The organism is Aeromicrobium sp. UC242_57 (assembly GCF_044452305.1).
Lineage (GTDB): Bacteria > Actinomycetota > Actinomycetes > Propionibacteriales > Nocardioidaceae > Aeromicrobium.
Genome location: NZ_JBIOAM010000003.1, coordinates 634,008 through 742,216, shown reverse-complemented (window position 1 = coordinate 742,216; position 108,209 = coordinate 634,008). Strand labels below are relative to the sequence as shown.

General features: G+C 68.0%; 121 protein-coding genes, 4 tRNA genes and 25 pseudogenes (2 of these 150 cut by a window edge). 57 read left to right on the top strand and 93 right to left on the bottom strand.

Annotated features, from left to right (window positions below):
- The 3 genes and pseudogenes from folP to ACHMWU_RS14560 all read left to right on the top strand — a co-directional run.
- Positions 1-831, top strand: a pseudogene (gene folP / locus ACHMWU_RS14570) (dihydropteroate synthase); it begins 171 nt to the left of the window's first position.
- Between the two features lie 22 nt (positions 832-853).
- Positions 854-1,792 (top strand): glucosyl-3-phosphoglycerate synthase, encoded by a 939-nt coding sequence (locus ACHMWU_RS14565; RefSeq protein WP_396044738.1) that lies wholly within the window; start codon positions 854-856, stop codon positions 1,790-1,792.
- The gene (locus tag ACHMWU_RS14560) at positions 1,786-1,908 is read left to right on the top strand and encodes a hypothetical protein (RefSeq protein WP_396044736.1); all 123 of its coding nucleotides are present in this window, start codon (positions 1,786-1,788) and stop codon (positions 1,906-1,908) included. The genes ACHMWU_RS14565 and ACHMWU_RS14560 overlap by 7 nt, the downstream gene beginning before the upstream one ends.
- Here ACHMWU_RS14560 and ACHMWU_RS14555 read toward each other — a convergent pair.
- Entirely contained in the window at positions 1,889-2,188 is a 300-nt protein-coding gene (locus tag ACHMWU_RS14555) for a hypothetical protein (RefSeq protein ID WP_396044734.1), read from the bottom strand. The genes ACHMWU_RS14560 and ACHMWU_RS14555 overlap by 20 nt on opposite strands.
- Before the next feature lie 98 nt (positions 2,189-2,286).
- Between ACHMWU_RS14555 and ACHMWU_RS14550 the strand changes: the two genes are divergently transcribed.
- Positions 2,287-2,835 (top strand): enoyl-CoA hydratase/isomerase family protein, encoded by a 549-nt coding sequence (locus ACHMWU_RS14550; RefSeq protein WP_396044732.1) that lies wholly within the window; start codon positions 2,287-2,289, stop codon positions 2,833-2,835.
- Here ACHMWU_RS14550 and ACHMWU_RS14545 read toward each other — a convergent pair.
- Entirely contained in the window at positions 2,815-3,420 is a 606-nt protein-coding gene (locus ACHMWU_RS14545; RefSeq protein WP_396044730.1) for a TetR/AcrR family transcriptional regulator, read from the bottom strand. The genes ACHMWU_RS14550 and ACHMWU_RS14545 overlap by 21 nt on opposite strands.
- Before the next feature lie 78 nt (positions 3,421-3,498).
- Between ACHMWU_RS14545 and ACHMWU_RS14540 the strand changes: the two are divergent.
- The 3 genes and pseudogenes from ACHMWU_RS14540 to ACHMWU_RS14530 form a co-directional block, all read left to right on the top strand.
- Positions 3,499-3,797, top strand: a pseudogene (locus ACHMWU_RS14540) (acyl-CoA dehydrogenase family protein); the annotation flags it as partial.
- Positions 3,798-3,842: 45 nt separating this feature from the next.
- The gene (locus tag ACHMWU_RS14535) at positions 3,843-4,658 is read left to right on the top strand and encodes an acyl-CoA dehydrogenase family protein (RefSeq protein WP_396046770.1); all 816 of its coding nucleotides are present in this window, start codon (positions 3,843-3,845) and stop codon (positions 4,656-4,658) included.
- A gap of 34 nt (positions 4,659-4,692) precedes the next feature.
- On the top strand, positions 4,693-5,448 hold the full coding sequence (locus ACHMWU_RS14530; protein WP_396044728.1) for an SDR family NAD(P)-dependent oxidoreductase: 756 nt from the start codon (positions 4,693-4,695) through the stop codon (positions 5,446-5,448).
- A 22-nt stretch (positions 5,449-5,470) separates the two neighbouring features.
- Here ACHMWU_RS14530 and ACHMWU_RS14525 read toward each other — a convergent pair whose 3' ends face one another.
- Genes ACHMWU_RS14525 through ACHMWU_RS14515 form a run of 3 tightly spaced genes read right to left on the bottom strand, consistent with a single transcriptional unit; the run spans position 5,471 to position 6,628 of the window.
- On the bottom strand, positions 5,471-5,743 hold the full coding sequence (locus tag ACHMWU_RS14525) for a hypothetical protein (protein ID WP_396044726.1): 273 nt from the start codon (positions 5,741-5,743) through the stop codon (positions 5,471-5,473).
- A complete protein-coding gene (locus ACHMWU_RS14520; protein WP_396044724.1) occupies positions 5,731-6,105 on the bottom strand; it encodes a TetR/AcrR family transcriptional regulator in 375 nt (124 codons plus the stop codon). Before ACHMWU_RS14520 ends, ACHMWU_RS14525 begins: the two co-directional genes overlap by 13 nt.
- Positions 6,106-6,112: 7 nt before the next feature.
- A complete protein-coding gene (locus tag ACHMWU_RS14515; protein WP_396046768.1) occupies positions 6,113-6,628 on the bottom strand; it encodes a helix-turn-helix domain-containing protein in 516 nt (171 codons plus the stop codon).
- On the opposite strand from ACHMWU_RS14515, the gene ACHMWU_RS14510 reads away from it, so the two are divergent.
- Positions 6,564-6,698, top strand: a complete 135-nt coding sequence (locus tag ACHMWU_RS14510) for a hypothetical protein (RefSeq protein ID WP_396047004.1) — start codon at positions 6,564-6,566, stop codon at positions 6,696-6,698. The genes ACHMWU_RS14515 and ACHMWU_RS14510 overlap by 65 nt on opposite strands.
- A 179-nt stretch (positions 6,699-6,877) precedes the next feature.
- Here the strand turns inward: ACHMWU_RS14510 and ACHMWU_RS14505 are convergent, their stop codons facing one another.
- Together ACHMWU_RS14505 and ACHMWU_RS14500 are read right to left on the bottom strand one after the other, a co-directional pair.
- A complete protein-coding gene (locus ACHMWU_RS14505) occupies positions 6,878-7,870 on the bottom strand; it encodes an MDR family oxidoreductase (RefSeq protein WP_396044722.1) in 993 nt (330 codons plus the stop codon).
- Between the two features lie 108 nt (positions 7,871-7,978).
- A complete protein-coding gene (locus tag ACHMWU_RS14500; protein ID WP_396044720.1) occupies positions 7,979-8,260 on the bottom strand; it encodes a hypothetical protein in 282 nt (93 codons plus the stop codon).
- 33 nt (positions 8,261-8,293) lie between these two features.
- Here ACHMWU_RS14500 and ACHMWU_RS14495 point away from each other — a divergent pair, with 33 nt between their 5' ends.
- From ACHMWU_RS14495 to ACHMWU_RS14485, 3 genes and pseudogenes are all read left to right on the top strand, one after another.
- Positions 8,294-9,214: a mechanosensitive ion channel family protein gene (locus ACHMWU_RS14495; protein WP_396044718.1), complete on the top strand. Its 921-nt coding sequence runs from the start codon at positions 8,294-8,296 to the stop codon at positions 9,212-9,214.
- Positions 9,211-9,606 (top strand): globin, encoded by a 396-nt coding sequence (locus tag ACHMWU_RS14490; protein WP_396044716.1) that lies wholly within the window; start codon positions 9,211-9,213, stop codon positions 9,604-9,606. Before ACHMWU_RS14495 ends, ACHMWU_RS14490 begins: the two co-directional genes overlap by 4 nt.
- Positions 9,607-9,706: 100 nt before the next feature.
- Positions 9,707-10,924, top strand: a pseudogene (locus ACHMWU_RS14485) (IS30 family transposase).
- Positions 10,925-11,016: 92 nt separating this feature from the next.
- Here the strand turns inward: ACHMWU_RS14485 and ACHMWU_RS14480 are convergent.
- Positions 11,017-11,244, bottom strand: a complete 228-nt coding sequence (locus ACHMWU_RS14480; RefSeq protein ID WP_396044714.1) for a biotin/lipoyl-binding carrier protein — start codon at positions 11,242-11,244, stop codon at positions 11,017-11,019.
- Entirely contained in the window at positions 11,244-12,752 is a 1,509-nt protein-coding gene (locus ACHMWU_RS14475; RefSeq protein WP_396044712.1) for an acyl-CoA carboxylase subunit beta, read from the bottom strand. The genes ACHMWU_RS14480 and ACHMWU_RS14475 overlap by 1 nt, the downstream gene beginning before the upstream one ends.
- 169 nt (positions 12,753-12,921) lie before the next feature.
- On the opposite strand from ACHMWU_RS14475, the gene ACHMWU_RS14470 reads away from it, so the two are divergent.
- The 4 genes from ACHMWU_RS14470 (at position 12,922) to ACHMWU_RS14455 (ending at position 15,306) form a co-directional block, all read left to right on the top strand.
- Positions 12,922-13,677: an SDR family oxidoreductase gene (locus ACHMWU_RS14470; protein WP_396044710.1), complete on the top strand. Its 756-nt coding sequence runs from the start codon at positions 12,922-12,924 to the stop codon at positions 13,675-13,677.
- A gap of 6 nt (positions 13,678-13,683) precedes the next feature.
- Positions 13,684-14,145, top strand: a complete 462-nt coding sequence (locus ACHMWU_RS14465; protein ID WP_396044708.1) for a phosphotransferase family protein — start codon at positions 13,684-13,686, stop codon at positions 14,143-14,145.
- Entirely contained in the window at positions 14,030-14,707 is a 678-nt protein-coding gene (locus tag ACHMWU_RS14460) for a phosphotransferase family protein (protein ID WP_396044706.1), read from the top strand. Before ACHMWU_RS14465 ends, ACHMWU_RS14460 begins: the two co-directional genes overlap by 116 nt.
- An 89-nt stretch (positions 14,708-14,796) precedes the next feature.
- Complete coding sequence (locus ACHMWU_RS14455) at positions 14,797-15,306, top strand: TetR family transcriptional regulator (protein WP_396044704.1); 510 nt, start codon at positions 14,797-14,799, stop codon at positions 15,304-15,306.
- A 132-nt stretch (positions 15,307-15,438) separates the two neighbouring features.
- Here the strand turns inward: ACHMWU_RS14455 and ACHMWU_RS14450 are convergent, their stop codons facing one another.
- The 12 genes and pseudogenes from ACHMWU_RS14450 to ACHMWU_RS14395 all read right to left on the bottom strand — a co-directional run bounded on the left by ACHMWU_RS14450 (position 15,439) and on the right by ACHMWU_RS14395 (position 28,216).
- Positions 15,439-15,828, bottom strand: coding sequence for a holo-ACP synthase (locus ACHMWU_RS14450; protein ID WP_396044702.1), 390 nt, complete (start codon positions 15,826-15,828; stop codon positions 15,439-15,441).
- On the bottom strand, positions 15,825-16,172 hold the full coding sequence (locus tag ACHMWU_RS14445; RefSeq protein ID WP_396044700.1) for a hypothetical protein: 348 nt from the start codon (positions 16,170-16,172) through the stop codon (positions 15,825-15,827). The genes ACHMWU_RS14450 and ACHMWU_RS14445 overlap by 4 nt, the downstream gene beginning before the upstream one ends.
- 99 nt (positions 16,173-16,271) lie before the next feature.
- Positions 16,272-16,322: pseudogene (locus ACHMWU_RS14440) on the bottom strand (hypothetical protein); the annotation flags it as partial.
- Between the two features lie 353 nt (positions 16,323-16,675).
- A pseudogene (locus ACHMWU_RS14435) lies at positions 16,676-17,443 on the bottom strand (beta-ketoacyl synthase N-terminal-like domain-containing protein); the annotation flags it as partial.
- Positions 17,416-21,024: an acyltransferase domain-containing protein gene (locus tag ACHMWU_RS14430; RefSeq protein WP_396046766.1), complete on the bottom strand. Its 3,609-nt coding sequence runs from the start codon at positions 21,022-21,024 to the stop codon at positions 17,416-17,418. The pseudogene ACHMWU_RS14435 and the gene ACHMWU_RS14430, both read right to left, overlap by 28 nt.
- A 45-nt stretch (positions 21,025-21,069) precedes the next feature.
- Positions 21,070-21,255: pseudogene (locus ACHMWU_RS14425) on the bottom strand (MaoC/PaaZ C-terminal domain-containing protein); the annotation flags it as partial.
- Positions 21,256-21,850: 595 nt separating this feature from the next.
- A pseudogene (locus ACHMWU_RS14420) lies at positions 21,851-23,236 on the bottom strand (fatty acid synthase subunit beta domain-containing protein); the annotation flags it as partial.
- A gap of 836 nt (positions 23,237-24,072) precedes the next feature.
- Positions 24,073-24,216: pseudogene (locus ACHMWU_RS14415) on the bottom strand (hypothetical protein); the annotation flags it as partial.
- Positions 24,217-25,054: 838 nt separating this feature from the next.
- Positions 25,055-25,264: an SDR family oxidoreductase gene (locus ACHMWU_RS14410; RefSeq protein WP_396044698.1), complete on the bottom strand. Its 210-nt coding sequence runs from the start codon at positions 25,262-25,264 to the stop codon at positions 25,055-25,057.
- Positions 25,265-25,347: 83 nt separating this feature from the next.
- Positions 25,348-25,710, bottom strand: a pseudogene (locus ACHMWU_RS14405) (SDR family NAD(P)-dependent oxidoreductase); the annotation flags it as partial.
- A gap of 96 nt (positions 25,711-25,806) precedes the next feature.
- Positions 25,807-27,023 (bottom strand): annotated as a pseudogene (locus ACHMWU_RS14400) (acetyl-CoA C-acetyltransferase).
- 47 nt (positions 27,024-27,070) lie between these two features.
- Positions 27,071-28,216 carry an acyl-CoA dehydrogenase family protein gene (locus ACHMWU_RS14395; RefSeq protein ID WP_396044696.1) on the bottom strand — a complete coding sequence of 382 codons (1,146 nt, stop codon included), beginning with the start codon at positions 28,214-28,216 and terminating at the stop codon, positions 27,071-27,073.
- A 104-nt stretch (positions 28,217-28,320) separates the two neighbouring features.
- Between ACHMWU_RS14395 and ACHMWU_RS14390 the strand changes: the two genes are divergently transcribed.
- Positions 28,321-28,896: a TetR/AcrR family transcriptional regulator gene (locus ACHMWU_RS14390; protein WP_396044694.1), complete on the top strand. Its 576-nt coding sequence runs from the start codon at positions 28,321-28,323 to the stop codon at positions 28,894-28,896.
- Between the two features lie 6 nt (positions 28,897-28,902).
- On the opposite strand, the gene ACHMWU_RS14385 is transcribed toward ACHMWU_RS14390, so the two are convergent.
- The gene (locus tag ACHMWU_RS14385; protein WP_396044692.1) at positions 28,903-29,439 is read right to left on the bottom strand and encodes a YceI family protein; all 537 of its coding nucleotides are present in this window, start codon (positions 29,437-29,439) and stop codon (positions 28,903-28,905) included.
- Between the two features lie 98 nt (positions 29,440-29,537).
- Between ACHMWU_RS14385 and ACHMWU_RS14380 the strand changes: the two genes are divergently transcribed.
- Positions 29,538-30,011: a MarR family winged helix-turn-helix transcriptional regulator gene (locus ACHMWU_RS14380; RefSeq protein ID WP_396044689.1), complete on the top strand. Its 474-nt coding sequence runs from the start codon at positions 29,538-29,540 to the stop codon at positions 30,009-30,011.
- A gap of 96 nt (positions 30,012-30,107) precedes the next feature.
- On the opposite strand, the pseudogene ettA reads toward ACHMWU_RS14380, so the two are convergent.
- The 13 genes and pseudogenes from ettA to ACHMWU_RS14315 all read right to left on the bottom strand — a co-directional run bounded on the left by ettA (position 30,108) and on the right by ACHMWU_RS14315 (position 40,698).
- Positions 30,108-31,787: pseudogene (ettA, locus tag ACHMWU_RS14375) on the bottom strand (energy-dependent translational throttle protein EttA).
- Positions 31,788-31,829: 42 nt separating this feature from the next.
- Entirely contained in the window at positions 31,830-32,048 is a 219-nt protein-coding gene (locus ACHMWU_RS14370; RefSeq protein WP_396044687.1) for a hypothetical protein, read from the bottom strand.
- A complete protein-coding gene (locus tag ACHMWU_RS14365; protein WP_396044685.1) occupies positions 31,993-32,280 on the bottom strand; it encodes a single-stranded DNA-binding protein in 288 nt (95 codons plus the stop codon). The genes ACHMWU_RS14370 and ACHMWU_RS14365 overlap by 56 nt, the downstream gene beginning before the upstream one ends.
- 114 nt (positions 32,281-32,394) lie before the next feature.
- Positions 32,395-33,027: a hypothetical protein gene (locus ACHMWU_RS14360; protein ID WP_396044683.1), complete on the bottom strand. Its 633-nt coding sequence runs from the start codon at positions 33,025-33,027 to the stop codon at positions 32,395-32,397.
- On the bottom strand, positions 32,987-34,063 hold the full coding sequence (locus ACHMWU_RS14355) for a GTPase family protein (protein ID WP_396044681.1): 1,077 nt from the start codon (positions 34,061-34,063) through the stop codon (positions 32,987-32,989). The genes ACHMWU_RS14360 and ACHMWU_RS14355 overlap by 41 nt, the downstream gene beginning before the upstream one ends.
- The gene (locus tag ACHMWU_RS14350; RefSeq protein WP_396044679.1) at positions 34,060-35,778 is read right to left on the bottom strand and encodes a dynamin family protein; all 1,719 of its coding nucleotides are present in this window, start codon (positions 35,776-35,778) and stop codon (positions 34,060-34,062) included. Before ACHMWU_RS14350 ends, ACHMWU_RS14355 begins: the two co-directional genes overlap by 4 nt.
- 30 nt (positions 35,779-35,808) lie before the next feature.
- Positions 35,809-37,083: a PrsW family intramembrane metalloprotease gene (locus ACHMWU_RS14345; RefSeq protein ID WP_396044677.1), complete on the bottom strand. Its 1,275-nt coding sequence runs from the start codon at positions 37,081-37,083 to the stop codon at positions 35,809-35,811.
- Between the two features lie 93 nt (positions 37,084-37,176).
- Positions 37,177-37,986 carry an ABC transporter permease gene (locus ACHMWU_RS14340; RefSeq protein ID WP_396044675.1) on the bottom strand — a complete coding sequence of 270 codons (810 nt, stop codon included), beginning with the start codon at positions 37,984-37,986 and terminating at the stop codon, positions 37,177-37,179.
- Positions 37,983-38,906, bottom strand: a complete 924-nt coding sequence (locus ACHMWU_RS14335; RefSeq protein ID WP_396044673.1) for an ABC transporter ATP-binding protein — start codon at positions 38,904-38,906, stop codon at positions 37,983-37,985. The genes ACHMWU_RS14340 and ACHMWU_RS14335 overlap by 4 nt, the downstream gene beginning before the upstream one ends.
- A gap of 138 nt (positions 38,907-39,044) precedes the next feature.
- Positions 39,045-39,116 (bottom strand) — tRNA-Arg (locus ACHMWU_RS14330).
- A gap of 119 nt (positions 39,117-39,235) precedes the next feature.
- Positions 39,236-39,751, bottom strand: a complete 516-nt coding sequence (locus ACHMWU_RS14325; protein WP_396044671.1) for a universal stress protein — start codon at positions 39,749-39,751, stop codon at positions 39,236-39,238.
- A 43-nt stretch (positions 39,752-39,794) separates the two neighbouring features.
- Positions 39,795-40,202, bottom strand: a complete 408-nt coding sequence (locus ACHMWU_RS14320) for a LysR substrate-binding domain-containing protein (protein WP_396044669.1) — start codon at positions 40,200-40,202, stop codon at positions 39,795-39,797.
- The gene (locus ACHMWU_RS14315; protein WP_396044667.1) at positions 40,156-40,698 is read right to left on the bottom strand and encodes a LysR family transcriptional regulator; all 543 of its coding nucleotides are present in this window, start codon (positions 40,696-40,698) and stop codon (positions 40,156-40,158) included. The genes ACHMWU_RS14320 and ACHMWU_RS14315 overlap by 47 nt, the downstream gene beginning before the upstream one ends.
- A 70-nt stretch (positions 40,699-40,768) precedes the next feature.
- Here ACHMWU_RS14315 and ACHMWU_RS14310 point away from each other — a divergent pair, with 70 nt between their 5' ends.
- The 3 genes from ACHMWU_RS14310 to ACHMWU_RS14300 are packed head-to-tail and all read left to right on the top strand — an operon-like array spanning position 40,769 to position 42,119.
- Positions 40,769-41,395: a LysE/ArgO family amino acid transporter gene (locus ACHMWU_RS14310; RefSeq protein ID WP_396044665.1), complete on the top strand. Its 627-nt coding sequence runs from the start codon at positions 40,769-40,771 to the stop codon at positions 41,393-41,395.
- Complete coding sequence (locus tag ACHMWU_RS14305; RefSeq protein WP_396044663.1) at positions 41,392-41,787, top strand: fluoride efflux transporter FluC; 396 nt, start codon at positions 41,392-41,394, stop codon at positions 41,785-41,787. The genes ACHMWU_RS14310 and ACHMWU_RS14305 overlap by 4 nt, the downstream gene beginning before the upstream one ends.
- Positions 41,784-42,119 (top strand): fluoride efflux transporter FluC, encoded by a 336-nt coding sequence (locus ACHMWU_RS14300; protein ID WP_396044661.1) that lies wholly within the window; start codon positions 41,784-41,786, stop codon positions 42,117-42,119. Before ACHMWU_RS14305 ends, ACHMWU_RS14300 begins: the two co-directional genes overlap by 4 nt.
- 72 nt (positions 42,120-42,191) lie before the next feature.
- Here ACHMWU_RS14300 and ACHMWU_RS14295 read toward each other — a convergent pair.
- A pseudogene (locus ACHMWU_RS14295) lies at positions 42,192-42,854 on the bottom strand (DsbA family protein); the annotation flags it as partial.
- A 163-nt stretch (positions 42,855-43,017) separates the two neighbouring features.
- Between ACHMWU_RS14295 and orn the strand changes: the two are divergent.
- Together orn and ACHMWU_RS14285 are read left to right on the top strand one after the other, a co-directional pair.
- A complete protein-coding gene (gene orn / locus ACHMWU_RS14290; RefSeq protein WP_396044659.1) occupies positions 43,018-43,635 on the top strand; it encodes an oligoribonuclease in 618 nt (205 codons plus the stop codon).
- A gap of 55 nt (positions 43,636-43,690) precedes the next feature.
- Positions 43,691-43,765, top strand: a tRNA-His gene (locus tag ACHMWU_RS14285).
- Positions 43,766-43,824: 59 nt separating this feature from the next.
- On the opposite strand, the gene ACHMWU_RS14280 is transcribed toward ACHMWU_RS14285, so the two are convergent.
- The 5 genes and pseudogenes from ACHMWU_RS14280 to glpK form a co-directional block, all read right to left on the bottom strand.
- A complete protein-coding gene (locus ACHMWU_RS14280; protein WP_396044657.1) occupies positions 43,825-44,202 on the bottom strand; it encodes a DUF4097 family beta strand repeat-containing protein in 378 nt (125 codons plus the stop codon).
- Complete coding sequence (locus ACHMWU_RS14275) at positions 44,153-44,431, bottom strand: hypothetical protein (protein ID WP_396044655.1); 279 nt, start codon at positions 44,429-44,431, stop codon at positions 44,153-44,155. Before ACHMWU_RS14275 ends, ACHMWU_RS14280 begins: the two co-directional genes overlap by 50 nt.
- 141 nt (positions 44,432-44,572) lie before the next feature.
- Complete coding sequence (locus tag ACHMWU_RS14270) at positions 44,573-45,094, bottom strand: glycerol-3-phosphate dehydrogenase C-terminal domain-containing protein (RefSeq protein WP_396044653.1); 522 nt, start codon at positions 45,092-45,094, stop codon at positions 44,573-44,575.
- A pseudogene (locus ACHMWU_RS14265) lies at positions 45,091-46,268 on the bottom strand (glycerol-3-phosphate dehydrogenase/oxidase). The gene ACHMWU_RS14270 and the pseudogene ACHMWU_RS14265 overlap by 4 nt, the downstream one beginning before the upstream one ends.
- Positions 46,269-46,365: 97 nt before the next feature.
- Positions 46,366-47,878 (bottom strand): annotated as a pseudogene (gene glpK / locus ACHMWU_RS14260) (glycerol kinase GlpK).
- Positions 47,879-47,907: 29 nt separating this feature from the next.
- Between glpK and ACHMWU_RS14255 the strand changes: the two are divergent.
- Together ACHMWU_RS14255 and ACHMWU_RS14250 are read left to right on the top strand one after the other, a co-directional pair.
- Entirely contained in the window at positions 47,908-48,111 is a 204-nt protein-coding gene (locus tag ACHMWU_RS14255; protein ID WP_396044651.1) for a histidine phosphatase family protein, read from the top strand.
- Positions 48,074-48,574 (top strand): histidine phosphatase family protein, encoded by a 501-nt coding sequence (locus ACHMWU_RS14250; protein WP_396044649.1) that lies wholly within the window; start codon positions 48,074-48,076, stop codon positions 48,572-48,574. Before ACHMWU_RS14255 ends, ACHMWU_RS14250 begins: the two co-directional genes overlap by 38 nt.
- Positions 48,575-48,576: 2 nt before the next feature.
- Here ACHMWU_RS14250 and ACHMWU_RS14245 read toward each other — a convergent pair whose 3' ends face one another.
- The 3 genes from ACHMWU_RS14245 to ACHMWU_RS14235 are packed head-to-tail and all read right to left on the bottom strand — an operon-like array spanning position 48,577 to position 51,449.
- The gene (locus ACHMWU_RS14245; RefSeq protein ID WP_396044647.1) at positions 48,577-49,119 is read right to left on the bottom strand and encodes a hypothetical protein; all 543 of its coding nucleotides are present in this window, start codon (positions 49,117-49,119) and stop codon (positions 48,577-48,579) included.
- Between the two features lie 12 nt (positions 49,120-49,131).
- Positions 49,132-50,307, bottom strand: a complete 1,176-nt coding sequence (locus ACHMWU_RS14240) for a hypothetical protein (RefSeq protein WP_396044645.1) — start codon at positions 50,305-50,307, stop codon at positions 49,132-49,134.
- Positions 50,307-51,449, bottom strand: a complete 1,143-nt coding sequence (locus ACHMWU_RS14235; RefSeq protein ID WP_396044643.1) for a pirin family protein — start codon at positions 51,447-51,449, stop codon at positions 50,307-50,309. Before ACHMWU_RS14235 ends, ACHMWU_RS14240 begins: the two co-directional genes overlap by 1 nt.
- A gap of 74 nt (positions 51,450-51,523) precedes the next feature.
- Between ACHMWU_RS14235 and ACHMWU_RS14230 the strand changes: the two are divergent.
- The 4 genes and pseudogenes from ACHMWU_RS14230 to ACHMWU_RS14215 form a co-directional block, all read left to right on the top strand.
- A pseudogene (locus tag ACHMWU_RS14230) lies at positions 51,524-51,724 on the top strand (DNA alkylation repair protein); the annotation flags it as partial.
- Positions 51,725-51,726: 2 nt separating this feature from the next.
- On the top strand, positions 51,727-52,206 hold the full coding sequence (locus ACHMWU_RS14225) for a DNA alkylation repair protein (RefSeq protein ID WP_396046764.1): 480 nt from the start codon (positions 51,727-51,729) through the stop codon (positions 52,204-52,206).
- Between the two features lie 20 nt (positions 52,207-52,226).
- Positions 52,227-52,409, top strand: a pseudogene (locus tag ACHMWU_RS14220) (NAD(P)-binding protein); the annotation flags it as partial.
- Between the two features lie 169 nt (positions 52,410-52,578).
- The gene (locus tag ACHMWU_RS14215; RefSeq protein WP_396044641.1) at positions 52,579-53,235 is read left to right on the top strand and encodes a hypothetical protein; all 657 of its coding nucleotides are present in this window, start codon (positions 52,579-52,581) and stop codon (positions 53,233-53,235) included.
- Positions 53,236-53,413: 178 nt separating this feature from the next.
- On the opposite strand, the gene ACHMWU_RS14210 is transcribed toward ACHMWU_RS14215, so the two are convergent.
- Positions 53,414-53,722: a hypothetical protein gene (locus ACHMWU_RS14210; protein WP_396044639.1), complete on the bottom strand. Its 309-nt coding sequence runs from the start codon at positions 53,720-53,722 to the stop codon at positions 53,414-53,416.
- A gap of 94 nt (positions 53,723-53,816) precedes the next feature.
- Here ACHMWU_RS14210 and ACHMWU_RS14205 point away from each other — a divergent pair.
- The 4 genes and pseudogenes from ACHMWU_RS14205 (at position 53,817) to ACHMWU_RS14190 (ending at position 55,524) form a co-directional block, all read left to right on the top strand.
- Positions 53,817-53,889 (top strand) — tRNA-Lys (locus ACHMWU_RS14205).
- Positions 53,890-54,001: 112 nt separating this feature from the next.
- Positions 54,002-54,115: pseudogene (locus tag ACHMWU_RS14200) on the top strand (zf-TFIIB domain-containing protein); the annotation flags it as partial.
- A 274-nt stretch (positions 54,116-54,389) separates the two neighbouring features.
- Complete coding sequence (locus ACHMWU_RS14195; RefSeq protein WP_396046762.1) at positions 54,390-55,223, top strand: NAD-dependent epimerase/dehydratase family protein; 834 nt, start codon at positions 54,390-54,392, stop codon at positions 55,221-55,223.
- 4 nt (positions 55,224-55,227) lie between these two features.
- The gene (locus ACHMWU_RS14190) at positions 55,228-55,524 is read left to right on the top strand and encodes a DUF503 domain-containing protein (RefSeq protein ID WP_396044637.1); all 297 of its coding nucleotides are present in this window, start codon (positions 55,228-55,230) and stop codon (positions 55,522-55,524) included.
- Positions 55,525-55,527: 3 nt separating this feature from the next.
- Here ACHMWU_RS14190 and ACHMWU_RS14185 read toward each other — a convergent pair whose 3' ends face one another.
- The 7 genes from ACHMWU_RS14185 to ACHMWU_RS14155 all read right to left on the bottom strand — a co-directional run bounded on the left by ACHMWU_RS14185 (position 55,528) and on the right by ACHMWU_RS14155 (position 60,621).
- The gene (locus ACHMWU_RS14185; protein ID WP_396044635.1) at positions 55,528-56,199 is read right to left on the bottom strand and encodes a response regulator; all 672 of its coding nucleotides are present in this window, start codon (positions 56,197-56,199) and stop codon (positions 55,528-55,530) included.
- Entirely contained in the window at positions 56,196-56,843 is a 648-nt protein-coding gene (locus ACHMWU_RS14180) for a sensor histidine kinase (RefSeq protein ID WP_396046760.1), read from the bottom strand. Before ACHMWU_RS14180 ends, ACHMWU_RS14185 begins: the two co-directional genes overlap by 4 nt.
- Positions 56,844-56,995: 152 nt before the next feature.
- Positions 56,996-57,721, bottom strand: a complete 726-nt coding sequence (locus tag ACHMWU_RS14175) for a DUF4118 domain-containing protein (protein WP_396044633.1) — start codon at positions 57,719-57,721, stop codon at positions 56,996-56,998.
- Between the two features lie 50 nt (positions 57,722-57,771).
- Positions 57,772-58,659 (bottom strand): hypothetical protein, encoded by an 888-nt coding sequence (locus ACHMWU_RS14170; protein WP_396044631.1) that lies wholly within the window; start codon positions 58,657-58,659, stop codon positions 57,772-57,774.
- A 75-nt stretch (positions 58,660-58,734) separates the two neighbouring features.
- Positions 58,735-58,899 (bottom strand): hypothetical protein, encoded by a 165-nt coding sequence (locus tag ACHMWU_RS14165; RefSeq protein ID WP_396044629.1) that lies wholly within the window; start codon positions 58,897-58,899, stop codon positions 58,735-58,737.
- The gene (locus ACHMWU_RS14160) at positions 58,896-59,642 is read right to left on the bottom strand and encodes a hypothetical protein (protein ID WP_396044627.1); all 747 of its coding nucleotides are present in this window, start codon (positions 59,640-59,642) and stop codon (positions 58,896-58,898) included. The genes ACHMWU_RS14165 and ACHMWU_RS14160 overlap by 4 nt, the downstream gene beginning before the upstream one ends.
- 13 nt (positions 59,643-59,655) lie before the next feature.
- A complete protein-coding gene (locus tag ACHMWU_RS14155) occupies positions 59,656-60,621 on the bottom strand; it encodes a hypothetical protein (RefSeq protein WP_396044625.1) in 966 nt (321 codons plus the stop codon).
- Between the two features lie 222 nt (positions 60,622-60,843).
- Between ACHMWU_RS14155 and ACHMWU_RS14150 the strand changes: the two are divergent.
- Positions 60,844-61,808: pseudogene (locus ACHMWU_RS14150) on the top strand (HpcH/HpaI aldolase/citrate lyase family protein).
- 8 nt (positions 61,809-61,816) lie between these two features.
- Positions 61,817-62,692, top strand: coding sequence for an HpcH/HpaI aldolase/citrate lyase family protein (locus tag ACHMWU_RS14145; RefSeq protein ID WP_396044623.1), 876 nt, complete (start codon positions 61,817-61,819; stop codon positions 62,690-62,692).
- Positions 62,693-62,811: 119 nt separating this feature from the next.
- On the opposite strand, the gene ACHMWU_RS14140 is transcribed toward ACHMWU_RS14145, so the two are convergent.
- From ACHMWU_RS14140 to ACHMWU_RS14120, 5 genes are all read right to left on the bottom strand, one after another.
- Positions 62,812-63,069, bottom strand: a complete 258-nt coding sequence (locus ACHMWU_RS14140; protein WP_396044621.1) for a hypothetical protein — start codon at positions 63,067-63,069, stop codon at positions 62,812-62,814.
- A 337-nt stretch (positions 63,070-63,406) separates the two neighbouring features.
- Complete coding sequence (locus tag ACHMWU_RS14135) at positions 63,407-63,541, bottom strand: hypothetical protein (protein WP_396044619.1); 135 nt, start codon at positions 63,539-63,541, stop codon at positions 63,407-63,409.
- 45 nt (positions 63,542-63,586) lie between these two features.
- Entirely contained in the window at positions 63,587-64,525 is a 939-nt protein-coding gene (locus tag ACHMWU_RS14130) for an aromatic acid exporter family protein (RefSeq protein ID WP_396044617.1), read from the bottom strand.
- A gap of 7 nt (positions 64,526-64,532) precedes the next feature.
- Positions 64,533-64,853: a GroES family chaperonin gene (locus ACHMWU_RS14125; protein WP_396044615.1), complete on the bottom strand. Its 321-nt coding sequence runs from the start codon at positions 64,851-64,853 to the stop codon at positions 64,533-64,535.
- A 2-nt stretch (positions 64,854-64,855) separates the two neighbouring features.
- On the bottom strand, positions 64,856-65,104 hold the full coding sequence (locus tag ACHMWU_RS14120; RefSeq protein WP_396044613.1) for a DUF3618 domain-containing protein: 249 nt from the start codon (positions 65,102-65,104) through the stop codon (positions 64,856-64,858).
- 74 nt (positions 65,105-65,178) lie between these two features.
- On the opposite strand from ACHMWU_RS14120, the pseudogene bcp reads away from it, so the two are divergent.
- The 4 genes and pseudogenes from bcp (at position 65,179) to ACHMWU_RS14100 (ending at position 67,129) form a co-directional block, all read left to right on the top strand.
- Positions 65,179-65,642: pseudogene (gene bcp / locus ACHMWU_RS14115) on the top strand (thioredoxin-dependent thiol peroxidase).
- 344 nt (positions 65,643-65,986) lie between these two features.
- Positions 65,987-66,226: an HNH endonuclease signature motif containing protein gene (locus ACHMWU_RS14110; protein ID WP_396044611.1), complete on the top strand. Its 240-nt coding sequence runs from the start codon at positions 65,987-65,989 to the stop codon at positions 66,224-66,226.
- Positions 66,227-66,239: 13 nt separating this feature from the next.
- Positions 66,240-66,319, top strand: a tRNA-Leu gene (locus tag ACHMWU_RS14105).
- A gap of 75 nt (positions 66,320-66,394) precedes the next feature.
- Positions 66,395-67,129 carry an AIM24 family protein gene (locus ACHMWU_RS14100; protein ID WP_396044609.1) on the top strand — a complete coding sequence of 245 codons (735 nt, stop codon included), beginning with the start codon at positions 66,395-66,397 and terminating at the stop codon, positions 67,127-67,129.
- Here ACHMWU_RS14100 and ACHMWU_RS14095 read toward each other — a convergent pair.
- From ACHMWU_RS14095 to ACHMWU_RS14080, 4 genes are all read right to left on the bottom strand, one after another.
- A complete protein-coding gene (locus ACHMWU_RS14095; protein WP_396046758.1) occupies positions 67,122-67,493 on the bottom strand; it encodes an FCD domain-containing protein in 372 nt (123 codons plus the stop codon). The genes ACHMWU_RS14100 and ACHMWU_RS14095 overlap by 8 nt on opposite strands.
- A gap of 33 nt (positions 67,494-67,526) precedes the next feature.
- On the bottom strand, positions 67,527-67,733 hold the full coding sequence (locus ACHMWU_RS14090) for a GntR family transcriptional regulator (protein ID WP_396044607.1): 207 nt from the start codon (positions 67,731-67,733) through the stop codon (positions 67,527-67,529).
- A 12-nt stretch (positions 67,734-67,745) separates the two neighbouring features.
- Complete coding sequence (locus ACHMWU_RS14085; RefSeq protein ID WP_396044605.1) at positions 67,746-68,639, bottom strand: DMT family transporter; 894 nt, start codon at positions 68,637-68,639, stop codon at positions 67,746-67,748.
- Positions 68,640-68,723: 84 nt separating this feature from the next.
- The gene (locus tag ACHMWU_RS14080; protein WP_396044603.1) at positions 68,724-68,957 is read right to left on the bottom strand and encodes a hypothetical protein; all 234 of its coding nucleotides are present in this window, start codon (positions 68,955-68,957) and stop codon (positions 68,724-68,726) included.
- 175 nt (positions 68,958-69,132) lie between these two features.
- Between ACHMWU_RS14080 and ACHMWU_RS14075 the strand changes: the two genes are divergently transcribed.
- The 4 genes from ACHMWU_RS14075 (at position 69,133) to ACHMWU_RS14060 (ending at position 71,565) form a co-directional block, all read left to right on the top strand.
- Complete coding sequence (locus ACHMWU_RS14075) at positions 69,133-70,203, top strand: benzoate/H(+) symporter BenE family transporter (RefSeq protein WP_396044601.1); 1,071 nt, start codon at positions 69,133-69,135, stop codon at positions 70,201-70,203.
- A complete protein-coding gene (locus ACHMWU_RS14070) occupies positions 70,121-70,327 on the top strand; it encodes a benzoate/H(+) symporter BenE family transporter (RefSeq protein ID WP_396046756.1) in 207 nt (68 codons plus the stop codon). The genes ACHMWU_RS14075 and ACHMWU_RS14070 overlap by 83 nt, the downstream gene beginning before the upstream one ends.
- Entirely contained in the window at positions 70,327-70,791 is a 465-nt protein-coding gene (locus ACHMWU_RS14065; RefSeq protein WP_396044599.1) for a tRNA (cytidine(34)-2'-O)-methyltransferase, read from the top strand. Before ACHMWU_RS14070 ends, ACHMWU_RS14065 begins: the two co-directional genes overlap by 1 nt.
- Before the next feature lie 66 nt (positions 70,792-70,857).
- Complete coding sequence (locus ACHMWU_RS14060; RefSeq protein WP_396044597.1) at positions 70,858-71,565, top strand: SGNH/GDSL hydrolase family protein; 708 nt, start codon at positions 70,858-70,860, stop codon at positions 71,563-71,565.
- Positions 71,566-71,589: 24 nt separating this feature from the next.
- On the opposite strand, the pseudogene ACHMWU_RS14055 reads toward ACHMWU_RS14060, so the two are convergent.
- From ACHMWU_RS14055 to clpS, 11 genes and pseudogenes are all read right to left on the bottom strand, one after another.
- Positions 71,590-72,203: pseudogene (locus ACHMWU_RS14055) on the bottom strand (non-canonical purine NTP pyrophosphatase).
- Complete coding sequence (gene rph, locus ACHMWU_RS14050) at positions 72,196-72,918, bottom strand: ribonuclease PH (protein WP_396044595.1); 723 nt, start codon at positions 72,916-72,918, stop codon at positions 72,196-72,198. The pseudogene ACHMWU_RS14055 and the gene rph overlap by 8 nt, the downstream one beginning before the upstream one ends.
- Complete coding sequence (locus ACHMWU_RS14045; RefSeq protein WP_396044593.1) at positions 72,908-73,708, bottom strand: MBL fold metallo-hydrolase; 801 nt, start codon at positions 73,706-73,708, stop codon at positions 72,908-72,910. The genes rph and ACHMWU_RS14045 overlap by 11 nt, the downstream gene beginning before the upstream one ends.
- Positions 73,705-74,516 (bottom strand): annotated as a pseudogene (murI, locus tag ACHMWU_RS14040) (glutamate racemase). Before murI ends, ACHMWU_RS14045 begins: the two are co-directional and overlap by 4 nt.
- A gap of 100 nt (positions 74,517-74,616) precedes the next feature.
- Positions 74,617-75,593, bottom strand: a pseudogene (locus ACHMWU_RS14035) (ribose-phosphate diphosphokinase).
- A 49-nt stretch (positions 75,594-75,642) separates the two neighbouring features.
- A complete protein-coding gene (locus ACHMWU_RS14030) occupies positions 75,643-76,341 on the bottom strand; it encodes an SGNH hydrolase domain-containing protein (RefSeq protein WP_396044591.1) in 699 nt (232 codons plus the stop codon).
- Between the two features lie 443 nt (positions 76,342-76,784).
- Positions 76,785-77,732, bottom strand: coding sequence for a PLP-dependent cysteine synthase family protein (locus ACHMWU_RS14025; RefSeq protein WP_396044589.1), 948 nt, complete (start codon positions 77,730-77,732; stop codon positions 76,785-76,787).
- Positions 77,714-78,028 (bottom strand): MoaD/ThiS family protein, encoded by a 315-nt coding sequence (locus tag ACHMWU_RS14020; protein WP_396044587.1) that lies wholly within the window; start codon positions 78,026-78,028, stop codon positions 77,714-77,716. The genes ACHMWU_RS14025 and ACHMWU_RS14020 overlap by 19 nt, the downstream gene beginning before the upstream one ends.
- Positions 78,028-78,534: a Mov34/MPN/PAD-1 family protein gene (locus ACHMWU_RS14015; protein WP_396044585.1), complete on the bottom strand. Its 507-nt coding sequence runs from the start codon at positions 78,532-78,534 to the stop codon at positions 78,028-78,030. Before ACHMWU_RS14015 ends, ACHMWU_RS14020 begins: the two co-directional genes overlap by 1 nt.
- Positions 78,535-78,685: 151 nt before the next feature.
- Positions 78,686-79,273, bottom strand: a complete 588-nt coding sequence (locus tag ACHMWU_RS14010; RefSeq protein ID WP_396044583.1) for a DUF2017 domain-containing protein — start codon at positions 79,271-79,273, stop codon at positions 78,686-78,688.
- Positions 79,270-79,549: pseudogene (gene clpS, locus ACHMWU_RS14005) on the bottom strand (ATP-dependent Clp protease adapter ClpS). Before clpS ends, ACHMWU_RS14010 begins: the two are co-directional and overlap by 4 nt.
- A gap of 143 nt (positions 79,550-79,692) precedes the next feature.
- On the opposite strand from clpS, the pseudogene ACHMWU_RS14000 reads away from it, so the two are divergent.
- The 4 genes and pseudogenes from ACHMWU_RS14000 (at position 79,693) to ACHMWU_RS13985 (ending at position 83,550) form a co-directional block, all read left to right on the top strand.
- Positions 79,693-80,950, top strand: a pseudogene (locus ACHMWU_RS14000) (nicotinate phosphoribosyltransferase).
- The gene (locus tag ACHMWU_RS13995; RefSeq protein WP_396044581.1) at positions 80,947-81,498 is read left to right on the top strand and encodes an isochorismatase family protein; all 552 of its coding nucleotides are present in this window, start codon (positions 80,947-80,949) and stop codon (positions 81,496-81,498) included. The pseudogene ACHMWU_RS14000 and the gene ACHMWU_RS13995 overlap by 4 nt, the downstream one beginning before the upstream one ends.
- Before the next feature lie 97 nt (positions 81,499-81,595).
- Positions 81,596-82,204 carry a PIN domain-containing protein gene (locus ACHMWU_RS13990; protein ID WP_396044579.1) on the top strand — a complete coding sequence of 203 codons (609 nt, stop codon included), beginning with the start codon at positions 81,596-81,598 and terminating at the stop codon, positions 82,202-82,204.
- Positions 82,205-82,242: 38 nt separating this feature from the next.
- Positions 82,243-83,550: a GNAT family N-acetyltransferase gene (locus tag ACHMWU_RS13985; RefSeq protein ID WP_396044577.1), complete on the top strand. Its 1,308-nt coding sequence runs from the start codon at positions 82,243-82,245 to the stop codon at positions 83,548-83,550.
- Between the two features lie 212 nt (positions 83,551-83,762).
- Here ACHMWU_RS13985 and ACHMWU_RS13980 read toward each other — a convergent pair whose 3' ends face one another.
- From ACHMWU_RS13980 to ACHMWU_RS13935, 10 genes and pseudogenes are all read right to left on the bottom strand, one after another.
- Entirely contained in the window at positions 83,763-84,170 is a 408-nt protein-coding gene (locus ACHMWU_RS13980) for an Ig-like domain-containing protein (RefSeq protein ID WP_396044575.1), read from the bottom strand.
- A gap of 178 nt (positions 84,171-84,348) precedes the next feature.
- A complete protein-coding gene (locus ACHMWU_RS13975; protein ID WP_396044573.1) occupies positions 84,349-86,091 on the bottom strand; it encodes an esterase-like activity of phytase family protein in 1,743 nt (580 codons plus the stop codon).
- A 399-nt stretch (positions 86,092-86,490) separates the two neighbouring features.
- On the bottom strand, positions 86,491-87,600 hold the full coding sequence (locus ACHMWU_RS13970; RefSeq protein WP_396044571.1) for an LLM class flavin-dependent oxidoreductase: 1,110 nt from the start codon (positions 87,598-87,600) through the stop codon (positions 86,491-86,493).
- A gap of 73 nt (positions 87,601-87,673) precedes the next feature.
- A complete protein-coding gene (locus ACHMWU_RS13965; protein ID WP_396044569.1) occupies positions 87,674-87,946 on the bottom strand; it encodes a hypothetical protein in 273 nt (90 codons plus the stop codon).
- Positions 87,930-90,191: a hypothetical protein gene (locus ACHMWU_RS13960; RefSeq protein ID WP_396044567.1), complete on the bottom strand. Its 2,262-nt coding sequence runs from the start codon at positions 90,189-90,191 to the stop codon at positions 87,930-87,932. The genes ACHMWU_RS13965 and ACHMWU_RS13960 overlap by 17 nt, the downstream gene beginning before the upstream one ends.
- Positions 90,192-90,220: 29 nt before the next feature.
- Positions 90,221-91,111, bottom strand: a complete 891-nt coding sequence (locus ACHMWU_RS13955; RefSeq protein WP_396044565.1) for an oxygenase MpaB family protein — start codon at positions 91,109-91,111, stop codon at positions 90,221-90,223.
- Between the two features lie 50 nt (positions 91,112-91,161).
- Positions 91,162-91,965, bottom strand: coding sequence for an alpha/beta hydrolase (locus tag ACHMWU_RS13950; RefSeq protein WP_396044563.1), 804 nt, complete (start codon positions 91,963-91,965; stop codon positions 91,162-91,164).
- 146 nt (positions 91,966-92,111) lie between these two features.
- Positions 92,112-93,813: pseudogene (locus ACHMWU_RS13945) on the bottom strand (DEAD/DEAH box helicase).
- On the bottom strand, positions 93,803-94,072 hold the full coding sequence (locus tag ACHMWU_RS13940; RefSeq protein ID WP_396044561.1) for a DUF3039 domain-containing protein: 270 nt from the start codon (positions 94,070-94,072) through the stop codon (positions 93,803-93,805). Before ACHMWU_RS13940 ends, ACHMWU_RS13945 begins: the two are co-directional and overlap by 11 nt.
- 23 nt (positions 94,073-94,095) lie before the next feature.
- Complete coding sequence (locus ACHMWU_RS13935) at positions 94,096-94,644, bottom strand: YqgE/AlgH family protein (RefSeq protein ID WP_396044559.1); 549 nt, start codon at positions 94,642-94,644, stop codon at positions 94,096-94,098.
- A 61-nt stretch (positions 94,645-94,705) separates the two neighbouring features.
- Between ACHMWU_RS13935 and ACHMWU_RS13930 the strand changes: the two genes are divergently transcribed.
- Positions 94,706-95,308 (top strand): MerR family transcriptional regulator, encoded by a 603-nt coding sequence (locus ACHMWU_RS13930; RefSeq protein ID WP_396044557.1) that lies wholly within the window; start codon positions 94,706-94,708, stop codon positions 95,306-95,308.
- 187 nt (positions 95,309-95,495) lie between these two features.
- Here the strand turns inward: ACHMWU_RS13930 and ACHMWU_RS13925 are convergent, their stop codons facing one another.
- Together ACHMWU_RS13925 and ACHMWU_RS13920 are read right to left on the bottom strand one after the other, a co-directional pair.
- The gene (locus tag ACHMWU_RS13925) at positions 95,496-95,807 is read right to left on the bottom strand and encodes a hypothetical protein (protein ID WP_396044555.1); all 312 of its coding nucleotides are present in this window, start codon (positions 95,805-95,807) and stop codon (positions 95,496-95,498) included.
- A complete protein-coding gene (locus ACHMWU_RS13920) occupies positions 95,771-96,007 on the bottom strand; it encodes a hypothetical protein (protein WP_396044553.1) in 237 nt (78 codons plus the stop codon). The genes ACHMWU_RS13925 and ACHMWU_RS13920 overlap by 37 nt, the downstream gene beginning before the upstream one ends.
- Positions 96,008-96,147: 140 nt before the next feature.
- Between ACHMWU_RS13920 and ACHMWU_RS13915 the strand changes: the two genes are divergently transcribed.
- Positions 96,148-96,813, top strand: a complete 666-nt coding sequence (locus ACHMWU_RS13915) for a TetR/AcrR family transcriptional regulator (RefSeq protein ID WP_396044551.1) — start codon at positions 96,148-96,150, stop codon at positions 96,811-96,813.
- A 21-nt stretch (positions 96,814-96,834) separates the two neighbouring features.
- Here ACHMWU_RS13915 and ACHMWU_RS13910 read toward each other — a convergent pair whose 3' ends face one another.
- From ACHMWU_RS13910 to ACHMWU_RS13895, 4 genes are read right to left on the bottom strand one after another with little or no spacing between them, the layout of a single operon-like run.
- Positions 96,835-97,893, bottom strand: a complete 1,059-nt coding sequence (locus ACHMWU_RS13910; RefSeq protein ID WP_396044549.1) for a DUF3048 domain-containing protein — start codon at positions 97,891-97,893, stop codon at positions 96,835-96,837.
- Positions 97,894-97,951: 58 nt separating this feature from the next.
- Positions 97,952-98,344, bottom strand: coding sequence for a hypothetical protein (locus ACHMWU_RS13905; RefSeq protein WP_396044547.1), 393 nt, complete (start codon positions 98,342-98,344; stop codon positions 97,952-97,954).
- Positions 98,345-98,347: 3 nt separating this feature from the next.
- Positions 98,348-98,812: an OmpA family protein gene (locus ACHMWU_RS13900; RefSeq protein WP_396044545.1), complete on the bottom strand. Its 465-nt coding sequence runs from the start codon at positions 98,810-98,812 to the stop codon at positions 98,348-98,350.
- Positions 98,809-99,378, bottom strand: coding sequence for a hypothetical protein (locus ACHMWU_RS13895; RefSeq protein WP_396044543.1), 570 nt, complete (start codon positions 99,376-99,378; stop codon positions 98,809-98,811). Before ACHMWU_RS13895 ends, ACHMWU_RS13900 begins: the two co-directional genes overlap by 4 nt.
- 212 nt (positions 99,379-99,590) lie before the next feature.
- On the opposite strand from ACHMWU_RS13895, the gene ACHMWU_RS13890 reads away from it, so the two are divergent.
- From ACHMWU_RS13890 to ACHMWU_RS13875, 4 genes are read left to right on the top strand one after another with little or no spacing between them, the layout of a single operon-like run.
- Positions 99,591-100,643: a DEAD/DEAH box helicase gene (locus ACHMWU_RS13890; protein WP_396044540.1), complete on the top strand. Its 1,053-nt coding sequence runs from the start codon at positions 99,591-99,593 to the stop codon at positions 100,641-100,643.
- On the top strand, positions 100,550-101,047 hold the full coding sequence (locus ACHMWU_RS13885) for a helicase-related protein (protein WP_396046754.1): 498 nt from the start codon (positions 100,550-100,552) through the stop codon (positions 101,045-101,047). Before ACHMWU_RS13890 ends, ACHMWU_RS13885 begins: the two co-directional genes overlap by 94 nt.
- Complete coding sequence (locus ACHMWU_RS13880; protein WP_396044538.1) at positions 101,020-101,271, top strand: hypothetical protein; 252 nt, start codon at positions 101,020-101,022, stop codon at positions 101,269-101,271. Before ACHMWU_RS13885 ends, ACHMWU_RS13880 begins: the two co-directional genes overlap by 28 nt.
- On the top strand, positions 101,268-102,137 hold the full coding sequence (locus tag ACHMWU_RS13875) for a hypothetical protein (protein WP_396044536.1): 870 nt from the start codon (positions 101,268-101,270) through the stop codon (positions 102,135-102,137). Before ACHMWU_RS13880 ends, ACHMWU_RS13875 begins: the two co-directional genes overlap by 4 nt.
- Here the strand turns inward: ACHMWU_RS13875 and ACHMWU_RS13870 are convergent.
- A complete protein-coding gene (locus tag ACHMWU_RS13870) occupies positions 102,091-102,501 on the bottom strand; it encodes a hypothetical protein (protein WP_396044534.1) in 411 nt (136 codons plus the stop codon). The genes ACHMWU_RS13875 and ACHMWU_RS13870 overlap by 47 nt on opposite strands.
- 206 nt (positions 102,502-102,707) lie before the next feature.
- Here ACHMWU_RS13870 and ACHMWU_RS13865 point away from each other — a divergent pair, with 206 nt between their 5' ends.
- From ACHMWU_RS13865 to ACHMWU_RS13855, 3 genes are all read left to right on the top strand, one after another.
- On the top strand, positions 102,708-103,010 hold the full coding sequence (locus tag ACHMWU_RS13865; protein WP_396044532.1) for a hypothetical protein: 303 nt from the start codon (positions 102,708-102,710) through the stop codon (positions 103,008-103,010).
- 31 nt (positions 103,011-103,041) lie between these two features.
- Positions 103,042-103,917, top strand: coding sequence for a hypothetical protein (locus ACHMWU_RS13860; protein ID WP_396044530.1), 876 nt, complete (start codon positions 103,042-103,044; stop codon positions 103,915-103,917).
- A 99-nt stretch (positions 103,918-104,016) separates the two neighbouring features.
- Positions 104,017-104,787: a DNA-formamidopyrimidine glycosylase family protein gene (locus ACHMWU_RS13855; RefSeq protein ID WP_396044527.1), complete on the top strand. Its 771-nt coding sequence runs from the start codon at positions 104,017-104,019 to the stop codon at positions 104,785-104,787.
- A gap of 71 nt (positions 104,788-104,858) precedes the next feature.
- Here ACHMWU_RS13855 and ACHMWU_RS13850 read toward each other — a convergent pair whose 3' ends face one another.
- Positions 104,859-105,962, bottom strand: a complete 1,104-nt coding sequence (locus tag ACHMWU_RS13850) for a flavin-containing monooxygenase (RefSeq protein WP_396044525.1) — start codon at positions 105,960-105,962, stop codon at positions 104,859-104,861.
- Positions 105,898-106,329, bottom strand: a complete 432-nt coding sequence (locus ACHMWU_RS13845; RefSeq protein ID WP_396044523.1) for a flavin-containing monooxygenase — start codon at positions 106,327-106,329, stop codon at positions 105,898-105,900. The genes ACHMWU_RS13850 and ACHMWU_RS13845 overlap by 65 nt, the downstream gene beginning before the upstream one ends.
- A gap of 333 nt (positions 106,330-106,662) precedes the next feature.
- On the opposite strand from ACHMWU_RS13845, the gene ACHMWU_RS13840 reads away from it, so the two are divergent.
- Positions 106,663-106,806: a hypothetical protein gene (locus ACHMWU_RS13840; protein WP_396044521.1), complete on the top strand. Its 144-nt coding sequence runs from the start codon at positions 106,663-106,665 to the stop codon at positions 106,804-106,806.
- 75 nt (positions 106,807-106,881) lie between these two features.
- Positions 106,882-107,049: a hypothetical protein gene (locus ACHMWU_RS13835; RefSeq protein ID WP_396044519.1), complete on the top strand. Its 168-nt coding sequence runs from the start codon at positions 106,882-106,884 to the stop codon at positions 107,047-107,049.
- A 23-nt stretch (positions 107,050-107,072) separates the two neighbouring features.
- Here the strand turns inward: ACHMWU_RS13835 and ACHMWU_RS13830 are convergent, their stop codons facing one another.
- Together ACHMWU_RS13830 and ACHMWU_RS13825 are read right to left on the bottom strand one after the other, a co-directional pair.
- Positions 107,073-107,363, bottom strand: a complete 291-nt coding sequence (locus ACHMWU_RS13830) for a 4a-hydroxytetrahydrobiopterin dehydratase (protein ID WP_396044517.1) — start codon at positions 107,361-107,363, stop codon at positions 107,073-107,075.
- Between the two features lie 48 nt (positions 107,364-107,411).
- Positions 107,412-108,209: the 3' portion of an ABC transporter permease gene (locus tag ACHMWU_RS13825; RefSeq protein WP_396044515.1), read on the bottom strand. Its footprint extends 156 nt past the window's final position; 798 of the gene's 954 nt are visible here — the last part of the coding sequence; its start codon lies beyond the right edge, outside the window; its stop codon occupies positions 107,412-107,414.

Here is a 108,209-nt window from a genome sequence, read left to right as displayed (position 1 = left end):
CGTGACCGCGCACTCGTGATGGCCATTGTCAATCGCACCCCCGACTCGTTCTTCGACAAGGGGGCGACCTACGCCGACGAGGCGGCCCGTGACGCGGTCCGCCGGGCCATCGGCGACGGCGCCGACATCATCGATGTCGGCGGCGTCAAGGCCGGCCCCGGTGACGATGTCGACGTCGTCGAGGAGATCCGTCGCACGGTGCCCTTCCTGGCTGCGGTGCGCGAAGAAGTTCCCGACGCCGTCCTCAGCATCGACACGTGGCGTGCCGAGGTGGGCCGCCAGTGCGCCGAGGCCGGCGCCGACATCATCAACGACACGTGGGCCGGCGCCGACGCCGGGCTTGGTGACGTCGCAGCCGAGTACGGCCTCGGGTTCGTCTGCTCGCACACCGGTGGCGCCGTGCCACGCACCCGACCGCACCGGGTCAACTACGACGACATCGTCGGCGACGTCATCGCTCAGACCACCCAGGCGGCAACCGCGCTCGTCGAACGGGGTGTCCCCGCGAAGGCATCCTGATCGACCCGACGCACGACTTCGGCAAGAACACGTGGCACGGTCTCGAGGCTGCTGCGGCGCGCCGACGAGCTCGTCGCAACGGGCTGGCCGGTCCTGATGGCGTTGTCCAACAAGGACTTCATCGGCGAGACGTTGGGGCGTCCCGTCGACCAGCGGCACGAGGGCACCCTCGCGGCGACGGCCTTGGCTGCCAGCCAGGGTGCGGCGATCTTCCGGGCCCACGACGTCGCCGGGACCCTGCGTGTCCTCGAGATGGTCGCGAGCATCCAGGGCAACCGGCCGCCTGCACGAGTGGTGCGCGGCCTTGCCTGACGTGTCGCACGACGATCCATTCGTGCAGACCTCCAGGTGGTTCGACACGCACACGTACCGGTGGGACCAGTTCGATCCCACGGCGCTGGTCGCCGCCAAGGGATCGACCAAGGTCAGCATCCTGATCCCGGCCAAGAACGAGTCGGCCACGATCGGCGCGATCATCAAGACCCTGCGGACCGAGCTGGTCGAACGCGTCGGGCTGGTCGACGAGATCATCGTGATCGACTCGCACTCCGACGACGACACGTCCGAGATCGCGCGAGCGGCCGGTGCCATGGTGTTCCACGTCGACGAGATCCTCCCCGAGGTCGGAAGCCGCCCCGGCAAGGGCGAGGCGATGTGGAAGGCGCTGGCCGTGATGTCCGGCGACATCGGCATCTACCTCGACGCCGACGTCCAGGAGTTCACCGCCGACTTCGTGATCGGTCTGCTCGGTCCGCTGCTCGTCGACCGCGACCTCGTGTTCGTCAAGGCCTTCTACGACCGCCCCTGGTCGTCCGGCCCGTCGCGGTCATCTGGCGGGGGCCGGGTCACCGAGCTCGTGGCACGCCCCCTGATCCTCGACCGCGCTCCCCTCCTGTCGGGCTTTGTGCAGCCCCTGGCCGGCGAGTGCGCGTTCCGGGTCGAGGCGTTGCGTGCGGTGCCGTACGTGTCCGACTACGGCGTCGACATCGGTCTGATGATCGACGTGCTGCGCCGCCACGGCCTCGACGCGATGGCACAGGTCGACCTCGGTCTGCGCCTGCACCGGCACCAAGATCTGGCAGCGCTGAGTGCCATGACGCAGCATGTGCAAGCGGCCTTCGACCTGCGTATCGACCCGCAACATCCGCAAGAAGTCGAGAACAGCGCGGTAGTGTTCCGACGAAACGGGACCGCGATGCAGATGTCGAAGCGTTCCACCATCACTTGTCAGCGTCCTGCGATGGACGACGTCCGCGGGGGTAATCGGTGCTGATCGACCCGCTTGAGCTCACCCGCGACGAGCTCACAGTCCGGTTCGACGACGCAGGCACGCCCCACGACGTCGTCGCAGTGTTCGACCTCGACGGCATCACCGACCACGACGGCTGACTGCACTCGTCGCGCGGCGTCCCGATCGCATCGGCCTCGTCGGACTGGCTCGACGCCCCTTGCCCCGCGAGGCCGCCGGTCTGCTCGCCGAGCTGACGACGACCTTGGTCGATGATGCCGGCCTCGTCCCGGCTGAGCTGGCCGCGATGACCGTCACGGTGCCTGATCCGCCGCTGGTCGCGGCAGCCATCGTGTCGAAGGCGGCGGTCGCGCCGCGCGCCACCGTCGCAGCACTCGGCCTGTTGGCCGCCGACCTGTCGCTCGTCGACGGCGTCGTCATGGAGTCACTCGCGCACTCGATGCTGCTCGCCGGCCCGGAGGCTCGCCGCCTGGTACTCCCCTTCTCTGCCGCACGACGACTCCTCGGTCGACGGGCCGGTGCTCGTCGAACGCACCGTCAACCGGCTCGACATCGTCCTGAACCGTCCCGGGCGCCGCAACGTGATCGATCGACATCTGCGCGCCGAGCTGCTCGACGCCCTGCGGCTCGCCGAGGACGATGCGACGATCACCGAGGTCGTGATCCGCGGCAACGGACCCAGCTTCAGCAGCGGCACGGATCTCGACGAGCTCGGTGAGACGACCGACGTCGGCGCGGCACACGCGCGGGGCCTCGGCCAGAGCGTCGGTCTGGCGCTGCACCGGGTCGCCGACCGGGTGACCGTCGAGCTGCACGGGCCCTGCTTCGGCGCTGGCATCGAGGTGCCGGCCTTCGCCTCACGGATCGTCGCGCAGCCCGGCACGACGGTGGGCCTGCCTGCGCTCGGCATGGGGCTGGTGCCAGGTGACGGCGGTACCGCGAGCATCCGGCGGCGCATCGGCCCGTGGCGGACGGCCTTCATGGTGCTGTCGGGTGCCACGGTCGGGCTCGAGCAGGCCCTCGACTGGGGCCTGGTCGACGAACGGTCAACCGACGCGGCTGGTTGACCGCGGCGCCGGGCGGTGCTGGCCGCCGGACAGACCCGCGACGATGAGGCTCGCGAGCGAGCGATAGGCGGCCGAGTCGTCGAGCCCGGTCGCTCGCGCGATGTCACCACGGTGGATCGACTCCATGGTCTGCGCCGCGACTGCGCCGAGGAACGCCGAGTCGACGCCAGGCGCTGCCTCCTGCACGAGCGACTGCACCCTGGTAGCGGCGATCATCGTGTTCTGCCGGTAGATGTCGCGGGCCGGGGCGAATCGTTCGAGATCTGCGAAGAACGCCGCCGATGCTGGTGCCAGCTCGGCCGCGACGGCGCTCAGGTAGGCGTCGATCCTCTCGACGGCGGGAGCCTGTGGGTCGACTGCCTCCTCGACCCGTTCGGTCGATCGGCGAAAGAACGTCCGCACGACCGAGACCAGCAGCTGCTCCTTGCTGGGAGCGATCGCGTACAGCGTCGACTTCGAGCAGTTCAGACGCGCTGCGATCTCAGCCATCTGCAGGTTGGCGAATCCCTCGGCCAGGATAATGTCGATGATGCCGTCACGCAGGTTCTCGGTGCGTCCGCTGAGGCTCTCGTCCTTCGTCGACATAGGGTGACTGTACCAGGAACAGTTCTTGGGTACACTTGTGCGTACAGAGCCGAGTCCGTCCACGACGCAGGAGCCACCATGCCGGCAGATCGCCTGATGCCCACCCCCGAATCGGCCGACCTGATCGACCTGACCCGCCAGATCGTCGACAACGGCTTGCGGCCCGTGATCAGCGAGCTCGACGCGGCCGCCCAGTTCCCCCGCGACGTCTACCGCACGCTGGGGCGTGCCGGGCTGCTGAGCCTGCCGTATCCCGAAGGCTCGGTGGCGGCGGACAGAGCTACGAGGTCTATCTTCAGGCCCTCGAGGAGATCGCGTCGGCGTCGGCGAGTGTCGGAGTCGGCGTCAGCGTCCACGCACTGTCGTGCTTCGGCCTGTTCACCGCCGGAACCGACCAGCAGAAGAACGACTGGCTGCCCGAGATGCTGTCGGGAGAGCAGCTCGGCGCCTACTGCCTCTCCGAGGCACACGCCGGCTCCGACCCTGCCGCGATGCGCACGCGCGCAGTACGTGACGGAGACGACTACGTCCTCAACGGAGCCAAGGCCTGGACGACCCATGGCGGCCGGGCTGACTTCTACAAGGTCATGGCCCGGACGTCCGAGCCTTCGACAGGCTCAGGGAGCAAGGGTTCTGGCATCTCCTGCTTCCTCGTGCCGGCCGACACTCCCGGCCTGACCGCTGACACGCCTGAGCAGAAGATGGGGCTGATGAGCTCGACGACAGCCACGATGCTGTTCGACGACGTCCGGATCCCTGCCGAGCGTCGCTTCGGGGCCGAGGGCCAAGGGCTGTCGATCGCCCTGGCCGGACTCGACTCTGGGCGGCTCGGCATCGCCGCGGTCGCCACCGGGCTGGCGCAGGAAGCCCTCGACGTCGCGGTCGCGTACGCCAAGCAGCGTGAGACCTTCGGCAAGGCCATCATCGACCACCAAGGACTCGGCTTCGTGCTGGCCGACATGTCTGCCGCCGTCGAATCGGCACGGGCGACCTACCTGGCCGCTGCGCGCCTGCGAGACGCCGGACGTCCGTTCTCGCGGCAGGCGTCGATCGCGAAGATGATCTGCACCGACAACGCCATGAAGGTCACGACCGATGCCGTCCAGGTGCTCGGCGGAGCCGGCTACACCAAGGACTTCCCCGTCGAGCGCTTCATGCGCGAGGCCAAGGTCATGCAGATCTTCGAAGGAACCAACCAGATCCAACGACTCGTCATCAGCCGCAACCTCGCGCGCTGAGCAACCCGTCACCACCCCCACCCACAGGAGCAGCATGCAACTCAACGACACCGCCGCCATCGTCACCGGCGGCGCCTCCGGCCTAGGGGCCGCGACAGCCGCCCTGCTGGCCACCCAGGGCGCCTCGGTCTACGCACTCGACCTGCAGGCGTCGATCGACCAGGCTCCCTCGGTCGCAGGCGTGACCTACATCGCCGCCGACGTCACCGACGAGACGCAGGTGCGGGCCGCGGTGGCGACGGCCAACGAGACCGTTCCGCTGCGCACCGTCGTCAACTGCGCCGGTATCGGTCCGTCTGCCCGCATCCTCGGCCGCAAGGGAGTCCACGACCTGGGCCTGTTCGCCAAGATCGTGCACGTCAACCTCGTCGGCAGCTTCACGGTGCTGGCCCTTGCTGCCGAGGCCATCGCCCAGAACGAGGCCGACGAGAACGGACAACGGGGCGTCATCGTCAACACCGCCTCGATCGCAGCCTACGAAGGCCAGATCGGCCAGGTCGCCTATGCCTCCTCCAAGGGCGGCATCGTCGGCATGACCCTGCCGGCTGCCCGTGACCTGGCGCAGCACGGGATCCGCGTCTGCACGATCGCCCCCGGCATCGTCAACACGCCGATGCTCGCGACCGTCAGCGACGAGTTCCGCGCCGGGCTGGCAGCAGGCGTCCCGTTTCCGCAGCGACTGTGCGAGCCCGCCGAGTACGCCAAGCTCGTCGCGATGATCGTCGACCACGACTACCTCAACGGAGAGACGATCCGCATGGACGGCGCGCTGCGCATGGCGCCCCGCTGAGACGTGCTGGGCTGACCGTCGCTCACCCGGTCAGGTCGAGACCGAGCAGTCCGCGCTCCAGCACCAGCGCGACGAGCTCGACGGCCTGATCGGGTCTCGCGGAATGGCCCGACACCTCGGGCAGACGATCAAGTGCTCCGAGCAGAACGACCTCGGCGGCCCACGGCGTGACGACTCCGTCGAGCTCGCCAGAGCTGACGAGCGACCCGACCGTGGTCGAGATGGCTTGCCGGAACCGTTCCCGGCTCCCCTCGAGCTCGGGATCATCCGGTGACCGGTCGATCAGCGCTCGCATGACCCCCAGGTACGCGCGGCGGAGCACCAAGAAGTCGCGAACCCAGGCGCGCAGGTCGTCACGGACCGCAGGGCCGGTCCCAGCTGACCCAGCACGCCGATCAGCACGGTTCGCGCGGTTCTCGAACTCGTCGGCCAGGACCAGCAGCAGGTCGAGCTCTCGGCGAAGTACTTGTAGTACGTGCCGCGGGCGAACCCCGCCCGCTTCACGATCGCGTCCACGTTCGCGTCGTGATAGCCCTGCTCGGCGAACGAGTCGGCTCCTGCACGGACGATGAGGTGGACGGTGCGGGCGCTGCGGGCGCTCAGACCCGCCAGGACGGCCTCCAGGCGCGACGGCCCGCTCCGCGGAGCCTCCCGCACGAGATGCTCACCCGGGTCGGTAGCCGCGGCGACCAGCACCTCCCGCGCAGTGGCCGGGAACAGCACCGCCTGAAGCGCCACCGCTACCTCGTCGGCAGCCTCTGCGTGCGCCGTTGACGAGCGACCCTCCGCAGAGCGCACGACGGTGTACCGGTGGACGACGCCGGCGACGAGCACGCCGGCCTCCTCCGGAGTCATGCCCGTCAGACCGGTCGAAGCCAGGCAGCTGGCCACGCGCCGCTCGAGCTCTCGCGCAGGCTCGTGCGAGACCGGCCAGTCGACGCCCGCCCACCGCACGAACAGCGCTGCGTGACGTTCGTGGACCCGGCTCCACGCGACGATCCACGAGCGCAGCTGAGCCAGCCCGTCTGCGGTCGGACCCAGGCGGCCGGCGTCGTCCATCACGTCGTGCAGCGCGAGCGCGCAGGAGTCCAGCAGCTCCCCGCAGGATCTCTTCCTTGCTGCCGAAGTACTGGTACAGCGCCGCGCGGGACACGTCGGCGGCGTCGGCGATGTCCTGCACCGTGGTGTCCTGGAACCCGGTGCGCGCGCACAGCTCCAACGTCTCGGCCATGATCCGCTCGCGCGTCTGACTGCCCCGCACCCCGACGTTCGGACTCGTCGGCCCATAGCTCGCACGCCTGTGGGCATGCTCGATCTCTGCCACAGCTTCTCCCCCCGGATGGCGAGACTGAGGTTCCGTCTCGCCGCATTCCACCGTAGTAGGTCGCCAGGATTCGGCGACTCGAGGCCGCGGCCTCCCAGCGGCGCCCTAGGCGCCCGCGACGTCGATGACCACGCGGGCCTGCGTCGCGCCCGCCAGGATGTCGTCGGCGAGCCGCGGGAGGTCGTCGAACGCCCTGACCGTCGTCATCTGGGCCAGCACGTCTGACGGCAGGTCAGCGGCCAACCGGTCCCAGGGCTCGACGCGGCGCTCGATCGGCGCGTACACCGAGTCGACGCCCAGGAGGTCGACTCCACGCAGGATGAATGGCATGACCGTGGACGGCAGGTCAGCACCACCGGCCAGACCGCAGGCGGCGACGGCACCGCCGTACGAGATCTGGCTCAGCACGTTCGCGAGGGTGTGGCTGCCGACCGTGTCGACGCCGGCATCCCAGCGCTCCTTGCCCAGCGGACGCCCCGGCTCGCTGAGCTCTGCCCGGTCGATGATCGAGCTGGCACCCAACGATGTCAAGAGCTCGTGCGACGCGGCGCTTCCCGTCGACGCCTCGACCTCGTAGCCAGCCCTGGCGAGCAAGGCCACAGCGACACTGCCGACACCACCGCTCGCACCCGTCACGACGATCTTGGCGCCGTCGCGAAGACCATGGGCCTGCAGGCGCAGGACACACAGCATCGCGGTCAGCCCGGCTGTGCCGATCGCCATGGACTCCAACGCCGAGAACGCCGACGGCTTGCGGACCAACCACTGCGACCTGACCCGCTGATACCTCGTGTAGCCACCCTGCTCGGTCTCGGACAGGCCCCAGCCCGTCGCGATCACCTCGTCACCCTCGGACCAGTCTGCCGACGACGACTCGACGACCCGACCGGCCAGATCGATGCCGCACGTCATCGGCAGCGAGCGGGCGATCCTGCCCTGGCCGGACACCGCCAGGCCGTCCTTGTAGTTCAGCGACGAGTAGTCGACCTCGACCACGACGTCGCCGTCAGGCAGATCGGCCGGCGTCAGCTCGACCCCGGCGGGCCGGCTTCCCCCTTCTCCGAGAGGACGTAGGCGGGAAAAGCTGGCGGGAATCATGTGCGCTCCGATCACGGGTTCACGTCCGATCCTAGGCACGCTCACACAAAAGACCAGCGCGCCTCCGGTCGAAGGACCGAAGACGCGCTGGTTGAAGTCAGGGCTGGCTCAGTGGTGCACAGGCGCCTTGTCACCAGTCGTCGCGAGCTCGGTGCTGGGCGGCGGCGGGACGTAGTTGTTGCGCGCCGTCAGCAGGCCGAACAACGAGATGACGATGAACAGGACGACCGTTCCCCCGCCGAACACCAGCAAGGTGTCGAGGGTGCTGCGACCTTCGCCATCGGGCCAGGCAGGTCCGACGGGCTGGTCGGCGAGGGCCGCGCCTGTGCCGGCGACGAACATGACCACGAACGAGAGCGCGAGACCGAGCACGCGAGCAGGAGTCCTCATGGGGTCCATCCTATCCACCCGTAGGCTGGGGTCGTGCCTCACCTCGACATCGACTGGAAGCTGCCCGAGGGCAAGGCCTACGACTGGTTCGTGGCGACGCCCGGCGCGATCGCCCTCATCATCGGCCTCGGGCTGCTGTTCCGCTGGTTCGTCTGCCGCGCGATCGACAAGCTCGTCCGGCAGGCCAACAAGGGCTCGGTCCCCGGCGTCATCGCCAACTCCCGAGCCGGCGAGTTCCTCGCTGATCTACGCCCTGAGTCGTACGAACGTCGACAGCAGCGCACCGAGGCGATGGGATCGCTGCTCAAGAGCGCCGCGACCGGACTGATCATGGCCGTGGTCGTCGTCATGGTCCTGGCCAGGCTGTCGATCGACATCGCCCCGATCATCGCGAGCGCCGGAATCGTCGGAGTCGCCCTCGGCTTCGGCGCCCAGAACCTCGTCAAGGACTTCCTGGCCGGCACGTTCATGATCTTCGAGGACCAGTACGGCGTCGGCGACATCGTCGACCTCGGGCTCGCCTCGGGCACCGTCGAGGCCGTCGGCCTGCGGGTGACCCGCCTGCGTGACGTCAACGGCACGGTATGGCACGTCCGCAACGGCGAGGTGCTGCGCGTCGGCAACCAGAGCCAGAACTGGTCACGCACAGTCCTCGACATCACGGTCGGCTACGACGCCGACCTCGACCGCGTGCAGCAGATCCTGCAGGACGAGGCCAACAGCCTGCAGGCAGATGCCCAGTTCGCCGGCATCATCATCGAACCGCCTGAGGTGTGGGGCGTCGAGCGGTTCGACAAGGACGGTGCGGTCGTGCGCGTCGTGCTCAAGACCGCACCCATGAAGCAGTGGCTCGTGGCCCGCGCGATGCGCCAACGCGTCAAGGCCCGCTTCGACGAAGAGGGCATCCGGATCCCCACGACCTTCCGCACGACCACCGAAGAGGAGCAGGCATGACCGAGCAGAGCGGTGGACAGCTGACGTTCTTCGACCAGATCGGCGGCTACGACACGATCAAGCTCATCGTCGACGTCTTCTACGACGGCGTCGCGACCGACGAGCTGTTGCGGCCCATGTACCCCGAGGCCGATCTCGAGCCCGCCAAGGACCGCTTCACCCTGTTCCTGCAGCAGTACTGGGGCGGCCCCGGGACGTACTCCGAGCAGCGCGGGCACCCCCGCCTGCGGATGCGCCACGCGCCGTTCGAGGTGACGTCGGCTGCGCGCGACCGGTGGCTGCACCACTTCCGCGCCGGCCTCGACAAGGCGGCGTTGACGCCCGAGCAGGACGCTCAGTTCTGGGCCTACGTGCAGCACGCCGCGAACTTCATGATCAACACGCCCGACTGAGCGAGTGGTGCAAACCGGTCCCCGAGTGGTGCGTCTTGGACAGACACGCCGTGGCAGATTCATATGGTCGTGACAACGCTTGTTGAATTGGAGTGTTGTCATGGTGAAGTTGTTCGAACCTGGGACGCGTGAGCGTTTCGTTGATTCGGTGTGTGGCGGGATGTCGCTGCTGGCGGCGGCTCAGAGTGTCGGCGCGTCGGTTGGATCCGCGACGCGTTGGTGGCGCCAGTCTGGGCGGATGGAACTTGCTCTCGTTGTCGGTCGCAAAGATGGCGGCGGTCTGGTGGCCCCGATCCCACCGTCATTGCCAGGAAAGCCCTCATCGTCTTGCCGTCGATCGTTGTCGATGATGGATAGGTCGTTGATTCAGGCCGGTCGGTGTTTGCAGATGTCGTACGCGCAGATCGGGACCTTCATCGGCCGGAACAAGTCGGTGGTCTGGCGTGAGGTCAACCGGTCGTCGAGCCCGGACGGGGTCTATTACGCGTCGGTCGCTCACCGGTTGGCAGCCGAGCTTGCGGCGCCGGCCCAAGGCCTTCAAGCTCGCTACGAACGGGCCGTTGTGCCGGTTCATCGAGGCCGCGATGGACGAGGGCTGGTCGCCGGGCTTGATCGCCGGGATGCTCACGAAGACGTTCGGTGACGATCACACTTGGAGGGTGTCCCACGAGACGATCTATCAGGCCCTCTACGTCCAGACCCGTGGCGAGCTGCGCGCTGACCTGCACCGCAACCTCAGCCTGAAACGCGCGAACCGGCGACCACAGACCCGTGATCGCAAGGCCAGCAGTCCCTACAAGGAGGCCTTCACCATCAGCGACCGGCCCGCTGAGGTCGACGACCGTGCTGTTCCGGGTCATTGGGAAGGTGACCTGATCGTTGGACCGGCTTCGAAGTCCGCGATCGGGACGCTGGTCGAGCGCACAACCCGGTTCACGATCTTGCTGCACCTGCCAGATCGCCATGACTCGCAGACCGTCGCGGCGGCGATGATCGACGCGATGCGTGACCTGCCCAAACACTTGCGGCAGTCGATCACCTGGGACCGCGGGTCCGAGCTCGCGGCCTATGAAGACATCCAGCCGCGTTGGACACGAAGTTGTTCTTCTGTGACCCGCACTCGCCCTGGCAGCGCGGCACGAACGAGAACACCAACCGTCTACTGCGGTTCTGGTTCGAGAAGGGAAGCGACCTGTCCGTCCATAGCGCTGAGGACCTCGCCCGCGTCGCAGCGACCCTGAACCGCCGTCCCCGCCCGACGCTGAACCTCAAGACCCCAGCCCAAGCGCTGAACACGCTCCTCAAAGAGGCCGCGTGAAACCAACCCGTTGCCACCACCCATTGACTTTGCCCGTCTCAGAATGTCCGAAGCGCACCACTCGCGGGATCGGCGGGTGGTTGGGGCGGGCGTCAGGCGCTGGCGGTCTCGTCGATCTCCATGATCGGATCGCCCTCCTGGACGATCTGACCGAGCTCGACCAGGATCTTGCTGACGTGACCACCGGCCTGCGCGACCAGCGGGATCTCCATCTTCATCGACTCGAGGATGGCCAGCGTGTCGCCGACCGCGACCTGGTCGCCCTCACGGGCGACGAGCTTCCAGACGTTCGAGACGATCTCAGCGCGGGCGAGGAACATCACTCACCCGCTCCGTGGGTCAGCATACGCAGGGCGGCGATCATGCGGTCGCGAGTCTCCTCAGGGTGAATGACGTCGTCAACGATCCCGGCCTCGGCGGCCAGGTAGGGGCGAGCGACCTCTTCGCGGTAGACCGCAGCGAGCTCGTCGCGCAGGGCCGTCGGGTCCTCGGCCTCCTTGAGCGCGCGACGGTGCAGCAGTGCGACAGCACCTCCGGGACCCATGACCGCGATCTCGGAGTTCGACCAGGCCCAGTTGGCATGGGCGCCGAGCGAGGCCGAGCCCATTGCGATGTATGCGCCGCCGTACGACTTGCGCACCACGACCGTGAGCTCGGGGCTCTTGGTGTCGACGTAGGCCTTCAACAGCTTGGCGCCGTGCGTGATGACGCCGCGGCCCTCCTCGACCGTGCCGGGCAGGAAGCCGGGCACGTCGACGAAGGTCAGGACAGGCAGGTCGAAACGGCCGCAGAACTCCACGAACCGGGCCGCCTTGACCGACGCCTTCGAGTCGAGGATTCCGCCGCGAGCGTTGGGCTGGTTGGCCAGGACACCGACGGCATGACCGTCGATGCGGGCGAACAACGTCAGGATGCTGGGTGCGTGGGTCGGCACGGCTCCGAGCCGTGCACCGTTGTCGAGCACGCCGTCGAGCAGCTTGTTCATGTCGAACACGATGCTGGACTTCTCGGGGACGAGAGTCGGCAGCGCCGCGACCGCACCGGGGTTGGCCGGCACTGCGTCGTGACGCTTCTGCTTGCCTCCCTTGTGGGTCGGCAGGAACGACAGCAGGAGACGGGTCGCGTCGAAGGCGTCCTCCTCAGAGTCGACCTCGAGGTGGGCCACCCCGCTGGTCTTGGTGTGCAGCGCGGAGCCGCCGATGTCCTCGGCCGAGGCGTCCTCGCCGGTGGCGGCCTTGACGATGTCGGGGCCGGTCAGGAACATCTGTCCCTGCTCCTTGACCATGACGGTCCAGTCGGTGAGGGCCGGCGAGTACGCCGCAGCGCCAGCACACGGACCGAGGATCAGCGAGATCTGCGGGATCCGGCTCTGCGCCTCGATGTTGAGCGCGAAGATGCCGCCGCAGCCGTGCAGGGCGAAGATTCCGTCGTGGATACGAGCTCCACCGGAGTCGTTGATGTAGACGATCGGGTAGCCCTTGTCGATCGCGAAGCGCTGCGCCTTCTGGATGCTCTCGGCCATGACGGCACCGATCGCTCCGGACGCGACGGCGGCATCGTGCGAGACGACGACGACCGAGTGGCCGTCGGTCGTGCCCCAGCCGGCGACGACGCCGCTGCCAGAACCCGCACCAGCCGAACGCATCGGCGTCATCTCGACGAACGAGCCGTCGTCGACGAGCATCTCGGCACGTTCCCGGGCCGTGTAGACACGCTTGCCCTTGGGTTCGACTCGAGCGAATCGGGTGTTCCGACGTTGCGTGAGGGTGTCACGCTGATCGGCAGGTGTTGCTGCTTCGACAACCTCGGGTTGGTCGAGCTTCGCCACATCGTCTCCTAAAACATGAGGGATGCCTCAACTATACACAAAGGTGAGGAAGTCCTCATATTTGCCGGAAGCGTGTCGCCGAATGCTCTCGCACATCCGGCAAGGAGTGCGCTACCGTGCTGGAGACGTTACTGAGCAAGCGCTTAGACCCCAGACGAGGAGAACCACCGTGACCGAGACCCGTACCGCGATCGTCACCGGAGCAGCCCGCGGAATCGGCGCTGCCACCGCCAAGCGACTGGCCGACGACGGCATGCAGGTCGCCGTCCTCGACCTCGACGAAGCAGCAGCCCAGCCCGTCGTCGACGAGATCATCGCCGCCGGAGGCCGCGCCCTCGCTGTCGGCGCCGACGTCGCCGACTCCGACAGCGTCAAGGCCGCCGTCGAGCGCGTCGCCGCTGAGCTCGGCGCCCCGACCGTCATCGTCAACAACGCCGGCATCATCCGCGACAACCTGCTGTTCAAGATGAGCGTCGACGAGTGGGACCTCGTCATGGCCGTCCACCTGCGCGGAGCGTTCAACACCGTCAAGCACGCGCAGCAGTACATGGTCGAGGCCAAGTTCGGCCGCGTCATCAACCTGTCGTCGACGTCCGCCCAGGGCAACCGCGGTCAGGCCAACTACGCCGCGGCCAAGGCCGGACTGCAGGGCTACACCAAGACGCTCGCGATCGAGCTCGGGAAGTTCGGCATCACCGCCAACGCAGTCGCCCCCGGCTTCACCGTGACCGAGATGATCCAGGAGACCGCCGACCGCATCGGCGTCAGCCTCGAAGACTTCAAGGCACACGCGGCCAAGGAGATCGCCGTCGCGCGAGTCGGCTACCCCGAGGACATCGCCAACGCGATCTCGTTCTTCGCCGACGAGAAGTCGGGCTACGTGTCGGGCCAGGTGCTGTACGTCGCCGGCGGACCCAAGGACTGATCTGCCATGAGCACCGATCCCCAGGGGTTCGACTCCTCAGCAGTGACCACGTGGCTGCGTTCGGTGGCACCTGACGCCGTCGCAAGTCCGCTGACCGCCACCCTCATCACCGGCGGCAAGTCCAATCTCACCTACCGGGTGACGGACGGCGTCCACGACTACGTCGTGCGCCGTCCGCCCCTGGGGCACGTCCTGGCCACGGCTCACGACATGGCACGCGAGCACCGCGTCATGTCGGCGCTGGCCAGCACAGCGGTGCCGGTCCCCCGCATGATCGCCCTGTGCGACGACCCCGACGTGCTCGGCGCACCGTTCTACGTCATGGAGCACGTCGACGGCACGCCCTACAGCCGTGCATCGCAAGCTCGCTCCACTCGGCAGCGAACGCACGCGGGCGATCACCGAACGCCTGGTCGACACGCTCGTCGAGCTGCACGCCGTCGACCACCGGACCATCGGGCTGGCTGAGTTCGGCCGGCCCGATGGCTACCTGGAGCGTCAGGTCTCACGCTGGAAGAAGCAGCTCGACGCGTCCAGGAGCCGCGAGCTGCCCGGGATGGACGAGCTTGTCGCGCTGCTCGAGGCAGGCATCCCGACGTCGAGCGACGGTACGATCGTGCACGGCGACTTCCGCCTCGACAACCTCCTGGTCGACTCGTCCGACACCGTGACCGCGGTGCTCGACTGGGAGATGAGCACGCTCGGCGATCCGTTGACCGACCTGGCGGTGATGCTGGCGTACCAGCAGCTCGGTGAGTCCGCCTCGACGTCCGGCGCTGTCGTGACCGACGCACCACGCGCTCCTGGCTACCTGAGCCGCGACGAGACCATCCAGCGCTACGCCGTCGGCTCCGGCCGCGACGTCAGCGATCTCGGTTTCCACCTGTCGCTCGCGTTCTTCAAGCTCGCGGTGATCTTGGAAGGAATCCACCTGCGGCACTCGCGCGGGCAGACCGTTGGATCGGGTTTTGACGGCATCGGCGACATGATTGTGCCGTTGATCGACGCAGGACGCGCTGCTTCACGCTAGGGTTGCGCCCGTGACGGCCGAGATCCTCGAACCCCCGGCGCCGCCCTACCCAGGAACGCAGCCACAAGAAGTTCGACCACCTGCTCCTGGTGGCGCGTGAGCTGCTGCTCGACGTCGGTTTCGAGTCGTTCACGTGCGAGGAGGTCGCCAGCCGCGCGGGTCTGCCGATCGGCACGCTCTACCAGTTCTTCCAGAACAAGTACGTCATCGTGTGCGAGCTCGACCGGGTCGACGCCGTCGCAGTGCGCCTCGAGGCCAGCAGCTTCTCCGAGGCGATCCCGTCACTCGACTGGCTGCGATTCCTCGATCGCCTCGTCGACCACATGGCCGCGCTGTGGGCCAATGACCCTTCGCGCCGCGCCGTCTGGCTGGCGGTGCAGTCGACGCCCGCCACCCGTGCGACTGCTGCCGTCACCGAACGTGAGCTCGCCGCGGAGGTCGCCCCGGTTCCTGGCACCGCTGACCCCCGGCACCCCACGCGAGCGGCGCACGATCATGGCCGAGGTGCTGGTGCACATCGTCTACTCGATGCTGAACTTCTCGATCCGCGACGGCCAGGAGCATGCCGAGTCGATCATCGGAGCCGAAGCGGCTCCTGATGGCCTACCTGCTCAGCGCCGAACGCCCCTAACGCTGACGAGGCACTTATTGCCCCATGGCGAGGTACTTTCTGCCCATGAGGAGACCCCGTCGGGCAACTACCACCTCTTCGAGGGGCCAGAACTACCTCGTCAGCGGTGGAGGACGACGTAGGCGGTCGCGTAGTCACCGTCGTGGCTCACCGACACGTCGATGGTGCACCCGGCCAGGTGCTTCGCGACCTCGCCGTGCAGGCGGACGCGCGGACGCCCCCACGCGTCCTTGACGAGCTCGATCAGGTGGTGGACGTTCTCGTCCATCACGGGGGCCTCGCCGTACAACGACGACGACCACGCCTTGATCACGGCCTCCTTGACCGCCCAGCGGGCGGCGAAGTGACGCGCGGAGTCGGAGGGATGACTCCGCGCATCACTTCTTTCTCCGGGAAGAAACACCGTTTCGAAACCGGTACCGGGTCGCTCCAGCTGGTCCGCGAACGAGGGAACGTGGACCAGATCGACACCGACACCGAGGATCGTCACTGGCAGGCAGCACCGAAGTAGGCGCCGTCCTCCCCGAGTCGTGCCTGCGGATCCAGGAGCATTCCTGCCTCCCGGGTCCGCACTCCCTCGCTGCCGAGACGACGGTCCGCCGGACGTTCGTACAGGGAGCGGCCCCCGTACATCGCCTGGACGAGCCGCATCCGGCCCTCGATGCTGCGGGCCTGAGCACGCTGGGCGTACTCGTCACGGTCCGCAGCGGGCAAGGTTGCGAGGAATGCTTGGGGGTGGACGATCGCGAGCAGACCGGCGACGTGACCGAAGCCGAGGCTCGTGACGAGCCCAGCCTTCAACGCACCCGTCGCGAGCGGCTCACGCAGCCACACGAGGTGCTCGTGCTCGGCCAGATCGTCCATGACGCAGTCGAGGCTGCGGTTGGGCGGCACGACACCGCCTGCGAGCACCTGGCACAGCCCGATGATCTGGAACGCCGCAGCGCCGCCCTTCGCGTGACCTGTAAGGGTCTTCTGCGAGATGACGAACAGCGGGTTGCCGTCGCTTCGACCGATCGCCGCAGCAAGACGTTCGTGCAGCCGGACTCGTTGCGCTCGTTGACACCCGTCGACGTGTCGTGCTTCGACAGCACCGCGACGTCATCGGCCGTCAGGCCGACCTGGGCCAGACCACGGGCCAGCGCGGAGTCACGTCCACCGAGACCTGCGGCCAGTGCACCGATGCCCGGCGCAGGGATCGACGTGTGGACGCCGTCGGCGAACGAACCGGCGTACGCCACGACACCCAGCACCGGCAGGCCCATGGCCGCCGCGACGTCGCCGCGGGCCAGCAGGATCGTGCCGCCGCCCTGCGACTCGACGAAGCCGCCGTAGCGACGGTCGTTGCCGCGGCTGAAGTACTTGTCCTCGAGCCCCTTGGCCTTCATGGCACCCGAGTCGGCGGTGGCGGACATGTCGGCGAAGCCCACGATGCCCTCGACGCTCAGGTCGTCGAATCCACCCGACACGACGAACTGCGCCTTGCCGAGACGGATCTTGTCGACGCCCTCCTCGACCGAGACGGCCGTCGTGGCGCAGGCGGCCACGGGGTGGACCATCGCGCCGTAGGAGCCGACGTACGACTGCACGACGTGCGCCGCGATGACGTTGGGCAGCGCCTCCTGCAGGATGTCGTTGGCCTTGGCCTCGCCCAGGAGCGTGTCGATGTAGAGCGACTGCATCGATTGCATGCCGCCCATGCCGGTGCCCTGCGTGTTGGCGACGAGCGCGGGGTGGACCCACTTCATCAGCTCGGACGGCGTGAAGCCGCTCGACAAGAACGCATCGACGGTGCAGATCAGGTTCCACAGCGCGACCCGGTCGATCGACTCGACCATCTCGGCCGGGACGCCCCACACCGTGGGATCGAAGCCGGTCGGGATCTGACCGCCAACCGTGCGGGTCAGCTGCATGCGGCGCGGCACACGGATCTCCGTGCCGGCCTTGCGGGTCACCGACCAGTCACCGTCGGCCGTGGCCGCGATGACGGTGCGCTCGGGATCGGCATCGCGCAGTGCGCGCGCCTCGGCCTCGTTGCCGACCGTGAACGTCAGGTCCTTGTCGAGGAAGACCGACGTCAGCAGCGGAGCCGCGTTGTCGACCATCGAGCCCTCGTCGACGTAGCGGCGGATGCCGACCGCCTCGCGGACGGTCTCCTCGTACCGCTCGACCAGATCGGCCTCGTCGACCTTCTCCTGCGTCGCGGTGTCGAACCAGCCGCCACCGGCGGTGTCCCAGCTGACCAGACCGGTCGACCAGGCCAGCTCGAGGACGCCGGCGGCCGACAGCTCGTCGGAGACCTCGACCTCGAACCGGGTGCGGGCCGAGCCGTACGGGCCGAGCCGCCAGCACCGACGATGACCACGAGGTCTTCGGGGCGGGTGTCGATCGGCGCCCAGTCGAGCTCTTCGACCCGGTCGAGCTGCGCCGGCGAGGGAGCCAGCGCCGCGATCGTCGGGGTCTCGTCCTTGGCGGGTGCCGCAGGACGTTCGATGCCCTCGGCCAGTGCCTTCATGTCGATGCGCGTGCCGCCCAGACCACCGGTCAGGTCGACCGTCAGCGGCTCGTCGAGCGCGGCGACGCGTGACGCCGTCGAGCACGTGTCGAGCAGCGCAGCGGCCATGTCCTGCGGCGTCCACGTACGGACACCAGCAGCCTCGACGGCCTCGATCAGCGGGTCGTTGGCACCCATCAGGCCGGTGCCGCGCACCCAGCCGATGATCGTGTGAGCGAGCGTGACCCGCTCGCCCCACGTGCGCTCGGCCGACCAGCGGGTGACCAGCGCGTCGAGCGCCGACTTGGCCTCGCCGTAGCCGCCGTCGCCGCCGAACATGCCCCGGTTGGGCGAGCCCGGCAGGACGACGTGCAGCTTGGCGTCGATGTCGTGATCCTGTCCGTGCGCCGACAGCGCACTGATCAGGCGCTCGACTGACCACAGCAGGATGCGCATGTCGACCTCGGTGCGGCTGCCCACGTCGCGCAGGTCACCGGCTACCGGGCCGGCGGCGAAGGGGAACAGCAGCGTCGGCGTCATGGCCGGCTTCAGCACCGTCGTGACACCTGCACGGGTCTGGGTCTGCTCGAGAGCTGATCCAGTCCGACAGCGAGTCGACGTCGGAGAACGAAGCCATGTTGGCCGGGACGACCCAGAGGGCTGCGCCGTTGACGGCGTGCGTGCGGTACAGCCCTTGAAGAAGGCCAGCTTGGCCGGTCCCATGCCGGAGGTCGTCGCGACGACCGTCGCGCCGCCCGCCAGCAGCTGACCGGCGATACCAGCAGCGATCGAGCCCTTGCTGGCGCCGGTCACGACTGCGAGCTCGTCGGACCACTGGCCCGTCGACGTGCTGAGTGCGTCGGAAGCGATCTGGCGGAAGCGGTCCGCCAGCACGGTGTCGTCGACGTGCGTCGACCACCACTGTGCCTGGGCGGCGACGACCCGGCCTGCTCCGACAAAGGAGACGTCCACGGTCTGACCCACGGCCAGACGGGCCAGGTCCTCGCGTGCGCTGGCCCAGCGGTCGTCGAACAGCACCGCGTGCTGCTCGTTGAAGGCCGGCGCAGTGAGCTTGGCCCAGTCGCTGCCGAGCTCGGCCTCGACTCGGGCGAGCACCTCGGCGTCGGCGGCATCGGGCTCGACGACGGTCGGCGTCTCGGTGAGGCCGAGCTGGTCGAGGACGAGGCGTGCCGACGAGGCGAGCACACCGTCGGGACCGGTGATCTGCGCGGTGAACTCGCCGAGGGCGGCCGCGTCGATCGTGGCTTCTCCCCCACCGGATGCCGGCATGTCGACGGCGACTCCCTGCCGTGCACCGACGGCCTGGACGCTGGCGTCCACCGCGGCGTCGACGTCGGCTCCGGACGCGATCGTCAGCGCACCGTACGCCCCGCCTCGGATGCTGGAACCGTCACGGGTCGACATCGCCAGCTCGGTCAGGACGTGGCTGGCCCAGCCGGGGCCCGCAGCCCAGACGTCCGTGACGCGTTCGGCGATCGCCGCCTGGCGCTTGCCAGTGGGGCCGAGGATCTTCTTGAGGTGGTCGCCGAGCGCCTCGGTCAGCACCGGGCCGAACGGCTTGTAGCCGCGGGCCAGGCCCTTGACCTGAGCCGACAGAGAGGGGATGTCAGCGTCGGCTGCCCCGTCGATCGCACCGAGGCCGAGCTCGCCGCCGAGGTCGACGAGCAGCTGGTTGCGGCGCGAGGACGCGCCATCGCACAGCGACTCGATCGAGTCGGCCGCGCCGATCTGGTCGAGACGCATCTTGGTCCACCAGGCGATCAGCACCTTGGTGGCGTCGGCTGCGTCGAACGACAGGTCTGCGGGCCGCGGACCGCTGCTGCTGGCGACGGCCGCCGGGGCTGCCGACGGAGCCGAGGCCGATTCGACGGGCGCAGCGGACGGGGTCTCGTCCTCCTCGACGGCGACCTGCTCCTCGTCGGAGGAGAACACCGCGGCGTTGTCACGCTCGAAGTTGAGCACCTGCACCGCGGGACCGATCCGTCCCGGCAGCTTGAGCGTCGACGACGCCAGGTTGGCGACGGTCGGCGACTGTCCGACGCCGATCTCGATGAAGCGCTCGACACCGAGTCCGCCGTCCTCGACGGGGGTGAAGAACAGGTCCTGCGTCTCGATCCAGCGCACCGGGCTCGCGAACTGCCAGGCCAGCAGCTGGATCAGGACGACCCGGCACAGCTCACCGGGACGGCTCGCCCACGACGCGTAGTCGGCCAGCACCGCGTTGAGCGGCTCGGACGGCACGAGATCGGCGATCTCCTGCAAGAAGGCACGCTCCAGCGTGAACGGGCGCGGCACCAGGTTCGGCACGTACCGGCCGGCGAGGATCGCCGGGTCGATCGTGACCGGCAGCAGCTCGGTCAGACGATCGCGGAAGTCGGGAACGCCGCCGTGCAGCACCGTGGAGTGGAATGGCACGTCGATGCCCGGAACCAGGATGAACGCACCCTTGCCGTTGAACTCCTCGCGACGCTTGTTGACCCGCTTCTCCAGGACCTCGAGTCCCTTGACGGTGCCGGCGATCGCGTACTGCGAGTCCTTGAGGTTGTAGTTGACGATCTGCAGGAACTCACCCGTCTCAGCGGCGACACCGTCGACGAACGCGGTGACGTTGCTGTCGTTCAGGCCGATCTGCGAGGGACGGATCGCGGCGAGGCGGTAGTTGCTGCGGCCGGCCGCGTCGCGCGGGACGAGCCCGTGCATGACCGAGCCACGCTGGAACACGACCTCGACGACGGCCTCCAGCGGGATGACGCCGGAGACTGCGGCGAGCGCGTTGTACTCGCCGACCGAGTGACCGGCCAGGATCGAGCCTTCGACGAAGTTGCCCGACTCGCGCAGCTCAGCCATCTGGGCGGCGCCCAGGACGGCCATGGCGACCTGGGTGAACTGGGTCAGGAACAGCACGCCATCAGGGTGCTTGTGGGTGACGCCACGTGTCACGAGAGTCGTCGGGTTGTCGCGGACGACCGTCAGGATCGAGAAACCGAGTGCTTCGCGGGTGTGCGCGTCGGCCCGGTCCCAGATCTCCCGGGCGGCCTTCGAACGCTGGTAGGCGGCCATGCCCATGCCCTTGTGCTGGATGCCCTGGCCCGGGAACGCGTACGCGGTGCGCGGCGCCTCGAGGCGGGCCGTCGCCGACATGACGACGTCTCCACCTGAACGAACCGTCACGTCGACGACCTCGGCGCCCGCGTCGAGACCGACCCGATCGGCTGAGATCGAGACGGTGGCACCCGGTGCGAGCGGCGACATGAAACGCGTCGTCCAGCCCGTGATGCGGCGGTCGCTCACGACCTGCTGGGCCGCGGCCGAGATCCACATGCCGTGGACGATCGGGGCTCCGAGCCCGGCGAGGCGTGCTGCCGCGACGTTGGTGTGGATCGGGTTGTGGTCGCCGGTCACGGCGGCGAAGGCGCGCAGGTCGCTGGGAGCGACGAGCGTCGCGCTGCCACGGGACTTGCGCGGCGTGTCGCGGATGTCGTCGCCGAGCGCACCGCCTGCGCGGACCGGGTCGGCGAGGGTGCCGGCACCGGTGCGTCCCCGGATCGCGAAACGTTCGCGCAGGTTCGCGACGTCGCCGTCGGCCGACGAGACCGTCACGTCGACCGAGACGACCCCGACCGAAGTCGGTGTCCTCGATCGACTCGACGTCCGCCGTGATGACGAGGCTCGACGGCGCGAGCGGGAGGTCACGGGTCAACGAGATCGCGTGATCGAGGTGGACCAGGTCGAGCATGCCTTCGATGACGGGCACGCCGTCTGCGGTCGTCGCGTCGCCGATCACGGCGAACACCGACGGCCAGGCCAGTCCGACCAGGACGTCAGGAACGGGATGGACCGGCACGGAGGCGCCCGTCACACCCGCGTGGTCGGCAACCAGGTCGGGATCCCAGTCGACGGCGACGCTGGCGCGTCCCGCGTTGACGACAGGCACGTCTCCCCCAGCCGCACCGGCGAGCAGCGTGCTCATCGCGCCGACGGCGCTGTCAGTCGCCACGACCGGAGCCGCGCCGGTGAGGACCGAGCCGTCGACCGTGATGCGCAGCGTCAGCGGACGTGCCATCGGGACAGTCAGCTCGGCGGTGTGGCCGTCGACCTGCGCGAGCACGGCACCCGTCTCGGGGTGCTCGGCGCGCTGTGCGTCGACGATGACCCAGCCGTCGCCCAGCCGGTGGACGGGGTTACGGACAGTGCGGCCGGCCCAGACGAGATCGGGCGAGGCCAGCACGAGCGACAGCACCTCGCCGGCGTCGTCGACGCGACGGCGTCCTGCGACTCGCTGCGGCGAACGTCCTGCGGCCAGCAGGCCATCGATCGTGGCGTCCTCGAACCGGCGCAACAGCTCGGCGACCGGCTCGTCGACGCGCTCGATACCGGCGACCGAGACGGTGCCGGGGATGATGCAGACCTCATCGGCGGTGTAGCGCGGGTCGTGCGCCTGCCACAGGGAGTCCGAGCGCCACCAGCGACGCACGTCCTGGTCGAGCACCGGCACGAAGTTGACCGGCTTGCCGGGGGTACGGCACTGGTCGACGAAGAACAGGATGTCGGCGGGGTGCAGGACGGTTTCCGAGGCACCCGGGTAGGCCTCCGACAGCTTCTCCAGGGCCAGAGCCCCACCCTCAACTGCGGACGCATCGGCGAACAGGGTCGGGATCTCGCCGCGGTCAGCATCGCTGAGACGCGCCTCAGCGCGCTGCAGCATCGCGTGGAAGCGGTTGCGCAGCGACACGTCGAGCCAGGTCGGCGTTCCCGACAGCTCGACGAAACGAGTCAGCCACTGCCCGTACGTCATGGTGGCGACGTCGCCGAAGTAGGGCTTGGCGGTGCGGTTCAGCGCCTCGATGATCTCGTCGCGACGGGCCTCGACAGCCTCGGCGTTGCCCGCGACCTCGTCGAGCAGACGGCCCGTGCGCGATGCGGTGTTGTCGATCTCGTGGATGTCTGCGCCGAGCTGGCTGCGTCCGGACGCCATGCCGCCCTTGGCCGAACCCGCGCCGACCCACGAGCCGGTGCCGCGGGTGTCGACGAGCAGCTGCTTGACCGCGGGGGACGTGGTGGCTTCGAGCGCCGCCATGGCGGCGGTGCCGACCAGGATGCCGTCGAGCGGCATGAGCGGGAAGCCGTGACGACGCGCCCACTCGCCGGTGAGGTAGGCCGAGGCGACCTCGGGGGTGCCGATTCCGCCGCCGACGCACACGACGACGTTGTCGAGCGCACGCAGCTCGCCGTACGTCGCGAGGAGCAGGTCGTCGAGCTCTTCCCACGAGTGGTGGCCGCCAGCCTTGCCGCCCTCGATCTGGACGATCGTGGGCGTCGGAGCGACGGCCTTGGCGATAGCGATGACCTGGCGGATCTGCTTGACAGTGCCGGGCTTGAACACGACGTGCGTGATCGAGGCCTCGCGCAGCCTTCGACGAGCGCGACAGCCTCATCGAGCTCGGGGATGCCCGCCGTCACGATGACCGCATCGACCGGTGAACCGGCGGCGCGCGCACGCTGCACGAGACGCTTCTGGCCCAGCTGCAGCTTCCACAGGTACGGGTCAAGGAACAGCGAGTTGAACTGGTAGGTGCTGCCGGGCGTCAGCAAGCCGTCGAGCTCGGCGACGTGATCGGCGAAGATCTCTTCGGTGACCTGTCCGCCACCGGCGAGCTCGGCCCAGAAGCCAGCGTTGGCTGCGGCGGCGACGATCTTGGGATCGACCGTCGTCGGCGTCATGCCAGCCAGCAGGATCGGCGACTTGCCGGTCAACCGGGTGAAACGGGTCTCGGCGTGCAGCGTGCCGTCCGGCAGCGTGACGACGGTCGGCTCGTACGCGGACCAGGGCGTCGCGGGACGCGGCGCGGCGCCCGCGGCGGTGAGCTCACGGTGGCCTCGACGGGTCGTCGTGGCGATGATGCTGGCTCCACGGACGCGCAGCTCACGCGCCGAGAGGCGGGCAGCGATGTCGCCGGGGCCGAGGTCGAGGATCCACGACGCGCCAGCGTCCATGGCGCTCTCGAGCGAGCTGATCCAGTCGACGGGGTCGACGATCGAACGCATCGTGAGCGTGCGGGCGCGGTCAGCGTCCAGTCCGCACGCTGCTGCCCAGGTCGCGACGAGATCGGCGGCCTCGGCCAGGTCGGGGTGGTGGAAGGCGAGCAGGGCCGGCAGGGGCTCGACGACCGGGGCGAACGGTGTTCCGCCGGTCGTCTTGCGGTCGCGCTCGGCCTTCTCGGCAGCGGCGATCTCGGCGAAACGAGCCTGGACGATCGTGAGGCTGTCAGCCGGACCGGACAGCACGACGCTGCGGCGTCCGTTGCGCAGGCGTGAGACGACGCGCAGCGATGCGGGCAGTTCGGCGAGGATCTCGTCGATCATGTCGGGCGCGACGTTGGAGACGCTCAGCATCGTCTGGCCGAGCAGTCCGCGGCGACGTCCGACGAGCTGGGCGGCAGCGCCGATCAGGCGTGCGGTGGCCAGCAGCTCGACGTCGGGGACGCCTGCCAGCGACTGCGTCGCGAGGTAGCCCTGCGAGTGGCCGATGACCGCTGCCGGGGCGACGGTCTGGGGGTCGATGCCCTGGCGGCGCAGTGCGCGGATGCCGGCGAGCTGCGCCAGCAAGATGCCGGGGGACCGACGTTCCGGGTGTATCCAGCACCTCGGAAGTCGGCAGTGCGGGGGCGTCCTCGTCATCGGCGGACTCCGCCGAGGCGAGCACATCGGCCCAGGCCATGGGGGTGAACACCACGCCGACACGGGCCAGCCGGTCGAGACGGCGGCGATGCGTTCTTCGGCCTGCTCGACGAGCGCTTCGAGCTCGGCGTCGAGGGCGAAGTCACGGATCAGGCCTGACAGCGGCTCCAGCCACGGTGCACCCTGACCGCCGAAGGCGATCGCGTACGGCGTGCCAGCAAGAATGCGGTCGACGAGCGCTCCGCGTCGTTCGGTGGTCTGAGTCGTCGCAGGCGTGGTGTCGATCGTCGTCACGTGGTATCCCTCGGTACTGCCGTCGCTGGATCGACGGTCGGTACCTCCATCTTCGCAAAACATGAGGACTTCCTCAACTTTAACGCGAGGGAAACCTCAGGTTTTCGCTGTGGCGTAAGTCACCCCCCCCCAACGCCGACGAGGCACTTACCGCCCTTCGAGGAGGGACTTGTCAGGGCGACAAGCCGCTCGTCGTGGGGCAATAAGTGCCTCGTCAGCGTGGGGGGGTTCAGACGCCTCCGCCGAGGAGGACTCCCCCGTCGATCGTCAGCGTCTGGCCCGTCATCCAGCCGGCGTCCTCGGACAGCAGGAACGTGACGACCGAACCGATGTCGTCCGGAACACCCAGCCGCTTGAGCGGGTACGGCGCCGAGACCTCGTCCTCGCGCCCCTCGTACAGCGCCTCGGCGAACTTCGTCTTGACGACCGCCGGAGCCACCGCGTTGACCCGGATGTTCGGTCCGGCTCGACCGCGAGCTCCTGCGTCACGTGGATCAGCGCAGCCTTCGAGGCACCGTACGTGCCGATGCCCGGAGCCGGACGCTGACCCGCGACCGACGCGATGTTGACGATCGCGCCGCCATTCTCGGCCAAGGACGCGCGGCAGACCTTCTGCGCCCAGCCGATCGCCGCGACGACATTGACCCGGAAGATCTTGTTCGCGATCTCCAGGTCGATGTCGATCATCTTCCCGTACGCCGGGTTGATGCCGGTGTTGTTGACCAGGAAGTCCAGGCCGCCGAAGGTCTCGATCGTGGTCGCGATGACCTCGTCCTGGTGATCGGCGTCGTCAGCGGCACCCGCGACGAAGATCGCCTTCTCAGGACCACCGAGAGCCGCGACCGCCTCCGCCAGCGCGTCGGGCTTGCGCGCCGTGATGCACACGCGACCGCCGTCGGCGACGAACCGCTCGGCGATCGCGAAGCCGATCCCCCCGGCTGGCGCCGGTGATGATCGCGACCTTGCCGTCGAACCGACCGCTCACGAGAGGCGCTCCAGGACCATGGCCATGCCCATGCCGCCACCGACGCACATCGACTCGACACCGAACTGCTTGTCGTGGTGCTGCAGCGAGTTGATCAGCGTGCTCGTGATGCGCGCACCGGTCATGCCGAAGGGGTGACCAACGGCGATCGCTCCACCGTTGACGTTGAGCTTGTCCATCGGGATGCCGAGCACCTTGGCCGAGCCCCACGCCTGGACGGCGAACGCCTCGTTGATCTCGTACAGGTCGATGTCGTCGATGCCCATGCCCGCGTTGCGCAGCGCTGCCGGGATCGCCTCGACCGGGCCGAGGCCCATGATCTCGGGCGACAGACCGGTCACGGCGGTCGACACGATGCGGGCCAGCGGCGTCAGCCCCAGCTCCTTGGCCTTGGTGTCGCTCATGATGACCACGGCCGCAGCGCCGTCGTTGAGCGGACAGCAGTTGCCGGCCGTGATGGTGCCGTCGGGCCGGAACACCGGCTTGAGGCCGCTGATGCCCTCCAGCGTCACGCCCGCACGCGGGCCGTCGTCAGTGCTGACGACGGTGCCGTCGGGCAACGTGACAGGAGTGATGTCCTTGGCCCAGAAGCCGTTGGCAATCCCCTGCTCAGCGAGGTTCTGGCTACGCACGCCGAACTCGTCCTGCTCCTGGCGGCTCATGCCCAGGTGCTGGGCGACGTTCTCAGCAGTCTGACCCATCGCGATGTACAGATCAGGCAGCTCACCGCTCTCGCGCGGATCGGTCCACGTCGCCGCTCCGCCCTCGGCCCGCTTGGCCGTGCGCGCGATGGCGTCGGCGAACAGCGGATTCTCCGAGCCCGGGACGTCGGCGAAGCCGTTGCCGAAACGGCTGACGGTCTCGACTCCGGCCGAGATGAAGGCATCGCCCTCGCCGGCCTTGATCGCGTGGAACGCCATCCGGGTCGTCTGCAGCGATGACGAGCAGTAGCGGTTGACCGTCACGCCCGGCAGGTGGTCGAGACCCGACAGCACCGCCACGGCACGGGCGAGGTTGTGCCCCGCCTCGCCGGCCGGCTGGCCGTTGCCCAGGTGCAGATCGGTGATGTCCCGCGGATCGAGTCCGGGAACCTTCGCCAGCGCAGCCTGGACCATCTGCACCGTCAGGTCGTCAGGACGCATGTCCTTCAGCGAACCCTTGACGGCACGGCCGATCGGCGAGCGGGCGGTAAGACGATCACTGCTTCGGGCATAATTTCTCACTTCTTTCCGATGGTGACAATTCTTCGAACAGCTGGGGCTAGAAGCCGAGGTCGCGACCGATGAGCTCTTTCATGATCTCGTTGGACCCGGCCCAGATCTTGGTGACGCGGGCGTCGCGCCAGGCGCGGGCGACCCGGTACTCGTTCATGAACCCGTAGCCGCCGTGCAGCTGGACGCAGTGGTCGAGCACCTCGTTCTGCACCTGCGACGACCACCACTTGGCCTTGGCCGCGTCGATCGCGGTGGCCTCACCGCTCGTGTGGGCGAGCACGGCCTGGTCGACGTATGCCTCGGCGACCTCGATCTGGGTCACGAGCTCGGCGAGCAGGAACTTGTTGTGCTGCAGGCTGCCGATCGCCTGGCCGAAGGCCTTGCGGTCGTGGCAGTACTGGATCGTCTCGGAAAGGATCTGCTTGGCGTGCGCGACATTGGCCGCCGCGCAACTGAGCCGCTCCTGCGGGAGCCGCTGCATCATGTAGATGAAGCCCATGTCGACCTCGCCGATCAGCCGGTCGTCGCCGAGGCGGACGTTCTCGAAGAACAGCTCGGCGGTATCGGCCTCGCCCTGCCCGACCTTGTCGAGCTTGCGACCGCGGCTGAATCCCGGATCGGTGGCCTCGATGCCGAACAGGCTGATGCCCTTGGCACCCTTCTCGGGCGACGTGCGCACTGCGGTGACGATCAGGTCTGCCGAGAACCCGTTGGTGATGAACGTCTTGGAGCCGTTGATGACCCACGTGTCGCCATCGCGGACCGCGGTCGTGCGCAGGGCGGCGAGATCGGATCCGCCGCCTGGCTCGGTCATGCCGATCGCGGTGAGGATCTCGCCGGAGGCGCAGCCCGGCAGCCAGCGCTGCTTCTGCTCGTCGGTGCCGAGGTCGACGATGTAGGGGACGGCGATGTCGCCGTGGATCGCGACGCACGAGTTGAGTGCAGCGTTGATCTTGGCGAGCTTTTCGCCCCAGACCGCATTGAACCGGTAGTCGCCGGCGTCGGACCCGCCGAACTCCTCGGGGATCTCGAGCCCGAGGAATCCCTCAGCCCCGGCGGCGAGCCAGAAGTCACGGGGCAGCGCCTTGTCGTCGAGGTACTGCTCGAGGTGCGGGGTGACGTGCTTGGCCAGGAAGGCCGCACACGAGGCGCGGAACGCCTCGTGATCGTCGTCGAAGATCGTCCGCTTCATGATCGGTCCTGCCTCGGAGTTGAGAACGTCGAAGGAAACGCTTGCTAAGCGCTTGCTTAGCGTGCCGCTCCTCCGCCATGCTGTCAACCTAAGGAGGCAACATCATGACGACCGTCACGGCACGAGAACGGCTGCTCAACGCGGCCGTCGAGGCATTCGCCGAGAAGGGCTTCGCCGCGACCACGACCCGCGACATCGCCTCCCGCGCCGGCATGAGCCCGGCGGCCGTGTACGTCCACCACAACTCCAAGGAGAGCCTGCTGTTCACGGTGAGCCTCGACGGCCACCGCAAGGCTCTCGACGTCATCACGACCGCTGCAGCCTCCAGCACCGATCCGGTCGATCGGCTGCGCACCATGGTGTACGAGTTCAGCCTGTGGCACGCCGACAACAGCCGAGTCGGACGCATCGTGCAGTACGAGTACCACGCGCTGAGCCCCGAGCACCGGGCTGAGGTCGCGGTGTTCCGCCGAAGCATCGAGAAGACGATGCAGGACGCCCTGGCCGACGGTGTCGACCAGGGCGTCCTGGAGGCAGATGACGTTCCCGGCACAGCGTTCTCGCTGCTGTCCCTGGGGGTCGATCTGGTGCGTTGGTTCAGGCCGGGCGGCTCACGCTCGAGTCACGAGCTCGCCGAGCTGCACGCGAAGCTTGCCGTGCGGATGACCGCCCGCACCTGAGGCAGATCAGGCCTGCAGCACGGCCTCGGCGACGATGTTGATCGTGATCTTGTCGCCGATCATGACGGTGTCGCCACCGACGGGGATGTTGAAGTCGATGCCGAACTCCTTGCGGCTGATGGTCGTGGTGGCCTCGACGCCGACGCGGGTTCCGCCCCACGGGTCGCCACCCTCACCGAGGAAGTCGACAGCGAGCTCGACCGACTTGGTGACGTCCTTGATCTTCAGGTCGCCGGTGACGACGAACTCGTTGTCACCCTTGTCGACGACGCCGGTCGAGGTGAAGGTCAGCGTCGGGTAGGTGTCGACGCCGAAGAAGTCGCCCGAGCGCAGGTGCGCGTCACGATCGGCGGTGCCGGTGTTGATCGAGCTCAGGTCGACCGAGACGTTGACCGAGGAGGCGGTGATGTCGTCAGCGGTGACGAGGACGCCCTCGAAGGTCTCGAACTTGCCGCGGACCTTGCTCATCAGGTGGCGGACGGTGAAGCCGACCTCGGTGTGGGTCGGGTCGAGGTTCCAGGTGCCTGCGGTGATGTTGCTCATGGTGTCTCCTTGAAGTTTGTCGTTGATCCATCAACTAGATAGACTCTAACACGTGGTTGAACTTTCAATCAACCCTACGGACCAGTAGGATGGATCACATGGACAGCGGCACCGAGACCCCCTGGCTCACCACCAAGCAGCAGCGCATCTGGCGTGCGTTCCTGGGTGGAACGACCGTGCTCACCGATCGACTCGACCGCGACCTGCGCAATCAGCACGGCCTGTCGATGCCGGAGTACGAGATCCTGGTCCGGTTGTCCGAGGCTCCCGACCGTGCCATCCGCATGGCCGAGCTCGCCGACGCCGTCGCACACTCGCGCAGCCGGGTCACCCACACGATCGCCCGCCTCGAACGCGAAGGCATCGTCCAGCGAGGCCAGTGCTCCGACGACGGACGGGGAGTCTCCGCCGTGCTGACCGACCACGGCTTCAGCGTGCTCGAGCAGGCCGCGCACACCCACGTCCGCGGCGTCAACGACTACCTCATCGAGAATGCCGACCCGCAAGATCTCGAAGCCCTCGGACGGATCATGGACAAGGTCCAAGACCATCTGCAGGGCAAGAAGTTCTGAGCGCAACGCCAAGAAGGCCGAAAAAGGCACCTACGTCCGACCTGGTCGGACAGTAGGTGCCTCGTCGGCGGGCGAGAAGTACCTCGCCAGCGGGGGTCAGTCGCGGGTCAGCTTGCGGTAGGTGACGCTGTGAGGACGTGCGGCTTCCTCGCCCAGACGTGCGACCTTGTTGACCTCGTAGTCGGCGAAGTTGCCCTCGAACCAGAACCAGTTGGCCGGGTTGTCGGCGTTGCCCTCCCACGCCAGGATGTGCGTCGCGACCCGGTCGAGGTACCACCGGTCGTGCGAGACCACGACGGCACAGCCCGGGAAGTCGAGCAACGCGTCTTCGAGCGACTGCAGCGTCTCGACGTCGAGGTCGTTGGTGGGCTCATCGAGCAGCAGCAGGTTGCCGCCCATCTTGAGCGTCAGCGCCAGGTTGAGGCGGTTGCGCTCACCACCTGACAAGACCTTGACCTGCTTCTGCTGATCTGGGCCCTTGAAGCCGAACGACGCGACGTACGCACGGCTCGGCACCTCGTAGTTGGCGACCTTGATGAAGTCGAGCTCGCCGGAGACCAGCTGCCAGATGTTGAGGTTGTCGTCGATGCCGCCACGGCTCTGGTCGACATAGGAGATCTTGACCGTCTGACCGACCTCGAGGGTGCCGCTGTCAGGCTTCTCCTCCCCCACGATCATCCGGAACAGCGTCGACTTGCCGACACCGTTGGGGCCGACGACGCCGACGATTCCGGCGCGCGGCAGGTCGAAGGTCAGCCCGTCGAACAGCGACGGTCACCGAAGCTCTTGTGCAGGTCCTTGGCGTTCAGCACGACATCGCCCAGGCGCGGGCCGGCCGGGATGTTGATCTCCTCGAAGTCGAGCTTGCGGCCACGCTCGGCCTCGGCAGCCATCTCTTCGTAACGGCTCAGACGTGCCTGGTTCTTGACCTGGCGCGCCTTGGCGTTGGACCGCACCCACTCGAGCTCCTCGGCCAAGATCTTGGCGCGCTTGGCGTCCTTCTTGCCCTCGACGACGAGACGCTGCTGCTTGGTCTCGAGGTACGTCGAGTAGTTGCCCTCGTACGGGTGGGTCTTGCCGCGGTCGGCTCGAGGATCCACTCGGCGACGTTGTCGAGGAAGTACCGGTCGTGGGTGATCGCCAGCACGGCTCCGGGATACGTCGCGAGGTGCTGCTCGAGCCACAGGACGCTCTCGGCATCGAGGTGGTTGGTGGGCTCGTCGAGCAGCAGCAGGTCGGGCTGCTCGAGCAGCAGCTTGCACAGCGCCACGCGGCGACGCTCACCTCCCGACAGGTGGTCGACGAGCTCGTCGGGCGGCGGGCACCGCAGGGCGTCCATCGCCTGAGCCAGGCGAGAGTCGAGATCCCAGGCGTTGGCGTGATCGAGATCAGTCTGCAGGTCGCCCATCTCGGGCAGCAGGGTGTCGTAGTCGGCATCGGGCTCGGCCAGCTCGACGCTGATCTGGTTGAACCGGTCGAGCTTGCCCTTGATCTCGGCCACGGCCTCCTCGACGTTCTCGAGGACCGTCTTGCCCTCGGTCAGCGGCGGCTCCTGCAACAGGATGCCGACCGATGCCTCGGGGTCCTTGGTCGCGTCGCCGTTGTTGGGCTGGACCATGCCGGCCATGATCTTGAACAGCGTCGACTTGCCCGTGCCGTTGGGGCCGACCACGCCGATCTTGGCACCGTGCAGGAACGAGAGCGTGACGTCGTCGAGGACGGCTTCTCGCCCAGCTTCATGCGGACGTTGCGGAGTGTAAAGACGTATTCGGCCATGCGGTCAAGACTAACGAGAGGCTCCCGACCTGCCCACGGCGGTCAGGCGGCTGGAACCTCAGCCCGCTGGCTCTCGAGCTCGGCGAGTGCCTCCGCCGTGCCGTCACCGGTCGTGGGCACCTGCTGCTGACGCTCGACCTTGCGGAACCGGGTGACACCGCGCGTGAGGTCGTGGGCGATCAGCGTCGCCTCGAGCACGGTGCTCTCACGCTCCTCGCCCTCCTTGGTCGCCCACGTCTCGGTGCGCAGACGTCCGGTCACCACGACCGGGTCGCCGACCTGCAACGAGTCGGCGGCATTCTGGGCGAAGCTGGCGAAATGCCTTGACGGACATCCAGGTCGTCGGCAGGTCACGCCACGACCGGCTGGCCTGGTCCCAGAAGCTCGGGGTCGACGCGACGCGGAACAGCACCCACGGGACGTTGGCTCCCTCGCGCAGCTCGACGGGGGTGCCGACGTGTCCGTGGAAGGTCAAGATGTTGTCGTTGGTCATGGCAGGCTCCTTTGAGGTCAGGACCTCCAGCCTCGCCCCCGCGAACCCGTCCGACCCAGTCCCGCGCACCGACCTGTGGACGACGACGGGCCCACCTCAGCCTGTGGACAGGGTCTACTTCAACGCGGCGAGCACACCTGTGCGATAGCGGCGGTAGGAGTCGAGCTCGGCCTGGATCGGCGCGATGACCCGCTCGTCGGTGACCTTCTGGATCGCCGCGCGCAGATCACGATCGGCACGGGCGGCCTTGCGCTGGCCGCCGATGCGGGCCCCGACTCGCGACAGGACTGCCGCCACGATGCCGAACACCAGTGCACCACCGGCGACGACCGCCGCAGTGGGCACTCCGGCGACCTGCCCGAGGTCGGGCAGCTCGAACGAGGCCAGCTCGGCGACGCCCTGCAAGGCCCACCAGGCCAGTCCGCCGATCAGCGCGATGACGGCCAGGACCTGCAGCGCCTGCACGACCCTCCACCAGCCAGATGCCTGTCCGGCGTCGACGCTCGTGGCCGAGATGGCCTGGTCGAGCTCGTCGACGATGTCGACCCCGCCGGGGTGCGAGGCGTCGCGAACGGCGTCACGCCACGGGCGTTCGAGACCGACTGCTGCCTTCTCGGCAGCGTCACGGATCGCAAGCTCGGCCTGAGCGCGTTGCACCTTGCCGGACTCGGGCACCGCTGAGCGGGCCAGCGCGTCGAGGGAGAGGTCATCTCCGAGCTCGAGATCGTCGAGCGACGACTTGCGCAACCGACCCCAGCCACCGGGTAATCGGCCAGCCAGTGCGCAGCGCAGCGCGACGCTCAGACGATGCGGAGATGGCCGCGACGAACTGCGGGACGCCGGCGCACTCGACCAGTGCGTCGTCGAGCGCCTGGCGGTCGACAGGGCTGATGCCCGGGGCGTCGGCCGTTCCGCCGACCTGCGCCATGACGTCTGCGGCGGCGGCGATGTCGGAGGCGAGTCGATCCTTGGCCGAGGCCTTGGCCCGGATGCGGGTGGCCAGCTCGCGCTTGAGGTCGTCGACACCGTCACCCCGGGTCGCCGAGACCCCGATGACCGGGACGTCGGGCAGCCCCTCTTCGGCCAGGATCCGGCGGACGTCGGCCAGGGCACGCTCACGCTGCTCGAACGGGATGCGGTCGATCTGGTTGAGCACGACCAGGGTGACGTCGCTGTACCCGGCCATGGGCCGGATGTAGCGGTCGTGGATCGCCGCATCGGCATACTTCTGCGGATCGAGCACCCACACCAGGAGATCGGCGTACTTGATCAGCCGATCCATCTCGAGGTGGTGCGAGACCTCGGTCGAGTCGTGATCGGGCAGGTCGAGCAGGACGAGTCCGTCGAGCTTGGTGTCTTCGGACGAGTGATCGAGCATGCTCATGCGGGAGACCTGGTGCCGGGCGGGAATGCCCATCCACTCCAGCAGCCCGTTCGCTCCATCAGGTCCCCAGGCGCAGGCCAGCGCCCACGACGTCGTCGGGCGGCGGACCCCTACCCCAGCGAGCTCGAGATCGGTCAACGAGTTGAACAGCGAGGACTTGCCCGATCCGGTGGCGCCGGCCAGGGCGACGATCGTGTGCTCGCCCGACAGGGTCAGCCGCTCGGCAGCCCGCGAGGACAGCATCTCGGCCGGGGCCAAGATCTCGTCGTCGATGCGGCCACGGCTGGCCTCGACCGCCTGCTTCAGCCCGTCGAGACGTGTGGCGACGTCGCTCGGACCACCATCGAAGCTGGGACCGCCGTCGAACACAGCCTCGGCGGCGTTGACGGGGACTGTCATGTCTTCTTCTCTTCTTCGTTCAGGAACTCGACGTGTCGAGCGTATTCGGTCTGGCGCGCGGATTCGCGCACCGCAGCTTGTTGGGCCAGCAGATCGTCCGGCGACGCCAGCAAGGTGAAGAATCTCTTCTGCTCGGCGGCGAACAGTGTCGTCACGCGGGAGGTCAGATCGGCTTGGGCCTGGTCGACGAGCCCGTCGACGACCTCGTCGCCGAAGACCGCGTCGAGAAGCTCGCGGCCGAGGGCCGCGGTGCCACCACCGGCGGTCGGCTCGGCTGAGCGGGAGAACACCGTGACCATCAGCGCCACGGCGATCCCGTTGACCCCGAACGCCAGGAACCGAGCGGTCATCCGCTTGTCGGCACCCTCGGTGCGAACCAGCTCGAGGACTGCCTGCCGCCAGTCGTGCACGACCCGATCGGCCTTGACCCGCAGATCGGTCGATGCCCGCTCGAGCCCACGGTTCGTGTCGAGCAGGTGGCGTCCGGCCGGGGTGGCACCCCATGCTCGCGCGGTCTTCTCGGCCGTGGACTCAGCGTGCTCGACGACCAGCAGCCGCACACCGGACTCGATGGCGTCGACGACCTCGTTCGAACGAGTCCGCTTGCCCGTCATGCCTTCGACGAAGCGGCCGCGGATCCGGCTGACCTTGTCCTCGACCGACTTCAGCAACTCGCCCGTGCCGACGAACTCGCGCCAGCTCGCGGCGATCTCGCCGTGCAGCAGGGTGCCGTCGGACGTCTGCGCCTCGAACTCGTCGAGCGAGGCCTGCTGCGTCTTCTGCGCCTCGTCACGCAGCTGCTCGATGGCCGCGATCTGCTCGTCGAGGGCATCGGCCACGTCGTGCGTCCGCATCACCAGGTGCCGCACGGCGCCGTCGAGGGTGCGGTTGACGACCATGTGGCGGGCCTTGGGGTCAGCTGCGAGCTCGTGCAGCCAGCCGACCATCGGCGCGACGGCTTCGGCCGGCAGCAGACCGTCGGCATCGAGCCCCGCCTCGGGGACCGTGAACAGCGGCGAGTCGGACAAACCGCGCGAGGTCATCATGCGGGCGAGGTGACCACGCACCTCGAGCACCGCGTCATCGCTCGTGCGGTCGAGCACGACGGCGACCGACGTGCTTCGCTCGGCCGCCTGCCGCAGGTAGTCCCACGGCACCTGGTCGGCGTAGCGGGCGGCCGACGTGACGAACAGCCACAGGTCGGCAGCAGCCAGGAGCTGGGCGGCGAGCTCGCGGTTGCCCTGGTCGATCGAGTCGACGTCGGGCGCGTCGAGGATCGCGAGTCCCTGCGGGATCTTGGTCGTGGACGCGAGCCGCAGGCCGTAGGAGTCGTTGCCGACCACCAACGTGCGTTCGAGGTCGGGCAGGATGCGGTCGGGCTGGAACCACTCGGCGTCGTCGGGGTGGTGCACCAGCACCGGCGACCTCGTCGTGGGCCGCAGCACACCGGACTCGGTGACCGGCTCTCCGACCAGCGAGTTGACCAGCGTCGACTTGCCGGCACCTGTCGATCCGCCCACGACGGCGAGCAACGGCGCCTCGAGCTGCACGAGGCGCGGAAGCACGTAGTCGGACAGCTGATCGGCGATCTCGGCTCGGGTGCGACGCACGTCGTCGACACCCTGGACGTCGAGGTTCAGGTCGGCGTCGCGCACCGTCACGAGCAGAGAGCTCAAGCCCGCGAGGAGCTCGGCCGAAGCGTGATCGCTAGGCACGGGCTGCTCCTCTCGTCGACTGGTGGAAACTCACTGACCACATGGGTGCGGCTTCGTTGGACTCAGATTAGTCGACAGCCAGTCCGTTCGTGGCCTCGGCTCGCACGTCGTCACACTCACCTGGGTCGGTATGTGTTCTGCAGGGCCGGAGGGAACCTGAGGCCTGGACGCAGAGCGTACATCGCATCGAGCAGCGCGTAGGTCCGTTCGACGCCGTGGGGCTTGGTACGCCGGTTCATGAGGGAGTCGTGCAAGAACGCCATCTCGGTCGCATGCTGCTGGTATCGCGCCACGATCTTGCCCGCGACCTTGCCGTGCTGGCGCCTGGCATAGCGCCGTGCAGCCTTGCGGTAGCCGAAGTTGGAGAGGTACGGGATCTCGGCGGGGTAGATCCAGCCGCGCTGGGCGACGTAGCCCAGTGACTGCTCGAGGATCTTCACCTGCCGCACCCGGACGAAGATCGCCAGCAGCGCCGCGGCGATCAGCAGGCCCGCCATCACGAAGTAAGCCAGGACGAACGCCATGCCGCTGTCGGGGCCCGTAGCTCAACGAGCCGTTCCAGAGCATGTGCAGGCCGATGCTGCCCGCGAGCCCCACGACGCCGAGCAGCACCTTGACGACTTTTGACCTGCGCGACACAGCCACCCCCAGAGCGATGCCGAACGCCGCCGTGAACAGCGGGTGCGCGAACGGGCTGAAGATCCCGCGGACGATGAACGTCGTCGTGGCACCTTGTGCTCCGGCCAGCTCGAAGTCGGTCGACGAGGTGTAGTTGCTGACGTAGTAGCCGATGTTCTCGACGAAGGCGAAGCCGATGCCGACGAGACCGGCGTAGATCATGCCGTCCAGCACTCCGTCGATGACGCGGCGTGCCCGCAGGAACGTCAGCAGGAGGAACAGGCACTTGGCGGATTCCTCGACCAGGGGCGCGACGAACGTGGCGACCTGCTCGTCGGCGAGGTCGAAGGCATCCGCGGCCCAGACCTCCAGGGCCAAGGCGATCGCGACGGCCACGACACCGCCCCAGACGAATGCCGCGAACTTGTAGCGACGCGGCTCGGGCTCGTAGCGGTCGAGCCACCAGAAGACGAACCACAGCAGCGGCAACGGCAGCATCGCGTAGAACAGCGAGAGCCCGGTGCCCTCGGCGTCGTCGGCCTGCAACGACATCAGCGTGACCCCGACGACGCCCGCGAGCGCGATGACGATGAATCCGAGCGTCAGCACGGTGCGACCACGCTGCCTGAGCGCGTCGCGGTACTTGGGCAGCGTGGCGGGGACCTGGCTCGTCGTCACGTCTGTCACCCGTCAGATGCTAGGGCATCCGACCCGTGACGGCAGCCAGGCAGAAGCAGGCCCCCGACCGGTCGATACCGGTCGGGGGCCTGCGAGTCGTGGCTACTTGACCTCGGAGCGCATCAGCGACCAGAGACCGAGCGCCAGGGGCGCGGCGAGCCAGACGGCCCCGGTGACCGCCAGGTGCGACCACTCCGTGGCCGAGAGCGAGCCGTTGAACAGCGCACTCTGCGCGTAGTTGAAGTCGACCCAGGGGCGCACCTCGTCGAACCAGTCCTGCGTCGACGCCAGCAGCTCGGTGAGGGTCGGCAGGACGAAGGCGTAGACGAAGTAGGCCACGATCGCCGGAGCCGCAGCACGGATCACGACGCCCAGCATGAAGCCCACGAGCATCCCGAGGACCTGGCCGATGACGATGTTCGTCAGGTCGACCACGCCGATGTCCCAGGAGGGGTCGATGCCGAGGATCGCTGAACCGATGATCGTCCCGCCGACCCCGATCAGGGCGGCGAGCAGCATCGACACGATCGCGATGCCGACCGCGACGGCAGCCTTCGCACCGATCACCCGTCCGCGACGGGGCACCAAGGTGAACGTCGTCAGGCCGCTGCGCTGCGTCCACTCGCTCGTCACCGACAGCACCGCGACCATCGGCAGGATGATGGTCATCGGGAAGCCGAGCGTCGTCGCGAACGTCGAGTACGTCTGCTCGGAGTCCGGCGCCCAGAGCAGGACAGCCACCGTCGCGAGCAGCGCCACGATGCCGATGCTGGCCATGAGCCAGAAGCCGGCGCGGGTGTCGAAGCACTTGCGCAGCTCGACAGCCATGAGCCGGGTGAACGGGATGGGCCGCGGCACGGCGCGGGCGGGCCGCCGGTCGGCCTGCGCAGGTGGGGTGGCGATCGTGGTCATGCTGCTGCTCCTTGGGTGATGGTCTCTCGCTGGTTGTCGGCGGTGAGCTCGAGGAACATCTCCTCAAGTCCGGCCCCTTCGGCGGGTCGCAGCTCGAGGAGTGCGACCCGGGCGTCGAGGGCGACCTTGCCGACCAGCTCGGCGTCCGCCTCGACGCGGAGCGCTCCGTCTCCCCCTGTCGCGGCGCTCTCGGTGAACGTGATCCCGGACTCGCCAAGAGCCCGCGCCAGCGTGGGCGCGTCATTGGTCCGCACGAGCGTGCCGGCCGACGCCAGCAGCTCGGCCTTGCTGCCCTGCGCCACGATCCGCCCGTTGCCGATCACGACCAGGTCATCGGCCACGACCTCGATCTCGTGCAGCAGGTGCGACGACAGGAGCACGGTGGCTCCGTCGTCGGCGTAGTTGCGCAGCAGGTCGCGCATCCACCGGATGCCGGCCGGGTCGAGCCCGTTGGCCGGCTCGTCCAGGATCAGCACCTCGGGCTGGCCGAGGAGGGCGGTCGCGATGCCGAGACGTTGCCGCATGCCGAGCGAGTAGTTGCGGACCCGTCGGTCTGCCTCGCTGGACGTCAGGCTCACGGTGTCGAGCATCTCGTCGACCCGCGACCGGGGAAGTCCCATCGTGCGCTGCGCGATCGTCAGGATCTCGCGCCCGGTCCGTCCCGCGTGCTGCGCCGCGGCGTCGAGCAGGACCCCGACCTCGAGGCCGGGGTTGGGAAGCTCACCGAACCGGCGGCCGCACACCGTGACCTGCCCGGACGTCGGCGCTGTCAGGCCGACCATGACGCGCATCGACGTGGACTTGCCGGCGCCGTTCGGTCCGAGGAAGCCCGTGACCCGGCCGGGACGGGCCGCGAACGTGATGTCGTCGACGGCGGTGAAGGCGCCGTACGTCTTGCTGAGGGATTCGACTGTGATCATGGATCAACTGTCGGGGCGCGGACATCCCCGGCACATCGGGGAACCCGCGAGCGCCGACCCGCAGACACCCCTGGGGTGACCCTGAGCGGGACCCCGAACGACTGGTCTCCGGAGCAGGTCTCTCGGATCGAGAAGAAGCGCGCCCGGCAGGATTCGAACCTGCGACCTAGAGATTAGAAGGCTCTTGCTCTATCCAGCGGCTACGGGCGCTCGGGACCGTGAGATCCGCGACTGGAAGTCTAACGGGCACGGTGGGCTGCACGACGTCATCCCGGACGGGCCAGCCAGGCCACGCCGGGGATGACGTCGTGATCAGGCGTCGGGCTGGTTCAGCTTGGCTCGCTGGCGAGCGCTTCTTCGAGGTACGTGCCTGAGTCGCCAGCTGGCTGCTGGGCCTCGCCGACGCCGCGGCGGACGACCAGCACCGGGCACTTGGCGTAGCGGACGACCTGCTCGCTGACGGAGCCGAGGACCAGTCCGGCGAATCCTCCGCGGCCACGGCTGCCGACGACGACCATCTCGGCCGACTCCGAGGCATCGATGAGCTGGGCGGCCGGGTTGCCACGCACGACCGCAGTGTTGATCGTGACGTCGGGGAACTGCTCGCGGACCGCCGCTACGTCGCCGTCGAGATCGGCCAGCGTCGCGGCCTCGAAATCTTCCAGCGGGGGCACGTAGCCAGCCGCGGCGGTCGGCGGCTTGGGGGCGGTCATCAGGCTCCACGCCCGGGTCACGGTGACGTGGGTGCCCAGTGCCGCCGCCATGCGAGCGGCCGTCTGCAGCGCCTGGTTGGCGTCCTTGGAACCGTCATGTCCGACAAGAATTCCCTTGGCTGCTTCGCTCACGATGTGATTCCTCCCTCGGCCGATCCGCTGGGCTCGGGGCGCCTCAGGGTCTCGACGTCTTGACCGTATCAAGGTGCTCGGCCGCCGCTGCCCGGATCGCCTCTTCGACTGCGACGAGCGCGGGCGTGCGCAGGGTCCACTGCTGCCAGTAGAGGTGGACGTCGATGCCTGCACCGGCGTCGAGCGCGACCAGGTCGCCGGCTGCCTCGGCATCAGAGCTCTGCTGCCGCGGGAGCATGCCCCAGCCCAGGCCGAGCCGCACGGCGGCCGCGAACTCGGCCGAGGCGGGCACGTGATGACGGGGCGGCTGCAGCCCTTCGTCCGACACCGATGTCAGGTACTCGTCCTGCAGGACGTCCGAACGGTCGAAGACGATGACCGGAGCCTGCGCCAGCGAGGTGGCGTCAACCCCTTGGGAGAACCATCGTGCGATGAAGGCCGGCGAGGCCATCGGCCGGTACCGCATGATGCCGAGCTCGGTGGATCGGCAACCTTGGACCGGAGCCGCGACCGAGGTGATCCGCAGCCATCACGGCACCGGACCGCAACAGCTCAGCGGTGCGCGCCTGGTCGTCCCTGACCAGGTCAAGGCAGATCGAGGACGGCAGCGACGCGAGGGCCGGGAGCAGCCAGGTCGCCAACGAGTCGGCGTTGACCGCGATCGGGATCGTGACAGATCGCTGATCGGTCGATGCAGCAGCGACGCTCGCTTCGTGCACCAGGACGTCGAGCTGGCGGGCCAGGCGCAGGAACGCCTGCCCCGCCTCGGTGGGCGCCACGGGCTTGGTCCGGCGCACCAGGATGCGACCCGCCGACTGCTCCAACGCCTTGATCCGTTGGCTCACCGCGGAGGGGGTCAGGTGCAACGCTGCCGCCGCGGCGTCGAACGATCCCTCGTCGACGACGGCGGCCAGTGCCCGGAGCTGGGCGAGATCAGGATCATTCACATCAGCAACTCTAATCTACCTGTAGAAACATGAACTGGACTTCATCTCGCCGGCCTCCTACGTTCAGGACATGGATCACGACGCCTTGATCGCCGCCCTGTCCGGCACCGGATTCGGCCTGTCCCTGATCATCGCGATCGGGGCGCAGAACGCCTTCGTGCTGCGTCAAGGGCTGCGCCGCGAGCACGTGGTTCCGGTCGTCGCGGTCTGCGCGATCTCCGACGTCGCGTTGATCGCCGCCGGGATCGCCGGCCTCGGCGCCCTGCTCGAGCTCGCACCGTGGCTCATCGACGTGCTGCGGATCGGTGGCGCGATCTTCCTGCTGGCCTACGCCGCACTGGCGGCACGACGTGCCTGGCGACCGGCCAGTCTCGCGAGCCACGCCAGCGGCGAGCCGGCCGCCCTGTGGGGCGTCCTCACGACGTGCCTGGCGCTGACCTGGCTCAACCCCCACGTCTACCTCGACACCGTCGTGCTGCTGGGCTCGGTCGCCGGCACCCACGGCGACGACCGGTGGTGGTTCGGCGCCGGTGCGGCAATCGGCAGCATCGTCTGGTTTACGGCACTGGGCGTCGGCGCCCGCGCATTGCGCCCGCTGTTCGTCCGCCCGACCGCCTGGCGCGTCCTCGACGGGCTGATCGCGGTCGTCATGGCCGCGATCGCAGGAAGCCTCGTGCATGGTCTGATGGCTTCGTGAGGTCTTTCGCCATCGTCGCCGTGGGCGGCGCCGTCGGCACCCTGTCCCGGCACGGCATCAACGAGTGGCTGAGCACCGACCACCTGTTCCCGGCCGCGACGTTCGCCGTCAACGTCAGCGGAGCGTTCCTGCTGGGACTGCTGCTCATGAGCCTGACCCTGCGCGGCGGCAGAACGGGCAGCGACACCGGCACCCCGCGCGACCTCCGCCTGTTGCTCGGGACCGGCTTCCTGGGCGGCTTCACGACGTACAGCACTCTCGCGGTCGAGACCGAGACGCTGCTGCGCCACGACCACGTCGCCATGGCCCTGACGTATGGCCTCGGCTCGACCGTCCTGGGCTTGATCGCCGCCTTGGGCGGTGCCGTGACGGCGCGAGCGGTCAGCCGATGACGACGCTGCTGATGGCCCTGGCCGGCGGTCTCGGCGCTGGCACGCGGTTCGGCCTCGACTCGTGGCTCCGGCCGCACCTCGCCTGGCCCACCCATGTCGTCAACATCACCGGCTCGTTCGCCCTGGGGCTGCTGATCGGCCTGTCGAGCGACTCGTTCCTGCTCACCGTCGTCGGGGTCGGCTTCCTGGGCGGGTACACGACGTTCAGCACCGCCAGCGTCGAGGTCTCGCAGCTCGTCCTCGACCGCAGATACACGACGGCCGCCGTCAACGCCGGCAGCATGCTGCTGCTGAGCGTCGCGGCGGCCGCGTGCGGCTACTGGATCAGCTAGGCCTTCTTGGCCGCGTCGATCGCCTTCTGGATGTCGGCCCGGCTGCGGGATGGTGTTGCCCTCGCCCGAGACGTCCTTGCCGTTGATGCGGACGGTCGGCGTGCCGGAGACGCCATCTTCCTTGCCCTGGTCGAGCGCGCGCTCGATCCAGGGAGTGAACTTCTCCTTGTTGACGCACGCCTCGATACCGGTCGCACCGGCCTCTTCGGCCCAGCTGATCAGCTGATCGTCCTCAGGTCCGGCGCCACCCTCTTCGGGCTGGTTGGCGAACAGCGTGTCGTGGAAGGTCTTGAACGCCTTCACGCCAGCGTTGTCGGTGACGCACGCCGCGGCGTTCCAGGCCCGCTGCGAGTACTCGTTGGTGCTCTGGTTGAGCAAGAACGCGTAGGGGCGGTACTCGATCGAGATCTCGCCCTTCGCGACCGCTTGGCTCAGGAACGCACCAGACGTCGCCTCGAGCGCGCCACAACCGGGGCACAGGAAGTCTTCGTAGATGATGACGTTGACCGGCTCGGTCTTGGGAGCGGTGCCGGTCGCGACCTCGGGGGTGTACTCGATGCCGAAGTTCTTGTTGGTGTTGGCCGGCGTCGTGAAGACCTCGGACTTCTTGTTGTCGTCGCTGATCGACTTGATGCCGTAGCCACCCAGTGCGATCAGGGCCACCACGATCACGACGATTCCCACCGTGATGAGGTTGCGCTGCTTGCGGTCGGCCTTCGCCCGCTCCTTGCGCATCTGCTCGGCGCGCGCGGCGCGGTTCTGTCGATCGTTGCTCACTACTGTCTCCTGAGTCGGGTGGTCACCACACTGACCAACGCGACACCGTCGCGAAAGGTTCCAGGCGAGCCTACCGGCCCGTAGGGCCGTGCTGTCGGTCGATCGCAGTAGTGTGCAGCAGGTGAATGACAAGCTGGTGTGGATCGACTGCGAAATGACCGGACTGTCCCTCGAGGCCGATGCCCTGGTCGAGGTGGCGGCTCTGGTGACCGACTACGAGCTCAACGTGCTCGGCGAAGGCGTCGACCTGGTCGTCAAACCGCCTCAGGCGGCCCTCGACCAGATGAACGACTTCGTGACCACGATGCACACGACCTCGGGGCTGATCCACGAGTGGGAGAACGGCCTGTCGCTGCGCGAGGCCGAGGAGCAGGTGCTCGACTACGTCCGCGAGTTCGTCAAGGAGCCGGGCAAGGCCCCCATGGCCGGCAACACGATCGGCACCGACCGGGCCTTCCTCGCCCGCGACATGACCGAGCTCGAAGGCTGGTTGCACTACCGGGTCATCGACGTGTCGTCGATCAAGGAGCTCTCGCGCCAGTGGTTCCCCCGGGCGTACTTCGCGGCCCCCGCCAAGGGTGGCGAGCACCGTGCGCTGATCGACATCCAAGAGAGCATCGAAGAGCTCCGCTACTACCGCCGGGCCGTTTTCACCCCAGATCCCGGCATCGACTCCGACACCGCCAAGGCCATCGCCGCTGAGGTGTCCGGTTCGGTGACGGGTCGGTCGCAGGGCTGAAAAGGTCTGCGTTAGACTTCTTCTCGCCGTGCTGGGCGTATGCCGGGCACGCGTGGTGGGCGTCGCCAGTTGGTAGAGCACCGGCTTGTGGTGCCGGTGGCCGCGGGTTCAAGTCCCGTCGTCCACCCCACGAAAACCCCCGCAGCCTCGGCTGCGGGGGTTTTGTCATGCTCGTGCGGGCGGGCCCGACTACTTGGTGCGCAGGTCGATGCCGCCGCTGTCGGACGTCGCGCGGATGAGTCCCTTGCCCTCGGGGTCGGAGTCGACCTGCGACGAGACGTCGCCCGAGGTCGACTTGGCCGTCACGACGTACGTGCGCTTGCCGGTCGGGACGACGACCGAGGTGTCACCGCTGCTCGTGGACGTCTTGATGCCGTACGGCTGTGTCTTGAAGCCGCCCGTGATGTCACCGCTCTTCGAGGTCGCGAACACCGTCGACGTTCGCTGCTTGCCGATGATGTCGCCGCTGCCGGTCAGGATGCGCAGCGCGCCCTCGTCGATCGAGTCGGCCACGACGTCACCCGAGCTGGTGCGGATCACGACCGGGAATCCCTGAGGGATCTCCAAGGTCGTCGCGACGCCGCACCCCGGATTGAGCCAGGTCTGGCACCCCGCGAACGATCTTGATCTCCTCACCACGCTGGCCGAGCTCGAAGTCGGTCGCCCGCAGCCCACTGGTGATCCGCGACGTGATCTTGATGACGTCTGGATCGCCCTGCACCAGGCGCAGGTCCGAGGCCCCGGCATCGACCACGATCTGGGCCGAGTCGCCGATCTCCACGACGCTCGTCGACACCTTGGTGTCGCGGGTGACGATCGACGCCCCCGAGCACGAGGCCGCCCACCACGGCGACGAACACGATGGTCCCGAGCACCGTCAGCAAGGTCCGCGAGGCCGGCGACCTGACGTCGTAGTCGGCGACGACTTCTTGTTTCGTCACGAATCGCCCTGCCCGGGTCGGGTCGAGACGGGCACGACGTCCTCGGCGCCCATGCGTGCGGCATCGGCCGTCTCGTCATCGGGCATGGTCTGGCTCTCCCGCTCGGCCTCGACCCGCTTGAGGTAGTGATCGACCTCGTTGGCCCGCTGCTCGTCGGTCCAGCCCAGCACACCACCCATCAGCGCGGCCACCTCGTCGGCGACCTCGGTGCCGCGGTCGAACGTCTCGATCGAGATACGCGTGCGACGGGCGATTGCGTCGTCGAGGTGGCGGGCACCCTCGTGGCTCGCCGCGTACACGATCTCGGCCCGCAGGTAGTCGTCCGCACCGGTCAACGGCTTGGCCAGGTCGGGCTGCTCGGCGATCAGGTCGAGGACCTCTCCGATGAGTGAGCCGTACCGGTGCAGCAGGTGCTCGATCCGGCCGACGCCGAGGCCGTGAGCGGTCGCGAGCATGTGTCGCTGGTTCCACAGCGCCTCGTAGCCGTCGGCGCCGAGCAGCGGAACGTCTTCGGTCACCGACGGCGGGGGCGTGACGGTCGAGCTGCGTCGACATGCCGTGCACGGCCGCGTCGACGGCGTCCTTGGCCATGACCCGGTACGTCGTGTACTTGCCGCCGGCGATGACGACGAGTCCCTTGACGCTCGTCCCGACTGCATGCTCGGCGCGACAACTTGCTGGTCGCCTCGTCCTCGCCCGACAGCAATGGACGCAGGCCCGCGTAGACGCCCTCGACGTCGGCGTGGGTCAGCGGCTCGACCAGCACCGCGTTGACGTGGTCGAGCAGGTAGTCGATGTCGCTGCGGCTCGCAGCCGGGTGGTCCTTCGACAGCGACCAGTCGGTGTCGGTCGTGCCGATGATCCAGTGCCGACCCCACGGGATGACGAACAGCACCGACTTCTCGGTGCGCAGGATCAGGCCCGACTCACCGCGGATCCGATCGCGCGGCACGACGAGGTGCACGCCCTTGCTGGCGCGGACGTGGAACTGTCCCCGCTCCCCCGCGAACGACTGCGTCTCGTCGGTCCAGACCCCGGTCGAGTTGACGACCTGCTTGGCCGCGATGCCGAACTCGCGCCCCGACTCCAGGTCCTTGACCGTGGCACCGACGACCCGGTCGCCTTCGCGGAGCAGCCCGACGACACGGTGCGGCTCGCGTCGTGTGCCCCGTAGGCCGCCGCTGTGCGGGACAGGAACATCGTGTGCCGGGCGTCGTCGACCTGGCCGTCGTAGTAGTGCAGCGCGCCGATCAGCGCGTCCTTCTTCAGGGCCGGCATGAGGCGGCGGGCACCACGGCGGGTCAGGTGGCGGTGGTGCGGGACGCCACGAAACGTCCCGACAGGAAGGCCAACGAGTCGTACAACGCGACACCGGCGCCCGCGTAGAACCGCTCCCAGCCGCGATGCGTCAGCGGGTAGAGGAACGGCACGGGGTGCACCAGGTGCGGGGCGAGGCGCTCGAGCAGCAGGCTTCGCTCGGCCAATGCCTCGGCGACGAGCCGGAAGTCGAGCATCTCGAGGTAGCGCAGGCCACCGTGGGTACGGCTCGCTCGAACGGCTCGACGTGCCCGAGGCGAAGTCTCGCGCCTCGACCAGGCCGACCGTCAGGCCTCGGGTCGCGGCGTCGAGGGCCGCGCCACCGCCGACGACACCTCCACCGATGACCAGGACGTCCAAGGGCGTCGATGCCATGGCATCGAGCGCAGCTTGGCGGTTCTCGGGCGACAGAGCAACAGAACGCATGGCCCCAGTCAATCAGGTGCGGACCACCGGCACCTCCCAGCCGAGGTCAGCGGTCGACCTCGACCCAGTCCAAGGTCTTGTCGACGGCCTTCTTCCACTGCGCGTGCTGGGCGTCGCGCTCGTCCGACGTCGTGGCCGGCTCCCAGCGCTTCGACTCGTTCCAGTTGGCGACCAGCTCGTCGGTGTTGGCCCAGTAGCCGACCGCCAGCCCTGCGGCGTAGGCCGCGCCCAGTGCCGTCGTCTCGGCCACGACCGGCCGGCTGACCGTCACGCCGAGCACGTCGGCCTGGATCTGCATGCACAGCTCGTTGGCCGTGACGCCTCCGTCGACTCGCAGGATCTGCAGGTCGAGGCAGGCGTCGGCGATCATCGCGTCGACGACGTCCTTGCTCTGCAGGCAGATCGCCTCCAACGCGGCGCGCGCGATGTGCGCCTTGGTGTTGTAGCGGGACAGGCCGACGATGACGCCGCGGGCGTCCGATCGCCAGTAGGGCGCGAACAGGCCGCTGAATGCCGGGACGAAGCAGACTCCTCCGCTGGAGTCGACCGAGGCGGCCAGCTCCTCCGGTCTCGCCCGCGGACGTGATGATGCCGAGCTGGTCGCGCAGCCACTGGATCGCCGAGCCGGTCACGGCGATCGAGCCCTCCAGCGCGTACACCGCCGGCGCGTCGCCGAACTTGTAGGCCATCGTGGTCAGCAGCCCGTTGGTCGACCTGATGATCTCGGTGCCGGTGTTGAGCACCAGGAAGTTGCCGGTTCCGTAGGTGTTCTTGAGCTGTCCTGGCTCGAAGCACACCTGGCCGACGAGGGCCGCGTGCTGGTCGCCGAGGTCACCGGCGATGGCCACCTCGGCACCGAACGGGCCGGCCGCCTCGGTGTGCCCGTAGACCTCGGACGACGACTTGATCTGCGGCAGCATCGAGCGCGGGATGTCGAACAGGGCTAGCAGCGTCGTCCCATGCCAGCTGTTCGAGGTCCATCAGCATCGTGCGGCTGGCATTCGTGACGTCGGTCAGGTGCAGACCGCCGTCGGGGCCGCCACTGAGCCACCAGATGATCCACGTGTCGATGTTGCCGAAGATCGCATGTCCGGCCTCGGCGTCAGCACGGGCACCGTCGACGTTGTCGAGGATCCACTGGATCTTGCCGCCGGAGAAGTACGGGGCCGGTGTCAGGCCCGACCGCTCGCGGATCAGGTCGGCGTGGCCGTCGTGGTGCAGCGCGGCTGCGATCTTGTCGGTGCGGGTGTCTTGCCAGACGATCGCGTTGTAGTAGGGCTCGCCGGTGCGGCGGTCCACACGACCGTCGTCTCGCGCTGGTTCGTGATGCCGATCGCGGCGAGGTCGTCCGCGGTGATCCCTGCCCGGCCCATCGCACCCTCGACGACGTCCTGCGTCGCCTCCCAGATCTCGTGCGGATCGTGCTCGACCCAGCCGGCCTGCGGCATGATCTGCTCGTGCTCGAGCTGGTGCCTGGCTACTTCATGGCCGTCGTGGTCGAAGATCATGAACCGCGTGCTGGTGGTGCCCTGGTCGATCGCACCGACATACTTCGTCATGCGCCAGACCCTATCCGTAGGCTCATGGCATGCGCTTGATCCTGATCCGCCACGGCCAGACCCCCGCCAATGTCGATGGAGTTCTCGAGTCCACTGTCCCGGGTCCGGGCCTGACCGAGCTCGGCCTCGAGCAGGCCGCCGAGCTTGCCTGCGGCACTGGCCCACGAACCGATCGACGCGCTGTACGTGTCGTCGATGATCCGGACCCACCTGACCGCCGCGCCGCTCGCTGAGGCGCGTGGTCTCGTTCCGGTCGAACGACACGGGGCGCGCGAGATCTCCGCCGGAGACGTCGAGGGCAACGCCGACGAGGCTTCGGTGCACCAGTACGTGTCGACGTTGCTGAGCTGGTGCGGCGGCGACCTCGACGTCCGGATGCCGGGCGCCGAGAACGGGCACGAGGTGCTCCAGCGGTTCGACGAGGTCGTTGCCGAGGCGGAGGACCTCGGGCACCAGGCCGTCGCGATCGTGAGCCACGGCGCGATGATCCGTGCGTGGTGCGCGGCGCGCGCGGACGACGTCGACCTGGAGTTCGTGCGGCACCACTACGTCGTCAACACCGGGGTCGTCGTGCTCAACGGCTCGATGAAGTCGAGCTGGGAGGTCGAGTCGTGGCTCGGCCAGAGCATCAGCGAAGCTGCGGCCAGAGGGGTCACCTCGGACCACAGCCCCGCCTCGGAGACCGTCGACGACTGAGGTCAGCCGTCGCAGGAGGTGGAGGACGTCCGGTAGGACGTAGTCCCGTTCCACACGAACTCGGTCCCGTCCTGGTCGGTATACGTCACCCGTAGCGGGCCAGCGTGGGAATCGGGACGTGTCTTGACTCCCACGACGAACGAGACCGTGTCGGAGCTGCCACCTGGTACCGATGCGCCCTTCGCAGACGGAGCTGCCTGCAGTGCCTGCGCAGACGTGGCCTCGTCAGGGCGCAGCCGGGGCGGCCAGCCGTTCCGCGCTCCGACCAGAGTGGTGTCGCCCGAGCTCGGCACGAACAGCATCTTTGTCCCGACGACAGACATCCCTTGGGCGTCGGTGAGGCTGATGCTGTCGATGGTCAACGACTCCTTCGACTTGTTCTGGGTTGCCTCGACCCCGAACGTCAACAGTCCATCATCCGTCTGGAGCATGCAGACCTCATTGCGGTCCGTGCTCGTCTCCAGCGGTCCATCAACGCGCGGCGGCTCCCCGTCGGACCCGCAGGCCGTCGTCGACAGGACGACAGCTGCGAGCACGACCTTCACACGCCGGTCCATCTACTTGGGCTTCGCGATGAGGACTTGTGGCGAACCGGTCGGGTATCCCTGACGACCGCAGAGCTTGGCGGCACCGGTGAAGCTGACCGTCTGCTTGACCGTGGACGTGAAACCGGACCGGGCACTGAGCTCCACCACGGTCATGCCCGAGTTGGACACACCCGCGTTGAACTCGTACGCGGCAGTGTTCGCCTTCGAGAACGACGATCCTTTCTCATATGACGTGCACTTGGTAGCGGACGGCAGGTTCCTCTTCAAGGTGCTCGTCCCGCCACGCCACGAGATCGGTTCGATCTTGAAGTTGTCAGAGCAGGTCCATCCAGCCGTGCAGGTCAAGTACTGGCGCTTCTGGTAGTGGAACTGGCTACGGAACTTCACGCTGGTCTTGCCTGTGCGCGTTGGGAACCCGATCTCCGCACTCGACGATCGGGACTTGGATGCCCCTGCTTTGAACGATCCGGCTTTGCCGGTCGGCGAAACAGCCACACCAAGGGACGTCGACGAGGACTTGGAGTAGTAGAACTTGCTCTTGACCGCAGAAGTCGTCGATGCCCATTGGCCGACATACGCCCACCTGGACCCATAGTCCTTGACGACAGAGACGCTGGTGGACATCGGGCTCACGTCACCTGTTGCGCGGCTTGCTGTCTTCTGGACTACTTGCGTGTCCTTCGAGGTGAGGTCGAAGGACAGCGACTCGGGCACGGCCGCAAGCTTGGACGCCCTCACTCTCGACGCGTCGTAAGCCTTGGCGGAGTCCACGGCAACTAGCCGCGAGACTGGCACGGCAGTGTCGACTTGACGTTGGAAATCAGCTGTCTGAACGTGTGCCCCATCCTGCGCGACAGCGGTGAAGGTGAGGATCCCGGCCGGGTCCGCGTGGGCGTTCAGCGCGAAGTCATCAGGCAGCTCAACGGCATAGGCGCCGTTGGCGTCCGTCGTCGCGGTACCGATCAGAGGCATGAACGCCGACTCCCCTGCCTTGAGACTCTCCGAGTCGGCCGGTTCGGCGAACACGGCAACTCGAGCACCGGCGGCTGGCTCACCTGCGGCATCGGCAACGTTCCCAGCGACGAGGACCGCCTCTGCAGTTGCCGGGGCTGCCGTGGCGGCCGTGATGTTGGCGGCGACAATCGCTGCGCCGAACGCGAGAACAGGTATGGCAAGACGTTTCATCACATTCCCCCGAATGCTCGAACTGGATGACTACTCTTCTGCGACATCCTGACACGAGTATGGCCGGATTCTCGAGCATCTTGCATGCCATGGCCTAGCAACACCATTGCAGCTTGTCGAAAGGGCTTCCCCTCTCGACAAGCCGCAATGGGGCGGCCGGTCAGAGCATCTCGCCGCGCAGATCTGCGTGCGGGACGGTGGGGATCTGCCCGAGCCGACCCTTCTGGAAGTCCTCGAAACGCCTGCATGACCTCGGCCTTGGTGTTCATCACGAACGGTCCGGCCCAGGCGATCGGCTCGCGAATCGGCAGACCTCCGAGCAGGACGACCTCGAGCGCCGGGTCCTTGGAGTCCTGGCGCTGATCGGCGCCCACCGTGATGGTCTCGCCGTGCCCGAGGACGGCGAGCTGGCCGGCCCGGATCGGCCGACGCTCGCGTCCGACATATCCGGCGCCGCCCATGACGTAGACGAGCGCGTTGAAGTCGGTGCGCCACGGCACGGTGAGCTCGGCTCCGGGCAGCACCGTCGCATGCACCATGGCCATCGGGGTGTGCGTCGAGCCGGGCCCCTCGACCCCGTCGACCTCGCCGGCGATGACGCGCAGCAGCGCGCCGGCGTCGGGGGTCGAGGCCAGTCCGACGTCGCTGGCCCGGATGTCCTGGTAGTGCGGAGGCAGCCACTTGGAGGCCTTCGGCAGGTTGACCCACAGCTGCAGGCCGTGGAACAGCCCACCCTTGGCGACGAGCCACTCCGGCGGGGCCTCGATGTGCAGGAGACCGCTGGCGGCCGTCATCCACTGGGTATCGCCGTCGGTGATCGAGCCGCCCCCGCCATTGCTGTCCTGGTGGTCCATGACGCCGTCGATCATGTAGGTCACGGTCTCGAAGCCGCGGTGCGGGTGCCACGGAGTGCCCTTGGGCTCGCCCGGCGCGTACTCGACCTCACCCATCTGGTCCATGTGGATGAACGGGTCGAGCTTGGCGGCGTCGACGCCGGCGAACGCCCGGCGCACCGGGAAGCCTTCTCCTTCGTAGCCCTGAGGCGCGGACGTGACGCTGATCGGCGCACGGTCTTCGGTCTGCGTCGGCGCCGCGATCACGCGGGGCAGAACGGTCCAGTCGGCAACAGTCACAGCAGGCATCGTGTTCTCCTTGGTAGGTTTCTCATAGTAGTTCAATTTTCAACTACATGCAACTATTCCGATAGCCTGCCTCCATGAGCCCCCTCGTGCCCACGATCCGCGCAGCGCTCCGCGACGCGGCCGAGCCCGAGCGTGCACCGGCGATGCAGGCCTACATGAAGTCCGCGATGCCCTACCTCGGCGTACGGCTCCCGGTCGTCCGCTCGCTCGCCCGCAAGGCCGTCCGCGGCTACCCGCCGGAGACGCTGGACGATCTCGAAGCCGCCGTGCGCACGCTCTGGGACGACGCCCAGTTCCGCGAGGAGCGCTATGCCGCCTGCGGCTTGCTCGACCACCCCCTCGCCACCGGGGCTCCAGCCTGGTCCCCGTCTACGAGCACCTCGCCACGAGCGGCGCCTGGTGGGACCACGTCGATGCCCTGTCGCACCGCATCGGCGACCTGCACGACGCGCACCCCGTCGAGACCGCCGCGCTCGTCCGCGCCTGGAGCACCCACGACGACCTGTGGCTGCGACGGCTCGCGATCATCAGCCAGCCCAGCCGCAAGGACCGCCTCGACACCGCCGTCCTGACCGACACGATCGAGCCCAATGTCACCGACACCGAGTTCTTCATCCGCAAGGCGATCGGCTGGGCCCTGCGCCAGCACGCGCGCGTCGACCCGGCCTGGGTGCGGACGTTCGTCGCCGAGCACGACGGTCTCAGCAGCCGAGCAAGCGAGAAGCCCTCAAGCACCTCAAGCAGACCTAGCGCCTGAAACGGCCCTAGTCTGGATCGATGACGCAGATACCCGCTCCCGAGCACGTCGACGTCGCGATCATCGGCGGTGGCCACAACGCACTGGTCGCCTCCATCTACCTGGCCCGCGCCGGCAAGCATGTCGTGATCCTCGAACGACTCCCCCACGTCGGCGGTGCGGCGATCAGCGCGCAGACCTTCCCTGACCACGCTGCCCGCCTGTCGCGGTACTCCTATCTCGTGAGCCTCATGCCTCAGCAGCTGCATCGACGAGCTCGGACTGCGCCTCGACCTCCGTTCACGCGAGACCGCCTCCTACACGCCGTACGACGACAAAGGACTGCTCGTCGAGACAGCGGAGGGCCCGCAGACCCAGGAGTCGTTCCGGGCCTTGACCGGATCAGATGCCGAGCACGCCGCCTGGAAAGGGTTCTACGCCGAGGTCGCGACGGTCGCCGAGGCGATCGCGCCGACCCTGCTGCAGCCGCTGCCCCACATCGGCGACCTGCGGGACCAGGTCGAGATGGCGATCTGGACCGATCTGGTCGACGAGCCCCTCGGCACCGCGATCGAGCGCCGATTCACCCACGACCTCGTCCGCGGCATCATCGGCACTGACGCGCTGATCGGGACGTTCGCCTCGCTGCACGACCCGAGCCTGATCCAGAACAAGTGCTTCCTGTACCACCTGATCGGCAACGGCACCGGCGAGTGGCGAGTCCCCGTCGGAGGCATGGGCGCGGTCACCGGCGAGCTCCAGCGCATCGCCCGGGAGGCCGGGGTCGAGATCCGCACCGGTGCCGGCGTCCGGTCGGTGCAGACCCACGCCACCGGTGCCGTCGTGTCGGGCGACGGATTCGAGTTCGACGCCGACTGGGTGCTCAGGCGGAGTCGCGCCGTACGTCCTCGCGGGCCTGCGAGATCAGCCGCTCCCGACCAAGCCGTCGGGCTCCCAGTTCAAGATCAACCTGCTGGTGTCGCGCCTGCCGCGGTTGAAGTCAGGCATCGACCCGGAGATCGCCTTCGCCGGGACGCTGCACCTGGGTGAGTCGATGAGCCAGCTGGAGACCGCCTACCGCGAGGCCGCCTCCGGCTCGCTGCCCTCTCAGGCCACGGGCGAGCTGTACTGCCACACCCTCACGGATCGCTCGATCCTCGGACCCGAGCTTGCTGCCACGACAGCCCAGACGCTGACCTACTTCGGCCTCCACACCCCCTACGCGGTACTACCCGACGAGGCCGCCGCCGAGCAGGCCTACGAGCAGTTCATCGCAGCGCTCGAAGAATTCTGTGTGGAACCGGTCACACCGTTGATCCTGGGTGTCGAGCACAAGACACCGGCCCAGATCGAGGAAGCCCTCGCGATGCCCGGCGGGCACATCTTCCACGGCGACCTGCAGTGGCCATGGCTCGAAGAGGGCGAAAAGGCCCGTCGTCCCGGCGAGAGCTGGGGCGTCGCCACGGATCATCCGCGGGTCCTGATGTGCGGAAGCGGCGCGCGGCGCGGAGGCGCCGTCAGCGGCATCGGGGGCCACAACGCGGCCCACGCCATCCTGGATTATGAAGTCCCGATAGGGGCCTGCGTAATGTTTCACTCGCTTCGCCGCGCAAGTGGCAGAGCAGCAACACGCGGCATTAGCTCAATTGGCAGAGCAGCTGACTCTTAATCAGCGGGTTCGGGGTTCGAGTCCCTGATGCCGCACTTGGCCCCCATTCCTCGCCGAATGGGGGTCATTTTGCATTTCTGCGAACCTGCTGCCTGACGGGAACTCTCCCACCGTGGATCGAGTTGGTCAGGACAAGGAGGAACAACTATGAAGTGTCCGACCGACAACGCAACCCTCGTGATGAGTGAGCGTTCCGGCATCGAGATCGACTACTGCCCAGAGTGCCGGGGCGTGTGGCTCGATCGCGGCGAGCTCGACAAGATCATCGACCGCGCCACCGCCGATGCACCGAGCCCGGCCGCCGTGCCGGCGCCGCAATACGCACCACCTCAGCAGGCTCAGCCGCAGTACGCCGAACCCCGCTACGACGATCGCCAGCGCTACGGCCAGCAGCCGTACCGCAAGAAGAAGAAGGAGCACTGGCTCAGCGAGTGTTCGACTAATTTCAAGCAAGTCGACGGAGCCGGAATAAGCACCGCGGTTCCTCCGGTTGGCACTGACATGAAGATCTTGCTCACCGGAGGGAACCGGATACATCGGCTCGGCTGTACTCGACGCACTCGTCGCGGCCGGACACCAGGTCACGGCAGTCGTGCGCAGCCAGGCGTCCTCGCTGGCGGTGAGCGATCGCGGAGGCATCGGCATCATCGGCGACCTGTTCGACGCACCGTGGCTCAGCTCCGCTGCGCGGCCACGATGCTGCGATCCATGCCGCTGCCGGCAGCGACGAGCGCGATCCCGAGCGAACGACGCCGTGGCGACCGCCGTGATCGATGCCTTCGGCGGCACAGACAAGCCGTTCATCCACACCGGCGGTATCTGGACCTACGGCAACAACTCCCAGATCGTCGAGACCAACGAGCCCGCACCGCCGACGCTGACTGCCTGGCGTCCGGCCGGTGAGCAGCGCCTCCTCGAGGCCGATATCAGGGCCACCGTCATCCAGCCTGCCGTCGTCTACGGCCGCGGGGCCGGCATCCCGGCGATGCTGACGCACGCGGCGGCCGAGGACGGCACGCTAGCCCTGATCGGCAGCGGCGAGCAGCACTGGGCCACCGTCCACGTCGACGACCTGGCCGATCTCTACGTCCTCGCGCTCCAGGCGCCGGGCAAGCGAGCGTACGTCGGTGCCAGCGGCGAGAACCCGACGGTCCGCGAGCTCGGCGAGGCGCTGACATCTGCTGTCACCCCCGAGTCCGACGAGGCCACCGTGGCGCGGCTCGGCCTGTTCGGTGAGGCGCTGCTGCTCGACCAGCAGGCGTCCGGCCAGCGCGCCAAGACCGAGCTCGAGTGGCGGCCCTCGCGTCCGACACTCGTCGAGCTTCCCTGGCGAAGGGCTACGCCGACGCCGAGTGATCGGGCATCCTGACAGCATGTGGATCGGCTGGCTCGAGCTCGACCTCCTGCTCGGAGACGTGCACTCCCTCAAGACCAAGCGCTCCCTCGTGCGTCCGCTGCTGTCAGACCTGCGACGGACGTTCACGGTGGCAGCGGCCGAGACCGGGAGCCTCGACCTCCACCGGCGTGCAGGGGTCGGGGTCAGCCTCGTGGCCGCCGACAGCCAGCACGTCATCGACGTCCTCGACAAGGTCGAGGACTTCGTCGCCCGGCGACCCGAGCTCGACCTGCTGTCGGCGCACCGTCGCATCGTGTCGAGCACGGACGAGTAGCGGTCAGCTCAGCCGGTAGCCGATGCCCGGGTCGGTCAGGAAGATCCGCGGCCTGGACGGATCGGCTTCGAGCTTGCGGCGTAGCTGGGCGAGGTAGACCCTCAGGTAGTTCGTCTCACGCGAGTAGCCGGGCCCCCAGACCTCGTGCAGCAGCTCGGACTGGCGCACGAGCTTGCCGCGACGACGGGCCAGCACCTCGACGATGTGCCACTCGGTCGGGGTCAACCGCACTTCCTGGCCAGCGCGGAGCGCATGCCGCTCGCCGATGTCGAGGACGACGTCGTCGATCTCCACGAGCGGCACGACGGCGTCGGACCCACCACGCCGCACTGCGGCCCGCACCCGGGCCATCAGCTCTTCCAGCTCGAACGGCTTGGTGACGTAGTCGTCCGCCCCCTCGTCGAGCGCCTCGACCTTGTCGTCCGACTCGTGCCTGGCCGACAGCACGACCACCGGAACCTGCGTGTGGGTGCGGAGCCGCTTGAGCACCGCCACCCCGTCGAGGTCAGGCAACCCCAGGTCGAGGATCACGACGTCCGGCATGCGCTCGTCGACGATCTGCAAGGCCGATCGGCCGTCGGCGGCCGTCTCGACGTCGTAGCCGCGCGCCCGCAGGTTGATCGACAACGTCCGACAGATCGCCGGGTCGTCGTCGACGACGAGCACGAACGTCATGCGGCTCCCCCTCTCAGCGGCAGGTCGAGGTTGAACGTCAGACCGCCACCGGCGGTGTCCTCGGCGGTCAACGTACCGCCCATCGCCTCGGTCAGGCCGCGAGCGACCGCCAAGCCGAGACCGATGCCCTCGCCGCGCGGCACGTCGCCCAGACGCTGGAACGGTTCGAAGAGGCGATCGCGTTGCTCGGCCGGGACCCCTGGACCGGTGTCGACGACCCGGACGATCGCACGATCGCCAGAGGCCGAGGAGTCGACCAGCACACGGGTGTCGTCGGGGGCATAGGTCAGGGCGTTGGCCACGACATTGGCCAGCACCCGTTCGAGCAGGCCTGCGTCGGCAGCGACCAGAGACGCGTCTGCGGCGAGACGGACGTCGACGCGCTCCTGCCCCGGCAGCGCCGACAGCGCTGCCGCGATGGCGCCCTGCAGCTCGACCTCGTCGACGTTCGCGGTGACCGCGCCCATCTGCAGGCGGCTCATGTCGAGCAGGTTCGCCACCAGGTCGTCGAGCCGGTCTGCGCCTTCCTCGACCGTCGCGAGCAAGGCTTGCTCGTCCTCGTCCGACCAGGCGATGTCGGTGTTCCGCAGGCTGCTGATCGCAGCCTTGACCGCAGCGAGCGGCGAGCGCAAGTCGTGCGACACCGCCGCCAGGAGCGCGGTCCGGGTGCGGTCGGCCTCGGCCAGCAGCCGACGTTCGCCACTCTCGATCGTCGCCCGTCGGCGCTCGGCCAGCACCGACGCGTGCGCGGCGTAGGCCTTGAGCAGTCGCTGATCGGCGGCAGGCAGCGCACGGCCTACCAGCGCCAGGTGAGTGTCGTCGTCGACTGCGACCACGACATCGGCCTCAGCCAGCGAGGCGATCGGCGCGCCGCTGGCTTCGACGGTGCTGCCGTCGGCAGCGATGATCGCGGCACCCCGCATCCCGAACAGCTGCACGCCCCGGACAGCAGCGAGGCGAAGTCGCCGGCGTGCAGCAGGCTGTGCGACAGCACCGCGAGCGCATCAGCCTCAGCCGACGCCCGCTCTGCCTGGGCGGTGCGCCGTGCGGCCAGACCCACCACCGACGACACCGCCAGCCCGACGATCACGAACAGCACGACGGCGATCGCATTGTCACCGCTCGCGATCGTGATCGTGCGCAGTGGCGGCGTGAAGTAGTAGTTGAGCACGAAGCCGCTGATCAGCGAGCAGGCCGTCGCGGGCCACCTGCCACCGACGATCGCGGTCGCCACGACCAACGCCATGAAGAACATCGCCTCGCTCGACAGCCCGTGCAGGTCTGACGTCGCCAGCATCAGCGCTGCCAGCGCGAACGGTCCCAGCACGCCGACGGCATAGCCCGCGAGACGACGTCGTCGGCTCAGGTCAGGGGTGCTGCGGGCCGCCGACCGGGCGCGTCGGGCGTGGTCGTGCGTCACGATGTGCACGTCGATGTCGCCCGACCCGGCGATGACGGTCTCGCCGATACCGGGGTTGGCGAGCGTCGACAGACGTCCGCGACGGCTGGCACCGATCAGCACCTGCGTCGCGTTCTCGGCGCGGGCGAAGTCGAGGATCGCCGTCGCGGGTGCTATCGCCGACGACCGAGTGGAAGGTGCCGCCCAGGTCGTCGGTCAGGACGTGCAGCCGGGCGCAGCCGGTCCGGATCGAGCTGGGTCAACCCGTCACCGCGAGTCACGTACAGCGCCAGCCACTCACCGGTGCCGGTCCGCGACACAATGCGTGCGGCTCGGCGCAGCAGCACCTCTGACTCCGGGCCGCCGCTCACCGCGACGACGATCCGCTCACGCGCGGCCCAGGTCGACTCGATGTCGTGCTGGCTCCGATACCGCTCCAGCCCCTCGTCGACCCGGTCCGCAAGCCACAGCAGAGCCAGCTCCCGCAGGGCGGTCAGATTGCCCTCGCGGAAGAACTGTCCCATCGCCGCGTCGACCTTGTCGGCTGCGTAGATGTTGCCGTGCGCCATGCGCCGACGCAGCGACTGCGGGCTCATGTCGACCAGCTCGACCGCATCAGCCTGGCGCACGACCCGATCGGGGACGGTCTCGCGCTGGCGGACACCGGTGATCGCCTCGACGACGTCGTTGAGCGACTCGAGATGCTGGATGTTGACGGTCGTGATGACGCAGATACCGGCCTCGAGCAGCTTTTCCACGTCCTGCCAGCGCTTCTCGTGGCCCGCCCCGGGCACGTTGGTATGAGCCAGCTCGTCGACGAGCGCGACATCGGGCCTGCGCGCGATCAGCGCCTGCAGGTCGAGCTCCTCCTGGACCGTCCCGCGATGGTCCAGGACCAGGCGCGGCAGGACCTCGAGGTCGCCGAGCTGCTCGATCGTGTGCACCCGGCCGTGGGTCTCGACGAGTCCGACGACGACGTCGGTGCCCCGTGCAGCCCGTCGACGTCCTTCGTCGAGCATCGCGTACGTCTTGCCGACTCCCGGCGACGCGCCGAGGTACACCGCAGGCTGCCCCGTGGGCGCGTCCCGTTCTCCACGTTACCAGTGTGCACCCACGGCGCGGGCACACACACGGCCCTAGCCCACGGGCGCCTTGAGCAGGTACACGTGGTCACGACCGTTGTACGACGCCGGCACCATCGAGTGGGCGTACGACGAGACGACCACGGACGAACCATCGGCGCTGCTGGCGTACACGAGGCTCTCACCCCGCGCCTGGCTGCCGTCGTGGTTGACGCTCATGAGCCGGTGCGTTCCGGTGGTCCGGTCGTAGCGGTACACCTGGTTCCAGCCCACCAGGGTCGTCCCGGGAACCAGGTTGGTCGACTGCGAGCCGAAGTAGACGTAGCGTCCATCGGCCGACGGTGCCGAGGCATAGGCCCGGTCGTCGCCGGATCGCCATTCGGAGCCGACGACATCAACGTCATCTCGTCAGAACCGATCACCGCGACGTAGGCGTCGTCCTGGCCGTTGGTGTCACCGACGACCAGGTCGTTCGCCGACGACGAGAACGACACGACGGCGCCGTCCCCGCTGATGCGCGGCGCGGTGGAGCTCCCGTCGGGGTACGGCCCGTTCTTCTTGCGGGAGACCAGGCTGAGGCCTCGGCCCTCCAAGGCCATGTTCGCCGAGTAGACATGGATCGTCTGGCCGTTGGCCGATGGCGCGACGAGACTGCGAGCCGTCGACTGGAACGCGAGGCGGTTGCCGTCGTCGGACATCGTGACGTTGGTGGAGTCGCCGTCGGCCTGCTGGCGGCCGATGTCGACGCTCACCATGACCGAGGTGCGCGCCTCACGGTCGTACCGGTAGACCTTCCAGTTGGTCGTCGACGATCCCGGCAGGTTGCTCGCCTTCGAGATGTAGGCGACGTAGCGCCCGTCTGCACTGATGTTGCCGAGCGTCGATCCCTGGCTCTCCCATTGGCCGATGCGCCGGAGGCGGCGTGCGAGATGAGTCGGGTCGAGCCCGATTCGCGGTCCCACATGAACACGTCGGTCAGTCCGTTGCTGTCGTTGGAGGCCAGGTCGGGCGAGGCCGACGTGTACGTGACGAAGCGACCATCGGCGCTGATCGCCGGCGTGCTGGCATTCTCCGATCCGAAGACTCCCCACGGGTGAGGTCGATCGGCGTCGTCGTGCCGGCCTGCCGGTCACGCAGGTAGATGTGGGTGTGCTTGCCGGTGTCCTTGGTCGAGTGGTTGGTCGCGCTCGAGGCGAACACGACGTAGCGGCCATCGGCGCTCATGTCGGGCGTCCCGTCGTGGCCATCGGGGATCTCGCCGTCCAGGCCAGGCGAGACCCACTCGACGTGGGGGTTCGGCGGTGGCGGGGCGGCGGCGACGGAGACCTTGACGTGGGAGCTCGTGACGACTGCCGCGCCGCCGGCCGGGGTCGTGACGGCCCGGAAACCTGGTGCCGATGCCCCTCGGGGTGTAGCGCAACGTCGCGCGCCCCGCAGCGTCCTGCAGGCCTGTCGCGACGTCCTTCCAGTCGGCCTCGACGAGCATCTGCAGTCGCACGGCCCGACCCCTTCCGTGCGGGTGAGAAAGAGGCTGTCGTCGCGAATGGCGCGTCCTGCACCGCATGAGACGGAACGGTCAGCACGGCTCGCTGACCCGCGACCGTGATGCGCCTGCTCGACGACGTCTTCGCGGCATAGGTCCGTCGGCCCACCGTGACCTTCTTGGCGCGCACTCGATAGGTCGCGGTCGCCGCGGGGGCCTTGAACGTGAAGACGTACCGACCCCGCGCCGTCGTCCGTGAGACCAGGACCCGGCGCCACGACGCACCCTTCTTGACCTCCAGGGTGACCGGAACGCTTGACCTTGCCCGGCACGGAGCCGGTCATCGACACCTTCTCCCCCGCTATCGACACCGAGGCAGCAGCCGACGTCGACGGCGCGACGAGCATCGTCGCGACCAGCAGGAGACAGCAGGAGTCCGCCGACGCGGCGGCACGCATGAATCGTCATGGCGCCATCGTGCGCACCGGCACTGGGACCCGGCTGGACTGCACTGGACGTGACCCCCGCCCTACTCACGGTTAGCGGACGTTAGCCATACTGTGAGGAGTTTTGTCCTCTCCAGAGAGTGGTACGCGTGCGCAATCCCCGTGCTTTCCTTCGCCCCCTCGCAGTCGGCGCCCCCCGCCCCCGTCGCGGAGGTACCGTTCCGGCCGAGTCGAATGATCCACTTCTTCGACCCGAGCAACGAGAAGATGGCCGCCAAGGTCCCCGACATCGCGAAGAAGGTCGACATCATCCTCGGCAATCTCGAGGATGCGGTGAAGACCGAGAAGAAGGAAGCCGCCCGCCAGGGTCTCGTCGACATCGCGAAGGCGACCGACTTCGGTGACACGCAGCTGTGGACCCGCGTCAACAGCCTCGACTCGCCGTGGGCGCTCGACGACATCATCACGCTGGTCACCGAGATCGGCGACAAGCTCGACGTCATCATGGTGCCCAAGGTCGAGGGCGCCCAGGACATCCACTACGTCGACCGGCTGCTTGCGCACTCGAGGCCCGCGCCGGCCTGACCCGCCCGATCCTCGTCCACGCGATCCTCGAGACCGCCGAGGGCGTCGCGAACGTCGAGGAGATCGCCGGCGCCAGCCCGCGCATGCAGGGCATCTCGCTCGGCCCCGCCGACCTCGCAGCGAGCCGCCGCATGAAGACGACGCGCGTCGGCGGCGGGCACCCCGGCTACCTGGTCCGTCAGGACCCCACCGGCGACGACCTCACCGTCGGACGCACGACCTACCAGCAGGACCTGTGGCACTACACGATCGCCCGCATGGTCGACGCGTGTGCGGCCAACGACATCCTGCCGTTCTACGGGCCGTTCGGTGACATCAAGGACGTCGTGGCGTGCGAGGACCAGTTCCGCAACGCCTTCCTGCTGGGCTGCGTCGGCGCATGGAGCCTGCACCCCGTGCAGATCGACATCGCCAAGCGCGTGTTCTCGCCCGATCCGGCCGACGTCGCGCACGCCAAGACCGTCGTCGAGGCGATGGGCGATGGTTCAGGCGCCGTCATGATCAACGGCAAGATGGAGGACGACGCCTCCTGCAAGCAGTGTCTCGTGATGCTCGACCTCGCCCGGTCATTGGCCGAGCGCGATCCCGAGCTGGCCGCGGCCTACGACCTCTGAGGAGAGACATGACCACCGACATCCTGCGCCCCCGCCGTTCCGTTCTCTACATGCCCGGCGCTAACGAGCGCGCTCTCGAGAAGGCGAAGACGATCGACGCCGATGCGCTGATCCTCGACCTCGAGGACTCCGTCGCGCCCGACGCCAAGGCGCAAGGGCGCGACAACGTCGTCGCCGCAGTGACGTCCGGCGAGTACGGACATCGTGAGCTCGCGATCCGCATCAACGGCATCGGCACGCAGTGGCACGACGCGGATCTGACGGCCGCCGCTGCGGCTGGTCCCGATGCGGTGCTGGTGCCCAAGGTCAACTCCGCGGCAGAGGTCCTGCAGCTCGTCGCAGCTCTCGAAGCGGCCGGCGCCCCGGAGAAGACCAAGCTGTGGGCCATGGTCGAGACGCCGATCGCTCTGCTGCACGCCGAGGAGATCTGCGCCGCCCACGAGCGTCTGACGGTCATCGTGATGGGCACCAACGACGTCGTCAACGAGACGTACGGTCTGCACGTGCCCGGACGCAATCCGCTCGTCCTGACCGCGTTGTCGTTGTCGCTGCTGGCCGCTCGTGCCGCCGGCAAGGTCATCATCGACGGTGTCTACAACGACGTGAAGAACCTCGAGGGCTTCGACGCCGAGGCTCGTCAGGGCCGGGAGATGGGCTTCGACGGCAAGACGTTGATCCATCCGGCGCAGGTCGAGCCGGCCAATGTCGCATTCGCGCCGTCGGCCGACGACATCGAGCACGCCCGGGCCATGATCACGACCTTCGACGAGGCCAAGGCCGCCGGCCAGGGTGTCGTGACGTTCAACAACAAGATGGTCGAAGAGCTGCACATCCGCGACGCCCACCGCATCCTGGCGTTTGCCGAGGCGCTCTCCTCCCGCTGACCGTCGTCCCCCGCTGGTGCGAGTTTCCCACGAGGCCTGGGGCCCTTGTCACGTACCTAGGGTCACAGCGCTGGGTGCGTGACAAAGAGGCTAGGCCTCGTGGGAAACCGACGGTGGGGTTAGCGGTTGATTCTGAGCGCGTAGACCTCGGAGTGCATCCGCTGCTTGTGCGCCTGCGCCTTCCGACGCTGTCGCACTGACTCCAGGAGTACAGCACGATCAATCTCCGACATCTCGTCCCAGGCGCGCACGACGGGCTCGGGACGTGACTCGAGAAATACCATTGCCTTCACCTCCTCCCCTGATGTTCTGGCCGTCGATTCGTAATCGGTCGGGCTGTGTCCGGACATGTCGGGTGTGGCGAGTTGCATGGTCATGGCGCGCCTCCTTTCTTGAGGACTGGGTGGGTGGGATTGGCCTTCGTCACCGTCAGAGCACAACAAAAAACCGCTTCAGATCGATGATCCGAAGCGGCAGAAGTGCCAACAGCTGATGGCTACTTCAGGTGCACTGCTCCGGAGGTCGGACCGGCGAAGGACGTGACGGCGCGGCGAAAGGCCACGGTGCGTGTCGCGGTGATGATGTTCTTCATGGGTCCACCTCCTCGGTCAGTCGGGGCTCCGTCGTGGAGCAGCTTCTGCAGGCTAGCGGGTGGACGGGCCGCATGTCCACCCGCCGCGTGATCGAGCCGAGCGGCTCGCCGTGCGTGGCCGATCAGTCGAAGTCGAGTCGCTCGTCGATCTCGTCGCGGGTCGCACCGCTGGCGTACAGCAGGTCGGCGGCAAGCGATCGGACCTGCGCTGCGATGGCGGCGGAGTTGAGGGTCATGGCACCCGGCAGCGCGGTCACCGCGATGCGGGCGGCGTCGACGAGCCTTGGCGTGCTTCGTCGAAGTCATCGCGCTGGGACAGGTCGTCGGCGAAGATCCTGACGGCACGCGCCAGCGAGTCCACCGCAAGGTCCATGTCGCGAGGTGCGGCCTCGCCGTGGCGCAGCATCGCTGCGGTACGGCGGGCCAGCACACGGGCATCGCGGATCGCGTTGTCGAGATCGCGCACGGCCCCCACGTAGAGACCGACGTGATCGCGTTGCTTCCACCGCATCGGCGACATCCGGGCGATCTCGGCGACGTTCGCCGCCGTCGCCTCGAGCGCCTGCAGACCCGGCTGCAAGCCGCGGGCGTGCTCGAGCGCCTTCTCGGCCAGCTCCCGAGTCTTCCTGGCGCATCGCCTCGGCGCACTCGGCGAGGACGTCGGACAGCTTGCGCAGCAGCGACTGGACCTCGACGTCGATGTCACGCACGGGGTTGCGGGGCACCAGCAAGACCATCGCGAGCCCCGCACAGCCGCCGATCAGCGCATCGAGGAAGCGGGTGACCGCAGGATTGCTGGCGTTGGCGGCCGGCACGACGGCAGCCAGCAGGACCGACGAGTTGGCCGCCTGGGTCAGCGCGAGCCCCTTGATGCCGATCAGGGTGCTGATGACGACGGTCAGCACGACGACCAGCGCCATCTGCCACGCTCCTCGCCCGATCGTCAGGATCAGCAAGCTCGCCGACGAGGACGCCGAGCGCCACACCCAGCACGGCTCAAACAGGGTGCGTCCGCGCAGGCCTGCGCCGGCGATGATGACGATGACCGCAGAGATCGGCGCGAAGAAGGCTTGCGAGTGGCCCAGCATGTGCGTCGCGACGAAGAACGAGACCCCGGTCGCGACGCTGAGCCGCAGCAGCAGTCTCCACCGCTTGCGCACCCGCTCCAGGCGGTCGCGCCAGGTGTCGCCCGATCCGTTCAGGCGGATCCGGCGAAGCGGGATGTCACGGGGACCGTTCACGAGATGCTCACAGGTACAGGCCTGTCTGGCCTTCCTCGATACGTTCGGCGGCCACGGCGTGCAGATCGCGTTCGCGCAGCAGGATCAGCGCTTCACCGCGGACCTCGACCTCGGCGCGATCCTCTGGGTCGAACAGCACCCGGTCGCCGACCTCGACCGACCGGACGTGGGAGCCGACCGCCTCGACCCGCGCCCATGAGAGTCGCTTGCCCATGGCGGCCGTCGCCGGGATGACGATGCCGCCGGTCGAGCGCCGGTCACCGGCATCGGGATCGAGCGCCACCAGGAGCCGGTCGGCCAGCATCCGGATCGGGAGCTTGCTCGTCATGGTCAGTTCAGCAAGCTGCGGATGACGACGATTCCGGCCACCACCGCAATCGCACCGCCGACGATCGGGGCGATCGTCTCGAGCCGCGGTGATCCGGTCTCGTCGACGAAGCGCGCCTTGACGTTGGCCAGGCCGCGGCGGGCGATGTTCTTGGGATTGGACCGGTCGATCAGTGCATCGACGGTATCTGCCAATCGTTCGCGGATCTGTTCGATCTCGTCGACAAGATCATCGGGCTTGGCCTTCGACACGACGTGCCTCGCTCACCTGGGAATCTGCGGAGGTGCGGACGGAAGACCCGCACGCATACGTAAGGATAGGACGTATGACTACGCGACTGCAGGCAGGCGACCCAGCTCCCGACTTCACCCTGACCGACGACCAGGGCACACCGGTCACGCTGTCGGCGCAGACCGGCAAGGTCATCGTCTACTTCTACCCCGCCGCGATGACGCCGGGCTGCACCAAGCAGGCCTGCGACTTCAGCGACTCGATCGACCGTCTGCAGGCCGAGGGGTACACCGTCATCGGCATCTCGCCCGACAAGCCCGAGAAGCTCGCGAAGTTTCGCGAGCGCGACGGGCTCACCATCACGCTGTTGTCAGATCCCGAAAAGGACGTCCTCAAGGCGTGGGGCGCCTTCGGCGAGAAGAAGCTCTACGGCAAGGTCGTCGAGGGCGTCATCCGGTCGACGTTCGTCGTCGAGGACGGAACCGTCCAGGTCGCCCAGTACAACGTCAAGGCCACGGGCCACGTCGCCAGCTGCGCCGCGACCTCGGCCTGGAATAGCGGGTCGGCTACAAAGCGGTCGGCTACAGCTGACCAGGAAGGCATGTCTGACCTCTGTTCTAGCGTGGCTAGATGGGCACTCCCTACAAATACACTCGTGAACTTCTTGAACCAATCGTGGCCGAGGCGACGTCGGTCGCTGACGTCCTTCGTCGCCTCGGGCTGCGCGCCAACGGCGGCACGCATAGTCATATCAGTCGAACGATCAAGCGGTACGGCTGGACACAAACCACTTCCGACGCAAGCCCATTGGCGGGCATCGACCGAAGTTGGACGCGACTTCCATCCTGACAAGGAGACACCTCGGAACCCGACGCGAGAAGCCGCACCTACTCCGCCGAGCCATGGTCGAGTCCGGCGTTGCTTACCAATGCTCGTGCTGCGGCAACGAGGGAACTTGGATGCTGCAGCCGCTAATCCTCGATGTCGACCACATCGACGGCGATTTGCACAACAACACTCTCAAGAACCTTCGGTTCCTGTGTCCCAACTGCCACCGGCTGACACCGAACTTCGCTGGTCGAGGCCGGGGAGATTCCACCACACAGGCTGCCATCGACGAGACCAGACAGAGCGATGCTTAACTTGTCCCTGCTGGCCGATGTGGTGGAACTGGTAGACACGCGGCACTTAGGATGCCGTGCTTAGGCGTGCAGGTTCGAGTCCTGTCATCGGCACATACCTGATCTGAGCACCTTCTCGCACCCGGCAGGATGGTCCTGTCCGGGCGACCGCACCCCGAAGGAACTGCCATGAAGTCTGATCTGTTCAACCAGGCCAATCTCGAGGTGCAGACCTCCGATCGGTTCGCCCTCCAGAATCCGCGCATGCTCAAGGTGACGCTGGGTGCGCCTGTTCTTGCTACGAAGGGCGTCATGGTCGCCTACCAGGGCCAGGTGACCTTCGAGCACAAGTCGGCGGGCAGCATCGGCAAGCTCATGAAGAAGGTCGTCACGAGCGAGGACAACCCGCTCATGACGGTGGCAGGACAGGGCGAGATCTTCTTCGCCGACACGGCCAAGAACGTCTTCATCCTGACGCTCGAGGGCGATGGCATCTCGATCAATGGACGCAACCTGCTGGCCTTCGACGCGAGCCTCGACCACGACATCCGACGGGTCAAGGGAGTCGGCGTCGCGGCGGGCGGTTTGTTCAACACGATCGTCTCCGGCCATGGCCAGGTTGCGCTGGTCGCGCACGGCGACCCGATGATCCTCGACTGCTCGCAGCAGCCGACGTACGTCGACATCAACGCCGCAGTCTGCTGGTCGGCCAACCTGACCCCGCAGATCCACAACAGCATGTCGATGCGTTCGTCGTTGCGCGGCGGCTCAGGTGAGGCGTTCCAGTACGCCTTCCAGGGCCCAGGCTTCGTCGTCGTCCAGCCGTCCGAAGGACCTGCCTATGGCCAGGGCGGCGGCGGGAACGGCGGGAACGTCGCAGCCGCAGCCGTGGGTGGCGGCATCTTGGGCGGCATCCTCAGCTGACGGCGTTGCGTGCGGCCAGCAGCATCGTCGTGGAGTGGTCGAGGTGGGAGCGCACCGCCTGCTCCCCTGTTCGTTGGATCTCGCGCAGGTAGGCCGTGTGCTCGGTGCACAGCGCGGCCGCGTCGTAGTGGAAGCGCAGCTGGCGCAGGAACAGCAGCATCTCGGCGTCGAGTCCTGCGTACGCCTCGGTGATGCGGGTGCTGCCCGCCGAGGCGACCACCAGGCGGTGGAACTCGGCGTGGGCGGATTCGGCTTGCGTCGCCGTGGCCAAGCGCCCTGCTGCAGCCTCCAGCGGCGCGAGGACCTGATCGGGCCAGGTGTCTCCGTGCTCGGCCCTGAGGAGCCGGACGGCTTCGGACTCCAGCGCCGAAACGGAGCTTGCTGCAGCGCGATGACGTCAGCGTCCGCGAACGAGATCACTCGCACACCCCGGTACGGCGCGGGAGACGAGCAGACGTTGGGCCACGAGCCGTTCGAGGGCGCGACGGACCGTGTGCCGCGACAGGCCATGCTCGTGGCTGAGCGCCTCCTCGCGCATCGGGGTGTCGGGGGCAAGCTTCCTGACAGCACCCGGCGCCGCGGCCGTCGGCCAGCCGGTCGGCACCGGTAGCCCGCGTCATGCTGTGGCTCCGGCACGCTGTCGCGGGCGGGCCAGGAGCGTGACACCGAGCAGCAGCACGGCCAGCCCTGTCCAACCGATTCCGCTCAGCTGCTCCCCCAGCAGCGCGATTCCCAGGACGCAGGCGGTCAACGGCTCGACCAACGTCAACGTCGCGACGGTGGAGGCGCTCAGCGACCTGAGCCCGATCGCGAACATCACGTACGCCAGCACGATCGTGACGACCGCGAGCCACAGGACCATGGCGATGCCCGACCCGGTGGCCAACCACCCCAGGTCGACCAGCAGGAGGAAGGGTGCACCGATGACGGCCGCCGTCCCGAAGATCGAGCCCACGGCGACGGTAGGCTGCCATCCCTCGTCGAGCAGGTGCTTGGCGGCGAGCGTGTAGACCGCGTACGACAGCGCGGCGCCCAACGATCCGACAAGCCCGCGCAGGCTGATGCCCTGCCCAGACCCTTCCAGCAGACCGCTCAGGAGCGTGACTCCGGCGACGGCGCAGGCCGTGGCCGCGAACCAGACCCGGGTCGGCGGGGTACGACGCACCGCCCATTCGAGCAGGCCGGTCAGGACGGGCGCCGCGCCCAGCGTCACGACGGCGCCCACGGCGACTCCGTTCAGCCGCGCACCCTCGAAGAACGTCGGCTGGTAGGCGGCGACAGCAGCTCCTCCGAGCAGCACGGCGCCGAGCTGGCGACGAGTCCATGTCGTCGGACGCTGCTGGCCCCGCCGCCCCTGCCACCAGGCGAGGGCAGCCAGCAGCGCACCACCGGCGACGATGCGGGTCAGCCCGACCGCAGAGCTCGACGCCGCCTGCGGCCCGTAGGCCTGGGCGGTGCCGGTCGTGCCGAAGCACACTGCCGACATGATGATGAACAGAACAGGGCGCACATCAGATTGTTACACAATCTCGCGTCCTGGCCTACTTTCTGGCCTACTGAGTGAGCCGTCCCAGGCCCTTCGAGATGTTCTTGGTCAGCACCTTCGCCACGACGCCGGCCGCGCCGGGACGGCCATGTCGAAGCCGATCGTGTAGTCCAGCACAGTTCCGCCGTCCGCGGTGGGGGTCAGCACCTGGCGACCCCAGTGCCCCTTGAGCGGGCTGCCCTTCGTGATCTTGTACTCGATCAGCGTGTTCGGCTCCGAGACCGTCGTGGTCTCGTGGAAGGCCGGCAACGGCCCGATCTTGAGGCTGCGGGTCGAACCCACGCCGTTGCGGGACGTGTTCCGTCCCGCACGCGCGAGATCTTGGCACCGAAGATCGGGCCGAGGTTCTCGTGCTCGGAGAGCTTCTCGAACACCGTTGCCGGATCCGAGGAGTAGGTGTGGACGACATGGACGCGCTGGGGAGTGGACATAGCCGATGAGTCTAGGCTGAACCATCATGAAGCGGGAGAGTTCTGGGCAGCCGCGGCGCGGCGACCTCCAGCAACCAGTCTCCGCCGGAATCATCGCCGCCCTGGTCGGCTACACCAGCGCCTTCGCCGTCGTCCTGACCGGGCTCGTGGCCGTCGGCGCCACACCGACCCAGGCCGCGTCGGGCCTGCTGGCGCTGTGCCTGGCCCAGGCCGTCGGGATGTGGTGGCTCAGCAGCCGCTACCGGATGCCCCTGATCCTGGTCTGGTCGACGCCCGGCGTCGCGCTGCTCGCCGGCACCGACGCTCTCGACGGCGGTTGGCCCGTCGCCGTCGGCGCCTTCATCGTGGCCGGCGCCGGATACGTCGTGACCGGCCTGTGGCCGGCGCTGGGCCGGCTCATCGCCCGCATCCCTGCTCCGGTCGCCCAGGCCATGCTCGCCGGAGTCGTCCTCGAGCTGTGCCTCGCGCCTGTCTCGGCCGTCAAGGACAACCCCGGCGCGATCCTGCCGATCGCCGCGGTGTGGCTGCTCGGCATCCGGTTCGCGCCTCGGTGGGCGGTCCCGGCCGCCTTCCTGGCTGCCGGGGTCGTCATCGGCATCGACATGGCCCGGCACGGCACCACGATCACCGCGTCATCCCTGACCCCCGAGCTCACGTTCACCGCGCCGCAGTGGTCCTGGGCCGCTGTCATCGGCATCGCTCTTCCGCTCTACGTCGTCACGATGGCCTCCCAGAACGTTCCTGGCGTCGCGATCATGAAGTCCCTCGGCTATGACGTGCCATGGCGCGGAACCATCGTCACGGCCGGTGTCGCGACGATGGCAGGCGCGACCGCTGGTGGTCACTCGGTCAACCTGGCAGCCATCAGCGCCGCCCTGGCAGCAGGACCTCCCGCAGGCCCCGACCCGCGCCGCCGTTGGATCGCCGCCCAGTCGGCCGCCGCCACGTACGTCGTCCTCGCGATCGCGTCGGCCGCGCTGGCGGCGCTCGTGGGCCGTCGCCCCTGTCGGAGTCATCGCGACGGTCGCCGGCCTTGCCCTGCTCGGCACCCTCGCCGACGCGCTCGAAGGCGCCGTGACCCAACGCCGGGGACGTGAGGCCGCAGTCATCACGTTCCTCGTCGCTGCTTCGGGCATCTCCGCCGCCGGCATTGGTTCAGCATTCTGGGCGCTGCTGGCCGGCCTCTTCGTCCATCTTGTCCTCGACTGGAAGCGATCCTGATGTTCCGCATTCTGTTCTACGAGCCCCGTATCGCCGGCAACACCGGTGCTGCGATCCGCCTAGCCGCCGTCACCGGCGCTGCAGCTTCACCTCGTCGAGCCGTTGGGGTTCGACCTCGAAGAGTCCAGCTGCGCCGCGCCGGACTGGACTATCACGACCTGGCCGTCATGACGGTCCACGCCGACTTCGACACTGCCTTGGCCACTCTGGCTCCCGGCCGGGTCTTCGCCTTCACCGCCTCGGGCGAGCAGCTCTACACCGACGTCGCCTACCAACCCGGTGACGTCCTGCTGTTCGGGCCGGAGCCGACCGGCCTGCCCGACGACGTGCTCGACGACCCCCGTCTGGCGGCGCGCGTGCGCCTGCCGATGCTGCCGGGCCGTCGGTCCATGAACCTCGCGAACACCGCCTCGATCGCTGTGTACGAGGCGTGGCGCCAGCACGACTTCGCACTTCCTGACTGAAACCTCCCACGAGACCGCAGTCGGCGGGCGTACAGTGGCGCTCTCGCACCAGAAAGAGAACACCGCATGACCCGGCCACGCATCACCAGACGCAGCCCGATCGCCGTCGCGCTGGCACTCGTCCTCGCCGTCGGTCCCTACCTGTTGTGGCAGGGGGCCGCCCAAGGCGGTCCGACCCATGGCGTCTCGATGATCGCCCCTCGCGGGATCGTCGTGGTCGGCGACTCGATCACGGCCCGTTACAACGACTCCCCCGGCGATCCCGACCAGGCGTGGTGGAGCTTCGCGGGACGTGCGCTCGACGCCGAGGTCACGACGTACGCCCAGTCGGGCTCGGGCTACCTCCGCCCGGGGCACCAGTGCCGCGGCGACCGGTTCATCGATCGGACCGATGCCTACAGCGGTGCGGCGCCGTCGATCCTGATCGTCGAAGGTGGACGCAACGACTGGGCGCGCTGTGTCGACGGGGTCCTCGCCCTCGCATCGAACGCTGACCTCGAGCATGCCGTCGCGACCTATCTCAACACCTTGCAGACCCATCTGCCGAGCAGCGTCCGCATCATCGTCCTGAGCCCACCGTGGGGGCCGTTCCAGCCGGCGCACGGCCAACGGGTCTCCCGCATCATCCGGGCCCAGGCTCTCTCGCACGGGGTGGAGTTCATCGACCTGGGCGGTGCGCTCAACGCCGCCCGAGTCGTCGACGGCATCCATCCCAACCGTGACGGCAGCGCGGCGATCGCCCGCCGCGTCCTCCGCTCCTTGGACGCCGGCTAGGTCCGACCGCCGTCCCGGGCGGGGTCAGCGCAGGGCCGCCACGATCGACGAGCCATCGCCGTCAACGCGCTTGCCCCGGTGGCTGATGCGATCCTTCTCCGCCGGGTCCAGCTCAGCGGTCGACACGTCGTACCCGTCAGCAGCGAACAGCGGGTCGTAGCCGAAACCACCCCCTCCGTGCTCGGCCAGCAGGATGCGTCCAGGCATGATCCCGTGCTCGGTGATCTCGCGACCATCGGGCGTGCACAGCGCCATGACGCAGCGGAACTGCGCCGTACGGCGCTCCTGCGGAACCTCGCTGAGCTGGCTCAGCAGCAGCCGGTTGTTGGCCGCGTCGCCGCCCTCGCTCTTGGGCACCCCCGACCAGCGGGCCGACAGACTCCCGGCATCCCGTTGAGTGCGTCGACGCACAGGCCCGAGTCGTCGGCCAGCGACGGGAGGCCCGTCACGGCCAGGCACGCCCGCGCCTTGATCAACGCATTGCCCTCAAAGGTCGGCTCGGTCTCGGCCGGCTCGTCGTAGGGCGGGAAGTCACCCAGCCCCAGCACCTCGATGCCAGGCACCAGCGGCGTCACGATGCGACGCAGCTCGGCAAGCTTCTTGGCGTTGTTGGACGCCAGGACGATCTGGTCAGCCACGGCCCAGCGCCTCAGCCTGCAGGCGGGTCAGATCGACGCAGCCCTTCGCTGCCAGCTCGAGCAGCGCGTCGAGCTCGGCCTTGTCGAACGGCGCACCCTCGGCCGTGCCCTGTACCTCGACGAACTTGCCCGATCCGGTCATCACGACATTCATGTCGGTCTCGGCACGGACGTCCTCGACGTAGGGCAGGTCGAGCAGCGGCACCCCGTCGATGATGCCCACGCTGATCGCCGCGACCGACTCGACGAGCGGCTCTCCCGCCAGGGCGCCCTTGGCCCGCAGGTGCTCGACCGCGTCGGCCAGCGCGACGTACGCGCCGGTGATCGCGGCTGTCCGGGTCCCGCCGTCGGCCTGCAGGACGTCACAGTCGATCGTGATGGTGTTCTCGCCCAGCGCCTTGTAGTCGATCGCCATGCGCAGCGAACGTCCGACCAGGCGCGAGATCTCGTGCGTGCGACCGCCGATCCGGCCCTTGACCGACTCGCGCGCCGAACGGTCATGGGTCGCCTGCGGCAGCATCGCGTACTCTGCCGTCACCCAGCCGAGACCAGAACCCTTGCGCCAGCGCGGCACGCCCTCGCTCGCGCTCGCCGCACACAGCACCTTGGTCTTGCCGAACTCGATCAGGCAGGAGCCCTGCGCGTGGTCGAGCCAGTTGCGGGTGATCGTCACGGGGCGGGGCTGGTCGGCGGTACGGCCGTCTTCACGAGTCATGCCGCGAGCCTATCGGCCCTGGCGATGACTCAGATGTCGTAGGTCGAGCCGGCCTCGACGGCTCGTAGGGACCGTCCCACGTCGACTTGACGTCGGACTCGACCTCGGCCCGGTCGGTCCAGGCTGGAATGTGCGTGACCAAGAGGCGTCCGACCTGGCCCACCGTCGCGTAGTGACCGGCCTCGGCCCCCGTCAGGTGCAGCTCGGAGGATTCGTCCCGGACTCGACGAACGACGCCTCGCACAAGAAGGCATCCGCACCGGCGACGAACTCGCCGAGCATCTCGGTCGGGCCGGTGTCGGCGGAGTACACCAAGGTGCGTCCGCCCGACGAGATCCGCATGCCGAACGACGCGATGGGATGCACGACCTGACGCGCCACGACCTCGAACGGGCCGAGCTGCACGATCTCGTCGTCCTGCCAGCTGTGCAGGTCGAGCTGTCCCCGACAGATCGTCCCCGTCGTGCAGACCGTAGATCTGGGCGAGCTGGCCCTCCGAACCTCCCGGCGCGTACAGCGGGATCTGTCGGTACGCGCCCTCAGGGTGATACTTGCTGACGACGTAGAGGCCCGACAGGTCGAAGCAGTGGTCAGCGTGCATGTGCGAGATCGCGATCGCGTCGATGTCACGCAGATCGCAGAAGCTCTGCAGGTTGCCCAAGGCACCGCTGCCGAGATCGACCAGCAGACGATAGGTCCGTCCCTCGAACGGCGCCTCCAGCAGATAACAGCTGGCAGGCGACTCCTGGCTCGGGAACGACCCCGCACAACCGACGACGGTCGGCTTCATGCTGCTCCCACCCACGCGAACTGGCGCACTGTCTCGACCTCGGGACCCAAGAACCGGCGTGCCAGCAGGGCGAAGTCATCTGGCCGCCCGGTCGTCAGGAAGCCGTGCGCCGGAGGCGCCAGCGCAGCGTCGCGTTCGAGTCCTTCGCGCACCAGCAAGGCGTAGACGTCCTTCGCGGTCTCCTCCGCGCTCGACACCAGCGTGACCCCGTCGCCCATGACGTAGGACAGCACACCGGTCAGCAACGGGTAGTGGGTGCAGCCCAGCACCAGGGTGTCGACCTCGAGGTCGATCAGGGGCTGCAGGTACTCCTGTGCGGCAGCCGAACAGATCGGGCCCGCTCGTGACCCCCTGCTCGACCAGGTCGAACGAACCGTGGACAGGCACGAGTGTGCAGGGCGATGCGCGGGTTCGCCGCGAAGGCGTCGTCATAGGCGCGGGACGTGGCCGTCGCCTCGGTGCAGATGACGCCGACGACGCCGTTGCGGGTCGCGCTGACGGCCCGGCGGGTGGCCGGCACGATGACCTCGACGACCGGGACGTCGTAACGCTCACGCGCATCTCGCAGCACGGCAGCGCTCGCGGAGTTGCAGGCGATCACCAACGCCTTGACACCCTGGTCGACCAGGTGGTCGAGACACTCCAACGCGTACTCACGTACCTCGGAGATCGGCTTGGGACCATAGGGCTGTCGGGCTGTGTCGCCCAGATAGATCACCGGCTCGTGCGGGAGCTGGTCGAGGATCGCGCGTGCCACCGTCAGGCCGCCGAAGCCTGAGTCGAAGATGCCGATGGGTGCGTCGCTCACAACGAAAAAGCGTACGGGCGCATCGTGTAACAGCAAAGTGAACGGGCCGAAGATCACACCCGAACGCGTCACGTGCACGGGGCGACGGACCGACGACAAGTCACAGCGGCAGCTCGGGCTGCGGGGGCGCGTGAGCCGGATCGACACCGTCGAACAGCGACGAGACCGACTCCCCTGCGTGGATGCGGGCGATCGCCTCGGCGAAGAGCCCGGCGACGGACCGCACCTGCAGCTCGGGCCAGTCGGCCGGCCGCGGCACGGTGTCGGTCGTGACGACCTCGGTGATCGCCGGGTGGTCGCGCAGTCGCTCGACGGCCTTGCCCGTGAACAGCCCGTGCGTGCAGGCCACGGACGCCTCAAGACATCCCTCGTCCTGCAGCTTGTTCATCGGCCGATGATCGAGCCACCCGTCGCGATCTCGTCGTCGAGCACGATCGCGGTCTTGCCGGCGACGTCACCGACGATCGCATCGATCACGACCTTGTCGTCGGCCTGGCGCTGCTTGCTGCCAGCGGCCACCGGCACGCCGAGCAGTCGTGCGAACAACGAGGCCGTCTTCGCGTTGCCGAGATCGGGTGAGACCACGACGGTGTTGCTCAGGTCGCGGCCACGGTAGTGATCGGCCAGCTCGCCGATCGCGGTGAGATGGTCGACCGGCACGCTGAAGAAGCCGTGCACCTGCGGTGCGTGCAACGTCATCGTGACGACCCGGTCGGCGCCGGCCGTCGTCAGCATGTCGGCGACGAGCTTGCCGCCGATCGAGATACGCGAAGCGTCCTTCTTGTCGGACCGCGCATAGGCGTAGTGCGGGATCACGACAGTCACCGAGTCGGCGCTGGCTCCCCTGGCCGCGTCGATCATCAGCAGGAGCTCCATCAGGTGATCCTGCGTCGGCGGCACGAGTGGCTGGATGATGTAGACGTCCTTGCGCCGACAGTTCGCGAGCAGCTGCACCTGCAGGCAGTCGTTGCTGAACCGGATGGTTTCGGCTGCCGACAAGGGCTGTCCGAGCTCGGAGCAGATCTTCTCGGCAAGGGGGCGGTGCGCGCTTCCGGAGAAGACCACGATCTGACTCACGAGGACGAGAGTAGTCGAAGAAGATGGCGCGTGGCGGCCGTCACCACGACTAGTTCAGGTCAAGCGCCTTCAGCTGGGCCAGCACCATGGGAGCCAAGGTCTTCATGTACGGAACTGTCACGTGGTGCCGGTCGCGGAAGACCAAGATGTTGCCGATGACCGGCGCGCACGCCGACCCGGGGCAGATGTAGTCGTTGACGTTGATGCGATGCGCGTCCTGCACCTCGGACAACGCCCGCTCGATCGACGCGTCGTCCCAGGTGACGTCGGAGCCGTACGCCTTCTCGCGTGGAGTCGAGCACTCCGTCAGCTTCGACGCGTGCTTCATGACGCACTGGGGGATGTCCATGCCATTCATGGGCGTCGAGTCGAAGACGATGACCTGGGCACCGTGGGCGGCGACCCGGCCCAAGGCATCGCGCACGCCGTCGATCATCAGGTCGCGTGGTTCGACTCCCGTGCCGATGTTGCGCGCCTTCATCTTGTACAACGCATTGATCACGATGTCGGGCTTGTCGCGCTCGAGCTTGGCGATCAGGTCGGCATTCCACTGGTCGCACGACGGGTACGACTTGTAGGCGCCACCGTGCGCGACCTCTGCTGTCGTGAACGCGCACGTCGACTTGGTCGACACGACGAGGCGCCAGCCGAGCTCCTTGGCGGCGATGTCGAGAGCTGGAGCCCACTGCCGAGTCTTGGAGTCCCCGACGACAGCGACGTCGACGTCACCGTCGGGGTCGCCGAGCACACAGCTGACCAGCCAGCGCTCTTCTGGTCTTGGTGGCAGGAGTCCGGTGTCTCAGAGAACTTGCGGGCGTCTGCCGGGTCAGGCGTCATCCAGTCGACAGTGTCGACGGGCTCTCCTGCGGGGCTGGACCTCGGGTCGTCTCCGAGCACGGCTGCACCCGGCGCCAGCCCGGCTGCCTTCGATGACGGGGGCGGCGGAATCGTGGCCGGGGTCGTGCTCGCCGCAGCCGTCGGAGTGGCCGGGTCGTCGTCCGGCGTCGAGCTGCAAGCAGCGAGTCCTCCGAGCATCGCGCATGCCGCGACGCCGACCATGAACTGTTTCAGCCGCATGCCGTGCCCTGCCCCCGTGTGCGTCGTGGAAAGTTCGAGGACCATCGACTGGACGTCCCGATGGCCCGTGGCGATGATAGCCAGACTCACCCAAATCGCAGTCGCCGTGCCTGTTCAGGCCCAGAGCTGACCGTCAAGACGATCCTCGGCCTCGTCGAGGGTGCCCTCGTAGGCGCCGGTCGACAGGTACTTCCACCCGCCGTCGCACACCACGAACACGATGTCGGCGCTCTCGCCGGCCTTGACGCACTTGGCGGCCTGCGCCAAAGCCGCGTGCAGGATCGCCCCCGTCGAGACGCCGGCGAAGATGCCTTCCAGCTCGACGAGCTCGCGCACCCGCCTCACCGCATCGCGCGGGCCCACCGAGAAGCGCGAGTCGATCAGCGACGCGTCGTACAGCTCGGGGACGAAGCCCTCGTCGAGGTTGCGCAGCCCGTAGACGAGCTCGCCGTAACGTGGCTCCGCGGCGACGATGCGCACCGACGGCTTGTGCTCACGGAAGAAGCGACCCACACCCATCAACGTGCCGGTCGTGCCGAGCCCGGCCACGAAGTGGGTGACCTCCGGCAGATCGGCCAGGATCTCGGGAGCCGTCCCGTCGTAGTGCGCATCGGCATTGGCCGGGTTGCCGTACTGGTAGAGCATGACCCAGTCGGGGTTCTGCGCAGCGATGCCCTTGGCGACGCGAACCGCCTCGTTGGAGCCGCCCGCCGCCGGCGACGTGATGATCTGGGCACCCCACATCGTCAGCAGCTGGGTGCGTTCGATCGACGTGTTCTCGGGCATGACGCACACGATGTTGTAGCCACGCTGACGCGCGACCATCGCCAGGGAGATGCCGGTGTTGCCGCTCGTGGGCTCCAAGATCGTGCAGCCGGGCGACAGCCGGCCGTCCTTCTCGGCCCGCAGGATCATGCTCAACGCCGCACGGTCCTTGATCGACCCGGTCGGGTTCTGGTCCTCGAGCTTGGCCCACAGCCGGACGTCGGGCGTTGGCGACAGCCGCGGCAGCCCCACGAGGGGCGTGCCACCGACCGAGTCGATCAGGGAGTCGAAGCGCACGGGGTTCCGATCAGCGGCTCGACGGCACCGCCGGCGACCGCCGGCAGGATGACCACGGTGTCGCCATCGGCGACCGGAGTCTCGAGCCCGCCGGTGAATCGGATGTCTTCGTCGTTGACGTAGATGTTGACGAAACGACGAGCCTCGCCATTCTCCAGCAGACGCTCCTTGATGCCGGCGTGATCGGCCTCGAGCTTGTCGATCAGCTCAGTGACCGTCGCGCCGGAGCTCTCGACGGCACGCTCGCCGCCGGTGTAGGGACGCAGGATCGTGGGGATGCGGACCTCGATGGCCATCAGTGTTCTGCCTTCTGTTGGGTGGAGCCTTCGTCTGTGACGGTGTCGTCTGAAGCTTCGCTGTCTGCAGCGCTGCTGTCTGTATAAGTCTCGACGACCCGAACTTCTTCCTCAGCGACCTCGCCGTCGACGATGCGGTACGACCGGAAGTCGACCGGACCGGACTCGTGCGCGCCGTCTCGGGTCGAGACCAGCACGTAGTGAGCCCCCGGCTCGCCGGCGAGGTTGATGTCGGTACGAGACGGATAAGCCTCGGTTGCCGTGTGCGAGTGATAGATCACGACGGGTTCTTCGTCGTTGTCGTCCATCTCACGGTAGAGCTTCAGCAGGTCACCGGAGTCGAACTCGTAGAACGTCGGCGACATCGCCGCGTTCAGCATCGGGATGAAACGGGCCGGGACGTCGGAGCCGACGGGGCCTGCGACGACGCCACAGGCCTCGTCGGGATGGTCGCGGCGGGCATGCGCGATGATCGCGTCATACGTCGTCTGGTCGATGGTCAGCACACGGCAAGTTTATCGGGGCTGCGCGGACCCTCGCCGGGACGCCTCAAACATGAGATGCCCTCACGGTTTCCCACGAGGCCTCGGGTCGTTGGCACGCACCTCGCGTGACAGCGCCCGGGGCGTGACAGCGTCCCTCGGCAGGTAGCCCGGGTCAGTCGAGCGCCGCGATGAGAGTCTCCTGGACGAAGCCGAGCCAGTCGTAGATGTCGGACATCGCCGCAGTCTGCTCGTCTTCGGACTCGGCCATCAGCACCGAGTCCTCGTCGGACTCGATTCCGAGCCGCACCGCCAGCGACAGGCGGATGTCGGTCAGTGCCCGCAGCCACGACTGCACCTCGGCGTCGTCGAGCTCGACCTCGATCCGCTGCCCGTCGTCCTCGTCTGGAAGCTCACCGAAGTCGAGACCACCGTCGACCAGCGAGCTGATCAGGGCCTCGGCGTTGGTGACCTTGACGGACGTCAGGGTGCGTTCGGTGTACCGACGGAACTCACCAGAGTCCTCGGCGTCGTCGCGGTACGCATCGGGCAGCAGCCGCTGCAGGACGGGATCTTCGGGCGGCAACGAGGGGCCGCCCATGCCGAGCTGGACCGCCAACGGGTCGGCATCGGACTCGGGGGCACCGTTGCGGTCACGCAGCAGCTCGATGACCTGGCTGGCCAGGCTCGCAAGGAGGTGCGCCTCGCCCAGCTCGAACGTCGCCGTGACGCCACCCTTGCGACGTCTCTTGAAGGGCTTCAAGCGTCTTGCCTCTCGAGCGTCGCCCACAGCCCGTACTCGTGCATCGCCTGAACGTGTCGTTCCATCTGCTCACGGCTGCCGCTCGAGACGACCGCCTTGCCGTCGTGGTGCACCTTCATCATTCAGCTCATGGGCCTTCTCATCGGTGTAGCCGAAGTAGTTGCGGAACACGTAGGCGACGTACGACATCAAGTTGACCGGGTCGTTCCAGACGATCGTGACCCAGGGATCTTCGAGCTCGACGACGTCGTCGACCTCGGGCTTGACGATCTCGATGGCGCTGGGAGTGGACACCACCCCATTGTGTCGCAGACTCCACACGACACGAAACAGGTCGTGGCTACTCTGGACGGGTGACCGCACCTTCTCGTACAGCGCAGTCCAGCACAGCACTCCTGACAGATCGTTATGAGCTCACGATGTTGCAGGCGACCTTGCGCGACGGCACTGCGGGCCGCCGCTCTGCCTTCGAGCTGTTCGCCCGTCGGTTGTCGGGCGGACGCCGTTACGGCGTCGTCGCCGGGACCGGCCGAGCGCTCGACGCCCTGGCAGACTTCCGGTTCGGTCAGGACGAGCTCGAGTGGCTCCGCGAGGCACAGGTCGTCGACGCGGACACCCTGGCCTGGTTGGCCGACTTCGAGTTCACCGGTTCGATCTGGGGCTACCCCGATGGTGAGATCTACTTCCCCCAGTCGCCGGTCCTGATCGTCGAGGGCACGTTCGCCGAGTGCGTCATCCTCGAGACCGTCCTGCTGTCGATCCTCAACCACGACTCGGCGATCGCCACGGCCGCCTCACGCATGATCACCGCTGCGGCCGGCCGCCCGTGCATCGAGATGGGCTCACGCCGCACCCACGAGGCGAGCGCTGTTGCGGCGGCCCGAGCCGCCTACGTCGCCGGTTTCGCCGCAACCTCGAATCTCGAGGCCGGGCGGACCTACGGCATCCCGACAACCGGAACCAGCGCGCACTCGTTCACGCTCCTGCACGACACCGAGCGCGACGCCTTCGAGGCGCAGATCCGCGCGCTCGGACCTGGGACGACCCTGCTCGTCGACACCTACGACATCCCCGAGGCCATCCGCACCGCCGTCGACCTCGCGGGGGCCGCAGCTCGGCGGCGTGCGCATCGACTCCGGCGACCTGGTCTCGCTCGCGACGACGGTCCGCAAACAGCTCGACGGGCTCGGCGCGTCCGCGACCCGCATCACGGTGACGAGCGATCTCGACGAGCATGCGATCGCCGCCCTCGCCGTCGCACCGGTCGACGGGTACGGCGTGGGCACGTCGCTCGTGACCGGATCGGGTGTGCCGACCAGCGGCTTCGTCTACAAGCTCGTGTCGCGTGCCGACGACGAGGGCGTCATGGTGCCGGTCGCCAAGAAGAGCCAGGACAAGGCGTCGGTCGGCGGACGCAAGTACGCCCTGCGTCGCCTCTCGAAGACCGGTCGCGCCCAGGCAGAGGTCATCGGCATCGGCGCGGCCCCCGTCGACGACGGGGACGACCGCCCCCTTCTCGTCGAGCTGGTCCGCGACGGCAAGCGGGTCCACCACGACACGCTCGACGAGGCCCGTGCCCGCTTGCAGACGGCACTGGCCGAGCTGCCGGTCTCAGCTCGTCAGCTGTCCAAGAGCGATCCCGTGCTGCCGACCGTGTTCGAAGAAGGAGACGCATGAGCACCGCCTTGATCGTCGTCGATGTCCAGAACGACTTCTGCGAGGGTGGCTCGCTCGCCGTCGCAGGCGGGGCCCAGGTCGCCCAGGACGTCGCGGGCCTCATCGCCTCGGGTGGGTACGAGACGGTCGTCGCGACCCGCGACCACCACATCGACCCCGGCAGCCACTTCTCGGACTCCCCCGACTTCGTCGACTCGTGGCCGCGCCACTGCGTCGTCGGAACCGACGGGCGACTGCTCCACGAGCCGTTGGAGCCGTCGATGTTCGCCGAGACGTTCTTCAAGGGCGAGTACGCCGCGGCCTACTCCGGTTTCGAAGGCGCTTCGGCCTCCGGCGTCAGCCTCGGCGACTGGCTGCGGGATGCCGGAGTCGACACCGTCGACGTGTGCGGCATCGCAACCGACTACTGCGTGCGGGCGACTGCTCTCGACGCTGCGGCCGAGGGCTTCGCCGTGCGGGTGCTGACCGGACTGACCGCGGCGGTGTCGGCCGAGAACCTCGCCGCCGTGCACAGCGAGTGGATCGCTGCTGGAGTATCCACAGCCTGAGCTTTGCCGGTGTGACTGCGACCAAGGATCTCGTATGCTGCTGATAAGTAGCATACGAGATCCCGTAGGAGCATCCATGCATCTCAAGCAGCACAAGGTGAAGGTTCCGTCCGACCTGCTGAAGGCGGCCAGAGAGTCGACCGAGCTGGCCACAGACACTGCGGTCGTGACCTTCGCGCTCGAAGAAGTCCTGCGGATCAAGCGCCAGCAACGTGGTGTTCTGTCGATTTTCGAGCTGGCCCGAGCCCACGAGCACGCCGACCTCGACACACCGGGCGAGCTTACCCGTCCTGCCGTGAACATCCTGATCGACAACAGCGTCTGGCACCGGTTGTCCAAGAGCGGAGTGCTGCAAGCGCTGGCTTCCATTGAGAACCCCACGATCGTGACCGCGACCCCCCAAGTGCTCGAGTACTGCCATAGCGCCAGAGACCCGAACGAGTACAGGTTCGCATCACGAGGAATGGCCAGCTTCGACCGGCTCCCGCTCGACGACGAGTGTCATCACATCGCCTTGGGGTTCCAACGCGCGCTGTGGCATGACGGAAAGGTCCGCGGCGCCGGAGCCACCGACATCCTCATCGCCGCCATCGCGCACCGACACCAAGCCACCGTGGTCCACTACGACAAGAACTTCGCCACGCTCGAGCGCGCTGTCCCGAGCTTTCGACAACGCTGGATCGCGCAGCCCGGCACGATCGACTGACCTGCTCAGCTGTCTCACCCCCGTACTAGGTTGGACGGGTGAGTGCTTCAGATCTACCCCTCGACACAGCCCTTCCCATCGACGAGATCTCCCGCGCTCGGCTCGAGTCCGACGGGCTGCGCCTGGCCCTGGTCGACGCGCACGACCAAGATGCCTACGAGAGCTGGTTCCGCGTCGAGAGCCGCGGCTTCCACGACGGGGAGCCCACCCCCGAGCACATCGCCTGGCGACGCACCTTCCCCTTCGACGGCAACCGGGTGACGGGCGTCTTCGACGACACGATCGCCAATCCTCATGCACCGGTCGCCACCACCGTGTGCTGGCCGGCCGAGCTGACCGTTCCCGGGGGCCGCAGCGTGTCGTCGTGGGCGGTCAGCGGTGTCTCCGTCGCCCCGACGCATCGCCGCCGCGGCATTGCGCGGGCGCTGATGGAAGCCGAGCTGCGCACCGCCTCCGCCCTCGGGCAACCGGTCGCGATGCTGACGGTCTCCGAGTCGACGCTCTACGGCCGTTACGGCTACTCCCCCGCAGCATTGGCCCGCGACGTGACTGTCGTGACCAAGCGTGCCCGGTGGACAGGTCCTCAGCCCACCGGGCGAGTGCACTTCCTGACCGCCGAGCAGCTGCGCGAGGTCGGGCACGAGATCGTCGAGCGCGTCCGTCTCCGGACGCCGGGCCAGATCTCCTACTCGGGCCTGCTCTGGGAACGCCAGCTGGGCTTCTCGCCCAGCGACCAGCACGCGAAGCGACTGCGTTTCATCCGCTACGACGACGCGGACGGAACGCCGCAAGGCTTCGCGGTCTACCGGCTCGTCGAGAATGCCGACGACTTCACCCAGCACGAGCTGGTCCTGCAGACCCTCGTCGCCGCGACCACCGACGCCTACGCGGGCCTGTGGCGATTCCTGATCGAGATGGATCTCGTCGCCAAGGTCTCGGCGCACCTGCGGCCCGTCGACGAGTCACTGCGCTGGATGCTGGACGACTTTCGTGCCGTGCAGGTCTCCGAGTTCGACCATCTCTGGGTCCGGGTGCTCGACGTGGCAGCGGCCCTCAGCGCCCGCACGTACGCACGGGCCGACCGGATCGTCCTCAAGGTCACTGACCCGCTGGGGTTCGCCGACGGCACCTGGTTGCTCGACGTCTCCGCGTCCGGTTCCGCGACCGTGACACCGTCAGACGAGCCAGCCGATGCGACGCTGAGCGTCAATGCCCTGGGCTCGCTCTACCTCGGCGGCGCCACCGCACACCATCTCGCCGCGACGGGCGCACTCACCGGAGACGCCGAACGGCTCGACGGGCTGTTCCGCTCGCCCGTCGAGCCGTACCTCAGCATCTGGTTCTAGGTCAGGCCTAGCGCTTGACCTTGATGCGCACCGAGTCCGACGTCGACGGGTGGGCTGTGGCCGATCCCGTGTAGTACGCCCGGATGCTCCGTGTGCCGGTCGAGCTGGCTTGAACGACACCGACTTGCGGGCACCACTGACCCGGACGGTCTTCAGCACCTTGCGTCCGTCCTTGATCTGCACGATCCCGCTCGGCACGAATCCACCACCGGTCACGGTGACCTTGGCAGTGCGGCTCGCACCCTTCTTGGCCGACTTCGAGCTGAGCGAGAGCTGGTCCCTGTCTTCCCCTTGGCCACCTTGAGGGAGACAGCCGCACTTGCTCCAGGCGTCGTCCTGGCATCACCGGAGTAGGAGGCCACGAGTCGGCGCGACCCGATCTTGAGGCCCGTCAGCGTGATCCGCGCGGTGCCAGCCTCGACCCGGCCGGAGCCGAGCACCGTGCTGCCGTCCGTGATCGTCACGGTGCCAGACGGCGCGACGCCGGTGCCACCGGTGACTGAGACGGTGGCCGTCGGCTTCTGCCCGAACACGGCGTTCGGGCTCGGCAGCGCCAGCGACGTCGTGCTGTCGAGCGCATCAGCGAAGACCTGGGTGGCCTTGCCGAGGCGCAGGAACACGGTCTCGCCGGTCGAGTCCTTCAGGCCGTCGTTGTCGGTGACGCCGTACAGCGAACCGTCGGCGGAGATCGTGAAGCCTTCGAGCTTCTCCTGGGTCCACCCGTTGGTGGCCTTGAGCGCCGGCAGGACATCGATCGCGAGCTTCTTCTCCAGGATCGGCAGCTCGCCGTCGGTCGGGTCATCGGCCGGGATGTCGACGGTGTAGATCCGCTTGTTGCGGGCGTTCGGACCGTTGCAGCTTGTCGCGCTCGATCACCGCGAAGGTGTCGTTGTCGACTGCAGTGATCTCGGACAGACCGACCCAGTCGCCGCCGTCCCGCTTGGGGCTCTCGAGCTCGTAGCCGTACCAGTGCCAGGTCTCGTCGTTGACGTCGTAGCGGCCGATGCGGACGATGTTGTCGCCGTCGACAGTCTCGGTCTGATCGCTGACATCTGCCCACAGCTGGCGTTGGATGACGGTCCAGACGTGCTCGCCGTCGGCATCGGTCGTGGCCGTGACTCCTTCGAGGCCCCAGTTCTTGACGTGGTCGGTGATCGAGCTGGGCAGCGAGACAGTCTGCTGGATCGCGCCAGCAGCATCGGTGCGGTAGATCTTGTTGGCCGCGCCGGTGGCGCCCTCGGACGCCAACCAGAAGCCGCCCTGCGGCCGGGCGAACAGGCCTTCGACGTCGAGGTTCGCCGGCACGCCGTTGTCGGTGACGGTGAGCGCCGAGGTGATCCGCGCGGGCGTCTTCGCGACGTCGACGGTGAAGATCTGCGCCGGCTTGAGCACCGTGTCAGCGGCGGTGTAGACCGTGCTGGGGTCGCCGGGCTTGGCGCTCAGCGCGCCGAGCGCGCTCCAGCCGATGGGGCTGCCGTTGACATCGTCAGCGACGATCGACGGGAACTGCGTTGCCTTCTTGTCTCCTTCGCCCAGCTCGTACAGGCTGACACTCGCCCGGACGTTGACCGAGGCGTCGTCGGTCTCGCTCGACACGGCGAGGAGGTTGCGTCCGGGGATCGGCAGGATTCCCTCGGGACCGTTGGTCGCCGGAAGGATCTGCTTGAACTTCGGTGCCGCCGGGTCGTCGATGTCGTAGACCGCGATGAAGTTGCTGCGCTCCGATCCGACGAACGCGTACTTCACGCCATCGATCGTCGAGACAGACAGCCCTTCGGGCTCCGCGCCCTTCTTGGCGGCGCGGTCGTCGTTGTACAGACCGTGCTTGACCGCGAGGTGCTCGAACGAGCTGCCGGCATCCCAGGTGACGCTGCCGTTCGTCGTGTCGAAGACCGTCCAGCCCCGCGAGCCGCCCTTCCAGTCGCCTTCGTTGGCGGTCGCGACATGCGTGTCGTCGACCCAGGCGATGGCGTCCGGCTCACGGACCACGTTGGTCAGCGAGTCGGTCAGCGAGATCTTGCCGTCCTTCTTGGTGTCGAAGCCGCTGGCCGTGACGGCTCCTGCGCTGAAGACCTTCTCGATCGCCCTGGTCGCCAGGTCGATGATGACGATGCCGTTGTTCTCCTGCAGGGTCAGCGCCAGCTTGTCGTCGGTATTGATCGAGACGTACTCCGGCTCGGGGTCTGCCGGCTCGGTCAGACCGGCATCGAGGAAGGACTGCAGCGCCGACCCGTCGGGCTTGACGAGGTCGACCCGATGGGCTTCCCAGTCGGCCGGAGCACCGTCGAGGTCGATGACCTGGACGAATCCGGCGGGCAGCTGCGGCAGGTCGCCCTTGCTCTTGCCCGGCGGGGTGAACTCCTCATTGCGCTGGTTCTCCATCGCGATCGCCGCGTACCCCTCGCTGGCGCTGATGTCGATCGAGTCGGGCTGCCCACCGAGGTCGATGCTGCGGATCCGCTTGGAATCCGCGATACGCACGATGTCGAGACGGCCCGACGGGTTGACGAAGCTCTCCGAGGTGTCGACGACGACGAGCACGTACTTGCCGACGACGGCGACCGAGGTCGGCTGGTCGTCGACATCGCCGACTGGGCCAGGGACAGGCTGCCTGCGCCGACCGGCTCATGCGGATCGCTGATGTCGAGGAAGCCGATCCGCTTGCCGAGGGCGTCGGTGTAGATCAGCGTCTTGCCGTCCTTGGAGACGTCAGAGATCTCCGCGACAGTTGCCGACGACGCCGGCACGTCCTTCGGCAGGTTCTTGTAGACCGGGTAGGTCGCGGTGCGGCTGAAGGAGGTGTCGTGCGGTGACGGGTCGGCGGCGCTGGCGCCGGTGGCCGGCAGCACCACGGCGGCCAACGCACCGGCCGCGACACCTGCGACGGCGGGACGGGCGATCGCACGCACCAGCATGGACAGCCTCGAAGGCGATGGGTTCTCAGACATGCTGGAACCCTCTCGACGTCAGCCGACCGGCCACCGACGCTGTGGTGAACGGGGCGTGACCACCGTGCCAAGACTTGTTACAGCAAGCCTTGGCCAACAGCCCCAAGGTGCGTTCGCGGCCCGGCGCCGACCGTGGATCTGTCCCGCGTCGTGCTGACGCCACGGGGTTGATCATGACCTCGTCGACACCGAACTGCTCGGCGAGCTCACGAACCTGCGCTGCGGCCGTGGCCGGCGTGCCGACGACGGATCGACCGAACGCCGCTTCGACCATGGCCTGCGCCTGCGGATGCAGCTGCTTGGCCTGGGCCTCCTCGACCAGGTCGAGAGCCGTCAGGGGCTGGCCGGTGCGCAGCTTGGCCATCATGTGCAGGTTCGGCAGCATCAATGCGGCTGCCTCCTCGTCGGTGTCGGCGACGGCGGCGTTGACGGTCAGGAAGGTGACGGGCTCGGACGCCAGGTCGCTGGGCTGGAACTCCGACCGATAGGCCGCGAGCGCCTCGGCGGTTCCCTGACCCGAAAAGTGGTGTGCGAAGACGTACGGCAGGCCCTTCGCGGCCGCGAGGTGCGCCGAGTACATCGACGACCCCAGCAGCCACATCTTCGGCTCTGACGCTGCCGCTGGCGTCGCCTTGAGGACGTAGTTCTGGCGCGGCACTGCGACACGCACGCCGTCGGTGCCCATCAGCGCGACGACGTCGTCGAGGTACTGCGGGAAGTTGGCGATGTCGGTGTCATCGCGTCCAGCGGCGCCACGCAGCGCCATCGACGTCACCGGGTCGGAGCCCGGGGCCCGGCCGATGCCGAGGTCGATACGTCCGGGTGTCGCAGCCTCCAGGAGCGCGAACTGCTCGGCCACGGCCAGAGGGGCGTGATTGGGCAGCATGACGCCGCCCGACCCCAGGCGGATGGTGCGGGTCTGCGCCCCGAGCATCGCGATCAGGACCGGCGGCGACGTGGCGGCCACGGCGGGCATGTTGTGGTGCTCGGCCAGCCAGTAGCGGGTGAAACCGAGACGGTCGGCGACCTGGGCGAGCGAGACCGTGGCAGCCACGGCATCGCTCGTCGACTGGTCGGTGCGGACGGGCACAAGGTCGAGCACGGAAAGCCTCACCTCAGGCACAACACATCGCGCCGTCGGCTTCTTCCCTCCTCCATCTCTTCAACAGAAGTGCTCAGCGGACTCGGCGGACCTTGCCGCTGGCCGTGAACGTCACCTTGCGCGTGACCTTCTTGCCCTTGCTGTTCTTGGCGCAGTAGGTGAACGTCGTGCCGAGGCGCGCATGCGGCTGCCCGGCCTTCAACAGGACGTTCTTGACTGTCGTGCCCTTCTTCAGCTTGCTGAAGACGCCCGTCCTCTTGATGACGCGCTTGTCGCGGCAGGCGTCGTTGCTGACTCCCACGGCACGTTCCCAGGTCGTCAGATAGGCCTCAGCCCCACGGGCCATGTCGTCGGCGATGGCCTGGCCGCCCTGCTTGCGCAGGTCTTCGACCCGAGTCGGGGTACAGCCCGTAGTGCGACACCCCGTCGACGTTGATGTCGTAGGTGCGCTGTCCACTGACCTGCTTGGCGACGGTCACGCCGCCCAGCCCCTTGAACGGATAGCTGACCTTGTTCGGGGCATTCGCACCGCGTGGGCTGCCCTGGGCACCGAGGCCGTTGATGTCGGCCCCGAAGCCGAATCCGAAGTAGTAGCGCGGATCGGTCCACTTGAGGTGCTGTCGCCACTTCTCGACGAATCCCTTGCTGTCCCCTGCATACGGTGTCACGACGCCACCGGCGCGATAGATACGCGGATAGGCGTCGGGCGTCGACCACGAGTGGCTCGACAGGACTCCGGGGTACTTGAGCTTCTCGATCAGGCCGAGCGAGGACTTGCGGGCCTTGACGCTCATGTGGTCGGGGTCGAACAGCATCTTGCGCTTGGCCATCTGCGCGATGGTGAAGTCGCCGAGGTTGCTGAGTCCCAGGGCGTTGCAGTGCGGCCCGGACGCATACAAGGGCAGCTTGATCGGCAGATAGGCTCCTGCGATCGCACCGAACAGCGCGTCCTGCTCGGGTATGACGGTCGGCACGGTGATCTGCTCGCGGTCGCTGACCTGCGGATTGCTCCCGGCGGCGCACTTGCGCATGTCCCAGAACGAGCCGGTCTCCAAGAAGTTCGCCGCATTGATGAGTGGCGCCGCTCCCCCGGTATCTCCCGCGACGCCGGCGAGCGCGTTGTCGAACTTGTTGACGAGCTCCATCTGCCGGACGCCGAGCGCATGCACCTCGTCGAGCTGCTGGCTGATCGTCGCGGTCGTGCAGGTGGGCTTGCCGAGCTTGCTGGAGCAGCCGAAGACCGCACTGGTCTCGATCCCCATGATGACGGCGAGCTTGCCCTCGTTGATGACCTTGCGGGCCTGGAACGGGTCGGTCACGATGCGGTACCAGCCCTTTCCAGGGCCACCGCTCTGCGCGTCGATGTAGCGCTCGAGCTTGCGCATGTCGTGGGCTTGCAGCCGGATCGAGGCCATGTCGTCGCAGGAGTTCCGCTTGATCGGGTAGATGTTGCACAGCTGGTTGTTCTCGACCAGCAGGTTGACGAACACCCGCTGTCCGCCGCGCCACGCCCGTTCGAGCCACTTGTAGTAGGTGCCCTCGTGGGTCAGCGAGTCTGGTGCCGGCCAGTCCTTGAACGTGGGCCAGCCGACCGGGTCGTGCGGGGCGACTGGGGTGCCACCCTTGAGGACGTTCTCGATCAGCGCCCCGCTACCGCCGGTGAGGGTGTGGTCGACGCAGTCCTTGAGCGCGTACGCGACGCCGTAGGGGTGCCACGGACGTCCGCAGTGGACGTCGCCGCCGAGGAACTCGAACGCCATTCCGTGGGTGTGGGCGTCGAGGTAGCCGCGCACTTCCTGGAAGGCGCTGGCACCGGCGAAGGGACTGCCTGACACGCCGGTGCCGATCTCCGGCCACGGTGCGCAGCCTCCGACGGAGCGGAGCGCGAACGAGCTCGCTGCGCCCGCACCGAGTCCGCCGGCCGTGTCGGCGCCCAGAGCCGTCTTCTGCGACGGCAGGGCGAGGGTGAACGTCGCTCCGACCTTGTTGACGGTCCAGTCGGCGCGCTGGCTGGGTGCCTGCAGGGCGCCGATGGCTCCCAGCACCGTGACGCCCAAGAACTTCTGCGCCGTGTCGTACAGCAGGTAGGTGCCCAGGTCGGTGGCCTGGAAGTGGAAGGGCTCGGCCGACGCGGGGGTGGTCGCCGTTGCCGCGTAGCCGCTGCTCGTGCGAGTGACCCAGGTTCCGGTGCGCGTCGACTGCAGTGCGTAGCAGCCGCCTGCCATCGCGTAGCGGTCCTGAGGGACGCTGCGACGTGCGGCGGGCGCCGCCGATCGCACGAGCCTGGGATCGGGCTCAGCCCGTTGCGCCGCGACGCTGGACTGGCGCGTCAGCGCCTGCGTGACAGTGGTCGGGTCTGCTGTCTCGTCGCTTTGCGCCGAGCGCGACACGGCATTCTTCGTGGCGGGATCGTTGTGGCTGTGCGGCTTCGACTCGTCGACGACTGCTGCGCCTCCCGCCGCCGGAGCGGGATCGGAGCCGTGGAACTGCTGCACCCACGATGCGTAGGCCGGAAAGGTGGCCATCGTGACGGCGATCGTGGTGACCGCGACGACGATGGGCCGAAGATGACGATGACTGCTGCGCTGCACGATGCGCCCCCTCAGAAGTTACTCAGGAGTCACAACGAGATGCAGGTCACAAAGTCACGTCTCCGGTCGGCATCGACTCGGGGAACGTGCCGCAGCTTCTCGATCATGAAGCCACCGGGATAGGAGCGAACCCGGTGGGTGTCGCGGATGTAGGAGGGCTTGCGCCGTGCGGGGAAGAACCGCAGGACCCGCCCTCTCGCGACGAGCGAGCCATGGGCCAGCCGGCTCATGAGTCGCGAGGGAGCCGGATACCTGAACGCCTCACGCAGGTGGTCGTCGAGCAGGGCGATGCTGAATCGCCGCATCAGCGGACGCAACGGTCGCGGGTAGAACCCGACGAACAGGTCGAGGGTCGAGTCGGCCACGGCTCGCGACTTCGTGTCGAACACGAAGGTCTCGCGCTCGTAGTCGTCCATCAGCTGGCTGAAGCCCTCGTAGTCGTCCGGCACGTCCTTGATGCCCATGAGCCGGCCGAGTCGCTGGTAGTAGCGGACCGCGGCGATCTTCTCCTTCTCGGTGACCGCCCGCCAGCCGTACCGGTTGATCCAGCGGCCCGGGGTGACCACGAAGGTGCACAGCACATAACGCATGTCGTCGTTGGAGATGTCGTAGCTGCCGTGCATCTGGTTCATCCGACGCACTCCGGCGCGGCCGACGGACGTCTCGAGTCCCTGGTCGGCAATCGTCTCGAGCAGCAGCGCGGTGTCGTCGTGGCGCTTCTGCACGGCACCGGTGAACTCTCCGGTGTCGAACAGCAGACGGCCGATCGACGGCACGGCATAGGTGCGGAACAGCGCGAAGCTCAGCGCCTGCTGGGAGTCCCACGGGAACTCGTGCTGGCCGGCGATCCTGGCAATCTGCTCGTAGTCGGTCTCAGGGTCGAGCCGGGCGATCTCCTGCTGCCAATGATTGCGCTTCATGGCGCGAGACTACCGTGACAGTGTCACTGTCACAATGCTTTCGAGGGCTTTCACAGGACGTCGCGCAAGAACACGACGATGTCGTCCAGCGCCGCACGTGCCGCGGGGACGACACCCGGCAGGCTCACGAATCCGTGGATCGCGCCCTCGTACTCTGCGTACCGCACCGGCACTCCAGCCTCGGCGAGCACATCGCGGTAGCGCGCCCCGTTGTCGCGCAGAGGGTCTGACTCAGCGGTCAGGATGAACGCCTTCGGCAGCCCGGCGTGCGACTCCGCCCGGATCGGCGAGGCCCGGAAGTCCTCGGTACCGTACTGGTCGCCGAGATACAGCCGCACGAACGTGCGCATGTTGGCAGACGTCAGCACCGGCGCCTCGGCGTGCTGGTCTTCCGACGGCCACCGGTCGTACATCTCGACACCCGGATAGATCAGCACCTGGGCCCGGATCGACGGGCCGCCTGCGTCACGAGCCATCAGGGCGACGACCGCGGCCAGGTTTCCGCCTGCGCTGTCGCCCATCACCGCGAGACGTTCGGGGTTGATGCCCAGCTCGTCGGCATGGTCGACCACCCAGGTCACCGTGTCCCAGCTGTCGTCGACTCCTGCAGGGAACCTGTCTTCGGGCGCCAGGCGGTACGCAGGCGCGATCACGACGGCCCGGTTGCGCACCGCGACCCGGCTCGACAACCAGGCCGACTGCTCCGGATTGCCCTGCACCCAGCCGCCGCCGTGAAAGTTGATGACGCACGGCAGCGGACCGATCGCGTCCTTCGGACGGTGCACCAGCGCCCGCTGGCCGTTGCCGAGGACGATCTCCTCGACCGTCGAGTCGGCGTCGATCCGGCCGAACACGGCTTGCCGACCGCGGTGGCCTGCAGCTTGCGCCGTTCGGCACGGAACACCGCGAACTCCCCCGCCTCCTCGACCGGGGTCGAGACGCGCTTCAAGATGGCGGCGAAGATCCGGGTCCGTACAGGCAGCGTGCTCACGCGCAGAGCCTAGCCGGAGGCCTTGAGCGCCCAGGCGCGTATCGCGTCGATACGCGCCTGCAGCTGGACCGTCGAGGCCTGGGCGGCCGGCGGTCCGCCACACTGGGCGCGCAACCGGTTGTGGGTCACCCCGTGCGGGGCACCGGTGCGATGGTGCCAGGCGGCGACGAGCCCCTGCAGCTCGCGGCGAAGCTCGCTGCGCTGCTCGAAGGCGACATCGGCCTCTGGCTCCGCAGTGGCGACGGATGCCTTGTCCTTGGCCTTCTTGGCCCTGGACGTCCGCAACAGCTCGGCGACCTGGTCGGGCTCGAGCAGACCCGGGATACCGAGGAAGTCGAGCTCGCCCTCGTCATCGGACATCGAGTCGTAGCCGAACTCGCCGCCGTCGTAGACGACCCGGTCGAACGAGGCATCACTGCCGAGCGCGCGGTACTGGCCCAGCAGATCGTCGGAGGCGCCTTCTTCCTGCTGCGCCTTGGCGAGCATGTCGGCCTCGGCCGCGAACAGGTCGTCCTCGTCCTTGACGGGCCGTCCGACGACGTGATCGCGCTGCACCTCGAGGTCGGCGGCCAACGACAGCAGCCGGGGCACGCTCGGCACGAAGATCGAGGCGGTCTCGCCCTTGCGGCGAGCACGCACGAAACGTCCCACGGCCTGGGCGAAGTACAACGGTGTCGAGGTCGTCGTGGCGTAGACGCCGACCGAGAGGCGCGGGATGTCGACGCCCTCACTGACCATGCGGACCGCGACCATCCACGGGTCGTTGGCAGCCGAGAAGTCGGCGATCTTGGCGCTGCTGCCGGCCTCGTCGGACAGCACCACGGTGGGCTGGAAGCCCGTGATGTCGGCCAGCAGCGTCGCATAGGCCCGCGCACTCGTCTGGTCGCTCGCGATGACCAGGCCACCGGCGTCGGGGACGTGCCGGCGCACCTCCATCAGGCGGGTGTGGGCTGCTGCCAGCACCTCGGGCATCCACGATCCGTTGGGGTCGAGGGCCGTGCGCAGGGCCTGCGCCGTCGCGGCCCGGTCGAGCGGCTCGCCCAGACGGGCAGCGACCTCGTCACCGGCACGGGTGCGCCAGTGCATGCGACCCGAGTAGGCCATGAACAGCACCGGCCGCACGACGCCGTCCTTGAGCGCATGGCCGTAGCCGTAGGAGTAGTCGGCGACGCTGGTCTTGCTGCCGTCGGAGGCCGGGGCGTACGTGACGAACGGGATCGGGTTGTCGTCGGAGCGGAACGGCGTGCCGGTCAGGGCGAGGCGCCGCACGGCCGGCTCGCACGCTTCTTGCACGCCATCGCCCCACGTCAGCGCGTCGCCGGCGTGGTGGACCTCGTCGAGGATCACGAGGGTCGACCTGTGCTCGATGCGTGCGCGGTAGGCGTTGGGGTTGACCGCGATGCCGGCATACGTGACCGCGAAGCCTTGGAAGCCGGCGCCGAGGACACCCTGGCTGGCCAGGGTGGGGTCGATCGCGATGCCCATGCGAGCCGCCGACTGGGCCCACTGGGTCTTGAGATGATCGGTCGGCGCCACGATCGCGATGCGTTCGACGATGCCCCTGGCCAGCAGGTCGGCGGCGATCGTCAGCGCGAAGGTGGTCTTGCCGGCGCCGGGCGTGGCAACAGTGAGGAAGTCGCGCGGTTGATTGCGCTGATAGAGGCTCGAATGCTTCTCGCTGCCAGACCCGGAGGTGCTGGCTACGCGTCACCGGGTGCGTCTCCGTCGTCGCCCTTGTCGAGACCTTCCCAGATGTCCTTGCACTCAGGACACACCGGGAAACGCTCGGGATCGCGGCTGGGCGTCCACACCTTGCCGCACAGGGCGATGACCGGGGTGCCCATGACCATGGCCTCGGTCAGCTCGGCCTTGGGGACGTAGTGCGAGAACTTCTCGTGGTCGCCCTCCTCCGTGCGCTGGTCGGTGCGCTCGTCGAGAGTTGTCTGCGTGCCGCGAGAAAAGAAAGCCACGACCCGAGTCTAACGAGTCTTGATCAGTTGGCCGAAGGATCGTCGGGGAATGTCGTCCAGAATCTGAGATCGCCGTCCTGACGCCGCAGAACTTCGCGCCACAACGCCTCGGGCTGGGGTGACATGAGATCACTGTCACGCGCGTCGACGACGAGCCAGGCTCCCTCGGCGAGCTCGGCCTCGAGCTGGTCGGGCGCCCAGCCCGCATAGCCGGCGAAGACTCGCAGACCCGCAAGCTCTCCGGAGCCGGGCAGGGGGCCGTCGAGGTCGATCAGGCCGACGCGACCAGCCATGTGCCGCCAACCGGCCGGTGGCAGGTTGTCGGCGATGATGCCCAGCGCGAGCGCCGAGTCCATCGCCACAGGACCGCCCTCGAACAGGCAGACTGGCGCATTGACCAGACCAGCCCATGCCGGGAGCACTTCGTCGACGTCTGATTCGAGCGGACGGTTCAAGATGACGCCCAGCGCCCCGTCGGTGTCGTGGTCGAGCAGGTAGACGACGCTGCGCAGGAACGGTCCGGACTCGATGGCCGGGGTGGCCACCAACAATCTGCCTCGCAGCGTGTCCATGTCTCCATGATGCCCCTCGGGCACACGCCATGGCGACATTGCCTGGCCTTATGCTTCGTGCATGGCCGACGACGCGACCACCGTGGAAGAGTTCACGGTCGACGAGCTGGCCTCGCGCGCCCAGATGACGGTGCGCAACGTCCGCGCCTACGCCAGTCGCGGACTCATCGACGCCCCACGGCTTGCGGGACGGACCGGCTACTACAACCGCGAGCACCTGCAGCGGCTCCAGCTGATCCGACAGCTGCTGGAGCGTGGCTTCACCTTGGCGGCGGTCGAGAAGGCGATCCACAACACGCCGCACCACGCTGCCGGCCACACGCTCGACCTCATGACGATCCTCGACCAGCCAGAGGCCGGCGAGGCCGAGATCATGTCCCGTGAAGACCTGGCTGCCCTGGCCGGGGTCGAGCGCGACGACGCCCTGATCGAGGCAATGGTCGGCCTCGGGCTGGTCGAGAAGCTCGACGACGCCCGGGTGCGGCTCGTGGAGCCTGCGGTCGTGCGGGCCGGTGCATCGGCCGTGACGCTCGGCCTGGCGCCCGAGACCGTCATCAACGTGTTCCCGATCTTGCAGTCGCACCTGCGGACGATCGCCGACACGTTCGTCCGCGAGGTGGTCACCGAGCTGATCCCAGCCCTTCATCGACGCGGGCCTGCCTGAGGACGAGTGGCAGGGCATCATCGACCTGGTCGACGGCCTGCTGCCGATCGCCAGCCAGGTCACGCTCGGCATCTTCCGCAGCGAGTTCCGCAAGTCGATCGACGTCGAGATCGACGAGCAGATCACTGGCATCGCCACCCGGTCGAGCTGAGCCACTCACCACGAGGCGGACTGACCCGCCAGGCGGTCAGGCTGCGAGCGCGCTGCGGAACCGGGCGATGAGGCCCGTCCGCGATGCTCGGCCCAGGTCGACGACGTCCGTCGAGGGCGCGCTCTCGCGTGCCGCGTCCTGGATGCGCCGACCCTGCGCGACGAGGTCGGAGTGGTAGGCCGGGACGCCGGCTGCCAGGGCGAGGGCGGTCAGCTCTTTGGCGAAGGCCTTGCGCAGAGCGGGCTCGTCGCGGTGCGCGTCGAGCAGCATCCGCGCGCCCGGCAGCTCGGCAGCGGTGTTGACCCATCCGGTCACGGCGACGTGGCCGGGGGCCTCGCCTTCTGCCACCAGGCGGTCGAGCTGGCCGCTGAGGCGCTGGTACCAGGCCATCTGGAGCTCGAACAAGAGCTCGGTCGCTCGGCGATCCCCTGGCGCTCGGGATCGACCAGGTCGAGCATCTCGGTCAGGGTGAGGTCGCGTCGCCGGTCGGCGACCGCGAGCACCTCGCGGAGTGTCTTCTTGCGACGGTGGTAAGCATCCCAGGTCATGGTGTGCTCCTTTCTGTGCCGTCGGATCGAGAGTTCCATACTCTCGGTACGTACTCTCAGTATGTTGGGATTCGATCGCGCTGGCAAACTTCGGGTATGTGATTCCGGGCACGGAGAGCGCGCGCCGTAGACTTGGCCCCATGCCCCATCCCGCACGCGTGACGAAGAGCGTTCTGCGCACCGCTCGCAAGACCACCAAGTCGACGCGTCGGCAGGACTACTCCTCGGGCACCAAGCGTGCGCTGCTCGACAGTGCCACCGAGCTGTTCACCGACCACGGTTACGCCGGCACGTCGCTCGACGAGGTCGTCGCAGCCGCCCGGGTCACCAAGGGCGCGCTGTACCACCACTTCCCCAGCAAGCTCGCCCTGTTCGAAGAGGTCTTCCTGCGTGTGCAGGACGCCACGACCGCTGACATCGAAAAAGCCATCACGGCGTCCAAGGATCCGTGGGAGCGGGCGCAGATCGGTCTGGCCAAGTTCCTCGAGGTCTGCCGCGAGCCCCAGTTCCGTCGTATCTGCATGCAGGAAGGGCCCGTCGCCCTGGGCCACGAGCGCTGGCAAGAAGCCGAGAAGGCGTCCTCCTACGGCATCGTCGAACGCACCGTCGACGACCTGCTCGACGACCTGGGCGGCATCGAGCAGCTCGGTGAGGCCTTTACTGCCGTCTTCTACGGCGCGATCCGGTCGGCCTCCGAGTACGTGGCCGACGCCGAAGATCCCGATGCCGCGAGCGAGGACGTCAAGGCCACGATCGGTGCACTGCTGGGTGGTCTACGACTGCTGCCGACCGTCGGCAACGACTGACGCTGACGACCAGCTCTGCGATCAGCTCACGCTGACCGATCCGGCGTCCTTGGGCATCAGCTCGAGGAACACCTTGCCGGGCTTGATCGTGAACGGAGAGCCGTCGGCGTTCTTGAACGTCAGCCCCTCATCGAGGCTCGGCTTGTTCCACTTGACTGTCGTGACGGTGCCGCCGTGGAAGACCTTCGCCTCGCCGCTGCCCTCGAACACCGTCTCCGGAACCGGGTTGCCGGCCGGATCGGTATAGCCCGCATCGCCGACGCGGCACGAGATCACGATCATCGTGTCGGCCTCGAAGTCCTTGCCTGCCTCAGCATGGCCGTTGGTGCGGACCCACTTCTTGGCCTTGTAGGCCCACGACGTCGACGTCGAGTTGGAGAACCGCACCGTTGCCGCAGTCGCCGGCTGGGTCTTGGTGGCCGGAGCCTCGGTGGCGGCCGTCGCACCGGCACTGGCTGTCGGGGTCGGCGTCGGCGTCGCGCTCGTGCTGGACGGCGTCCACGGGAAGTAGTTGTTCTTGATCTTCTTGACCTTGGCCGACTTGTTGACGGTCTTGAGGTTGATCAGCCGGTTGTACGGGCGGGACTTCAACGGGTCGCTGCTGAATCCGGGCGAGCCCGCATCTTCGGAGAACACCGTGATCCCGGCATTCTCGACCTTGTTGTAGGCGCCGTTCGCGCCACCGGAGGCCACGATCTGTCCCCTGACCGGGCCGGCGATGCCGATGTCGCTCGTGCGCAACGACCGCACGTGGCCGACCTTCGAGGGCAGCTTGGAGTAGTAGAACGCCGCGAGCCGGGTCAGGCCGCCCTCGACGAGCTCCTCGATCACCATGTCGGCGTTGTTGAGCCCGTACTGCGGGGCCCCGCCGCCCGTGTTCTCGATCTTGACGACGAACACCGGGTTGTCAGGACGCCCGTCCCGCATCGGCTTGCCGGTCAGCGGCGAACGCTCGACGAGCTTGACCGGCGAGGCCTTGGTGGGTTCTGGCTTGTCGGGTGCCGGGGAGTCGGAGGACGAAGAGCAGGCCGTCAGGAGGACAGCCGCCGCGGACACGACAGCAAGATGACGCAAAGACATGCGGCCCAGCATGCCGCATCGGCCAAGGATGCTGGCGCAGGCCTGCCGGTCGAGCCCGTCAGGCGTTCTTGGGCTTGCGGAATCCCGCCGCGACGGCCTCGTCCTCGGTCGTGAACCACACATCGGCCTTCGTCCGAGCGTAGGAACCGCTGCTGGGAGTGTGATAGATCATCGAGCTCTTCTTGCCCTTGATCAGCGCTGGTTCTGGCTCGGGTTCTAGCTCCGGCTCTGGCTCGGGCTCGGGCTCGGGCTCCGCAGGTTGAGATTCCATCGTCTCTTCCGGCGCGGCCGGCGCAGCAGGTTCGGCAGGCTTTGCGGGCTGCACCTCGGGCGCCGCCGACCGGCGACCGGCCCTGACCTGGATCTCACGTGCCAACCAGCCGAGCACGAAGCCAAGTACCGCAGCCAGCACGAGCCAGACTGCGATCTCTCCGAGCGTGTAAGCAGACATGGATCAGTTCTCCCTGACGATGAAGTCGACCCGGCGGTACTGCTCGGCCAGGGGATCGACGGCCGTCCTGCGGCCCGTGACATAGCTCTTCGTGGACAGCCGGCCGGCATCGATGCCGACCGCCACGAGGTAGGCCTTCACGGCGGCGACCCGCTCGTCGCTCAACCGCTTGCCCGCGACGGGATCGCTGGGGCCGGCGTGGCCGACGACCTCGAGCGTCAGCCTGCTGTTGCGCCGCAGCACGTCGGCGACCGCGTCGATCGTCGGCGCGGCCGCGTACGACACGACGGACAGCCCCTGGTCGAACAGGACCACCGACTGGTTGAGCACCGTCGCATCAGCCCTGCTGAGGCCCCTCGCGTCGACTGTGAGGCGGTTGACGATCTCGACGTCGGGGATCGCGGCCGACACGAGCTGCGCGACGGAGCGGCGTCCGGCCTTGCTCTCGACCAGGCCCCCGATCGTCAACGTTCCGTCCTCGTCGATGTGGAGCGAGCTCCCCTGACCGCGACGAGGTCTCCAAAGACCGCCGGCAGCGCACTGACCCAGCGCGCCGATCGTGCCGAGTCGTCGACCTGGAGATCGCCCGAGACCATCTCGCCGAAGACGAGCGCCGCCCCCGACTTGATCTCTGCAGCGGCATCGGCATCGGGCACGACGCCACCGATCACGATCCGGTCGCCCTCACGGCGCAGCTGGATCGACGTGCCAACCGATTCGGGCTGGCGCGACGGGGTGGCCTGCGCAGGTGGGGTCGCATCGTCGGCCGCCTCGACCGAGCGGACGCCTTCGATCGCGGTGACGACCGCCGTGGCATCGACCAGGTCTGCGTGGCTGCCACCACTCAGCGTGGCCTCCCGGCCCGAGAACTCGACCATGACGCCGTCGAGCCCGGCATCAGCCAGCGCGACCTGCGCCGAGTGCTGCAAGTTGCCGGCTGCGGCACTTGAACCCACGATGGAACCCATGCTCACCACGACGATCAGGGCAGCCGTCACGAGAACTGTCAGCCACCGAAGTCGGGTGTCTGACACGTGATCGCCTTTCGTCGGTGAGTGAGCTGCGAATAGCCACCCTAACCACCCTGCCAGCCAATCCTGAGTGCGGTCTCTCAGGGTTGTCGGACCCGGCTGAGAGCATGGACAGATGACTTCTTCGCTCGATCGATTCGCTGCCGCGACGCGCGAGTGGTTCAGCGAGTCCTTCAGCTCACCGACCCCTGCCCAAGAGGGCGCCTGGGGCCGGTGTGGCGGGCGACGATCACGTCCTGGTCGTCGCGCCGACCGGTTCCGGCAAGACCCTCGCCGCCTTCTTGTCCTCGATCGATCGCCTGATGCACGCCGGCGAGTCCGAGGGCACCCGGGTTCTCTACATCTCGCCGCTCAAGGCGCTCGCGGTCGACGTCGAGCGCAACCTGCGATCGCCCCTGGTCGGCATCACCCGGGCCGCCGCCCGACGCGGCGACGAGTTCCGCGAGGTGACGGTCGGCGTCCGCTCGGGCGACACGTCACAGCGAGATCGCCGCGCCTTGGTGTCGCGACCGCCCGACATCCTGATCACGACACCCGAGTCGCTGTTCCTCATGCTGACCTCGGCTGCCCGCGAGACGTTGCGCAGCGTCGACACCATCATCATCGACGAGATCCATGCCGTGGCCGGCACCAAGCGAGGGGCGCACCTTTCGCTCTCGCTCGAGCGCCTCGACGCACTGCTCGAGACCCCGGCACGCCGTATCGGCCTGAGCGCGACGGTCCGCCCCCACGACGAGGTCGCCAGGTTCCTCGCCGGGTCGGCCCGCGTGCAGGTCGTCGCACCCGACTCCCCCAGCCGTCTCGAGATGCAGGTCGCGGTGCCCGTCGACGACATGACGCAGCTGCCGGCGCACCCGTCCACAGCCTCCGACAGCAGCGACGACGCACCCCGCGGCAGCATCTGGCCGCACGTCGAAGAAGCGATCCTCGAGCGCATCCTGCAGTTCCGCTCGACGATCGTGTTCGTCAACTCCCGTGGTGTCGCCGAGCGGCTCACGGCGCGGCTCAACGAGGCCTACGCCGACTTGCCGGCGAGGGGCAAGAAGCCGCACAGGCCCGCCCCCCTGGCCGCTCCCCGGCCCAAGTCATGGGTGGCAGCGCGCAGTCCAACGGCGCTGAGGCCGTCCTGGCCCGCGCCCACCACGGCTCGGTCAGCAAAGATCAGCGCGCCGGCATCGAGGACGACCTCAAGACGGGGCGGCTGCGCTGCGTCGTCGCCACGTCGAGCCTCGAGCTCGGCATCGACATGGGCGCCGTCGACCTCGTGATCCAGGTGTCCACGCCGCCGTCCGTGGCCAGCGGCCTGCAGCGAGTCGGTCGCGCGGGCCACCAGGTCGGTGAGCTGTCGCGCGGCATCATGTTCCCGACGTCCCGGCAAGACCTGCTGGGGTCGGCCGTGACCTCGTCGCGCATGCAGGCCGGCCTGATCGAGCGACTCGACATCCCGACCAATCCGCTCGACATCCTCGCGCAGCAGACCGTCGCCGTCACAGCTCTCGAGCCCATCGACGTCGAAGAGTGGTTCGACATCGTGCGCCGCAGCGCCCCCTTCGCGACCCTGCCCCGGTCCGCGTACGAGGCGACCCTCGACCTGCTCTCGGGCCGTTACCCGTCCGACGAGTTCGCCGAGCTGCGCCCCGGCTCGTGTGGGATCGCGAAGCCGGCACCCTGACCGGTCGACCCGGCGCACAGCGGCTCGCGGTCACCAGCGGAGGCACCATCCCCGACCGCGGCATGTTCGCGGTGACCTTGGCGGCTGGCTCCGAGGAGTCCGGTCCGCGCAAGGTCGGCGAGCTCGACGAAGAGATGGTCTACGAGTCACGGATCAACGACGTCTTCGCCCTCGGCGCGACGACTGGCGCATCCAGGAGATCACCCACGACCGGGTCATCGTGACTCCGGCATTCGGCGAGCCCGCCCGGTTGCCGTTCTGGAAAGGCGAGGCCGTCGGCCGTCCCTACGAGCTCGGCGAGGCGATCGGTGCCTTCGTGCGCGAGGCGTCCGCGGCGACGCCGGCCGGGCTGCGCAAGCGAACCGACGCGTTGGGGCTCGACCGCCAGGCCTCCGACAACCTGGCAGCCTTCCTGACCGACCAGAAGCAGGCCACGGGGCAGGTCCCGTCCGACCGCACGCTGCTGGTCGAGCGCTTCCGCGACGAGCTCGGCGACTGGCGGGTCGTGCTGCACTCGCCCTACGGGCGCCGGGTCCACGCGCCGTGGGCACTGGCTGTGGCAGCCCGCATCGTCGAACGGTTCGGCATCGACGGCTCCGTCGTGGCCAACGACGACGGCATCGTGGCCCGCATCCCCGACACCGAGACCGAGCCTCCAGGCGCTGACCTGTTCGTGTTCGAGGCCGACGAGCTCGAGAAGATCGTCACGCAAGAGGTCGGCGGGTCTGCCCTCTTCGCCAGCCGATTCCGTGAGTGCGCTGCGCGGGCGCTGCTGCTCCCTCGCCGCAACCCCGGCTCCCGCGCCCCGCTGTGGCAGCAGCGGCAACGTTCGGCTCAGCTGCTCGACGTGGCGCGCAACTATCCGACCTTCCCGATCCTGCTCGAGACGGCCCGCGAGTGCTTGCAAGACGTCTACGACCTCCGGCGCTCGAGGCGCTGGCCCGCCGCATCGCCTCGCGCGAGGTGCAGATCGCCGAGGTCACGACCGACAAGGCATCACCGTTCGCCCAGAACTTGTTGTTCGGCTACGTCGCCGCCTTCCTCTACGAGGGCGACACTCCCCTGGCCGAACGTCGCGCGGCGGCACTGACCCTCGATCCGGCGCTGCTCGCCGACTGCTGGGCGCACCGAGCTGCGTGCAGCTGCTCGATCCAGACGTCATCGAACGCACCGAGGCCGAGCCGCAGCGACTGGCTCCCGACCGTCAGGTCAAGGGGCTGGAGGTCGCCGATCTGCTGCGCCTGCTGGGCCCACTCCATCTCGACGAGATCGTGGCGCGAGTCGAGACCGGTGACGCCGCCACCGTGAGCGGTTGGCTCGACGAGCTGCAGTCCAGCCGCCGAGTCATCGAGGTCTCCATCGCCGGAGTCGTGCGCTGGGCGACGGTCGAAGATGCCGGACGTCTGCGCGAGGCTCTCGGTGTCGTGATCCCGCTGGGAGTCGCCGAGGCCCACCTGACGGCGAGCGCCGACCCGTTGAGCGATCTCATCTCACGGTTCACTCGCACCCACGGCCCCTTCACGACCGACGAGGTCGCGGGCCGTTTCGGCAGTCGGTCCGTCGATCGCTCTGCAGGTGCTGCGCAGGCTCTCGCGCGACGGCCGGCTGACCGAGGGCGAGTTCCGCCCATGCGACGGGCGCCGAGTGGGTCGAGCCGGGCGTGCTCCGGCGCCTGCGCGCTCGCGCGATCGTTGGCCGCAGCCCGCCACCAGGTCGAACCAGTCGACCGACGACATTCGCTCGCTTCCTCCCGTCCTGGCAGGGCGTGGGCGGCTCCCTGCGCGGACCCGACGGGGTGCTCGCGGTCGTCGACCAGCTCGCCGGCCTCGCGCTTCCCGCCTCGGCCTGGGAGTCGCTCGTCCTGCCGGTGCGCGTGCGTGACTACTCGCCGGGCATGCTCGACGAGCTGACGTTCGGCCGGCGAGATCGTCTGGACCGGCGCCGGCACCCTGCCGGGCAATGACGGCTGGGTCCAGCTGCATCCGGCCGATCTGGTGCTGGCGCAGCCGCAGGCGCTCGAGACCGACTCGTTGCATGCCTCGATCGTGGCGGCCCTCGACGGTGGCGGAGCCTTCTTGTTCCGCCAGCTCACCGATGCGCTCGACTGCGATGACGACAGTGCCGTGGTCGCCGCCTTGTGGGATCTCGTCTGGTCCGGCCACGTCAGCAACGACACCTTCACCCCGATCCGCGCCATGGTCAGTCGCGGCGGAGCCCACCGTACGACCCGCCCTGCGCCCCGAGCGCGCATCCACGGACGGCGAACGCGGTCTCCGCGCGTCGCGCTACAAGGTCCGCCCACCGTCAGCGGTCGATGGTTCTCGTCGCCGCCTACCGTCACCGACTCCACCAGCGTCCAGCTCGCCCGTACCGAGGCCCTGCTGGGGCGCTACGGGGTAGTGACCCGCGGATCGGTCATGGCCGAGTCGACGCCGGGCGGTTTCGCGGGCGTCTACCGCGTCCTGCGAGAGCTCGAGCAGACCGGAGCGTGTCTGCGCGGCTACTACATCGAGACGCTCGGGGCCGCCCAGTTCGCAGCTCCTGCGACGGTCGACCGCATGCGCGGAGTCTCCACCGACGACGACACTCCGTCGAACGAGCCGGCGGTGACCCTCGCGGCAACCGATCCGGCCAATCCCTACGGTGCGGCGCTCCCCTGGCCCGCGCGAGCCGCCGACGACGAGGCCTCCGGCCATCGAGCCGCCCGCAAGGCCGGCTCGCTCGTCGTGCTCCACGACGGACGGCTCGTGCTCTACCTCGAACGCAGCGGCAAGAAGGCTCTCGTGTTCGACGATGATCTCCGCAGCGGCTCGCCGCAGCAGCCGCGTCGTTGGCCACGACCGTCCGTGCCCGCCGCATCAGCCGGTTGACGATCGAGTCGGCAGGCGGCCGAGGCGTCGCGTCAACTCCGCTCGGCGCTGCGCTCTCCGAAGCAGGCTTCGAGGCGACGATCAAGGGACTGCGGCTCGATGCCTGAAGGTGACACCGTCTGGCGGGCAGCTCGACGTCTGCGGGAGGCACTCGAAGGGCGCGAGCTGACCCGCACAGATTTTCGCGTTCCCGCACACGCGACGCTCGACCTGTCGGGTCAGACGGTCGACGAGGTGCTGAGCCGAGGAAAGCACCTGTTGATCCGGGTCGGCGAGCAGTCGATCCACACCCATCTCAAGATGGAGGGCGTCTGGCACGTCTACGCGCACGACGAGTCGTGGCGGCGTCCGGCGCACCAGGCGCGAATCGTCCTCGAGACGACCGACCGACAGGCCGTCGGATTCGCCCTCGGCATCACCGAGGTCGTCCCACGACACGACGAAGGTCTCGACTACCTCGGGCCAGACTTGCTCGGGCCCGACTGGAATCTCGACGAGGCCGTCCGCCGGGTCACCTCAGATCCGCAGCGTCCGGTGTTCCTCGCCCTGCACGACCAGAGCAGCGTGGCCGGTTTCGGCAACGAGTACGTCAACGAGATCTGCTTCCTCAGCGGGCTGCTGCCGACCCGTCCCGTCGGCGAGATCGATGCGGCCAAGGTCATCGACCGTGGCCGCCGCACGATCCTGGTCAATCGCGACCGTCCTGGCCGCGTGTTCACCAGCAGCACCCGCCCAGGTCAGACCCACTGGGTCTACAGCAGAGATCGCAAGCCGTGCCGCCGGTGCGGCACGGCGATCAAGCGCGGAGAGCTCGGCACTGTCGCTACCCAGATGCGCAACACGTTCTGGTGCCCCCACTGCCAAACCTGACCCCCCCCGTCCGGGCCGCCCGCCAGGGCCCCTCCCCCAGGATGTCGGCGGTTTACGTCGATACGCGGTCGCTATCGACCCACAACCGCCGACATCTGCTTGGCTCGGCCGAAGACCATGGCTTCGTCGAGGTCGGTGCGCTTCATGTCCCACGAGTCGAGCAACCAGTTCTGCCTGATCGTCCACGGTGACGTCGAGCCCTGCTGCGGAAGCAGCTCGGCCACTCGGGTCACGTATCCCGACGTCAGGTCGAGGATCGGTGCAGCCTCACCCGAGGCGCCCCTCGGATCTGGCATCGCATAGTCGTGACCTCGCGCGTCGAGGCGGTTGATCAGTCGGCAGACATATTGCGACGACAGGTCAGCCCGCAACGTCCACGACGCATTCGTGTAGCCAACGCACCAGGCGAAGTTGGGCAGCCCGCTGAACATCAGCCCCTTGTAGACGTACAGGTCGTGCGGGTCGATCGTCCGACCGTCGACCTCGATCGCGATCTGTCCCATGGCTACGACCTGCAGACCAGTCGCAGTCACCACGATGTCGGCGTCGAGGTGCGCGCCCGAGTCGAGCTCGACGCCGCGCGGGGTGAAGCCGGCGATGGTGTCGGTGACGATCGACGCCTTGCCACGGCGGATCGACTTGAACAGATCACCGTTCGGCACGATGCACAGGCGCTGGTCCCACGGCTTGTAGCGCGGGGTGAAGTGAGTCATGTCGGTGCCGTCGGGCAGCTGACGCTTGGCCCGGGTCAGCAGCACCTTCGTCGCGAGCCGCGGGAACTTGCGGCAGAACTGGTAGAAGCCGATCGCGACCATGGCGTTCTTGCGCCGGATCGCCCGGTGCGCGAGCCGGTCGGGCAGCACCTTGCGCATAGCTGACCGAAGCTTGTCGACGTCGGGCAAGGTCGTGATGTAGGTGGGTGAGCGCTGCAGCATCGTGATGTGCGAGACCTCGTCGGCCATCGACGGGATCAAGGTGACCGCAGTGGCTCCGCTGCCGATCACCACGACGTCCTTGCCTGCGTAGTCGAGGTCCTGCGGCCAGAACTGCGGGTGCACGACCGTGCCCTCGAACGTGTCGAGTCCCGGGAAATCTGGGGTGAATCCGGTGTCATAGCTGGTAGCCGCTGCACAGGTACAGGAACGACGCGGTCTTGACGACGGTCTCGCCGTCAACGCGTGACGTGACGGTCCACCGTGCCTCGTCGGACGACCACGAGGCACTCTCGACCCGGTGCCCGAACCGGATGTTCTTCCTGATGCCGAACTCGTCAGCGGCGTCCTCGATATAGGTGCGGATGTCATCGCCGTCCGCGATCGACTTGGTGTTGGTCCACGGCCGGAACGGAAAGCTCAGCGTGTACATGTCGGAGTCTGAGCGGATACCGGGATAGCGGAACAGGTCCCAGGTGCCGCCGACAGCCTCACGCGCCTCGAGGATCTCGTAGGTCTTGGTGGGGCACTGCTCCTGGAGACGGTAGGCCGCTCCGATACCGGACAGACCCGCTCCGACGATCATCACGTCGACGTGCTGAGCACTCATGAAAACCCTTCCACATACCGTTGGTATGTGAACTGTAACCCAGAGTGACGCCTTTGACCATCGAGAGGGTCAACACCGGGTTGCAGTCCGCCTCTAAGATCACTGTCATGACTGCGCAGACACACGAGGGCAACGGCGACCTCGACACGTACCAGCCCTCGGACCGCGCCCTCGGCTGGCTGCTGACGATCGGCGGCGCCATCGGCCTGCTGTCCGCTGCGATCTTGATCATCGAGAAGATCGAGTTCCTCAAGCACCCCGAGAAGGCTCTCGGGTGCGACATCAACGCCTTCGTGCAGCTGTGGCGGAGTCATCAACACCGACCAGGCGTCGGTGTTCGGCTTCCCCAACCCGTTGATGGGCGTCGTCGGATTCGCGGTCGTGGTGACGATCGGCGTGCTGGCCATCGCACGAGTTCGCTGCCCGACTTCATCTGGCTCGGGCTGCAGGCCGGAGCCCTGTTCGGCATCAGCCTGATCACCTGGCTGCAGTGGCAGAGCATCTACGAGATCGTCAGAGCTGTGCCCGTGGTGCATGGTCGTGTGGACCATCATGATCGCGATCTTCGTGTGGCTCACGGCGCGCAACCTGCGTGAGTTCTTGCCCGGCAACCCGATCACGCGCTTCGTCAACGACTGGACGCTGCTGATCAACATCCTCTGGTACGTCGTCGTGATCGCCGCGATCTGGTTCCAGTTCGGGTCCGACCTCTGGGCCTGACCCACTTGCTGACCACCCGCAGGTCAGCGGCTTGCGGCGGCCACCCGGTCGAGCACCTTGGCAAGACGGAGGTCCCGATCAGTCACTCCCCCGACGTCGTGACTGTTGAGACGCACATCGACCCGGTTGTAGACATTGGTCCACTCCGGGTGATGATCCATCTCCTCGATGGGCCCGACGGCTCGGTTGATGAACGAGATCGCTGCCGAGAAGTCCGAGAACTCGAACGTCTTCACGATCGCCTCGCCTTCCTGTGACCAGCCCGCAAGGTTCTCGAGCGCTGATTCGATCTGGGCATCGGTGAAGGCAGTCATGGCTTCACGTTAACCGCGTGATGGCGGAGCGCAAGCCGTCGTCAGGCATCAGAAACGGATCGCGTCGATGATCTTCACGCGCACCGCGATGAGCGCGGGCAAGACCCCCGCCAACGCCCCGACCGCCAACGAGACAACCAGCCCGAGGAGCGCCGCAGAGACCGGGAAGCCCGGCGCATCGGTCACGTCTCCGATGACCTTCTCGGTGACGAACGAGCTCTTCGAGATGCCGACGGCTGCGACCACCCCGACCGCTCCGGCCACGACGGTGGCGACGACGCTCTCCATCATGACCGAGAAGAACACCCGCCCGGTGGTCGCGCCGAAGCTGCGGCGGATACCGATCTCGCGCACCCGCTGCTTGATCGTGACCAAGGCGATGTTCAGCAAGCTCAATGCACCCAGCAGCAAGATGATCCCGCTGACACCGGCCAGCACGTAGCGGAACTCCTTGTAGGGATCGCCTTCCTGGGAGGCGTAGTCCTGGCGCCCCATCTCGACCTGATAACCGGGCAGCTTGGTCTTTATCGAGGCAGACACCGCCTTGGCCAGAGCCTTGGAGCCCTTCGGCGGGACCCACATCTGATAGCTCGCATCAAAGATCGGCTGCGAGGTCCCGAACCAGCGCTGGTAGGAATCGACCAGCATGAACGCCTCCGCGCCGCCGCTGTAGCCGGTGCCCTTGGGCGCCTGACCGACGATCGTGGCCGTGACATCCTCATCTGCGTTCAGCGTCACGGTCGCCGGCAACGACCCCGGGCCGAGACCACGTGCCTTGAGGAACTTGGCGTTGACCACGATGGCCGGACTCAGGTTCTGCGCGTCACTCGGGCTCAGCCAGCGTCC

Coding starts and splice junctions, on each gene's coding strand:
- ACHMWU_RS14555 (WP_396044734.1), bottom strand. CDS start 2,188: ATGACGACGCCGTCGACGAGCGACAGGTCGGCGGCCAACAGGCCGAGT.
- ACHMWU_RS14545 (WP_396044730.1), bottom strand. CDS start 3,420: ATGTCGACGAAGGACGAGAGCCTCAGCGGACGCACCGAGAACCTGCGT.
- ACHMWU_RS14535 (WP_396046770.1), top strand. CDS start 3,843: ATGCTGTCGGGAGAGCAGCTCGGCGCCTACTGCCTCTCCGAGGCACAC.
- ACHMWU_RS14530 (WP_396044728.1), top strand. CDS start 4,693: ATGCAACTCAACGACACCGCCGCCATCGTCACCGGCGGCGCCTCCGGC.
- ACHMWU_RS14525 (WP_396044726.1), bottom strand. CDS start 5,743: ATGCGAGCGCTGATCGACCGGTCACCGGATGATCCCGAGCTCGAGGGG.
- ACHMWU_RS14505 (WP_396044722.1), bottom strand. CDS start 7,870: ATGATTCCCGCCAGCTTTTCCCGCCTACGTCCTCTCGGAGAAGGGGGA.
- ACHMWU_RS14500 (WP_396044720.1), bottom strand. CDS start 8,260: ATGAGGACTCCTGCTCGCGTGCTCGGTCTCGCGCTCTCGTTCGTGGTC.
- ACHMWU_RS14490 (WP_396044716.1), top strand. CDS start 9,211: ATGACCGAGCAGAGCGGTGGACAGCTGACGTTCTTCGACCAGATCGGC.
- ACHMWU_RS14480 (WP_396044714.1), bottom strand. CDS start 11,244: ATGTTCCTCGCCCGCGCTGAGATCGTCTCGAACGTCTGGAAGCTCGTC.
- ACHMWU_RS14465 (WP_396044708.1), top strand. CDS start 13,684: ATGAGCACCGATCCCCAGGGGTTCGACTCCTCAGCAGTGACCACGTGG.
- ACHMWU_RS14395 (WP_396044696.1), bottom strand. CDS start 28,216: ATGAAGCGGACGATCTTCGACGACGATCACGAGGCGTTCCGCGCCTCG.
- ACHMWU_RS14390 (WP_396044694.1), top strand. CDS start 28,321: ATGACGACCGTCACGGCACGAGAACGGCTGCTCAACGCGGCCGTCGAG.
- ACHMWU_RS14385 (WP_396044692.1), bottom strand. CDS start 29,439: ATGAGCAACATCACCGCAGGCACCTGGAACCTCGACCCGACCCACACC.
- ACHMWU_RS14380 (WP_396044689.1), top strand. CDS start 29,538: ATGGACAGCGGCACCGAGACCCCCTGGCTCACCACCAAGCAGCAGCGC.
- ACHMWU_RS14365 (WP_396044685.1), bottom strand. CDS start 32,280: ATGACCAACGACAACATCTTGACCTTCCACGGACACGTCGGCACCCCC.
- ACHMWU_RS14355 (WP_396044681.1), bottom strand. CDS start 34,063: ATGACAGTCCCCGTCAACGCCGCCGAGGCTGTGTTCGACGGCGGTCCC.
- ACHMWU_RS14340 (WP_396044675.1), bottom strand. CDS start 37,986: ATGACCACGATCGCCACCCCACCTGCGCAGGCCGACCGGCGGCCCGCC.
- ACHMWU_RS14335 (WP_396044673.1), bottom strand. CDS start 38,906: ATGATCACAGTCGAATCCCTCAGCAAGACGTACGGCGCCTTCACCGCC.
- ACHMWU_RS14320 (WP_396044669.1), bottom strand. CDS start 40,202: ATGGCCTCGCCGGCCTTCATCGCACGATGGTTCTCCCAAGGGGTTGAC.
- ACHMWU_RS14310 (WP_396044665.1), top strand. CDS start 40,769: ATGGATCACGACGCCTTGATCGCCGCCCTGTCCGGCACCGGATTCGGC.
- ACHMWU_RS14300 (WP_396044661.1), top strand. CDS start 41,784: ATGACGACGCTGCTGATGGCCCTGGCCGGCGGTCTCGGCGCTGGCACG.
- ACHMWU_RS14255 (WP_396044651.1), top strand. CDS start 47,908: ATGCGCTTGATCCTGATCCGCCACGGCCAGACCCCCGCCAATGTCGAT.
- ACHMWU_RS14250 (WP_396044649.1), top strand. CDS start 48,074: ATGATCCGGACCCACCTGACCGCCGCGCCGCTCGCTGAGGCGCGTGGT.
- ACHMWU_RS14240 (WP_396044645.1), bottom strand. CDS start 50,307: ATGAAACGTCTTGCCATACCTGTTCTCGCGTTCGGCGCAGCGATTGTC.
- ACHMWU_RS14235 (WP_396044643.1), bottom strand. CDS start 51,449: ATGCCTGCTGTGACTGTTGCCGACTGGACCGTTCTGCCCCGCGTGATC.
- ACHMWU_RS14190 (WP_396044637.1), top strand. CDS start 55,228: ATGTGGATCGGCTGGCTCGAGCTCGACCTCCTGCTCGGAGACGTGCAC.
- ACHMWU_RS14185 (WP_396044635.1), bottom strand. CDS start 56,199: ATGACGTTCGTGCTCGTCGTCGACGACGACCCGGCGATCTGTCGGACG.
- ACHMWU_RS14165 (WP_396044629.1), bottom strand. CDS start 58,899: ATGAGCGTCAACCACGACGGCAGCCAGGCGCGGGGTGAGAGCCTCGTG.
- ACHMWU_RS14155 (WP_396044625.1), bottom strand. CDS start 60,621: ATGCGTGCCGCCGCGTCGGCGGACTCCTGCTGTCTCCTGCTGGTCGCG.
- ACHMWU_RS14145 (WP_396044623.1), top strand. CDS start 61,817: ATGACCACCGACATCCTGCGCCCCCGCCGTTCCGTTCTCTACATGCCC.
- ACHMWU_RS14140 (WP_396044621.1), bottom strand. CDS start 63,069: ATGACCATGCAACTCGCCACACCCGACATGTCCGGACACAGCCCGACC.
- ACHMWU_RS14125 (WP_396044615.1), bottom strand. CDS start 64,853: ATGACGAGCAAGCTCCCGATCCGGATGCTGGCCGACCGGCTCCTGGTG.
- ACHMWU_RS14110 (WP_396044611.1), top strand. CDS start 65,987: ATGGTCGAGTCCGGCGTTGCTTACCAATGCTCGTGCTGCGGCAACGAG.
- ACHMWU_RS14100 (WP_396044609.1), top strand. CDS start 66,395: ATGAAGTCTGATCTGTTCAACCAGGCCAATCTCGAGGTGCAGACCTCC.
- ACHMWU_RS14075 (WP_396044601.1), top strand. CDS start 69,133: ATGAAGCGGGAGAGTTCTGGGCAGCCGCGGCGCGGCGACCTCCAGCAA.
- ACHMWU_RS14065 (WP_396044599.1), top strand. CDS start 70,327: ATGTTCCGCATTCTGTTCTACGAGCCCCGTATCGCCGGCAACACCGGT.
- ACHMWU_RS14060 (WP_396044597.1), top strand. CDS start 70,858: ATGACCCGGCCACGCATCACCAGACGCAGCCCGATCGCCGTCGCGCTG.
- rph (WP_396044595.1), bottom strand. CDS start 72,918: ATGACTCGTGAAGACGGCCGTACCGCCGACCAGCCCCGCCCCGTGACG.
- ACHMWU_RS14045 (WP_396044593.1), bottom strand. CDS start 73,708: ATGAAGCCGACCGTCGTCGGTTGTGCGGGGTCGTTCCCGAGCCAGGAG.
- ACHMWU_RS14020 (WP_396044587.1), bottom strand. CDS start 78,028: ATGGCCATCGAGGTCCGCATCCCCACGATCCTGCGTCCCTACACCGGC.
- ACHMWU_RS13995 (WP_396044581.1), top strand. CDS start 80,947: ATGAGCACCGCCTTGATCGTCGTCGATGTCCAGAACGACTTCTGCGAG.
- ACHMWU_RS13965 (WP_396044569.1), bottom strand. CDS start 87,946: ATGGCCCGTGGGGCTGAGGCCTATCTGACGACCTGGGAACGTGCCGTG.
- ACHMWU_RS13955 (WP_396044565.1), bottom strand. CDS start 91,111: ATGAAGCGCAATCATTGGCAGCAGGAGATCGCCCGGCTCGACCCTGAG.
- ACHMWU_RS13935 (WP_396044559.1), bottom strand. CDS start 94,644: ATGGACACGCTGCGAGGCAGATTGTTGGTGGCCACCCCGGCCATCGAG.
- ACHMWU_RS13930 (WP_396044557.1), top strand. CDS start 94,706: ATGGCCGACGACGCGACCACCGTGGAAGAGTTCACGGTCGACGAGCTG.
- ACHMWU_RS13920 (WP_396044553.1), bottom strand. CDS start 96,007: ATGACCTGGGATGCTTACCACCGTCGCAAGAAGACACTCCGCGAGGTG.
- ACHMWU_RS13915 (WP_396044551.1), top strand. CDS start 96,148: ATGCCCCATCCCGCACGCGTGACGAAGAGCGTTCTGCGCACCGCTCGC.
- ACHMWU_RS13910 (WP_396044549.1), bottom strand. CDS start 97,893: ATGTCTTTGCGTCATCTTGCTGTCGTGTCCGCGGCGGCTGTCCTCCTG.
- ACHMWU_RS13905 (WP_396044547.1), bottom strand. CDS start 98,344: ATGTCTGCTTACACGCTCGGAGAGATCGCAGTCTGGCTCGTGCTGGCT.
- ACHMWU_RS13855 (WP_396044527.1), top strand. CDS start 104,017: ATGCCTGAAGGTGACACCGTCTGGCGGGCAGCTCGACGTCTGCGGGAG.
- ACHMWU_RS13845 (WP_396044523.1), bottom strand. CDS start 106,329: ATGAGTGCTCAGCACGTCGACGTGATGATCGTCGGAGCGGGTCTGTCC.
- ACHMWU_RS13835 (WP_396044519.1), top strand. CDS start 106,882: ATGATCGCGATCTTCGTGTGGCTCACGGCGCGCAACCTGCGTGAGTTC.
- ACHMWU_RS13830 (WP_396044517.1), bottom strand. CDS start 107,363: ATGACTGCCTTCACCGATGCCCAGATCGAATCAGCGCTCGAGAACCTT.